Source organism: Pseudomonas sp. GL-R-26 (genome assembly GCF_019947365.1).
Taxonomy (GTDB): Bacteria; Pseudomonadota; Gammaproteobacteria; order Pseudomonadales; family Pseudomonadaceae; genus Aquipseudomonas.
Window position 1 is genome coordinate 1 of sequence record NZ_JAGYGI010000006.1, and the last position, 112,039, is coordinate 112,039.

The following is a 112,039-nucleotide window of genomic DNA, read 5'->3' on the forward strand; positions in this document are numbered from 1 at the left end:
GTGTTCATCCGGGGATTGGCGCGCAGCGCCGTTCGACGCAGTCGAACTCATTGCATGTAGGTCGAAGCGAAGCCGACCGGAGGGCAATGCCCCCGGATGAATACCGCAGCGAAGGAACGCCGAGCCTTAGCGAGGGGCCGTACGTAAGGGGCGAGACCTTTTGGTTACTTTTGGGGCGTTTGCCAAAAGTGACCCGCTGTAAGAGCGGAACCGTAAGCCGCCATTACCGCAGAAATGGATATGTACTCAACCCAAACCACCAGCCTGGTCGGCCCAGAAGCCGCCAAGGCCTAGTCCCCTCGGACGATGTGACGACTGGACGTCAGAGCAAGAATCCATCGCACTCCCCAACCAACAAAAAGGCCCAGTGCGATGAACGACGTCAATCTCAAAGCCGACATGCTCCAGGCCATGCGCCGCCTGGCCAAGTCAGTCACCATTATCAGCACCAGCAACGGCTCCGAACGCTTCGCCATGGCCGCCACGGCCGTCGACTCGCTGAGCACCGAGCCGCCATCGCTGCTGATCTGCGTGAACAAGACCGCCTCGCCCCACGCCGCACTGGCGACCGGCGCCGACTTCTGCGTCAACATCCTCGGCGTCGAACAACAAGACCTCGCCAACCTGTGCAGCGGCGCGATCAAGGGCGAAGCACGCTTCGACCGGGGCAACTGGCTGACCAGCCCCGGCGGCATTCCTTACCTGGGTGACGCGCAGTCGGCGATCCTCTGCCGCCAGGACGGCCACTTCAGCTACGGCACCCACACCGTGTTCATCGGGCGCATCCTGCAGATTCACACCACCGACGCCATCACCCCGCTGGTCTACCTCGACGGCAGCTACACCACCACCGCCAAACCCGCACCTTCTCTCGCTGCTGCTGGCTGAGGCCCGAACATGGACAGCCTGAACCGGTTGACGGCGTTGCGAGTGAACAGCGCCGACCAGTTGCCATGGGATGACCGCTGCGATTTGCTGATCATCGGGTTTGGCGGTGCCGGCGCCTGTGCCGCCATCGAAGCCAGCACTCGCGGCCTGTCGGTGCTCGCACTGGATCGCTTCGAAGGCGGCGGCGCCACGGCGCTCAGCGGTGGCGTGGTGTATGCCGGCGGTGGTACGCCGTATCAGCGTCAGGCTGGCTATGAAGACAGCAGCGAAGCCATGTTCAATTACCTGCGTCAGGAAGTCGGCGAAGCCGTCAGCCACGAGACATTGCGCAATTTCTGCGACGACAGCCGCGAGCAACTGGCCTGGCTGGAGCGACAAGGCGCGGCCTTCGAGGCCAGCGTGCCACCGCACAAAACCTCGTACCCGAGTGACCAGTACTACCTCTATTACTCCGGCAACGAAGCCGTGCCGGCCTATGCCGCCAGCGCCAAACCGGCGCCCCGCGGTCATCGCACCAAAGGTCCGGGCATGTCCGGCGCCAGTCTGTTCGCCCCGCTCAAGGCCAGCGCCTTGCGTCATGGCGCACGCCTGCGCAGCCAGTGCGAAGTGCGGCGACTGGTGCTCGACCTCGACGACAAGGTCATTGGCGTCGAAGCCTGGCAGTTGCCGTCGGGTAGCCGCGCTGCCAAACAACATGCGCGTCTGTCACGCTGGGCCGCTGCCATTCATATGTACGCTCCGGCGTTGGCCGATCGCTTGCGCGCCCGTCAGCGCCGCATCGAACAGACCAGCGCCATTCGGCAATTGATTCGCGCCGAACAGGCGGTGTTGCTGAGCAGCGGTGGTTTTATCTTCAATCGCGAGCTGGTGCGCCAGTACGCGCCGCAGTACCTGGCCGGTCTGCCGCTGGGCGCCACCGGGTGCAATGGCAGCGGCATCGCCCTGGGCCAGAGCGTCGGTGGCAGCGTGGCGCGGATGGACAAGGTCAGCGCCTGGCGTTTCATCAATCCGCCACTGGCCTGGGCGCGCGGGCTGATCGTCAATGCCCGCGGACAACGTTATGCCAACGAAGAAATCTACGGCGCAACCCTCGGCCACGCCATGGTCGAAGAACAGGATGGTCGCGCCATTCTGATTCTCAATCGGGCGCTGGTTCGAGAAGCACTCAGTCAGGTCGGTCCCGGCAAGGTGTGGAATTTCCAGCGCCTGCCGGTACTGCTCAATCTGGTATTCAACGCCAAACGCAGCACCAGCCTGGCCGGCTTGGCCAAGCGCTGCAATCTGCCGCCCGAACTGCTGCGCCAGAGTGTCGAACGCTATTCCCGTGCGGCACGGGGTGAGGTCGCCGACGAGTTCGGCAAGTCCGCCGCGATGCTCGCCAACCTCGACCAGGGTCCGTGGTACGCCCTCGACCTGTCTTTCGACAGCAAACTCTTCCCCTGCCCGGTCATCACCCTGGGCGGGCTGAAGGTCTGCGAGGACAGCGGGCGTGTGCTGGACCACGCCGGCCAGCCAATAAACGGTCTCTACAGCGCCGGCCGCAATGCGGTCGGGGTCGCCTCCAACCTGTATGTCTCCGGCCTGTCCCTGGCCGATTGCATTTACTCCGGTCGCCGGGCTGCCGCCCACGTGGCCGACCAATTCGCACTTCAAACCGCACGATCAGGAGAACAACAATGCAACGTGTAGAAGGCAAAGTCTGCATCATCACCGGCGCCGCCAGCGGCATCGGTCGCGAAGACGCCCTGCTGCTGGCCCGTGAAGGTGCCAAAGTGGTACTGACCGACCTCAATGAAGAGGCCGGTCGCCAGGTAGCTGCAGAAATCGGCGCCAACGCGCTGTTCATCCGCCATGACATCGCCAACGAAAGCGACTGGCAACACGTGGTCAAGACCACCGTCGAACACTTCGGCCGTCTCGACGTGCTGGTCAACAACGCCGCGATCCTGGCGCTGGGCAGCATCGAAGACACCACCCTGGAGCTGTGGCAGAAGGTGCAGAAGATCAACGGCGAAGGCTACTTCCTCGGCTGCAAGTATGCGATCCAGGCCATGAAGGAAACCGGTGGCGGTTCGATCATCAACATGTCGTCGGTGGCCGCGCTGGGCGCGATGCCGATGTTCTGCGCCTACTCGGCGTCCAAAGGCGCAGTGGCGGCGATGACCCGCTCCATTGCCCTGCACTGCAAGCAGCAGGGTTACCGCATCCGCTGCAACAGCGTGCACCCCGATGGCGTGAACACGCCGATGACCCAGGCCCTGGCCGGTGGTCAGCCAATCCCGCAGGAAGCGCTGGACCAGGACCCGATGAACCGCATGGCCGCGCCACGGGACATTGCCAACGTGGTGCTGTTCCTCGCCACCGACGAGTCGCGATTCGTCAACGGTGCCGAGATCCGCGTCGACAACGCCCAGCTGATCAGCGGGCTCTGAGGTCGAGGTGAACATGGGCACGCAACAACAGAACCTGACCCCGGCCGAACACACGACGGGAAGCGTCTCATTGCAAGTGTGCGCGGTGATCGACGAGACCGCCGATGCGCGCTCGCTGGTGCTGGACGTACCGCCAACCCTGCGTGAGCGCTTTCGCTACAAACCGGGCCAGTTCCTGAGTTTTCGCGTGCCCTTGGCCGGCAAACTGTTGACCCGCTGCTACTCCATGGCCAGCTCACCCCTCGCGGATGCGCTGCCCAAGGTCACGGTGAAACGGGTCGATGGCGGCCGAGTGTCGAACTGGATGAACGAAGTGCAGGTCGGCGACTGGCTGGAAGTACTGCCACCGGCCGGACTTTTCTGCCTGGACCCGCAGGCGGACACCGAAAAGCCCCTGGTCCTGTTCGGGGGCGGTTCGGGCATCACCCCGGTGTTTTCCATTCTCAAGTCGGTGCTGCACAGCAGTCGGCGGCCGATCAAGTTGATCTACGCCAACCGCGATGAAGCCTCGGTGATTTTCAAGGACGAGCTGTGCCAGTTGATCAAGGCGCATCCTGATCAACTGCACGTGGTGCACGTCCTCGATTCGGTGCAGGGTTTCCTGACGGACCATCAGGTCCGTCATCTGCTGCGCGGATCGGCCGGCGGCGACTACTTCATCTGCGGGCCGGGACCGTTCATGGACACCGTGGAGCGCACCCTGCTGGCACTGGGCGAAGCGGCCGAGCGGATCCATGTCGAACGTTTCGTCTCGCCACCGGACCCCGACGAACTGTTGGCCGAAGAAGCCCACGCCCGCGAGGCAGCGATGGGGTCGCAGTGCGAAGCGATGATCGTCGAGCTCGATGGCGAACAACACGAAATCGCCTGCCAGCCCGGCGACACCCTGCTGCAAAGTTGCAAGGCCGCCGGCCTCGACGTGCCTTCGTCCTGTGAAGAAGGTTTCTGCGGGGCCTGCATGTGCGTGGTCAAGGAAGGAGAGGTTCAGTTGGCGCGCAACGATGTGCTGACGCCCAAGGAACTCGCCGACGGTTGGACGCTGGCCTGCCAGAGCCGACCGACGGGGGCGAAAGTACGCCTGAAATTCCCTGACTGAAGTTCACTCAAGGACAAACACTGCACCTGTGGCGAGGGAGCTTGCTCCCGTTGGGCCGCGAGCGGCCCCAAAAAACCTGAAAGCGACGACTGCTTCGCAGCCGAGCGGGAGCAAGCTCCCTCGCCACAGGTGAGTTATGACTGAACGACTTTGCCGGACTGAGGGGCTTTGTCGCCTTAGTCTCAACGGACGATCACTCGGGCCCGGTCTGCGGTTAGACTCGGCCCCAGCATTAGCCCACAACAATAAAAGAGGTGCAGTTATGGCTCGTTTGCAGAATAAGGTCGCGGTGGTCACCGGCGGCGCTTCGGGTATCGGTCTGGCCTGTGTGCGCCGTTTCGCTGCCGAAGGTGCGCAAGTGGTCGGGCTCGACATCGGCAGTGCACCGGCAGACTTTCCCGGCCTGTTCATGACCCTGGACGTGCGCGACGAAGCGCAGGTGCAGCAGGTCATGCAAGAAGTCATCAGCCGCTTCGGGCGCATCGATGTACTGGTCAATGCCGCCGGTGTCGCCGACCAGGGCAGCGTGACCCAGACCACCACCGCCAACTGGCAACGGGTGATGGACATCAACCTGACCGGCAGCATGCTCACCAGCAAATACGCGCTGGAATCGATGGTGTCGCAACGCGGAGGCTCGATCATCAACGTCGGTTCGATCTTCGGCCTGCAAGGCTGCGACGGCAACGTGGCGTACAACGTGTCCAAGGGCGGCATCAATCAGCTGACCCGCTCGATGGCCATCGACTACGGCTACGCTAACGTTCGCGTCAACGGCCTGTGCCCGGGCCTGATCGAAACGCCGATGACCAGCATGGTCCGTGACAATGACGCGTTCCACGCGTTTTTCGCCTCGCAGCACATGCTCAGCCGCTCCGGGCAACCGGAAGAAGTGGCCAACGTCGCGCTGTTCCTGGCCTCGGACGAAGCGTCCTTTGTCAGCGGCCAGATGATCGCCGTGGACGGTGGTTTCTCCGCCGGTCGCCGTTTCGCCCCGCCCGCCCAGTAATTCGCAATCCGGCCGGGCGCCCTGCCCGGCCTACTCCCTTTTTCGTACTTGTCTTCTAACCGGGGAGGCCCCATGCCGCCTGTCGCCACCGCACTGACCATCGCTCAACTGTTCGCCAACGCTGCCCAGGCCTACGGCGACCGCCCGGCCATCGAGGACGCGGGCCACGTCATCAGCTATCGACAACTGGACCAACTGCGTCGCCAGGCTGCCCGCGCACTGCTGGCCCTCGACGTACAGGTCGGGGACCGCGTGGCAATCTGGGCGCCCAACGTGTGGGAATGGATCGTTGCCGCCGGCGCCCTGCAAAGTGTCGGCGCCGCTCTGGTACCGCTCAATACCCGGATGAAGGGCAGCGAGGCCGGCTACATCCTGCGCGAAAGCGGCACCTGCGTACTGTTTGCCATCGGCGAATTCCTCGGCACGGACTACCCCGGCATGCTGGCGTCGGAAGACCTGCCTGAGCTGCGTCACATCGTCAGCGTGCGTGGCGCCAATTCGGGCACCCTGGCCTGGGAACGGTTTATGGACCTGGGCGTCGACGTGCCGCACCTGGCCTTGCGCACCCGCGAACAAAGCGTAACTCCGCAGGCCCTCTCCGACGTGCTGTTCACCTCGGGCACCACCGGCAAGCCCAAAGGCGTGATGACCAGCCACGGCCAGAACCTGCGAATCGTTCGGGACTGGAGCGATATCGTCGGCTTGCGCGAAAGCGATCGCTACCTGATCGTCAATCCGTTCTTCCACTCTTTCGGCTACAAGGCCGGTTGGCTGGCCGCCTTGATGCGTGGCTGCACCCTCCTGCCCCAGCAAGTGTTCGATGTGCAGGCCGTGCTCGAATGCGTGCAACGGGAACGCATCACCGTGTTACCGGGGCCACCCACGTTGTATCAGTCACTGCTGGCCCATCCGCAACGCAGTGACTTCGACCTGAGTTCCCTGCGTGTGGCGGTGACCGGGGCGGCGGCGATCCCGGTGGAGATGATCCACCGCATGCGCGACGAACTCGGCTTCGCCACCATCGTCACCGCGTATGGCCTGACGGAAGTCTGCGGTTTCGCCACGATCTGCCGCGCCGGCGACTCCGCGGAACTGGTCGCCAACACCAGTGGCCGGGCGATGCCGGGGGTAGAAGTACGCTGTGTCGGCAACAACGGCCGCAGCCAGCCAGCGAACATTCCCGGTGAAGTGCAGATTCGTGGCTACAACCTGATGCAGGGTTATCTCAACAACCCCGAAGCCAGCGAGGAGATTCTCGACGCCGATGGCTGGCTGCATACCGGCGACATCGGCATGCTCGACGAACAGGGTTACCTGCGCATCACCGACCGCCTCAAGGACATGTTCATCACTGGCGGCTTCAATGTGTACCCGGCGGAGATCGAACAGTGTCTGCTGACCTATCCGGGTGTGGCCCAGGCAGCGGTGATCGGGATTCCCGATGAGCGCATGGGTGAGGTGGCGATGGCGTTCCTGCTGCCCGCGCCGGGGATGGAAATCGAACAGGCACGGTTCCTCGCCTGGTGCCGTGAGCAGATGGCCAACTACAAGGTTCCGCGCCGGGTGCAGGTGCTGCAGAAGATGCCGATCAATGCAGCGGGGAAAGTGACGAAGAATGTGTTGCGCGAGTGGGCATTGCAGCCCGCCGACTAAACGCAATCCCTGTAGGAGCGAGCCTGCTCGCGATGGTGTGTCAGTCGACATCAATGCAACTGATAGACCATCGCGAGCAGGCTCGCTCCTACAGGGTTCGGGGGTGCACAAAAATTTCCCGCCCGACACAGTTCAACTGTAGGAGTGAGCCTGCTCGCGATAGCGGTAGAACATTCAACATCACTGTTGTCTGATCTGGCCCAATCGCGAGCAAGCTCGCTCCCACAGGTTTTGAGTTTTACCGACGAGTCAGACCACCCGCGCCGGATGCTGCTGGCGCGGGTCGCCGAGCATGGCGCGGTGGGATGGTGGCTGGCGACCTTCGGCTTCGCTGATGCCGTAGCCTGGGGCGATTTCGGCGGTGATCAGGGTCTGCCCGGACAACGCCATCAACTGCGGATCATTGAGCAAGGCATGGATCACCCGCCCGTTGAATTGCGGGGTTTCGGCGTGGGCGAGAAACGCCTGGTACTGCTCGCCATGCTGCTCACCGGCAATCTTCGTGCGTTCGGTCAGTTGCGGGCCAAGCCACAGCGACAACGCCGCCACGCCCTGCCCTTCGAAATCGATCGCCATGTCCGCCGCCAGCTTGTCGACGCCGGCCTTTTGCGCGCCGTACGCCGGGCCATGCATGTAGCAGCCGGCACCGAACGACGAGGTGAAGCAAATCAGCCCCTGGGCACTCTTCAGCAACAGCGGCGCGGCGTAGAAGCTGGCGATGTAGGCCGAGCGCAGACCGACGTCAAGAATGCGCACCAGGTCCAGCGGTTTGGCCCAGAACGGCCCCGGCTCGATCAACTGGTCATGGATGAACGCAGCGTTGTTCACCAGCAGATCCAGATGCCCGCACTCTGCTTCTACTCGGGCAAACAGCGCCTGAACCTGCGCGTCATCGGCGTGATCACAAACCACCGCGATACCACGCCCACCGGCAGCGGTGATCGCGGCGGCGGTGTCCTCCAGCGAGCCGCGCAAGGCATGCCCGTACAAATTCGATCCGCCCTGCGTCGGGGCGCGACCGGTGACATACACCGTCATGCCCGCCGCCCCGAGGGCCAGGGCAATACCCTGCCCGACTCCGCGACTGGCGCCGGTCACTACGGCGAACTGTGGATGCTGGTTGTTCATTCGACACTCCCGAACAAGGTTTTCGCCGAAGCGGTTTCGCTCTGGCGCTTGATGTGATTGGCGGCCAGGTAACCGAAGGTCATGGCCGGGCCGATGGTCGAACCGGCGCCCGGATAGGTGCGGCCCATCATCGAGGCCGCGCTGTTGCCGATGGCGTACAGGCCGTTGATCGGTTCGCCGTCTTCATGCAGCACGCGGGCGTGCACGTCGGTCAGCAGGCCACCCTTGGTGCCGATGTCGCCAGCGTCGATGCGCACGGCGTAGAACGGCCCCTTGAGCAACGGCGCCAGGCACGGATTGGGTTGCACGTTCGGGTCGCCGTAGTAGCGATCGAACAGCGATTCACCCTTGTGGAAATCCTCGTCGACACCCTGCACGGCCATGCCGTTGAAGCGCTGCACGGTGCGCACCAGCCCGTCGGCGTCGACGCCGATTTTCGTCGCCAGTTCTTCCAGGCTCGACGCCTTGTGGAAGTAGTCGCGCAGGTGCTCGGGCAATTGCCAATCGCGCTGGGCATAACCCGGCAGCAAGGCGCCGCAAGGGTATTTGCGGCGGAACTCGGCGTCGAACACCATCCAGCACGGCACGCTCGCGGCGCCTTCGCGGTTGTTGGCGTACATCGCGTAAACGATATCGGTATAGGGCGCGGCCTCGTTGACGAAACGCTCCCCCGCCGCGTTGACCATCACACACCCCGGCAGGGTGCGTTCAACGAACAGCGCGCGCTGTTTTTCTTCGCCCTTGACGTAGGTGGTCGGCGCCCACCAGCTGTGCTCCATCAGCGCGGTCCGCGCGCCAAGGGCCTGGCCGGCGCGGATGCCGTCGCCGGTATTGTTGGGCGGCGTGGCGCTCCAGTTGGCCCGGGACGGCTGCGGCAGGTACTGCTCGCGCATCGCCTGGTTACGCTCGAAACCACCGGCGGCGATGATCACCCCGTAGCGCGCCTTGACGTTGAGCAACTGACCGTTGCGATTGACCCGCGCCCCGCCGACCCGGTCGCCGACCAGCAGCAGCTCTTCGAGCGCACAGTTGAGCCACAGCGACTTGCCGCGATCCTGCAACGAACAGCGCAAGGCACCGATCAAGGCATTGCCCAGGGTCAGGAAACGGTCGCGACGGGACAAGCGCCGCCCCTCGCGATCACGCCAGTAGCGCCACATCACCCGCAAGGTCAGGCGCAACCAGCCGGGGCCACGGCACAGCAGCACCTGCGCCTCTTTCATGGTCATCGCCATGCGCCCCATCATCAGGGTGCCGGGGGACGGAGCGCGCATGCGCAAAAATTCTTCACCGAGTTCAGCGGCATCGAACGGTTGTGGATCCATCGAGCGATAGCCCGGTTTTCCACCCTCGACCTCCGGATAGTAATCGGCGTAGCGCGGTTGCGCTTCGAAGCGCACGCGGGTGTGTTGTTCCAGGTACTCGACCATCTCCCGGCCGTGCTCGACATAGGCTTCGATGCGCCCGTCGTCGATCTCGCCATGGGTCACGGCGCGGATGTAGGCAATCGCTTCGGCCGCAGAATCACTGCCGCCTATCGCATTGATCCGGTGGTTGTTGGGGATCCAGATGCCGCCGCCGGACACTGCCGAGGTGCCGCCGTACTCGCCGCTCTTTTCGATCAACAGCGCATTCAGGCCCAGGTCGTGGGCGCGCAGCGCAGCGGTCATGCCCCCGGCTCCCGAGCCAATCACCAACACATCACAGCACTCGTCCCATTTGATCCCGGCAGCGTTCATGCGATCACCCTTGTTCAGCGCCCATCAGGCAGAAACCGCCACCGCCGGATCTTCGCCCGGTGCAGTCGGTCTCGGGATTGTTCGCCGCGCGCGCCGGGTGTTCATCGTCCGATAAGACTAAGGCCAGGACGGCTGCCGCCCTGTACAAATCGCTTAGTCCGCTTGGACGATGTTGCGCGCAAGTCGTGACTCCATAGTCGCCCACAGCACCAATCACCCCCCTGAAATGCAGGTCGGGCAGGTCTGACCTGGGCCATGAGGACGACATGATAAAAACAATAATCGCCCCACCAACACAGCACCCTCGCACACAGCTTGTTCTATTGATGCTGGCTGGCGGACTTAGCGCTCACGTTAACGCCATGAGCTTTCAGCCAAGCGAAGACTTGAGCATCGACTGGGACACCACACTGACGTACAGCCTCGCCTGGCGGACCGAGTCTCGCGATCACAAACTGACCGCCAATGCCAACGGCAACGACGGCGACAACGCGTTCGACAAAGGCAGCCTGATCAACAACCGCAGCGGTTTTCTCACCGAAGCCAACATCAAGTGGCAAGACGACTACGGCGTGTTTGTCCGGGCGACGGGCTTCTACGACAACGTCTACGATCAGGACAACGACAACACCACCGGCACTTCCAACTGCTTCGCCGGCGGCCATTGCAGTCAGCCTGACCGCTTCTCCCAGGACACCATCGACCAGCACCGCAATGAACTGCGCATGCTCGATTACTATGCCTATGGCACCTGGGACGTGGGCGGCCACGCCTTCAACGCGCGCCTGGGCAACCAGGTGGTGAGCTGGGGTGAGAGCCTGTTCTATCCGGGTATTTCCGCGGCCCAGAGCCCGGTGGACGCAACCAAGGCGACCACCCCGGGCGTCGAGGTCAAGGAAATCCTGCTGCCGGTCGGTCAGCTGTTCACCCAGTTCGCCCTGACCGAAAGCCTGGGCATCCAGGCCTACTACCAATACAAGTGGGAAAAGACCGAGCTGTTCGGCGTGGGTAGCTACTTCTCCACCACCGACTTCATCGATGAGGGCGGCTTCAACGACGCCTCCGGTTTCGTCACCCGTCTGAAGGACGACAAACCGAGCGACAGCGGCCAGTACGGTGTCGCCTTCACCTACGCCGCCGAGTCGCTGAACAACACCGAGTTCGGCCTCTTCTACTCGCGCTATCACGACAAGACGCCGTCGCTGGATTTCGCGACGAACCTGGGCCGCTACCAGGTGCGCTACTTCGACAACATCGACCTGTTCGGCGCGAGCTTCGCCACCGTGCTGGGCGACGTCAGTTGGGCTGGTGAAGTCAGCTACCGCGACGGCACGCCGGTGATGGTCAACAACGGCTTCTCCAGCCCCGTGCGTGGCAAGACCGTACAAGCGCAGACGTCGATGATCTATGTGCTCGGCCCGACCGCCTTCGCCGACAACACCAGTCTGACTGGCGAGGTGGTCTACAACACCGTGGTCAGCAACGACAAGTCGCAACCGGTGACCCTGGCGCCGGGCTTCGCGCTGCCGGGAACCGACAGCCTGGTCTATGACCGCGATGCCTGGGGCTACACGGTGCAGGCGAACTTTGACTACAACGACGTGTTCAGCGGATGGGACATGTCGGTGCCTGTCACTTTCAGCGCCGCCGCTCACGGCGACAGCTCAATGGTCGGCTCGATCAACGCCGGCCAGAACGATAACCGCGCCAGCATCGGCAGTTCGTGGCGCTACCTGGGCAACTTCACCGTCGAGGCCCGCTACAACGCCTACCTCGGCAATGCCAACAACAGCCCGTTGGCCGACCGCGACAACGTCGCGCTCAACTTCAAGTACCGGTTCTGATTCCCCTGTCGGAGGAGCACAGCATGTCCAGATTCACCCAAACCATATTGAGCACGGCGCTGACCGTCGGCCTGCTCGGCAGTGGCCTGGCCTACGCCAAGGTCAGCCCCGAAGAAGCCAACCGCCTTGGCCAGGACCTGACCCCGATGGGCGCCGAAAAAGCCGGCAACGCCGACGGCAGCATCCCGGCCTGGTCCGGCAAATGGCGCGGCCTGCCACCGGGTCTCAAATACGCCGGTCCCGGCACGCCGTACCCGGATCCGTACGCGGCGGAAAAACCGTTGTTCGTGATCGATTCGAAGAACATGGACAAGTACGCCGACAACCTGACCGATGGCCAGAAAGCGCTGCTCAAGCGTTACCCTGACACCTTCAAGATCCCGGTGTACCCAAGCCATCGCGACTTCCGCCTTGATCAGAAGCTGGAAGACCTGATCAAGAAAAACGCCGTCACTGCCGAACTCGACAATGACAACAACGACACGAAAAACGCCTGGGGTGCCTCGCCGTTCCCGATCCCGAAGAACGGCAGCGAGTTGATGTTCAACCACACCTTGCAGGGGCGTGCCAACACCGAAGAAGCCAACTACGGCCAGGCGGTGATCTACTCCAACAAGGAAAAGGTACTCGAAGAGGTCAACTACAAGATCTTCTCGATCTGGTCGAGCCCGGACAAGACCCTGGAGACCGCTGACGGCGTGCTCACCAACTTCCTGATCACCACCCTGGAACCGGTGCGCAAGAAAGGCGAGATCGTGGTCGGTCACGAATTCATCAACCCGACCGCCTCTCCGCGCCAGGCCTGGCAGTACAGCCCGGGCCAACGCCGGGTACGTCGCGCGCCGACCGTGGGCTACGACTCGCCGACCGGTGCGGGAGGTTTTCGTGTGTACGACGAAGACCGTTTGTTCAACGGTGCGCCAGACCGCTACAACTGGACCATCGTCGGTAAAAAAGAGATCTACATTCCGTACCACAACTACAAGATCGACGACCCGAGCGTGACCTCCGACCAGATCCTGGCCACCACCGGTCACGTCGATCCGCAGTACATGCGCTACGAGAAACACCGCGTCTGGGTGTTGCAGGCCAACCTCAAGGAAGGTGCCCGCCACGTGTACGCCAAGCGCGTGCTGTACCTCGACGAGGACACCTGGTCCGCGACCATGGCCGACAACTACGACAGCCGTGGCCAGTTGTGGCGCACCAACATGCAGACCTCGATCTATGCCTACGAGATACAGCGCTACCACGCTCGCCTCGGGATCTACCACGACCTGATCGCCGGCTCCTACCTGGTTGACCGCATGCTGATCGATCAGAAACCGGCCAAGCTCAATGCCACCGCCTTCACCGAAGACGAATTCACCCCTGGCAACCTGCGCAAACTCGGCACCCGCTAAACTCACCGCGCCCCGACCGAATCATTCGGTCGGGGCGTTGTGCTTTGTAAAATCCGCGCCTCCCACGGAAGACTCCCCATGAACAAACTCCTCACCGGCATCATCGCCATGGCCAGCGTTGGCCTGTCGATGCAAGCCAACGCCCTGAACATCCTGCTGACCAACGACGATGGCTGCCGCGCACCCGGCATCGATGCGATGTACCGCGCCCTGACCACTGCCGGGCACAAGGTCACCCTGGTCGGCCCGTTGAACGACAGCAGCGGCATCAGCGCCGCCAGCGTGGTCGTACCCGGCCAGGCCCTGGCGGTGACCGAACTGGCGCCGGGCCGGTTTTGCGTCGGGCCGCCAGAGGGCTACAGCCCACCTGCCGGCAAGACCTCCGCCATTGGCACGCCTGTGGATGCGGTCAATGTCGGCCTCGATGTGATCCTCAAGGATTCGCCGCCAGACCTGGTGGTGTCCGGCAGCAACTTCGGTGAAAACGTCGGCCCGCTGACGCAGATGTCCGGCACCCTCAACGCCGCCGTGCGCGCCATGTTCAAGGGGATTCCGGCGGTGGCGGTGTCCACGGCCATCGACATGGACCTGATCATCCGCGACCAGCAGGCCGGCTACCGCAAGACCCTCGGCGCCATGGACGACACGGCGCGCTTTGCCGTGAAGGTCATCGAACAGGCGAGCCTGGCCGGTACAGAAGCCAGACAGGCCTGCGCCAGGAACAAACATCAGTGTGATTTGAACGTGCTCGGCCTGCCGGGTGCCAGCGGCCTGAACCTCAACTACCCGCCCCTGAAACCCGATGAAGTCAAAGGCGTGAGCTTTGCGCCTATCGGCAACTGGGACCGCGTGAACTTCACCTCACAGCGCGGCGCCGATGGCGTGGTCCACGTCAACCTGGCCCCGCCGTCGACACCGACCGAAGCCCAGCAAAAGGCCGATGCCTATCAACTGTGGCAAGGCCACGCGGTGATCACCGTGATCGACGGCAACATGACCGCGCCGCAGGCGGTGCAGGATCAGGCGAAGAAGATGTTGCGCGGGATCAAGCCTTAAGCCAACACGGAACCTGTGGAAAATACAAACATGTGGCGAGGGAGCTTGCTCCCGCTCGGGCGCGAAGCGGCCGTAAGATTTTTACGACTGCTGCGCAGCCGAACGGGAGCAAGCTCCCTCGCCACAGGTGTATGTCAATTCAAGTCACGGTTGAAACGGCACGAATTCCGTCACTTCCAGGTCAAACCCGGAAACGGCGGTGTACGGCACCGGCGAACTCATCAGGCGCATTTTGCGCACGTTCTGGTCCCGCAGGATCTGCGCGCCGATGCCCAAAGTCCGTTGCGGAAACTGTGGCGCCCGGTGTTTGCCTCCACTGCGCTGACGCAGTTGTTCGAGCACGCCCTCGGCCGATTCCTTTTGCGCCAGCAGCACCAGCACACCGCTACCGGCCGCCGCGATACTGGCCAGCGAACGTTCCAGGGTCCACTGTTGCGGCCCGCCTTCGCTTTCACAGCCCAGTACGTCACGCAACGTCTCGATGCTTTGCACCCGCACCAGCGCCGGTTGCGTGCTGTCGATCCGGCCCTTGACCAGCGCCAGGTGCAACGAGCCCTGGTAGGTGTCCTGATAGGTGGTCACCTGGAACTCGCCGTGACGGGTTTGCAACGGATATTCGCCGCCGCGCTCGATCGTGCCTTCATGCAGGATGCGGTAGTGAATCAGGTCGGCAATGGTGCCGATCCGCAAGCCATGGCGCTGGGCGAATTCATGCAGCTCGGCACCACGGGCCAGTTCACCGTCCTCGTTGAGAATGCCCACCAGGGTTGCCGCCGGTTGCAGCCCCGCCAGTCGTGTCAGGTCGCAAGCGGCCTCGACATGGCCGGCCCGCTGCATCACGCCACCGGGCAAGGCCTGCACCGGGAAGATATGCCCCGGTTGCACCAGGTCCGTCGGAACGCTGGCCGGGTCGACCGCCACCTGGATCGACCGCGCCCGGTCCGCCGCCGAGATGCCGGTGGACACCCCGGTGGCGGCTTCGATCGAGCGGGTAAAACCCACGCCATGTTGCGCCCGGGAGTTGGGCACCATCAGGTCCAGGCCCAGCGCGCGGCAGCGCTGCTCGGTCAGGGCCAGGCAAATCAGCCCGCGTGCCTGCACTGCCATGAAGGTGACAGCCTCGGCCCCGGCCTGTTCGGCGGCCATCAGTAGCGAGCCTTCGCCGTTGTGCTCGTCGTCGGTGATCACCACCATCCGACCGGCGCCGATGGCCTCGATCAGTTGCGGCACCGTGTTGAAAACCAGGCCGCTCATTTGAGTGCCCCGCGCAAATCGGCGCAAGCTTCTGTCAACGCTTGTGCTGCTGCTTCAACAAACGGCGCCATGCTGATAAAGCCGTGAATCATGCCTTCGTAACGCTGCACGCGCACCGCCACACCGGCTTCGCGCAGGTACTCGGCCAATGCCTCGCCCTCGTCCCGCAGCGGATCGAACCCGGCGGTGAACAATGTGGTCGGCGGCAAGCCTGCCAGGCTCTCGGCGCGCAATGGCGAGGCCAAAGGATCATCCGCCTGCCCGACATCTTGCAGGTACTGCTGCCAGAACCAGCGCATCATCCCGGCGGAAAGCAGATAGCTCTCGGCGAAGTCTTCGAAGGACTGACTGTCGCAACCCGCATCGGTGACCGGGTAAAACAGGCACTGATAACTGATCTTCGGCCCCCCGCGCTGTACCGCCAACTGACTGACCGCCAGCGCCAGATTGCCTCCGGCGCTGTCCCCGGCCACAGCCAGCCGACTGCCATCGACGCGCAGTTCAGCCGCGTGCTCGACCAGCCAGCAGGTCGCCGCATAACAATCGAGGGGTGCCGCCGGGAACGGGTTTTCCGGGGCCAGTCGGTACGCGACCGACACCACCGCCGCTTCGGTCTGGCGAGCCAATGAGCGGCAGAGATTGTCGTGGGTATCGAGATTGCCCATGACAAAGCCGCCGCCATGGAAAAACACCAGCAACGGCAGGTCGGGTTCTTCCGATGGCCGGTACAGCCGTGCGTCCAGTTCACCGTCCGCGCCGGCCACCCGTAGGTCGCGCACCTCGCTCATCGGTTCGCCGGGGATGGCCGGCAGCATATTGTCGGAGAACTGCCGGTACTGAGCGGCATCGACCTGACTGAAATCGGGCTCCGGGATGTCGCGAAACTGCTGGAGAACCCCAGCGATCTGCTTATCGAGCGGCATGGGCATCGTCCTCTACGTCGGCCATTTGAAACTGCGGATTGGTCTCGCCCAGGATGCTTTGTACCCGGCGCTCAAGGGCCGGCTTGAAACCCTTGTGGGGCAGGATCCAGAAGCGTTTTTGCGCGACGGCGGCGAACACTTGCGCGGCCAGTTCCGCCGGGGTCATGCCCTGGCGAATGGTGCTGTCGAGCAGTTGGCTGAAGTCGGATCCGGCGGTGTCCACCACCTGGTTCGACGCCATGATTTCACTGGCCACCGGCCCCGGGCACAGCACCGAAACCGATACCGGCGCACCGATCATGGCGAGTTCGTAATGCAGGGTTTCCGAGAGCGCAACCACGGCCTGCTTGGTCACGTTGTACGGCGCCATCAGCGGGCTGCTGACCAGCCCGGCAAGGGACGCCGTGTTGATCACATGGGCGGCCCGGCCCTGGCTGAGCAACAGCGGCACAAAGGTGCGAATGCCGTTGATCACGCCATTGAGGTTGACGTCCAGCATGCGCTGCCATTGCGCCTCGGTGATTTCCCAGCTGAAGCCGGTTTGCATCACCCCGGCGTTGTTGAACAGCAGGTCGACCCCGCCAAAGTGCTCCACAGCCCGGTCACGCAAGCGCTCGACCTGCGTTACATCACCGACATCGGTAACGCAGGCAATCGCTTGCACACCGCTGGCCTGCAATTCGTCGCACAGGGCTTGCAGGCCCGCTGCATCCCGATCCGCCAGCACCAGGCGAATGCCCAGCGTCGCCGCGTGTTCGGCCAGGCCGCGGCCAATACCACTGGCGGCCCCGGTAATCACCGCTACCGGCCCTTGTTCATTACTCATCGCCAACTCCTGCCATGGGTCCAATGGCGCCAGTAGAGCGGGCCTACTTGAAGCGGCCATCGTCCATTCAGACGATGCCCGCTTTTACAGGGGCGGCAGAATCCCTTACATGCGCCAAACCCGTGATCCCTTGGGAGAATAATAAGATGAGTACCCTGCACCGCATCGAAGCCAAACTGCTGGAAGACCGCTACGCCCGCGGCTGGCATTGCCTGGGCCTGGCCGCGCAATACCGCGACGGCAAGGCCCATCGCCTGGAGGTGTTCGGCACCCGTCTGGTGGCGTTCCAGGGTGAAGACGGCGATCTGCATATTCTTGATGGCTACTGCCCGCACATGGGCGCCGACCTGAGCACCGGTTGCGTTGAAGGCAACTCGATCCGCTGCCCGTTCCACGCCTGGCGCTGGGGCGCCGATGGCGTATGCGATGACATCCCTTATGCCAAGCGCATCCCGCCACGGGCCAAGATCAAAAGCTGGCCGATCATGGAAGAAAACCAGCTGCTGTTCGTCTGGAATGATCCCGAAGGCAACCCGCCACTGCCGGAACAACGCATTCCGCGCATCGACGCCTGCTACAACGACAAATGGGCGGCGTGGGAAGTCGCCGAGCTGCAGATTGGCACCAACTGCCGCGAACTGATCGACAACATCGCCGACATGGCGCACTTCGGCACTGTGCACGGTGCGCCGGTCGAAGAGTTCATCAACATTTTCCAGGGCCATCTGGCCACCCAGATCATGCGCGCCCGCAGTGAACGCCTGTCCGGTGACAGCGTGCTGACCACCGAAGCCACCTACTTCGGCCCGGCCTATCAGATCACCGAAATGAACGGCGCCATGAACGGCCAGCCGATTCACTCGATCCTGCTCAACTGCCACGTGCCGATCGATCTGGACAGCTTCACCCTGCGCTACGGCGTGCTGGTGAAGAAGATCCCGGGGCTCAGCGAAGAGCAGAACCAGGCGATGGCCAAGGCCTACGTCGCGCAGGCCCAGGCAGCCTTCTACGAGGACGTGGCCATCTGGCACAGCAAGACCCGCGTCGATAACCCGCTGCTGTGTGACGGCGACGGTCCGGTCTACCAGTTGCGTCGTTGGTACGAGCAGTTCTATACCGATGTGGAAGCGCTGTCGGCCGACGTTGCCGAACACAAGAAGTTTGTCGTGCGCGCCAGCGAACGGGTCTGACGCCAGCGGCTTTTCGCCCGCCCCGGGCCTGATCGGCAGCCGCCTGTCAGGCCCTGAGCCCAAGCGTTGCAAGGAGTCGATACCGGCGCTTATTCTCGGCCACCGCCAATGCTAATAATAAAAACGGTTTTCCCTATGCAGCAGAGCCTCAGCCTCGATACGTTCAGTGATTTGATCGGCAACCTCTATCAGGGTCCGCTGGAAACCATTCCCTGGGCGACTTTTCTCAATCAGCTCAATGTGCATCTGAACAGCAAGTACGTGACCTTCATCCTGCGTCCGCCCAGCGCCCACGTGGACGGTCTGATGGTCAACACCACCGGCACTTCGACCGAGGCGACCGCGTCGTACAACAAACACTTTTTCAGCCTTGACCCGTTCGTCGACCTGCCCAACCGCCAGGTCGTGACCCTCGCCGAGTTCGTCTCCAACGACGACTGGCAGAATTCCGAGTTCTACAAGAACTTCCTTGAACCTGTGGACGTGTTCCACATCCTCGGTGCCGACATCAACACCGTCGACGGCGCCCAGTGCCGCATTCGTATCAGTCGCGGACGTGACGACAAGCCTTTCGGCAATGAAGAAAAGGCCATGCTCACGCATTTCATTGCGCACCTGGAACGTTCGATCAAGATCCACATGCAACTCAACCGCATCGAAGCCGAACGCAATCTGTACGCCGGCGCGGTGAACCAGATGGCGGTCGGCACGATCATCCTCGACGAGTCCGGCAAGGTCCTGCAGACCAACCAGGTCGCCGACCGGCTGATCCAGGAAAAGGACGGCATCAAACTGGTCAACGATGGCCTGCAGGTCGGTACGGCCCGGGACACCCAAGAGTTCCGACGCCTGGTCAAACAGTCGCTGCTGTCGCAAAAGAGCAGCAACCCGTCGGTGGTCGAAGCCCTGCGCGTGCAGCGGCCGTCCGGCAAAGCGGACCTGGGGATCATCGTGCGCTCGGTGCCATTGACCGACTGGAGCGAAGGCAAACAGTGCCCGACCGTGGTGATTTTCATCAGCGATCCGGAGCAACAGTCCACCGCACCGCAGGAAATCGTCCGCGCACTGTTCGACTTCACCCCGGCGGAAACCCAGCTGGCGATGCTGCTGGCCAACGGCTTGACCCTCGACGAAGCGTCGGAAGAGCTGGGGATCAGCCGCAACACCTCGCGGGCACACCTGCGCTCGACCTTCTCCAAGACCGGCGTGACCCGCCAGACCATGCTCGTGCGCCTGATCCTGCGCAGCGTGGCGACCCTCGGTTAACCCTCAGTGCCGCCCTCGTCCGCTCGGACGATGGCGGCTCCCGTTGTACAGCGCACAGTGTCTTTATCCCAAAGAGGGGACTGCCCCATGCGCAACTGCCCAACCATCCTCAAGACTGAACTGCTGGCGCAAAGCGGCCACTTTCAGATCGAAGCCCTGCACCTGCAATTCAGCAACGGCCAACAGCGGGTCTACGAACGCCTGCGCGGCACCGGTTATCGCTCGGTGATGCTGGTGGCGATGCCTGATCCTGCGCATGTGCTGCTGGTGCGCGAATACGCGGTCGGTGTGGAAAAAACCATTCTCGGCCTGCCCAAGGGCGGCGCCGAGCCCGATGAAGACTATTTGCAGGCGGCGCAGCGCGAACTGAGCGAAGAAGTCGGAATGCGCGCAGCACGCCTCACCGAGCTGGGCGAGCTGACACTGGCACCCGGGCACTTGTGCCATCGCTACCGAGTGGTGCTGGCCGAAGAGCTGAGCCCCTGCCAACTGCAAGGCGACGAACCCGAACCCCTGGAATGCCTGCGCGTGCCTCTGGCACAGATCCCCGAACTGGTGGCCCGTGGTGAACTGCATGAAGCCCGGGCGATTGCGGCGCTGTTCATGGCCATGGGCGCCCTCGCCCGCCGCGACTGATGCCAGTCTCGAATGACTCGCCACAATTGATCACAGAACAATGGAATGTCATCAGCTAGTCCATTCGGACGAAGTCAGTCGCGAACCGCCGCCATAACCTGTCTCTACAACAATAAAACCGTGTCGAGACTCATCATGCGCAAAACTACTTGTGCTCTGTTCATCATCCTCTGTGCGGGTGCTTCCACCAGTCTGTGCCAGCTGTTCAAGAACGAAGCCTACCGACCGACCACCGCCTACTTCAGCTGTTCGAGCACGGCGATCAATTGCTATCCGCCCGTGGTGCGCAACCTGCTGCCTTGAGCACAGTTTCCACCGGCCATAAAAAAACCACCGGATCGGTGGTTTTTTTATGGCCGCAATAATCAGGTAGGCAGTACACCCCTGGCCCGCGACAGGGTCAGCGCCAGGTCTTCGATCATGTCCTCCTGGCCACCCACGGTTCCGCGTCGGCCCAGCTCCACCAGCAGCTCGCGAGCAGCGATGCCGTACTTCTGCTCGGCACGTTTGGCGAACAGCAGGAACGAGCTGTAGACCCCGGCGTAACCGAGGGTCAGTGCATCGCGGTCGAGGCGGATCGGCTGGTCCATCATCGGCACCACCAGGTCTTCGGCCACGTCCATGATCTTGTACAGGTCAACACCGCTGTTGACGCCCATGCGCTCCAGCACCGCGACAAACACTTCCAGCGGCGTATTGCCCGCCCCCGCACCAAGACCCGCAACCGAGCCGTCGATGCGCGCAGCACCGGCCTCGATGGCGGCCAGGGAGTTGGCGATGGCCATACCCATGTTGTGGTGGCCGTGGAAACCGACTTCGGTCCCGGCGTTCAGGCCGGCACGCAGGGCCCCGATCTTTTGCGTCACTTCATCGGACAGCATGTAGCCGGCCGAGTCGGTGCAGTAGATGCAATTGGCGCCGTAGCTTTCCATCAGACGCGCCTGCTCCAGCAGCTTCTCCGGGCTGACCATGTGCGCCATCATCAGGAAGCCGACGGTGTCCAGGCCCATCTTCGCCGACATGCCGATGTGCTGGCCGGACACGTCCGCTTCGGTGCAGTGGGTCGCCACACGAATGGTCGACACGCCGTGTTCATGGGCCATTTTCAGGTGATCGAGGGTACCGATCCCCGGCAACAACAGGGCCGAGACCTTGGCCTGTTTCATCTGCGGGATCACCGCGGAGAAATACTCCTCGTCACTGTGGGCCGGGAAGCCGTAGTTCAGGGAAGCGCCGCCCAGGCCATCGCCGTGGGTGATTTCGATCAGCGGCACACCGGCCGCATCGAGGCCGGTGGCCACCGAAACCATTTGTTCAATGCTGATCTGGTGCTGTTTGGCGTGCATGCCGTCGCGCAGGCTCATGTCATGCAGACGGACGCTCTTACCTTGCAAATTCATCGGGATTCTCCACTCAACGGGCAGGCAGTTGCAGGGTGCCCTTGTGGGCTTCTTCGGCGAACATCTCGGCTGTGCGCAAACCGGCGGCAGTCATGATGTCGAGGTTGCCGGCGGACTTGGGCAGGAAATCGCCGAGGCCTTCGACCTCGATGAAAATCGACACCTTGCGCCCGTCGAACACCGGCCCGTTGATCAACTTGTAGCCCGGCACATAGCGCTGAACTTCGCGGACCATCTCCAGCACCGAGGTGCGGATCGCATCCTGGTTCGGCTCGTCATCGGTCAGGCAGTGGATGGTGTCGCGCATCATCAACGGCGGCTCGGCCGGGTTGATCACGATGATCGCCTTGCCGCGTCGGGCGCCGCCGATCTTCTCCACCGCACCGGCGGTGGTGCGGGTGAACTCGTCGATGTTCTGCCGTGTGCCCGGACCAACCGAACCGGAGGACACCGTGGCGACGATTTCGCCGTAGCTCACCGGTTGCACCCGCGAAACCGCCGCCACCATCGGGATGGTCGCCTGGCCACCGCAGGTGACCATGTTGACGTTCATCGCCAGGCTCGACGCGTGCTCCTTGAGGTTGACCGGCGGCACGCAGAACGGGCCGATGGCCGCTGGCGTGAGGTCGATCATGATCACCCCCAGCTCGTTGAGCTTGCGGCTGTTTTCCGCATGCACGTAGGCCGAGGTGGCATCGAAGGCGATGCGAATGTCATCGTCGAGCACGTGGGGCAGCAAGCCGTCGACACCACCGGCGGTGGTTTTGATGCCCATTTCCCGAGCACGTTTCAGTCCTTCGGATTCAGGGTCGACACCCACCATCCACACCGGCTCGATCCATTCCGATCGGCACATTTTCATCAGCAGATCGGTGCCGATGTTGCCCGGGCCGATAATGGCCGCTCTGAGTTTTTTGCTCATTAGGTTAAAACTCCAAAAGTCAGGCGCAGAAAGACACCCGGGCACTGCCCAGGCCATCAATGGTCAGTTCAAAACGGTCGCCGGCACGAGCCGGTTCCAGCGGCACCAGCGAGCCGGACAGAATGATTTCCCCGGCCTTGAACGGAATGCCGAAGGCGCCCAGGGTGTTGGCCAGCCAGGCCACGGCGGTCAGCGGATTGCCCTGCACCGCCGAACCCAGGCCTTCGCTCAAGGGCTCGCCATTCTTGAACACACGCATGCGCAAGTTCGGCAGGTCCAGCTCGCGCGGGTCGACCTGGCTGTCGCCCAGCACGAACACACCGCAGGAGGCGTTGTCAGCGACGGTGTCCTGGATGCGAATGCGCCAGTCGTGAATCCGCGAGTCAACGATCTCGAAGCACGGCATCACGTACTCAGTGGCGGCCAGCACGTCGGCTTCAGTGATACCGGGGCCGACCAGATCATGCTTGAGCTTGAAGGCGATCTCGCCTTCGGCACGGGGCTGGATCAGTTTGTTGGCGGACAGGGAAATTTGCGCATCGTCATCGAACGACATCTGCCGCGTGATGAAGCCGAAATCCGGCTGATGCACGTTGAGCATCTGCTGCACCGCCGCCGAGGTCACGCCGATTTTCTTGCCGACGATCTGGTCACCGGCCGCCACCCGACGCTCAATGGCGTACAGGGAAATGTGATAGGCGTCTTCGATGCTGATCGACGGCCAGCGCTCGGTCAGCGGCGCCAGGGTGGAGCCGCTGAGCAGCGCCTGATAAAGCTCTTCGCCGAACTCACGGCGCAATTGCACGCTCATCCGCGGGCCTCCTGAAGAAACGCCAGGCACTGGCGGTTGAAAAAGTCACGGTGTTCGACCTGGACCCAATGCCCGCACTCGCTGAGCATCACGAAACGGATGCCGGAGCAGTTTTCAAGCATGGTCTGGGCACCGGAGGACGGGCAGAACTTGTCGTTCATGCCCCAGAAACCGAGGATTGGGCACTGCAACTCGCCCAGGCGCGACGTCATGTTCGGCACCTGCATGGTCGACAGCACGCACACCGGCTGCTGTTGCACCACGGCCACGCGCTCGTTGACCGTTTCATCGCTGATCAGGCTTTCATCGAACAGTTGCAGGGCCAGCAGGCGACGCATGCCCGCTGCGTCGTTCAGTTCACCTTTGGCGAAGGCCGCGCCCATTTTCTGGATGCCTTCCATCTGCAGGTAATACTGTTCCTTTTCCATCAGGCCACCGGGCGCCATCAGCACCAGACGGCTGACACGCTGCGGTTGGTCGAGGGCCAGTTTGATCGCGATCGCGCCGCCCAGGGAGTTGCCGACCAGCACACAACGCTGGATGTCGAGGGCATCGAGCAAACCGCTCAACGCTGCGACAAAGAAGTCCAGGGTGTAGAGGGTGTCGGGCTTGTCCGAAGCGCCGTAGCCCGGCAGATCCGGGACGATCACCCGGTAACCGGCCTCGGCGAACACCGGGTAGCTCTGCTTGAAGTTGCTGTGACCGCTGGCGCCTGGCCCGCTGCCATGGATGAAAATCACCGGCTCGCCGTTGCCGGTGTCTTGCCCGCCGATGTCTTTGTAGTGCAGCTGCAAACCATCCGGCAGCGTAACGAAGTGCCCTTGCGCTGAAGCGCCCATAAGGTGTCCTCCCGGCCTGTTGTTGTAGCGGGATTATTCCGAGGGGCCGAGTCGCCAACATCGTCCGACAGGACTACGCCCCTGCAGGAGCGAGCTTGCTCGCGAAAAACGTCAGGACACCGCAGGGCATCAGGTTTTACGCATTATCGTTGACGTCCATCGCGAGCAAGCTCGCTCCTACAGTTTCTAGTCTCATCGGACGTTGGCCTACAAAGACGGTCGACCTAGCATCGATAGCATTCCCGAGCGACAAAAAGAGAATTCCCATGCTTGATCCGATGGACTTTCGCGGCAAAGTGGTACTGGTCACCGGCGGTGGCAAAGGTGTGGGTCGCGGCATCAGCCAGCGCTTCCTGGACTGTGGCGCCGAGGTGGTGATTTGCGGTCGCGAAGCCCCACAAACCTTGCCTGCCAGCGCCGGGCGCGAGGCGCTGTTCGTGCCCTGCGACCTGCGGGATGTCGAGCAATCCGGGCGCTTGATCACACAAATCGTCGAGCGCTTCGGTCGTCTCGACGTGCTGATCAACAACGCCGGCGGTTCGCCGAATGCCGACGCCGCGACAGCCTCACCGCGTTTCAGCGAGGCAATCATCCGATTAAACCTGATCGCGCCACTGAACCTGTGCCAGCAGGCCAACCAGGTGATGCAGGCCCAGGCCGACGGCGGTGCGATCATCAACATCTGCAGCGTCAGCGCCACCCGCCCTTCCCCCGGCACCGCCGCTTACGGCGCGGCCAAGGCCGGTCTGCTGAACCTGACCACCTCGCTGGCGGTGGAATGGGCGCCGAAGGTGCGGGTCAACGCAGTGACCGCCGGGCTGATTCTCACCGAGCAGTCGGCCATGCATTATGGTGACGACGCGGGCATAGCCCGGGTGGCAGCGACCATTCCATTGCAACGTCTGGCGACCCCGGAAGATATTGGCGACACCTGCCTGTACCTGGCCTCGAAGCTGGCCCGTTACGTCAGCGGCGCGGACATCGCGGTGCATGGCGCGGGCGAACGCCCGGCGTTTCTCGACGCGGCCCAATCCCATTCATAAGAGGAGCTTTGACATGCCCGTAGCCAGCCACAGCGTTGTGCTGAACCTCACGCAACAAGCCGCCTGGGCCAAACTGCGCGACCTGAGCCTGGCCCCGCACTACGTGCCGGGCCTGACCGGTTGCCAGTTTCATCCCGGCGTGCAGGAAGGCCTGGGCGCCAGCCGCCGGGTGTTGCGCAAGGGCGGTCAGTATCTGGATGAAAGCGTGGTGCAGTGGCGGGAAGGCACGGGGTTCGTGCTGCGGTTGCACAAGGGCGGCAATGACTCGCCCTTTCCGTTTCGCGAGGCGAGTTTCAGTTATGCCTTGCAGCCGGAGGGGGATGTGACCCGCATCACCCTGCAAATGAGATACAGCCTGCGCGGTGGCAGGCTGTTTGAAAGGTTGCTGGCCAAGGCCTTCAACAAGGTCGTGCAGCAGATTGCCGAGAACCTCAAGGCCTTCTACGAAACCGGCCGGACACAGAATCCCGACCGGATCGAAACCCGCCTTCAGGAGCGCGCCACTTCCGAGTGAGCGGTAAAACGGGTGGCGACGATCTTCCATTGGCCGGCGATACGCTGGTAACGGTCCTGATAGAACCCACCCAACTGCCGCGTCGCCCCGCTCTCGCCATCCAGGTTGAAATACCACAGGGCCCAACGGCCCTGGGCCTGATCCTCGTTCAGCACTTCGATTTCCGGGTTGGCGCCGTGATGCAGGTCGATCACCCGCTGATGGCAAGCCAGTTCGCGATACAGCGCGACAAAACTGTCGCGCTCGCGAAAGACCCCCAACGGTCCGTAATCGATCAGCACTTCACCTTCGGCAAAGCAGTCGGCGATCACCTCGACCTGCTTGAGATCGCAGGCGTTGAGGTAGCGATGCTTGAGCTGGCGGATCTCCTCCAGCGCTTCCAGGCGGGCGATCCGCTGCTCCAGATTCATACTGCACCTCGCGCTGTCACGTTGACCTCACTCCAGAAGGCTTTCATCGAACGGACTTTGCCGTCGGCATCGAACTCCATCACGTCGATCACATGCAGCGAGCACGGTTGCCCGCCCCACTCCATGTCGACCCGGAACGGCATCGCGCCGCAACCGTTGAGTGTCGCGCGCACCGGGCCGGTCTGGGTTGCGGAGACTTTCATCGCCCCCAGCCCTTCACGGTAAAAGCGCGCGATGGCGTCGATGCCCTGCAACGGCGCGTGGCCGACCGGGTCTTCAACGGTGGCGTCCTTGGCGTAAAGCGCGAGGATGCCCTCGATGTCGCTGGCATCCACCAGCTCCACATAACGCGCCATGGTCGCCTGAATCTGTTGAGCGCTGATCATTCAGACCACCTCGAACAGCGCAGCAGCGCCCATGCCGCCACCGATGCACATGCTCACCACCACATAACGCAAACCGCGACGCTGGCCTTCGACCAACGCGTGGCCGACCATCCGCGCACCGGACATGCCGAACGGATGGCCGATGGAGATCGCCCCGCCGTTGACGTTCAGGCGCTCGGCCGGAATGCCCAGGGTGTCGCGGCAGTACAGCACCTGACAGGCGAACGCTTCGTTCAACTCCCAGAGGCCGATGTGGTCCATGGTCAGGCCGTGGCGCTTGAGCAGCTTGGGGATGGCGTACACCGGGCCGATGCCCATCTCGTCGGAATTGCAGCCGGCGACAGCCATGCCGCGATAGATCCCCAGCGGTTCCAGGCCACGCTTCTCGGCCATTTTGGCGCTCATCAACACCGAGGCCGATGCACCGTCGGACAACTGCGAGGCATTGCCGGCGGTGATGAAACGCCCCTTGTCGCTCCACTGACCGCCCGGCCACACCGGCTCCAGCGCCTTCAGGCTCTGGAGGGTGGTGTCGATACGGTTGCACTCGTCGCGCAGCAAGGTGACGGTTTCATAACTGGTTTCGCCGGTGGCCTTGTCGAACAGTGCCTTGCGGCTGGCCAGCGGCGCCAGTTCACGGTCGAAGCGCCCGGCACTCTGGGCCTGCGCGGTGCGCAGCTGGCTCTGGTAGCTGTATTCGTCCTGCTCGTCGCGGGAGATGCCGTAGCGCGCGGAAACGATCTCGGCGGTTTCGATCATCGGGATATAGGCGTGCGGATCCAGCTCGATCACCGAACCCGACTGGTTGCGATACAGGTTCTTGTGCTTGTTCTGCACCAGGGAAATCGACTCCAGGCCACCGGCCACGGCGATGTCGATTTCGTCGCACATGATGCCTTTGGCGGCCATGGCGATACTCATCAGGCCCGACGAGCACTGGCGCTCGACAGCCATCCCGGCAACCGACGCCGGCAAGCCGCCGGCAATCGCGCACAGGCGACCCAGGTTATAGGACTGGGTGCCCTGCTGCGCCGCGGCGCCGATGATCACGTCGTCCACTTCACCCGGCTCGATGCCGGCACGGCGCACGGCTTCGCGCACCACATGGCCGCCCAGTTGCGGCGCTTCGGTGTCATTGAACGCACCGCGAAAGGCTTTGCCGATCGGAGTGCGGGCGGTGGAAACGATGACGGCTTCTTTCATGCTGGATTCCTCGAAAATGCTGTTGAAGGTCAGGCCGGGTAATAGCGACTGATGGTGTCGACCACACAGCCGGGACGTTCCTCGCCGTCGATTTCGACGCTGACGCGGATGGTCGCCTGTACGCCGCCCTTCACTTCCTCGACCGCGATCAGTTGCGCACTGCCGCGCACCCGCGAACCGACGCGCACCACCGAGGGGAAGCGCACCCGCTCACAGCCGTAATTGACGCCCATGGCCAGGCCACGGACTTCGACGATCTGCGGCAAGAACAGATTGACCAGCGAAAGGCTCAGGTAGCCATGGGCAATGCAGGCGCCAAACGGGCCGCTGGCGGCCTTGACCGGATCGACGTGAATCCACTGGTGATCACCGGTGGCGTCGGCAAACAGATTGATTCGGTCCTGTTCCAGCAGCAGCCAGTCACTGGCGCCAAGCGATTCGCCCACGGCGTCGAACAAGGCCATCGGCGTGTCAAAAATACGTGGCATGGTCACGCCCTCTGGCTGGACACCGACAACACTTCGCCGGTCATGTAGGAGCTGTAGTCGCTGGCCAGGAACATCATCACGTTGGCCACTTCCCAGACTTCGGCGGCACGACCGAACGCTTCGTTGGCGGCCAGTTGATCGAGCACCGCCTGGGGCGCGGATTTGCGCAGGAAATCGTGCAGGGCAATGCTCGGGCTGACCGCGTTGATACGGATGCCGTAGTCGGCGGCTTCGACCGCTGCGCAGCGGGTCAGCGCCATCACGCCAGCCTTGGCGGCGGCGTAGTGCGCCTGCTCTTTCTGCGCGCGCCAGCCCAGTACCGAGGCGTTGTTGACGATGACTCCAGCACGACGCTCCATCATCTTCGGCAGCATGGCGCGGGTCATGCGCATGGTGCCGGTGAGCGTTACGTCGATGACCCGATTCCACTCTTCGTCGGCCATGTCCACCAGCAACCGCGAGCCACCGAGGCCCGCGTTGTTGATCAGCACATCGACGCCTTGCAGGTCACGCTCGGCGCAGGCGATCAGTTGCTGCACCTGGGCTTCGTCGGCAACGTTGCAGACCTGGCCGAAGACCTGCTGCAGCCCGGTAGTTTCGCGGATTTTCAGCACCGCTTCGGCCAACCGACCTTCATGGATATCGCTGATCATCAGCGCACGACAGCCTTCTTCGGCGGCACGCACGGCGGCGGAAAAACCGATCCCGGCACCGGCGGCGGCGGTGATCAGTACCGACTTGCCGCGCAGCAGACCGCGACCTTCAACATATTGAGGTACAGACATGAACTCTCTCCTTTCAGGCGCGCGGACGCGGCTCTTTGGGCATGCCCAAGGCACGCTCGGCGATGATGTTGCGCTGGATTTCGTTGCTGCCGCCGTAGAGGGTGTCGGCGCGGCTGAACAGGTACAGCGACTGCAAACGGGTCAGTTGGTAAGGTCCGGCTTCGAGCAATTCCGCCTCGGCGCCGAGGACGTCCATCGCCAACTTGCCGAGGCTGGCGTGCCAGGTCGACCAGAACAGCTTGTAGATGGTTGCCTCTTTGCGCAGCGAACCGTCCTGGCTACCCGAGAGCATGCGCAACGAGTTGTAGCGCATGATCCGCAGCCCGCTCCAGGCTTCGGCCAGGCGCTGACGCAGTATCGGGTCGCGGTCGGCGCCGTTGGCCTTGGCGATGGCGATGATTTCGTTGAGTTCGTTCTGGAACTGCATCTGCTGGCCGAGGGTGGAGACACCCCGCTCGAAACCCAGCAGCGCCATGGCGATCTTCCAGCCTTCGCCCGGCGCGCCGATGATGTTGGTGGCGTCGGTTCGGGCATCGTCGAAGAACACTTCGTTGAATTCCGAGGTGCCGGTCAGTTGCTCGATCGGCCGTACGGTGATTTCTGTCTGGGCCATGGGCACCAGCAGGAAAGACAGACCGCGATGGCCGACGCTGCCCGGTTCGGTGCGGGCGATGACAAAGCACCAATCCGATTCGTGGGCCAGCGAGGTCCAGACTTTCTGGCCATTGATGATCCAACTGCCGGTGGCTTCATCCAGCGTTGCGCGGGTCTTGACGTTGGCCAGGTCGGAACCGGCGCCCGGCTCTGAATAGCCCTGGCACCAGAACGACGTACCGCTGACGATCCCCGGCAAAAAGCGCTGCTGCTGTTCGACCGTACCGAACGCGGCGATGGTCGGCCCGGCCAGGCCTTCGCCGATGTGCCCCATGCGGCCGGGACCGCCCGCGCGGGCGTATTCCTCGTTGAAGATCACCTGTTCGGTGATCGACAAGCCGCGCCCGCCATGCTCCGGCGCCCAGCCGACGCAGGTCCAGCCACCTTCGGCGAGCTTGCGCTCCCAGGCTTTGCGCTCTTCGGGAAACATGTGCTCATCGCCCGGTCCACCGCGAAAACGCAAGGCTTCGAACTCGCCGCAGAGGTTGGCGCTCATCCAGTCGGCGACTTCCCGACGGAAGCGTTCGTCCTGCTCGCTGAAACTGATTTTCATGGCTGCTCTCCCAGAATCACCGAAGCAATGCGCTCGCGATGCCAGGCCGGTAGCCCGAGGAAACTCTCGCTGGCACGGGCGCGTTTGAAGTAGAGGTGCGGGTCGTATTCCCAGGTGAAACCGACGCCACCATGCAACTGGATCGATTCGGACGCGCAATGGAAGTAGGTCTCGGAGCACTGCGCCTTGGCCAGCGCCGCCGCCAGCGGCAGTTCGGCCGCGACCTGGGGATCACCCTGGGGATCGAGGACTTCCTGGGCCACGCACGCGGCGTAATAACTGGCCGAACGGGCGCATTCGACTTGCAGCATCATGTCGGCGGCGCGGTGCTTGAGGGCCTGGAAACTGGCAATCGGGCGACCGAACTGCTGGCGCTCCTGCATGTAGGCCACGCTGAGGTCGAGCACCTGCTGCGCGCCGCCGGTCTGTTCGGCAGCCAGGCCGATGCAGGCCAGTTGCAGAACTCGCTCAAGGTGCGACCAGCCGTTGCCGAACTCACCCAGCAGGCAGTCGGCTTCAAGGTACAGGCCCTTGAGCTGGATCCGCGCCTGACGCCGGGTCTGGTCCATGGTCGGCAACATCTGCCGTTCGATGCCTGCGCGGACGGCGCTCACGGCAAACAGGCTGATGCCCGTTTCGCCAGTGGTTCCGGGTTGTCGTGCGGCAATGATCAACAGGTCGGCGCCATGGCCGTCGAGCACATGCTTGAGGGTACCGTCGAGGACGAACCCGTCGCCTTCAGCCACCACCGTTGCCTGGACATCGTCGGCGGACCAGCCGTTGGCACTGCTGAACGCCAGGGTCGCGGTCACGCTGCCGTCGGCAATCGACGGCAACCAACGCTGCTTCTGTTCATCATTGGCCGCCAGCAACAGCGCAGGGGTGGCCATGCAGGCGGTGGCGAAAAACGGCGAGCACAGCAAACGCCGGCCCATCTGTTCCAGCAGGATCGTCAGCTCGACAAAGCCGAGGCCCAGGCCACCATAGGTTTCGGGGATATGAATCGCTGGCCAGTACATTTCCTGGCACAGACGCTGCCAGAGGGCTTCGTCGAAACCCCGCTCACTGACCATTGCCGCGCGCACGGCGGCAGAATCCGAGACATCGGCGAGGAAGCCCTCGGCCGATGCGCGGATCATTTCCTGTTCGTCGCTGAATGCAAACTCCATCGCGGCGCCTTCTGCTCGTTTGGCGGGGCGCGCGTGGCGCAACACCCCTTTGAGCATGAAGTTTGGCGCCGGCCGGACGCGGCAGAATCGTTAGCCCTGCCTAGTCCGAACGGGTGTTGTGCTGCGGTGACTGTTCGGCCGGGAAGCCGATCAGCGGCAATCTCCACCCATGCGCACCAGCAGCGCCGCACGGTGCGGTTTGAGGTACGGGTTGACTTCACCGACCTGGCACGACGCCAGGTTCTGTAGTTCCGGTGCGAGGGGTTCTTGCACAAACAGCAACCCCGCCGGACGGGACTCGGACTGCAACTGCGCCACTGTCAGTGGCGCCACTGGCCGGCCCATGTAGTAGACCAGACGGATATCCGGCTCACCGAGGGTATAAGCCTTCTGACCCGGTTGCCCATTAGCCAGCGTGGCGACCTGCTCAAGACCACCGAACCGGTGCGACAATACCCGCGCTTCGACGAACATGTAGAACACCACAAAACCGGCCAGCATCACGTAGGGCACAACGGCCAGGACCGTGCGCCAGCGCCCCTTCAGGTCGTCGAGCAGCGCCGACCAGTGCATCGCCAGCAGCAACGCCATCGACGGATAGACTGGCAACAGGTATTTGCCGTGTTTTTCAGTAAACAAGGAAAACACCAGCAGCGGCAGCAAACTGCAAATCAGCAACATGCCCGCCTCGCGGCGCGAGCGGATCATTGCCCAGAACTTGCGCGGTTGCACGAATGCGATCAGCCAGAACGGGAAGAAATCCCCGGCCAGGTACAACAGGTACGCATACCAGGCCTCGGCACCCTGCCCGTCGATCTTCTTCACGATGTCTTCGCTGATGATCGAGGCCCAGATGCCCCAGCCCTGGTTCACAGACACCGCCACGTACCAGGAACCGCCCAGCACCAGGGCAATCAGCCAGCCCCAACCGTCGCACAGATAAGCCTTGGCCCGGGCATCGCGGTAGATCAAGGCATAGGCCAGGATCGGCGCCGTCACCCACAACAGGCAAACCGGCCCTTTGGTCAGCAACGCGCAACCCAGCAGCACGTAGCTCAACCGACTCCACAAGACCCGACCTTGCAGGAAGATGAACTGCCAGGCCGCCAGCAGCGCACCGAAGCACAGCAGGGTCAGCAACATCTCGATTTCCGAGCGTCGTGCGAACAGGCTGAAGGCGCCGTTCGCGGCCAGGAACACCACGGCGAACAGTCCGACCTGCCGCCCCGCCTGCCGAACGCCGTACAGATAGGTGCCAACACAGCACAAGGCGGCAGCCAGCGCCGAAGGCAGGCGCACGCTCCACTCGGACAAGCTGCCCAGCACCGCCGTTGAAACCAGACCGGCCCAATAGAAAAACGGCGGCTTGGACAAGTACAAGTCGCCGTTCATGTAAGGCAGCAGCCAATTGCCTGCCTCTCGCATTTCGCGCACGGTAACGGCGCGGCGGGCCTCGTTGACACTGAGGAACGGCACGCTGCCCAGCCCCCAGAAAAACAGCAACGCAACCGCGATGGCCACGAGCAACGTAATGTATCGGGTCGATAACGATCCGGGCATGACCTACTCCTTCAGGTGTTTGCTTTTTGCGATCAGCTGCAAGTTGCGAAAATAAACGAGAGAGCCAAAGGCCTGTCCGGCGATGAACACCGGGTCTTCACGGTAAATGGCATAGGCGAGCAACAAGGTGCTGCCGACGATGCTCAGGTACCAGAAGCTCACCGGGATCACGCTGCGTTTCTTGTATTCGCTGTACAGCCACTGCAGGACAAACCGCCCGGTAAAGGCGATCTGCCCGACAAAACCGACGATCAGCCAAAGGGCTTCGCGGGAGAGATTCATCCTTTGATCTCCTGGGCGATGGTGTTCAGCCGCGTGCGCTTGATCAGCCACCAGACACCGAACAAATCGAGAATGCCGACCAGCGCGCGGTCGATGTTGCCGTATTTCGAGACCCCGGCCGTGCGCGGTCGGTGGTTGACCGGGTGCACGATCATGCGCCCGTTATGGCGCTGGATCAGCGCCGGAATGTAGCGATGCATGTGGTCGAAGTACGGCAGGCGCAAGAACGCCGCGCGCTCGATCAGCTTCAGGCCGCAACCGGTGTCCGGGGTGGCGTCCTTGAGCAGGCGGCGGCGCAGGTTGTTGGCGAACCGCGAGGCGTAGCGTTTGCTTGCGGTGTCGCGGCGATTGACCCGATGCCCGGCGACCAGTTGCACATCGACCTTGCCCGGTTCGCCGCGCACCAGCGCCAGCATGCCGGGAATGTCCGCCGGGTCGTTCTGGCCGTCGCCATCGAGGGTCGCCAGCCACTGTCCGCGGGCCTCACGGGCGGCGTGGTACAGCGAGGTGCTCTGCCCCAGCGAACGTTCGTGATGCAGGATGCGCAGGGTGTTCAAGCCGTCGTGGCGGATCTGCCGCAATTCCTGCAGGGTTGCGTCGGTGCTGCCATCGTCGACGACGATGATTTCGTACGATTCAGCGGCCAATGCGACGCGAATTTCCTCAAGCAGCGGCTTGAGGTTGTTCGCTTCATTCTTGGCGGGGATCAGTACGGATACAAAAATGTCTTGGCTCATGGAGTCACTCTCGCCTTTATTGGATTTCTTTTATCAGAGGCGAATCAAGGTGTCGTACACCGGCCGACTCGATGCAGGGTTCAGCTATTCAGGACGATGGCGCCAACAATACCCCGCCCTTTGGACGCACTCGCGCGCGCCCCGCATACGGTGCCCGGCCATTTGTAAAAATGGCGTTAAGATTTCATACACTTTTTGTCATCATTCACTTGATGGCGCAACGAATTCGGTTGCCATTGGCGCTTGCCCATCTAAAGTGCACTCACGCGAGTGAAAAACATGAATCGGGTAAGGATGCAGAACCATGAGCACTGAGCAAGAGACGACTTTAGACGAGCAGCGGCTCGACAGTACGGAAATCCGCATTCTGGGCTCGTTGATCGAGAAACAGGCCACCAGCCCGGAAACCTATCCCCTGACCCTCAATGCCCTGGTGATTGCCTGCAACCAGAAAACCAGCCGCGAGCCGGTGATGAACCTCACACCAGGCCAGGTCGGCCATAGCCTGCGCGTCCTCGAAGGACACGGTTTCGCCAGACTGGTGATGGGCAGCCGCGCCGACCGCTGGGAACACAAGGTCGACAAGGCTCTGGAACTGGTGCCGGCGCAGGTCATCCTGACCGGGCTGATGTTTCTGCGCGGCCCGCAGACCGTCAATGAACTGCTGACCCGCAGCGGCCGCATGCATGAGTTCGAAGATGCCGAACAGGTGGTGCATCAACTCGAACGCCTGATTGCCCGGGGCCTGGCCGTACTGATTCCGCGTCAGGCCGGCCAGCGCGAAGATCGTTACACGCACGCCCTGGGCGACCCGGCGGATATCGAAGCGATCATGGCTGCAAGGAACAACCCGGCCGAACGTGGCAGCAGCGGGGTTTCGGTTGAACGGATCGAAGAGCTGGAAGCGCGGATTGCGGCGCTGGAAGAGCGTTTGGCACGACTGGAATGACTTCTTAACTTTCAAAGATGCCCACTGTGGCGAGGGAGCTTGCTCCCGCTGGGCTGCGAAGCGGCCCCGAAAAGGGGACTGCTTCGCACTCCAGCGGGAGCAAGCTCCCTCGCCACAAAAGTATCCGTCATCCTGTACCGCTACTCGCCGTCCCAGTAATCCACCCCATCGGCTTGCCGGGCAACGGCAACAAAGCCTGACGCATTACCCTCGGCATCCACCTTGAAGTCATCCATCACGGCGTATTTACCGGAATCCGGGTATTCACAGATCTCCGGCGATTGCTGGGTGCTGACGGCCAGGTACCGCAACTCGCCGTTACTGGTATTGATGATCTGATGCGCCTTTTCAGGCCCGCCCGGTGGACAAGCGATCACATCACCGGCGCGGATCGGAAAACGTTCGGTTCCCAGGCGAACCTCCCCTTCCCCGGCCACGACGTAGAACATTTCCTCATTGACCCGATGACTGTGGAACGGGCTGCCGCGCATGCCTGGCTCCAGCACATACAGGCGATAACCCAGCTTTTGTGCCCCCAGTTGCTGACCGACGCGGGCCAGGCGCTGTTGGTAGCGACCGGCGGTTTCACCGCTCGGCGCAAACGCTTCGGGCAGCGGTTCAAGTTCGACTGAATTCAGGTTGAGAATGGGGGGATGCATGGACACCTCCTAGCTGCGGGCAAACGCCACGGCCTTCTGGAATTGCTCATCCGTTGGCCGCACGCCGGTATAGAGCACAAATTGCTCCAATGCCTGGATCGCGATCACTTCCAGCCCGGTGATGACCCGCTTGCCTTCGGCACGAGCACGCATGATCAGCGGAGTTTCGGAGGGAATCGCCACCACATCGAAGACAGTGTCCGCTTTTTCGATCACGTCAGGCTCAAAGGCCAGTTGCTCGGCCTCCGGCCCCCCCGTCATGCCGATCGGGGTGACGTTGACCAGCATTTGCGGGCGACGACTCCCCAGCTCGGCCTGCCACTCATACCCCAACGACTGCGCCAGTGCCTGTCCGGCGCGCTCGTTGCGGGCCACGATCAGGCCGCTTTCATAGCCGCCATCGCGCAAGGCGCTCGCCACGGCCTTGGCCATGCCGCCACTGCCGCGCAAGGCAAAGGTCGAGTCCTTGGGCACCTGGTGTTTTTCCAGCAACTGGGCAACGGCGATGTAGTCGGTGTTGTAGGCTTTGAGATGACCGTCGGTGTTGACGATGGTGTTGATCGATTGAATGGCGGCGGCCGATGCGTCGAGTTCATCCACCAGGGCAATGCAGGCTTCCTTGAACGGCATCGACACGCCACAGCCACGAATGCGCAGGGCGCGAATGCCGACAACGGCACCCGGCAGGTCCTGGCTGGCAAAGGCCTTGTAGTAGAAATTCAGGCCCAGCTGTTCATACAGATGATTGTGAAAACGCAGACCAAAGTTCCCGGGGCGTCCTGAAAGGGACATGCACAGCTGGGTGTCTTTGTTGGGGTTCATCTGCACGGGCAAGCTCCTTCAAATGCACTTTTCGGATGGACGGGATTAGCCCTCCATCGGGTTCTGATCGATCATATAAGTGTGTTAACACGGCCTTACACGGGTCGGTAAGAAAGTCGGTACAGACCTTACACAAAATTTACCTAACGGCCGTGCTGTTTTTCAGAAAAACGCTGTCTTAGAAGTATCCCCGCGACAATCCTTGGGTCTATTGCAGACACAAGCGCCGGGCTGAAGAACCGAGGAACTATCATGATCCGTAAAGTCCCCACAGTAGCCTTGCTGATCGGCGCCCTCGCTATCGCAGGACAGGCGCAAGCCCATGGTGGTGGTAATTACTGGCAGGGCCCGGCGGTGTTTGGCGCGATCGTCGGTACTGCCATCGTCGGCTCGGCTCTGATCAACGCCAACCGCCCGGTTTATGTCGCACCGCAACCGGTCTACTACCAGCCCGCGCCGGTTTATTACGCACCACCGCCTCCGGTTTACTACCAACCGGCCCCGGTCTACGTGCAACAACCGATCTACTACCGCCCGGCCCCGGTGTACTACGGACCACCCCATGGTTACTACGGCCCGCCACGCGGCTACTACGGCCACGGCCGCTGGTAACGAACTCATCCAGCCCCGCTGATAAAGCGGGGCTTTTTTATGCCCGTTTGTCGGTACAGGTCTGGATAAATCTCGCCAAGGTCGCTATCGGGACAGTACCCGTGGCAAAAATGGGCAAGATGGACTCGACCCGATTTCTGCCGTGCGGCAAAAAACGGTCATATTTTTGTCATGACAGTTCCGCAAGCTCGGTGCTGTCCGTCGATAACAGTTGAAAACAACAAGGACGACCACATGCCAACGCAAAACCCGCACCGCATCGTCGGTCTGTGCACCTCCAGCAAGGTGTACAACGCACTGACCGAACTCAAGCACCTGGAAGGTCATCGCAGCGCCAAATTTCTCTCGCTGCTGACGCAAAGCCTGGTACGCAAGGGCCTGCTCAACGAGCAGGAAGTGGTTCATATGCTCGATCAGGTGGTCAGCTGACCGACCAACGGTCGTTTGCCCCCTCTGGCATCAATGACCACTATCGAAAGCGTTGATTACCCCTAAAGGCACCCTGACCTTAAAGTAACTCCACAGATTGATGGAGGTACTTGTCGTGTCCAAGGTTCAGATCATGTCCGTTATCGGCAGCGCCGTCCCCGCACAGCTCAGAGAGCTGGGCATGCTCGCCTGCTGGTATCTGGTGCAGGATGGCGTGCAGATCAGCGGCCCGCTTACTTCGCTACCCGCCGCCAAGGAGCTGTCGCAACGCATCGGCACCGGCCAGTCCGGCAGGCTCAACGCCTAAGGCAACTGCACCCGCGGTTTGGTTTCAATGAAAATGGCCCAGCTCGACATGAACAGGGCCGCGATCAGCGGGCCGATGACAAAGCCGTTGAGTCCGAAAATCGCCAGGCCGCCGAGGGTAGAGATCAGGATCATGTAGTCCGGCATCCTGGTGTCCTTGCCCACCAGAATCGGTCGAAGCACGTTATCCACCAGGCCGATCACGAAAACCCCAAACAACCCCAGCACTATGCCCTGCCAGATCGCCCCGGTGAGCAGGAAAAACACCGCCACCGGCGCCCAGACTATTCCCGCCCCCACCGCTGGCAGCAGTGACAGAAACGCCATCAACACCGCCCAGAGCAATACGCTGGGGATGTCCAGAAACCAGAAAATCAGACCGCCCAGTGCGCCTTGCGTGATGGCCACCAGCAGGTTGCCCTTCACCGTGGCCCGCACCACACGATTGAACTTGAGCTGCAAACGACGTTTCTGCTGTTCCTGCAACGGCACCGCCGCACGCACCTTGCGCGCCAGTTCCGCACCGTCGCGCAGGAAGAAAAACAGCAGGTACAGCATGATGAAAAAACTGACGACGAACTCGAAGGTGCCCTGACCAAAAATGAAGGCCTGCGCCGCCAGCTCCTGACCGCCGGTCATCGCGCTTTTGACGATTTTCTCTCGCAGCCCGTTCAACTCACCCATGCCGAAGCGATCCAGCAGATGCTGGAAATACGGCGGCAGGCTGTGCTTGAACTGCGACACGTACCCGGCAATATCGAGTTCGCCGCTCTCGACGCTTTTGTAGAGCGACGCACCCTCTTGAACCAGCAAGGCGCTGATGATGATCACCGGCAGAATCGCAATCACCAGGCAAATGCTCAATGTGCACAGCGACGTGAGGTTGCGTTGCCAGCCGAACTTCTCTTGCAGCCGGCGCTGCAGTGGCGCAAAGACGATGCCAAGGATCACCGCCCAGAACACCGCGCCGTAAAACGGCAGCAGGATCCAGATGAACGCAGCGCTCACCAGCACCAGCAAAACCGTCAGTGATTTGTCTTGTAGGGGCGCTTCGTTCATGTCCGATCCGTGCCAGAGAGGACGAAAAACTTCCGCCCTGATGTTTAGTCCACTACGGCTCGCGCGAGTGCCATCGGTTTGTTGAACAAGCATAGATCCAGGTCAATAATCCCTCGCCACCGAACGTTTACCCTGCGCGGCTTTTGCGACCGACACTGCCATGAACTTCACCGCGCCAGAACTGCTCGCCCCCGCCGGCACCCTGAAAAACATGCGTTACGCCTTCGCCTACGGCGCCGATGCCGTGTACGCCGGCCAGCCGCGCTACAGCCTGCGGGTGCGCAACAACGAATTCGACCACGCCAACCTGGCCCTCGGCATTCGCGAGGCCCAGGCCCAGGGCAAGCGCTTCTACGTGGTGGTGAACATCGCGCCGCACAACGCCAAGCTCAAGACCTTCCTCAAGGACCTTGAACCGGTGATTGCCATGGCCCCGGATGCGCTGATCATGTCCGACCCCGGCCTGATCATGCTGGTACGCCGGCACTATCCGCAGATGCCGATCCACCTTTCGGTGCAAGCCAATACGGTGAACTGGGCGAGCGTCGAGTTCTGGCAGCAGCAAGGCTTGAGCCGGATAATCCTGTCCCGGGAGCTGTCCCTGGAGGAAATCGCCGAGATCCGCGAGCAAGTGCCGGCCATGGAACTGGAAGTGTTCGTGCACGGCGCGTTGTGCATGGCCTATTCCGGGCGCTGCCTGCTGTCGGGCTACATGAACAAGCGTGACGCCAATCAGGGCAGTTGCACCAATGCCTGTCGCTGGAAATACTCGGCGCAACCGGCCACGGAAAACAATCTCGGCGAGATCGTGCAACAGTATCAGCCGGAACCCACCCTGGGCATCGGCGCGCCGACCGAGCAGGTGTTCCTGTTGCAGGAAGCCAATCGTCCCGGCGAACAGATGCCGGCCTTCGAAGACGAACACGGCACTTACATCATGAACGCCAAGGACCTGCGCGCCGTGCAGCACGTCGAACGCCTGACCCACATGGGCGTGCACTCCCTGAAAATCGAAGGCCGGACCAAATCGCACTTTTATTGCGCGCGCACCACCCAGGTTTATCGCCGAGCCATCGACGATGCGGTGGCGGGCCGGGCCTTCGACCGCGACCTTATGACCGATCTGGAATCCCTCGCCCAGCGCGGCTACACCGAAGGCTTTCTACGCCGCCATGTGCATGACGAATACCAGAACTACCAGAACGGCAGCTCCGTCTCGGAGCGCCAGCAGTTTGTCGGTGAATTGACCGGGCAGCGCCGAGATCGCCTGGCCGAGGTCAAGGTGAAGAACCGCTTCGGCCTGGGCGATCACATGGAGCTGATGACGCCCAAGGGCAACTTCCACTTCGATCTGCATCAGTTGCAAAACGCCAAGGGTGAAGCGATCGAGGTTGCACCAGGGGATGGGCATACGGTGTATTTGCCGATACCGGATGCGGTGGATCTGGAGTTTGGGTTGTTGATGCGGGATATCAGCGTGACCTGACCTGCAAATCCACCCAATTCCTACAGGGAAATGTGTCAGGCAAACTCTTCGCGGAGCATCGCCACAAACGCCTCCCGCGCCGGGTGCACCCCGGCGTTTTCGTGCCAGTAGAACAGGCTCTCGATTGCCGTCAGTTCGGGAAACTCGAACGCCACGCACCCGGCGCCCTTGGCGTATTGATCGAAAACCCCTTTAGTCACCAGTGCCACGCCGGCCCCGGCGCTGACGCAACCGACAATCGCGCCATAGCTGGCCAGGCTGACAATCGGCAGCGCCAACCCATTGCGCAATAACCAATGCTCCATCGCTGCCCGGTAAGGACAGCCCTGAGGCCAAAGGAACATCGTCTTGTCATGCAGGTCCGTCACGTTGCGCAACGGCCCGAGGGAGGTTGAGGCGATCAACAGCAACTCTTCGCGGTACATCGGCGTGCGCTTGAGGTGCGCACGCTCGACGTCGACCGCGACGATTGCACCGTCGAGCTTGTGATTGAGCGTGTCGTCGAGCAACTGGGCCCAGGTGCCGGTGGTCAGCTCCAGCGCCACCTGCGGGAAACGCTTGTGGAATTTCGCCAGCAACCGCGGCAATCGCCCGGTGGCCGACGACTCGATGGCCCCGATGCGCAGCGGCCCCGAGGGTTCGGCCGAAGGATCGACCGCGCGCTTGGCCTCGGCGGTGAGAGCAAGAATTTTCGAGGCGTAGGCCAGGAAGGTTTGCCCCGACGGGCTGATGCGCAGCCCTCGACCCTCACGCAGGAACAGCGCGACACCCAATTCGGCCTCCAGGGCCTTGATCCGTGCCGTGATGTTCGACGGTACGCAATGCAACAGCTCGGCCGCGCGGGCGATGCTGCCGACATCGGCCACGGTCTTGAACATGCGAATCTGTGCCAGCTCCATACATCACCAAAAGTGAACGGTTAGCGCAGTATAAGTCAGTTGTGGCGAACGATCCGCTTTCTGATACTCGGTGCATCCGCCCACAGGTGCACGACCATGACGCCGCTCACACCCTCCCCCGTTTCCCCCTGGAAAATCATCCTGGCCATGGCGTTTGTCGTGGCGTGCTGGGGCTATTCCTCGACCGGCATCCATATCGGACTGCTGGCCTACGACCCCGTACATCTGGCACTGCTGCGCTTCCTGCTGGCTTCCGTGTTCATGGCCGTGGTCGCGATGTTCAAGGGCATTCGCCTGCCGAGCCTGCGCGATCTGCCGTTGATGTTCGGCCTGGGTTTCTTTGCCGTGAGCCTGCACCACGTGGCGATCAACTTCGGGCAGCAAGGTGTCAGCGCTGGCGCTTCGAGCGTCCTGGCCCAGACCACGCCCCTGTTCAGCACGCTGATCGCGCGCTTCGTGTTCAAGGATCAGGTGAGCCTGTGGCGCTGGGGGTGTGTGCTGCTCGGGCTGTTTGGCGTGGTGATTGTGGTGGCGGGCGATCATGGCCTGGGCAGCATTGATGCCCACGGCTTGTTGATCCTGCTGGCGGCGGTGTCCTGGAGCCTCTACTTTGCCCTGCAAAAGCATCACACCGGGCGTTACGACGGGCTGACGCTGGTGTGTTACACGGTGTGGTCCGGGACGGCGCTGTTGCTGGTTTTCTTGCCCGGCCTGGCGGATCAAGTCGCCCTGGCGCCGCTGCGTGTGCAATTTGCGGTGATTGCCCTGGGGATATTCCCCAGCGCCCTGGCGTACCTGGCCTGGGCCTATGTGCTGGCGCATGTCGATTTGAGCCGGGCGACGATGACGCTGTATTTGACGCCTCCGACGGCGATGGTCATTGCGTCCTATGCGCTGGGCGAGCGGCCAACGTTGATGATCGTGGTCGGCGGGCTGGTGGTGTTGGTGAGTGTGCTGGCGTTGAATCTGGAGCGGCGGGCTGTGGTTGTTCAGGCTGTCAGGGTCTGATTCAGGTTTTTCGCTGACAGGCCTGACGCTATCGCGAGCAAGCTCGCTCCCACAGGGTTTTATGGTTGCCGCGGTTCTTGAGCACGCCCCAGAACCTGTGGGAGCGTGGCTTGCCCGCGATGAACGATGACGCGGTATCACTGACCATCAACTGGGAGAAAACCGGTCACGGCTGTTGGTCAGGTGCAACCACATCGCCGCCCGCGCCGCATCCGGATCCTGGCGCTTGATGGCATTGAGAATCGCCTCGTGTTCAAGATTGGCCAACTGGCCAAGCTTGCTCAAGTCCACCGCGCCACGCTCGGCGGCATTGACGCGGGTGCGCGGGATCATGGCACTGCCCAGGTGCTGCATGATTTCGGTAAAGCATACGTTGCCGGTGGCTTCGGCGATCAGCAGATGAAAACGCCGGTCCGCTTCGACACAGCTGTCGTTGTTGGCCAGCAGGCTTTGATAGTCATCCAGTGCTTCACGCATCTGCGCCAGTTGCAGATCGCTGCGGCGCGTTGCCGCCAGCGCCGCCGCCTGGGTTTCCAGGCCCATGCGCAATTCCAGAATGCTGCGCACCCCCAACGCGGTATCGACATTCAGCCGCAGCCCCTGCTCCGGTGCGCGCTCGATCACGAACGTGCCAATGCCGTGCCGGGTCTCCACCAGCCCCGAAGCCTGCAACTTCGAGATCGCCTCACGCACCACCGTGCGACTGACCCCGTGTTCCTGAACGATAGTGTTTTCCGACGGCAGCTTGTCGCCGGGCAACATCTGGCCGAGCAGGATGCGCTGGGTCAGTTTCTCCACCAGGTCATGGGCCAGGTTATGGCTGCGCTTGCGGGCGGGTACTTCGAGGTCTTCTTGCATCGGGGTGTCCGGAAATCAGGGCTATCGAATCGTAGCACCGCGTCGGGCGGGAATCCTGAAAAATCTCGCTCAACTTGTATGACAACACTCAACAACAAGCCGATATTGGTTCGTTTTAAAGGCCATCAGCCACCGCCAATAGAATCAAAATCTCCGACAATGCGCCATTTCATTGAGCAAGCGTGGTTGCAAGATCAAAAAATGTAGTTGTATGATGTCTATCAACAACGCAGCACTCAGCTTCACCCCGCATAAAAATAACGAGTGGGAGAAAACGCAGTGAATACATCCATCTCCGGGATGCACGACGACGCCAATTCAGCGCTGAAGTCCGCCATCGCCAAAGTCAAACGTCACGTCTTGCCGCTGTTCGTCATCATGTTCATCGTCAATTACATTGATCGCGTGAACATCGGTTTCGTCCGCGCCCACATGGAACACGACCTGGGCATTGGCGCGGCCGCCTACGGCCTGGGTGCCGGTCTGTTCTTCATCGGTTATGCACTGTTCGAAGTGCCCTCCAACATCCTTCTGCAAAAAGTCGGCGCACGCATCTGGCTGACGCGGATCATGTTGACCTGGGGCCTGGTCGCCGCGGGCATGGCGTTCATCCAGAACGAAACCCACTTCTACATCCTGCGTTTTCTGCTGGGCGTGGCCGAAGCCGGGTTCTTTCCCGGGGTGATCTACTACTTCACCCGCTGGTTGCCCGGCGTGGAGCGCGGCAAGGCGATTGCCATCTTCCTCAGTGGCTCGGCGTTCGCTTCGCTGATCTCAGGCCCCCTGTCCGGCTTGCTCCTGCAAATCGAAGGGCTGGGCCTGCACGGCTGGCAGTGGATGTACTTCATCGAGGGCATGTTTTCGGTGGGGTTGTGCGTGTTCGTCTGGTTCTGGCTGGACTCCAGGCCCCACGACGCCAAATGGCTGAGCCGCGAAGAACAGGACGCGCTGGTCAAGGCCATCGATGACGAACAACTGGCCCGGGAAGCCGCCACGCCGATCAAGCCGTCGCTGGGCAAATTGCTCAAGGATCGCCAGATCATTCTGTTCTGCCTGATCTACTTCTTTATCCAGTTGACCATCTACGCCGCGACCTTCTGGCTGCCGAGCATCATCAAGAAGATGGGCGACCTGAGCGATGTCCAGGTCGGGCTGTTCAACTCGATTCCGTGGTTGCTGTCGATTGTCGGCATGTACGCCTTCGCTTCCCTGTCGGGCAAATGGAAACACCAGCAAGCCTGGGTCGCCACCGCCCTGCTGATCGCTGCGGCCGGAATGTTCATGTCCACCACCGGCGGGCCGATCTTCGCCTTTGTCGCCATCTGCTTTGCCGCACTGGGCTTCAAATCGGCCTCGTCGCTGTTCTGGCCGATTCCCCAGGCCTACCTGGATGCGCGCATTGCCGCTGGCGTCATCGCGTTGATCAACTCAGTAGGCAATCTCGGAGGTTTCGTTGCGCCGACCACTTTCGGCCTGCTGGAAGAACGCACCGGTTCGATTCAGGGCGGGCTGTACGGCCTGGCCGCGACCTCGATCATCGCCGCCATCATCGTGTTTGCCGCCCGCAACACACCGAAACCCGCATCTGCCGTGGCGCTGGGCAAACCTGCACCCAACCACGCCTGAATTGTGCTTTTTAAGGATTGGAATATGAACCCACAAGACACCGCAAAAGCCCCGGTCATCACCAGCATGCAAGTGGTTCCGGTCGCCGGCCACGATGGCATGCTGCTCAACCTGAGCGGCGCCCACGGCCCGTTTTTCACTCGCAACATCGTGATTCTCAAGGACAACGCCGGCCACACCGGTGTCGGCGAAGTACCGGGGGGCGAGCGCATCCGCCAGACCCTCGAAGACGCACGCAGCCTGGTGGTCGGCAGCCCGATTGGCACTTATCAGAAGATCCTTAATCAGGTACGCCAGACCTTCGCCGACCGCGATGCCGGTGGCCGCGGCTTACAGACCTTCGACCTGCGCATCACCATTCACGCCGTCACCGGACTGGAAGCCGCATTGCTCGACTTGCTCGGCCAGCACCTGGACGTGCCGGTAGCCGCCCTGCTCGGCGAAGGCCAGCAGCGCGATGAAGTGAAGATGCTCGGCTATCTGTTTTATGTCGGCGATCGCAACGCAACCGACCTCGCCTACCGCCGCGAACCGGACGCCGACAACGACTGGTTCCGCGTGCGGCACGAGAAAGCCATGACCGCCGACGCTGTGGTGCGCCTCGCCGTCGCCGCGCACGCAAAGTATGGTTTCAAGGATTTCAAACTCAAGGGCGGCGTGCTCAGCGGCGACGCGGAAATCGAAGCGGTCACGGCCCTCGCCGAACGCTTCCCCGATGCGCGCATCACCCTCGACCCGAATGGCGCCTGGTCACTGAAAGAAGCCATCCGTCTGTGCCGCGACCAGCACCGCGTGCTGGCCTATGCCGAAGACCCGTGCGGGGCGGAAAACGGTTACTCGGGTCGCGAAGTCATGGCCGAGTTCCGCCGGGCCACGGGCCTGAAAACCGCGACCAATATGATCGCCACCGACTGGCGGGAAATGGGCCACGCGATCCAGTTGCAGTCGGTCGACATTCCCCTGGCCGACCCGCACTTCTGGACCATGCAAGGCTCGGTGCGCGTGGCGCAGATGTGCCACGAGTGGGGCCTGACCTGGGGCTCGCACTCCAACAACCACTTCGACATTTCCCTGGCGATGTTCACCCATGTCGCAGCGGCCGCGCCGGGCGAGATCACCGCCATCGACACCCACTGGATCTGGCAGGACGGCCAGCGCCTGACCAAGTCCCCGCTGCAAATCGTCGACGGCTGTGTGCAGGTGCCGCAGAAACCGGGGCTGGGGGTGGAGCTGGACATGGATCAGGTCGCCAAAGCTCACGAACTGTACAAAGGCATGGGCCTGGGGGCGCGGGATGACAGCGTGGCAATGCAGTTCCTGATTCCCGGCTGGAAGTTCGATAACAAGCGGCCGTGCCTGGTGCGTTGAGTTGACGGTTGCGCGTGGCCGCCTGTTGGCGGCCTATTTTAAAAAGCGCTCGGAGCATGGCGCTTCACGCCCTAAAATGGCGCGCAACTGAATCAACGACGGATGAAACCAACATGGACAGGCTGAAAACCATCGCCGCTTGCATGGCGATATTCGCCGCGGGCCAATGCGTGGCACAGGATCAAATCGAGACAGTGGTGAACGCCGCTGTACAACCGGTGATGCAAGCCGAGGGCATTCACGGCATGGCCGTGGCAGTCACCGTCAACGGCCAAGCGCATTACTTCAACTATGGCGTCGCCTCGAAAGAAACCGGCAACCCCGTCACGCAAGACACCCTGTTCGAAATCGGCTCCGTCAGCAAAACCTTCACCGCCACCCTCGCCGCCTACGCCCAGACCACGGGCAAGCTGTCCCTGTCGGACAAGGCCAGTCAGGTCCTGCCGGCCTTGCGCGGCAGTGCGTTCGACCACATCAGCGTGCTGCAACTGGGCACCTACAGCGCTGGCGGTTTACCGCTGCAATTTCCTGCTGAATCTGATTCTGCCGACAAAATGCTCGGCTACTACAAACAATGGAAACCGCTCTACGCCCCCGGCAGCCACCGACTGTATTCAAACCCCAGCCTTGGCCTGTTCGGCTACCTCGCCGCCCAAAGCATGGGCCAGCCGTTTGATGAGCTGATGGAGAAAACCCTGCTGCCGAAACTGGGCCTCAAGCACACCTATGTGCACGTGCCGCAGGATCAGATGGCGCTGTACGCCCAGGGCTACAACAAGGACGGCAAACCGGTACGGGTCACTCCGGGTGCGCTGGATTCCGAGGCGTACGGGGTGAAAACCAGCGCCGCGGACTTGCTGGCCTACGTCGGTGCAAACATGAAACCGGCGTCCCTGGAAAAGCCATTGCAGCAGGCCATCGCCCTGACCCATAGCGGTTACTACACCGTTGGCGATATGACCCAGGGCCTGGGCTGGGAGATGTATCGCTACCCGATCACACTGGATCGCTTGCTGGACGGCAACTCCACGCCGATGGCCATGCAAGCCCATGAAGTCCGGTGGCTGAACCCGCCACAAGCGCAGCCGCAGGACGTGCTGATCAACAAGACAGGTTCAACCGGTGGTTTTGGGGCTTATGTGGCGTACGTGCCATCGAAGGACATCGGCATTGTGATGCTGGCCAACAAGAATTATCCCAATGCAGAGCGGGTCAGGATTGCTCATCGGATTCTGAGCGACCTGACTCAATAAGCCTTGCCGCCTTCTCCACAGATAAGGGCGACCTCTAGAGGTCGCCTTTTTTACTTTATCGGCACACCTTCGGGCGGGTCGATATTGTCCAGCGCGCGGTTCACCAACAACTCGCCCACGACTGCCAATTGCTGAATCGACAGGGCCACATTGCGGTTGGAGCTTTCCAGCTTGCAGGCCAGATCAGTGACCAGCACGTTCAGGGACGCGAGGGTTTCACAGGCGTGGCACAGCAGCGTTGGGGTGTCGACGTTTGGGAGGATGGTGAAGATGTGGCTGACCGGGTCGGCGTGCTTGGGGTTGCGCAAGCGAGCGCTGACGGTGGGTTCGGTGATGTCTGACAGTGGTAAATCTGAGTCGAATGGGTATTCCGGGGGATTCGGACTTAGCTTTTTCATGAAGAAGTACCATTGGGGATTATTGAGAAAACTACCCATCTCACTTCCACATGAGGGTGGCAGCTGTACGCAGGTGTGGAAGTCCAGGTCAATCCACCAAAACCCGGTGCACTCGAAAGTGCTCCCGCGCACAGCCGCCAAAACGCGGCGATGTTGACATAAAAAATGTCGACTTGCGCTTTAGGGGCATTGGTAGATGGCTTGAACCAACGGACTTCCACATCCGGCCGCTGATTTGCAGCGGCTAAAGAAGGTTATCGAAACGGCCCAATGTGCACCAGTTCACGGGGTGCGCCACGTCATGCAGGAAATTTCCGACGCAACTGAAGTCCTTTGCCTACGCTCGATTTTCTGAGCATCCAGTTACAAACACCTTTTTGCTCATGACCGTTGTGATGCGGGTGAAACCGTTGTATCTATTGAGCCTCCCAAGCCTGCGAACGGCATCGGATCAATCCGTTGCCGGGAATGACATAATGCGCGCTCACCTATTCAAACCGACTGACCCTAAAAGGGCGTTGTAATGGAAATTTTCAGCTTTCAGCTCAAGGATGTCGGTCGCTTCACCGATATGACCATTTACCTGGCCCCCACCCCCAAACACCGCTCAAATGTGACGGTGCTTGTGGGAAACAACGGTGCCGGGAAAACCACCCTTTTAAAATCATTGGCCACATCTCTGAGCTGGCTAGTCGCCAGGATCCGTACTGAGAAAGGTATTGGCAGCTACCTTACAAATGAAGACATTCGCAACGGCGCTACAGTTGCAATTGTTTCGATTGCCGTAGTTGACCGCTCCCAGGCACGTACAAGTCCTCCGGTCCCTGAGGATATTGTTTTCACTTGGAACACTGCTCGCGGGAGAAAAGGACGAAAGTCCGCCGTACATAGCGAGTTAGTAGATGCCACTCGCCTAGCGGATCATTACCGCAACCAACTCACAGCCAACGGAAAAGCTTCTCTCCCCCTGATCGCCTACTATCCGGTCGAACGCTCAGTCCTAGAAATCCCCCTAAAAATCCGTACCAAACACTCCTTCGACCAACTCGACGGCTATGACAATGCATTGAATCGTGGGGTCGACTTTCGACGCTTCTTCGAGTGGTTCCGTGAACGCGAAGACAGTGAAAACGAAACCGGCGTGTCCGACACCGCGCTCGCCGAAATTTCCGCAAAATTCGGCAAGGACAGCGACATCTGGAAAACCCTTTCCCAGTTGAAAGCTTCTTCCCGGGATCGTCAGTTGACCGCAGTTCGTTCCGCCATCGCCGCGTTCATGCCCGGCTTCAGCAACCTGCGAGTGCAACGCAAACCGCGCCTGCACATGGCCATCGACAAAAACGGCGTAACGCTGAATGTCTCCCAGCTGTCGCAGGGTGAGAAGTCGATGATGGCTCTGGTCGGCGACATCGCGCGCAGGTTAGCGATGATGAACCAGTCTTTGAGCAATCCGTTGGAAGGTGACGGCATCGTCTTGATCGACGAAGTCGATTTGCACCTGCACCCCAAATGGCAGCGCAGTTTGATTCGGCAATTGAGCGAGACTTTCCCCAATTGCCAGTTTGTCCTGACAACCCACTCGCCACTGGTCATCAGCGACGCGAAAGACGTGCTGTGCTACGTACTCAATGATGGGGAACTGCAAGAACACAATGGCCTGTATGGATTGGATGCCAACCAGGTGCTTCTGGAAGTCATGGACACTGATGTGCGTAACAGCGAAGTGCAACAACGTCTGAATCTATTGCTCAAGCATTTGCAGGATGGTGATCTGGACGGTGCGAAGAAACTGTATTCCGAGCTTTCTCTAGAGCTGCCAGAAGGACATCTGGAGTTGGCGAAGGCGGCTTTGTTGATCCGTAAGTTGGAGCTACGTCGTGCGTAAGATCGACAAAGGCATGGAGCCTCACTCGTTAACTCGTTTTAAACACTCGAACAGAACGTTGCGTTACCGGGACTTACCGCCGGATGAAAGTCGATCCATTCGTTCATCCTGTATCTCGGAACAATACGGCTTATGCGCGTATTGCTGTCAGTCGATCACCGTTGACAGCGCTCACAACGAACACCTTGAAGCTCAGGATCGTGCGCCGAATCGAACCCTGGACTTTTCCAACATCGTCGCCAGTTGCCAACACCCGCACCAATGCGGTCATGGTCGAGGAACACGAGTATTGCCGCTTACACCCTTGATGGCCGAATGCGAGTCCGAATTGAAGTTCTACTTGTCCGGCCTGGTCGCGGGAAAGACCGAGCGGGCCAAGGTAACAATTCAGACATTGAATCTGGGTCATACCGAGCAAAGTAACAAAGGACTTGTTGGCAAACGAAAAGCGATGGTTGATGTGCTCATTTATAGCCTGAGCGTACCTCCCGAAGACCTGCAATTTGAAGACGAAGAACTTCTAAGCCTGCTTTTGGAGGATCTGAAGGTTCCCGACGCGGCGCAATGTCTTCAGCCGTTTTCACCCGTGCTGGTCAATGTCATCCATCAATTTCTGGCTCAACCTTGAGCCAGAGTCAGCGGCTCTACAGATACGGGTAACGCTGCTGCGCAGCGAACACAGGCTGTGCTCGCTGCAACAGGAATCAATCATCCGGCATTTCAGGCGGCTTGGCGGGCTTGGCCGGTTTGCTGTTTTTCCCGGGCTTGGCGCCTTTGACCGCTGGTTCCGCTTCCGCAACGGGAGCGGCCACGGTTGCGGTAAATTCTTTCTCGGCCGCCGGCAACTGATCGACAGCGCTGAAAATCTCGTCCAGCTTGAAGGCGTCCGATTGCTCAAGTTTCTTTTCGCCGTCCTTGCCGACCAGGATCACCTTGGTCTTGGCGCCAGCACCCAGCTTGAGCGAGCGGATCAGCGCCGCCGTGTCCTGTGGCCCCAGGTCTTTGCCGTCGCGCTGGCCCATCAGGTTGAGCACGGTGTAGAGCACCATGTTGCGGTCGGTGAAACCCTTGCGGTTGGCTGGCTCATCCAGAGACTTTTTCAGGCCGACCCAGTTCGGATCAACCGTGCTCGGAGCGATGACAATCAGTGGCCGAGCCCTGCCCTTGTCCATGTCCAGCGGTGAGTCGCCATCGGCGGCGAACGAGGTGCCGGCAATCGCCAGCAAAGTAGCCAGGGTCAGTGACCTGATGAGCATGCGCATCTCCTTCTGATATCCACGCTCTAATGATTGCGCATCGCGGCGATCGTTCCGGGTGACGTACCGCAAATATTTTTCGCCTTGCCCCAAGCTTAGGTCAGGGCGGTCATTGCGCAACAGGCTGGGCTAATCTGAAGACTCATGACAACCCGCCTGATCCGTCGTGAGGACTTGCCCATGAGCACTCAGTTGAATCACACTATCGTCTGGTGCCGGGACAAGCAGGTTTCGGCGAATTTCCTGGCCAGCCTCCTTGGCCTGCCCGCCCCGCAGCCCTTTGGGCCCATGCTGATCGTCAAACTGGATAACGGCGTGTCGCTGGACTTCTACGACAACGACCCGCCGATAGCGTCTCAGCATTACGCATTCTTGCTGGGTGACGAGGATTTCGATGCGGCCTTCGCACGCCTGCAAGCCAACGGTCAGCCGTGGTGGGCCGACCCGGGCAAGCAGCGACTGAGGGAGATCAATGATTACGCGGGAGGACGGCGGGTGTATTTCGATGACCCGGACGGGCATCTGCTGGAAATACTCACCCGCGAATGAAGCTTTCGTGGCGGCTTGAATCAGAACGCCAGTTTGTAGCCGATCAACAACAGCATGGTCGCCAGGCAAGGGCGCAGCAATTCGTCGGAGATGCGCCCGGTCAGGTGGCTGCCCAGGTAAATCCCCGGCAACGAGCCCACCAGCAAGTAACCCAGGACGTGCCAATCCATGTTGCCCATACTGGCATGGCCAAGCCCCGCGACCAGGGTCAGCGGCACGGCGTGGGCGATTTCAGTCCCCACCAGGCGGCGGGTCGGCAGCATCGGATAGAGGATGAACAGTGCCACGGTGCCCAGTGCACCGGCGCCGATGGACGTCAGCGCGACCATGGTGCCAAGGACCAGCCCGGTGATGACCGTCATCACATTCAAGCGCAATCCGCTGGGGTTGTAGTTGCCGCCCGCACGTTTGTGGGCGAAGTCGAGCAGGCGCTTCTTGAACAGGATCGCCAGTGCCGTGGCAAACAACACAAAACCGAGGGCCTGCTTGATGATCGCGTTCATCGCCTCGGGGGCGCTGTGCAGGGTGCTGAGAAACCACAGCGTCAACGCCACCGCAGGCACGCTGCCCAAGGTCAACCAGCCGGTAATCGCCCAGTCGATGTTGTTGTTCTTGCGGTGAACCAGTACACCGCTGGATTTGGTGATGGCGGCGTATAGCAGATCGGTACCGACGGCCGTCGCCGGGTTGATGCCGAACCCTAGCAGGATCGGCGTCATAAGCGACCCGCCACCCACGCCAGTCATGCCGACGATGAAGCCGACGACCAGCCCGGCAACGACCAACCCGATGTTCACTAAATCCATGAATACGTCCACAAAGATCACAAGGGAAATCTGGCCCGCAGCATAGCGATATTTCTTATAACCAGTTATATCGATGCGATCTATCTTTATACCCTGAATTCAATTCCCACAAGGAATATGTGTCGTGCTCACTGAACCGGCAGGAAATTCAGGAACAGCAGGCTCTGGGCATAGTTCAGGCCGATGCGCCGGTAGCGTTCGTCGAGCATCTGGGTCAGCAGGTCCAGCCGGGCGACGATCTTGCCGAACTCGACGGCGAAGCTCAGGTTGCTGCCCTCCTCCGAGATTTCGTTGGAGAACAGCAAGGGCAGGCCCTCTTTGTTCTGTCGCTGGCTGAGGATCCAGGTGGCGATCTCGATGTTGCGCGCGGCATTGCTGACGAACACCGGGTTGATCGTATCGGTCATGTAGAACTCGAGGCGATTGCCATGGGCGGTCACCAGCATGCTGCCGATGGCATAGATGAACGCCCCGACCCGGTCGCCGAGAAACTCCGGGCTCATGGCAAACCTCAGGGCCGCAAGGTCCTTTTTGCCGCCCAGGGTCGGTAATGGCTGCTGCAGCTCAATGGCCATGCGCACTTGCTTGCCGGCGGTGCGGGCATCGAGGAAACCGGATTTTTTCAACTCATCGGGGTTACGCAGGTAGAGCTTGCTCATCAACAGGTAAAGGCTGTCGAGGTTGTCGCGCATGGTCAGGGTGGCCATACGGTCGACGCTGGTTTGCAGGAACTCCTGGGGTTTGCCTTCGCGCATCTGGTTGATGATGTCGCCGCCCTGCTGTTGGCTGCAACCGGTGACGAAGAACATCGACAGACCTGCCAGCAGCAGGCAATGACGGCGGATTTTAGTGGTGATCGCGGGTGAAACTCGAGCCATGGGTTCTTGGACTTGGGCATGGGCCTACGGTGGGGATCGCCGCAGGCTGCCATGGATAGAGCCGGACATTTCGAAAAAGTGCAGTATCGGCACAGAGCAATCGATCACCGGCAGGGTGCAGTACAAGAGATCACAGCCTGTGGCGGAACCGATGGACTATTCTGCTGCCCACTGAAACAACCATCGGCATTCATAAAGGAGGTTTTGCATGCGCACGCTTGAACTGGCCGGCACCCGGGTTCCGGTCATCGGCCAGGGGACCTGGCAGATGGGCGAAGACCGTTCACGGCACACGGAAGAAGTCGCGGCACTGCGCCTGGGCATCGAACTGGGCATGACCCTGATCGACACCGCTGAGATGTACGCCGAAGGCGGCGCCGAGGAAGTGGTCCGCGATGCCATCGCCGGTCAGCGCGACAGCGTCTTTCTGGTCAGCAAGGTGTACCCGCACAACGCCAGCCGCCAGGGCATTCCCCTGGCTTGCGAGCGCAGCCTGCGCAGGCTTGGCACCGATTATATCGACCTGTACCTGTTGCATTGGCGCGGCCAGTATCCCCTGGAAGAAACCGTCGACGCCTTCGAGCGCTTGCGCGAAGCCGGCAAGATCGGCCGTTGGGGCGTGTCCAACTTCGACCTCGACGACCTGCTGGAACTGGAAGCTCCGGCCTGTACCACCAATCAGGTGCTCTACAACCTGGAACAACGGGGCATAGAATTTGATTTGCTGCCCTGGAGCCAGCAACGGCGGCTGCCGGTCATGGCTTACTGCCCGATTGGCCAGGGCGGTAAAATGCTCGCCAATACTACGCTCAGGCAAGTGTCCGCCCGTCACGGCGTCACACCGGCACAGGTGGCACTGGCATGGATACTGCGTCAGGAGGGAGTGATCGCCATCCCCAAGGCGGTCCGACTCGAACATGTACGCTTCAACGCCCAGGCCGCCATGTTGCAGCTTGAGCCCGGGGATCTGGAGGCGCTGGACCAAGCGTTTCACGCGCCACAACGCAAACAGCGGCTGGCCATGGTCTGAACCACCGCAGTCTGTCAGAGAGCTTCGTCATGAGAAGCACCGACCACCTGGACCCGTTCAATCTGCAACGTTTTCTCCAGGCTCAGGAACCGGTATTCGAGCGGGTTCAAAACGAGCTGAACAACGGACACAAGCGCAGTCACTGGATGTGGTTCATTTTTCCGCAGTTTGCCGGGCTCGGCGGCAGCGAGATGTCGCGCCGCTTTGCCATCCGCTCGCGGGAGGAAGCCCTGGCCTACCTTGAGCATCCGTTACTGGGCGCCCGGCTGCGCACCTGTACCCAGGAAGTGCTGAACATCCGGGAGCGCTCGGTAGCGGGGATTTTCGGTCATCCCGACGACCTGAAGTTTCACTCCTCGATGACCCTGTTTGCCCAGGTCGCCGACGCCGACAGCCTTTTCCAGCAAGCCTTGAACCAGTACTTCCACGGCATCCTGGATGACTGGACCCTGTCGCTGATGGACTCAAAACAGGCCCAGTTGCCCACCAATCAGGGTTGAGAAGTCGTCGTCGACAAACGGCAGTATCGCGTCCGCCACCGGTTGCAGCTGCCGGGTGATGTAGTGGTCGTAATCGATGGGCGCGCTACGCACTTCCAGCGGTTCGGGGCCGGCGACGGTGATCACGTAGCTGATCCAGCCGCCGTTCTGGTACTGGCGCGGGCGGCCCTGCCGGTCGTTGTACTCGTCGGCCAGGCGCGCCGCGCGCACATGGGGCGGTACGTTGCGCTGATAGTCATCGAGGGTGCGGCGCAGGCGTTTGCGGTAGATCAGCCGGTCATCGAATTCGCCGGCCAGGGTCTTGCGCACGTAGTCACGCACATAGTCCTGGTAGGGCTTGCGCAGGAAGATCCGCGAATACAGCTCTTGCTGGAATTGCCGGGCCAGCAGCGACCAGTCGGTGCGCACGGTTTCCAGGCCTTTGTAGACCATTTCGTCGCTGCCGTCGTCCCGGGTGACCAGCCCGGCGTAGCGCTTCTTGCTGCCTTCTTCGGCGCCGCGAATGGTCGGCATCAAAAAACGCTTGTAGTGGGTTTCGAACTGCAATTCGAGAACGCTCTGCAGGCCGTATTCCTGCTGCACGTGCTCGCGCCACCACTGATTGACGTGCGCCACCAGCGCATGGCCGATCTGCGCCGCCTCCTGCTGGCCATGAGCGCGACGCAGCCAGACGAAGGTCGAGTCGGTGTCGCCGTAAATCACCGCATGCCCCTGGGCCTCGATCAACTGGCGGGTGCGCAGCATGATTTCGTGTCCGCGCAAGGTGATGGACGACGCCAGGCGCGTGTCGAAGAAGCGACAACCGCTGGAGCCGAGCACACCGTAAAAGGCGTTCATGATGATTTTCAGCGCCTGGGACAGCGGTGCGTTGTGTTCGCGCTTGGCAGTTTCCCGGCCTTCGGCCACCCGGGCGACGATGGATGGCAGGCAATGTCGGGTGCGAGAAAAGCGCGCGCCACGAAAACCCGGCACCGACTCGCTGTCGTCCGGATGCTTGAGCCCTTCAATCAGCCCCACGGGGTCAATCAGGAAGGTGCGGATGATCGACGGATAGAGGCTTTTGTAGTCGAGCACCAGCACCGACTCGTACAACCCCGGTTGCGAATCCATGACAAACCCGCCGGGACTGGCTTGCGGTGGCTTGCCGCCGAGGTTGGGTGCAACGAAACCCTGACGGTGCATCAGCGGCATGTACAGGTGCGTGAACGCCGCCACCGAACCGCCCATGCGATCGGCCGGCAAACCGGTGACGCTGGCCCGCTCCAGCAGGAAGGTGAGCAACTCGGTCCTGGCGAAAATCCGCGTGACCAGTTCGCAGTCCTTGAGGTTGTATGTGGCCAGCGCCGGTTTGTCCTCGGCGAACATACGATTGATTTCGTCCATGCGCTGGTACGGGTTGTCGATGGACTTGCCCTCGCCGAGCAAGGTTTGCGCGACGTTTTCCAGGCTGAACGAGGGGAAGCTCCAGGTCGCCGAACGCAGGGCCTCGATACCGTCGATAATCAAGCGGCCAGCGGCTGAAGCGAAGTAATGGTTGCCGCTGCCGTGTTCACGCCACTGCATTTCCTCGCCGCCACGCCCCAGTTTCAACGGCACCGCCAGGCGTCGGGCGTGTTCGTGGAGCACCCGCAAGTCGAACTGCACAACGTTCCAGCCGATGATCACGTCGGGGTCGAACCGGGCAAACCAGTCGTTGAGCTTTTTCAGCAACAGGGTCCGCGAATCGCAGTATTCGAGCTGGAAATCCACCTGGCTAGCGTCGCCGTTGGGCGGACCGAGCATGTACACCTGACGCTCGCCGCAGCCTTCCAATGCGATGGAATACAACTCGCCCTGGGCGGTGGTCTCGATGTCCAGGGACACCAGTTTCAGGCTTGGCCGGTAATCGGGGTCGGGTTTCATCTGCGCGTCGAGCAGCAGGCCCTCGGAATTCGGCGTGCCACTGAAGCGCACCGGTGCGGTGATGAAACGTTCCATCATGTAGCGTTCCGGCGGGCGCACGTCGGCTTCGAACACCTCGACACCGGCCCGGCGCAGCGCGGTTTCCAGGCGCATCAACTGGCCATGTTGCTGGCAGTAAAGACCGAGGACCGGGCGATGTTCGAAATCCTGCAGGGCCAGGGGCTTGAGCTCGACGTTCTTCTCGTCATGCAAAACGCTTTCGGCGGGCTGACGCTGCGCAGCGGGGATGAACGCCACCGATGGTTGGTGAGGCAGGCGGATACGCCGGGGACCGCTGTCGGTCGCCAGCCAGAATTCGACTTCCGTACCGGCCGGGGTGTCGCGCCAATGCCGGGTCAGGACGAAGCCCTGCTGTAGATCCACCACTGCAAACCTCGAAACTGATTCAGAGGGGGATTCTACCCGTCATCAGTCGCGATAGCGCGTATGGCCCCGGTATCTCTGGCCCACAAGTAATCTATTGGCCTGAAATGTGTGGTTTGCCAAAGAAAAACCGTCGAATGACGTTTTTTACGTGTTAACTGCCGCTTTCGCCCTTGCCCTGAACGCTCGCGTCTACGATTCTTCAAGAACAACGACAACACCCGAGTAACCACCATGAAAACCGTCGCCCAACTGCTCAAGCTCAAAGATCAGAAGAATCAGGAAGTGCACCAGATCAAACCCGACCACATGGTGCTCGAAGCATTGATGAAGATGGCCGAGAAAAACGTCGGCGCCTTGCTGGTGGTGGAGAATGATGAAGTGCTGGGCATTATCAGCGAACGGGACTACGCGCGAAAACTGGTGCTGCACGGCCGCTCTTCGGTGGGCACGCCGGTGCGCGACATCATGGTTTCGCCGGTGATTACCGTCGACACCCACCAAACCGTGGATACCTGTCTGGGCATCATGTCCGATAGACGCCTGCGTCACTTGCCGGTGGTCGAAGGCGGCAAATTGATCGGCCTGCTGTCGATTGGCGACCTGGTCAAGGAAGCGATTGCCGAACAGGCTGAACTGATCAAGCAGCTGGAACAGTACATTCGCGGGGAATAAGTCGACACACCGAAGATCCCTTGTAGGAGCAGGCGTGCTCCCACAAGGGATCTTCGGTGTTCAGACCGGCCAATGCCGGGCGAACACCGGTGCCAGTGCCGGGTGGCGGTCGATGCGTTCCAGCCAGGCGAAAAACCCCGGCCGGGCGTTGCGCAAATGTTCCCGACTGCCCGCCCATCGCGAGATCACTGCCGCCAGCACATCCAGGCCCCCGGGTTTCTCGCTGCCCAGGTACAACTCGCCCGAGAACTGATCGGCAAACACCTCCCAACTCCAGTGCAGGCGCCGGCGGGCGCCCTCCATGAGGTTCTGCCTGGACGACTCATCCGCCTCGGCCAACCAGCGTTCGGGGTAATCAATGATGCCGATGGCCGCATAGCAATTGCTGACGATGTACGCCATGCCGCGAATGGCCTGGTCCCGCTCGGCCGGATCCTGCGGCAACAATCCCGATGCGGGAAAGCTCAGCCCGAGGTGGATCAGGATCGCCGCGCTCTCGGTCAGGACACTGCCATCGGGTAGCTGCAAGGTCGGAATCTGTTTGAGCGGGTTGAGTTTTTCCAGCGCCTGGGCCGCCTCCGCGGACGTCTCGACATCGATGAAGCGATAAGGAACATCGCAGAGCTCAAGGGCTGCTTCGATAGCCGCCGCTCCGGAGTTCAGATGGCCGTAGAGCTGGTGCATAAACGTCTCCTTGCATACCGCGACCTCTGCCGGGCCACATCGACCGTCGCGGCAGAGGAACGCGCCAGCTAACCAGTGTAGAAGCCGCCGCCCGCCACACAGTGGCCATCCGACGATCGCACCATCACGCTCACAAGAGGTGTGGCGTCGGACCTATCATTGCCGTCGATGTTCACCATCACTTCAATGAAGTTCTCTTAAAAAATCCCCGGCGTAACATCTGCTCCATACCAACCCATAAGCACCCCGGAGCACACGATCATGAAACGCCAGACCCTCCTCAGCATCGCTTTCTCGGTTTTCGCAGTTAACGCTTTCGCCGCAAACTCTGCTCAACCTGTGGTCGCTGAAGGCGGCTCGGATCGTCTGATTGAAAGCCGTGTGGCCGAGGGTGGTTCGGATCGCCTGCTGGAAAAACGTGTTGCCGAAGGCGGTTCCGACAAGCTGCTGCAAAACCGTGTCGCTGAAGGCGGTTCCGACAAGCTCCTGCAAAACCGCGTCGCTGAAGGTGGTTCCGACAAACTGCTGCAAAACCGCGTCGCTGAAGGCGGTTCCGACAAGCTCCTGCAAAACCGTGTCGCTGAAGGTGGCTCGGACCGTCTGATCGAAAGCCGCGCTGTCTGAATGCAGTGCTTGACCGCAGAACTCAATGAAAACCCGGCCTCACCCGCCGGGTTTTTTATGCTTTTTTATACGTCGCGATTACTGCACTGCCCGCGCCATGCAGCGCTGGTAGCGTTCATCGACTCGCTTGGCGAACCACGCGGTGGTGAGTTTGCGGGTGATTTTCGGGCTTTGCAGCACGATCCCGGGCAACACTTCACGGGGTAACGGCCGGCCCTCGGCCCGTTCGGCCAGTTCGAAAACCCGCCGATAGAGTTTGCTGTCTTCGAACCCCAGGGTTTTCCCCTCTTCCAGTTGCTCACGGATCGTCGGATTGCGCATGTCCAGTTGCTTGCCGAGGCTGCGCACAGCCAGTTCCGTGGTGCCGGGCATGATCGAACCGTAGTTCACCAGGTCGCCATCCAGCGCCAACGGGATACCGGAAGCCCGGCTCACCGCGTTCTGGAACGCGGCGTTACGGCTGGCGTACCAACCCGCGTTGAAGTCCGCAAAGCGGTACAGCGGCTGTGGGTAACTCACCGGATACCCGAGCAGATGCGCGATGCCGAAATACATGCCGCCGCGCCGGGTGAACACTTCATGGCGAATCGAGCCCTTCACCGGGTACGGATAGCCCTTGGCCTGCTGCTCGGCAAAGTCAATGCTGACCTGCATCGGCCCGCCGGTATGCACCGGGTTGAAGCCGCCGAACAGCTTCTTGCCCATCGGCACCATGCCGATGAAGTCGTCGAAAATGGCGCTCAGTTCCTTTTCACTGCGCGCGGCATTCAGGCGGCTGCTGTAGCTTTTGCCGTTGGGCGAATCGAGCATTAACGCACCGCTCACCAGCAGGCCGGGAATATGTGCCTTGGCGGCACGGCGGTCGATCTCGTCGCGGGCGATCTTGCCCAGGCCCGGTACGCTCGGATCGACCTGAAAGGTCGACTCCTGTTCCGTCACCGCGAGCACCGAGCACAGGTTTTGCGTGGTCGCCGAGATGTCTTGCGCGGTAAACGCCACCTGGATATCCGTGGCCCAACCCTGGGGATCGGCAGCCTTGGTCGGCAGCAAACGCATAATCTCGGCCTTCACTTCGGCCGGGCTGCGCGCCGCCGGTTCCTGGGTCCGTTGGCTGCCGCAACCGGCCAATACCAGCAACACGGCGACGCTTGTGATCAATCTGATTTGCATGTCGTTCCATCTAATCCGTTGGTCCGGGCCAACCATACGACCAATGGCAGGTCAGCGGCTACGTCCGTGGCAGTCTGACGGTTGCCGCCCTCCCCGACTGGACCATACTTGATTCACACAGCGAGGAGGACAGGTCATGCACCGCAGCGACGTGTTGATCATCGGCGCCGGCCCGACCGGGCTGGTCCTGGCGTTGTGGCTGAGCAAGCTGGGCGTGCGCGTGCGGATCGTCGACAAAACCTCGGCCCCCGGCACCACCTCCCGGGCGCTGGCCGTCCAGGCACGGACGCTGGAGTTGTATCGCCAGCTCGGACTGGACGACGCCGTGGTGCAACACGGCCATCAAGTAAAGGCCGGCAACTTCTGGGTCAAGGGTGAGCCCGTGGCGCGCCTGCCCCTGTCTCAGATCGGTGAAGGCCTGACGCCCTACTCGTTTCTCGAGATATTCCCCCAGGACGAACACGAACGGCTGCTGATCGAGCGTCTGGAAGCCTTCGGCATTACGGTGGAACGCAACACTGAACTGGCAGGCTTCGAGCAAACCGCAGACGGCATCACGGCCACGCTGAACCTGCCCGACGGTCAGCAGGAAACCTGCCAGGCCTGTTACCTGGCCGGGTGCGACGGTGCCCGGTCGATTGTGCGCAAGACCCTGGATACCGGGTTTCCCGGCGGGACCTACCAGCAGATTTTCTACGTCGCCGACGTGCAGGCCAGCGGCCCGACATTCAACGGCGAACTGCATGTGGATCTCGACGAGGCGGACTTCCTCGCCGTGTTCCCACTGGGCGACAGTGGTCGTGCCCGGCTGATCGGCACGGTGCGCGACGAGCGCGCCGAACACGCCGAGACCCTGCGCTTCGAGGACGTCAGCAGCCGGGCCATCGAGCACATGAAGGTGAAGATCGAGCAACTGAATTGGTTCTCGACCTACCGCGTGCATCATCGGGTGGCGGATCACTTCCGCAACGGCCGGGCGTTTTTGCTGGGTGATGCCGCCCATGTGCACAGCCCGGCGGGCGGCCAGGGCATGAACACCGGGATTGGCGATGCCATCAACCTGGCCTGGAAACTGGCGGCCGTGTTGAGCGGCGGTGCCGAGGCCAGGCTGCTCGACACCTATGAAACCGAGCGCATCGCGTTTGCGCGCAAACTGGTGGCGACCACCGACCGGGTCTTCACGTTCGTCACCGCCGACGGGCCGATTGCCGATTTGCTGCGTACGCGCCTGGCGCCGTTCTTGTTACCGAAAATGACCTCGTTCGAAGCCTCCCGCCAGTTCCTGTTTCGCACGGTGTCGCAGATCACCCTGAATTATCGTGGCATGCCGTTGAGCACGGGCGTTGCCGGGCGTGTGCATGGCGGTGATCGCCTGCCCTGGGCCCATGACGGTGAGGGGGATAATTTCGAGTCGCTCAAGTGCCTGACCTGGCAGGTGCATGTCTATGGCGACACCAGCGACGAGATGATCGCCTGGTGCCACGAGCACCATCTGCCGCTGCATGTGTTCGACTGGCGACCGGCGTTCGAAGCGGCGGGCCTGGGGCGCAACGGCTTTTATCTGCTGCGGCCCGATACCTATGTGGCGATTGCCGAAACCTGCTCGGACCCGAAAGTGATCGAACGGTACTTCCGCGATCACGGGATCCGGACGTTTTTTGGCGCGACCTGAAAACACCACATTCCCCTGTGGGAGCGAGCCTGCTCGCGATAGCGGTGGATCAGTCAGAATCATGTTGACTGACACTCCGCTTTCGCGAGCAGGCTCGCTCCTACAGGGTTATAGAGTGATTATCAGATCCCGGCCAAGGCCAGATCCATCGCAAAATAGGTAAAGATCAGGTCTGCCCCGGCCCGCTTGATCGCCCCCAGGCTCTCGCGCACCACACGGTCTTCATCGATGGCCCCGGCCTGGGCGGCAAACTTGATCATCGCGTACTCACCGCTCACCTGATAGGCCGACAGCGGCAGGCGCGAGGCTTCGCGGATGTCGCGGATGATGTCCAGATACGCACCGGCCGGCTTGACCATCAGCGCATCGGCGCCTTCCTGTTCGTCGAGCAACGATTCGCGCACCGCTTCGCGGCGGTTCATCGGGTTCATCTGGTAGCTTTTACGGTCGCCCTTGAGCGCACTGCCACCCGCCTCGCGGAACGGGCCATAAAGCGCCGAGGCGAATTTGGTCGAATAGGCCATGATCGCCGTCTGGGTAAACCCGGCGTCATCGAGGGCCCGGCGAATCGCCTGGACCTGCCCGTCCATCGCTGCCGAGGGGGCGATCACATCGGCACCGGCACGGGCTGCCGCGACGGCTTGCCTGCCGAGGTTGATCAGGGTCTGGTCGTTGTCGACCTCATGGTTGTGCAGCACGCCGCAATGGCCGTGGTCGGTGTACTCGCAAAAGCAGGTGTCGGACATCACGATCATGTCCGGCACTGCGTCCTTGGCGATGCGCGACATGCGCGAGACCAGGCCGTCATCGCGCCAGGTGTCGCTGCCGCTGCTGTCCAGGTGATGGGACACGCCGAAGGTCATCACCGACTTGATCCCGGCACGGGCGTAGCGCTCGATCTCGCCGGCCAGTTTCGACTCGGGAATGCGCATCACGCCCGGCATGCTTTTGATCGGCACGAAGTCGTCGATTTCTTCTTCGACGAAAATCGGCAGCACCAGGTCGTTCAGGCTGAACTCGGTCTCCTGGAACAGGCTGCGCAGGCTCGCATTGCGGCGCAGACGGCGTGGGCGTGCTTCGGGGAACTGACTGGACATGGGTATTCCTGGATTTCAGAGGACGAGACGAACGTCGTAGGGAGGCGAAGCTTATGCCCTGCGCGGCGCTGGGCACAAACCCCGGGTGATCAACAAACTCTTGCAGGCTGGGCAACAATACTGGCATCCAGCACTGCCCCTCTGTGGGAGCGGTGTATCAGCTCGCTACCGGGCTCGGAATCTGCAACCCACGCACCACCGCCGGCCGCGCCAGGAAACGCTCCAGCACCCGCGTGACGTTAGGGAAGTTCTGAATGCCCACCAGATCGCCGGCTTCATAGAAGCCGATCAGGTTGCGCACCCACGGGAAGGTGGCGATGTCGGCGATGGTGTAGCGCTCGCCCATGATCCAGTCGCGCCCTTGCAGACGGCCGTCCAGCACCTTAAGCAGGCGCCTGCTTTCCTCGACGTAGCGGTCACGGGGACGCTTGTCTTCGTAGTCCTTGCCGGCGAACTTGTTGAAAAACCCGAGCTGGCCGAACATCGGGCCAATGCCGCCCATCTGGAACATCAGCCACTGGATCGTTTCGTAGCGCGCAGCCGACTCCTGGGCCAGCAGTTGCCCGCTCTTGTCGGCCAGGTAGATCAGAATTGCTCCCGATTCGAACAGCGCCAGCGGCAGGTCGTCCGGACCGTGGGGATCGAGGATCGCCGGGATCTTGTTGTTGGGATTGAGTGAAAGAAATTCCGGGGACATCTGGTCGTTGGTGTCGAAGCCTACCCGGTGAGGCTCATACGGCAGGCCGATCTCTTCAAGCATGATCGAGACCTTGACGCCGTTGGGGGTCGGCAAGGAGTACAGCTGAATCCACTCCGGATACTGGGCAGGCCATTTGCGGGTGATGGGGAAAGCGGACAAATCGGTCATGGGCGGGATCCACGAAGACATTGAGAGTGACGATCATAATGTAGATATCGGCTCAGCGATCCCTTGAAGCCATCGATCTCGCTGATAGGCGAGATCAAAAGAGATCACCACTGTTTCAATACCATCCGGTGTATTGTGTCCACATTTGTGCAACATCCTGTCGATAACCTTGGCTGCAAACCCGTGAAGGTTACCGATACATTGCCGCGCACTCGGCCGGAATCGAACCAAACGGGTTCAGGGGACTCAGAGCACCACCCCTTTGATAAAGGACTGGCTTCAATGACATGGAAAACACCCGACGCAGGACAATCGAGGTGTAAAGGTTTGTCAGCCTTAACCGAATTGCGCTGAAGATCCTTTTATTCATGAATCTGTTCAATTTTGCCAAACGCTTTAAATATCGCGCCTACCTTTTGTTGCCCGCCCTCTTGGTGGTCAGCGCGATGTTCCTGTCGCTGGAGCCCGGCCTGAGTCGCGCCCAACCGATGGATGGCACCCAGACGCTGGTCTTCCTGCGCCACGGGGAAAAACCCGCCGGCGGCCTGGGCCAGCTCAATTGCCGGGGACTGAACCGCGCCATCGACCTGGCCACACTGCTGCCGGAAAAGTTCGGCAAGGCCAACTATGTGTTCGCGGCCAACCCGACCCGTAACGTCGAGGAAGGCGAGCTCGACAATTCCTACAGTTATATCCGCCCACTGATGACCATCAGCCCCAGCGCCATCAAGCTGGGCCTGCCGGTGAACATCAACTTTTCCGCCAATGACACCAGTGACCTGGCCGATGAGCTGCTCCACGACAAGTACCACAACTCGGTCATCTACACGGCCTGGTCCCACGGTTACCTGCCAGAGCTGATCAACACGGTGGCCGGCGAAGCCACCGGCAAGGATGCGAAGATCATCGACGACTGGGAGTCCAGCGACTACGACTCGCTGTATGTACTGACCCTGACCTGGCACAACGGCAAGGCCAGTTTGCAGAGCCATGTGTACAAGCAAGGCCTGGATAACGGCGCAGAAACCTGCCCGACCTGAGTTGTGCATTGCCTGATCGGGCCTCATCGCGAGCAGGCTCGCTCCTACAGTGATCTTCGGTGAACACAGTTTTTGTGTACGGCGCAGATCCAATGTAGGAGCGAGCCTGCTCGCGATGAGGCCGGCACAGGCTACATCACCCTCGCTGGCTGCCCCGCTCGCGCAGATACTCAAGAACCGCCCCTCGCTCCCCGGCAAACTCGATCCGCGCGTCTTTCTTCTCCCGCTGAAACGCATACATCGGATCGTAATACTCGCACAGCAGCCCTTCGATCCAGCCCCGGTGCAGATCCACCGCGCCACTGCGGGCCTGCTCGGCCAACGCATCCTCCATCAAGACCAGCAAGCGTCGATGACGTTCACCACCCAGGCGCTTTTGCACATTGTTCAGGCTTTCCAGCAAGCGTTCGGAAAACAACGCAAAGCCCTCCTCGCCATGCACGTCGATGAATTCGGCGCACAGATCCACCACGTAATCGCGCAGGATCCGCTCGACCCGACCTTCCAGGCTGTCTTCCAGCCACACCATCGGGAACTGCTGCATGCCCTGGTACAGCGGCAACGGCAGCGCACAACTGCCCACCGCACGGCTTTCGTCTTCCAGTACGAACTGCTCGATGCCCCGTGCGCGTTTTTTCAACACGTCTACGGCCAAGCGGTTTTCGAAGTCGATGTTCGAGGGTTGGCCCGTGGCGCGCTTGCCGAAACTGGAGCCGCGATGGTTGGCATGACCTTCAAGGTCCACGGCGTTGCCCAGTTGCGTGAGCACCTCGGTTTTGCCGGTGCCGGTCATCCCGCCCAACAGGACGAAATCACACTGGGTCACGGCTTGATCGAGTGTGTCCAGCAGAAAGGTGCGCATGGCCTTGTAGCCACCGCCCACCCGTGGATAGTCGATGCCGGCCTCGTCCTTGAGCCATTGCTGGACTATCTGCGAGCGCAGACCGCCGCGAAAGCAATACAACAATCCATCCGGATGCGCCCGGGCAAAATCGGCCCAGGCCTGGATGCGTTCGGCCTTGACCGCGCCCGACACCAGTTGATGCCCCAGCACGATGGCCGCTTGCTGGCCGTGCTGCTTGTAGCAGGTGCCGACCCGCTGGCGCTCATGGTCATTCATCAACGGCAGGTTGATCACGCCGGGAAACGCGCCCTTGTTGAATTCGACAGGCGCGCGGGCATCCATCATTGGCCGGTCGTTGAGGAAGATGTCGCGGTAATCAGTGCAGTCGACGAACATCAAAACACCTCGACCGCGTTGCTCTGTCGCTCGACCAGTTCACCGATCGGTTCCAGGCTCAGGCCCAGTTCGGCGGCCACCGAAAGGAATTGCTCGTTGCCTTGCGGCGTCACGGCAATCAACAGGCCACCGCTGGTCTGCGGGTCGCAGAGCACGCGTTTGTGCAGCTCCTGAAGGCGTCCGAGCTTGCTGGCGTAGCTGTCGAAATTGCGCAGAGTCCCGCCGGGTACGCAGCCCTGTTCCAGGTAATACTCGACCCCCGGCAGGCGCGGTACGCGGTCATATTCAATGCGCGCCGTGAGCTGGCTGCCGTCGGCCATTTCCACCAGGTGCCCGAGCAGGCCGAAACCGGTGACATCGGTCATCGCGGTCACGCCGTCGAGCTTGCCGAAACGGCTGCCGGGTTTATTCAGGGTGCACATCCAGTCCCGGGCCAGGCCGATGTCGGCATGACGCAACTTGCCCTTTTTCTCGGCAGTCGTAAGGATGCCGATACCCAAGGGCTTGGTGAGATAAAGCAGGCAACCGGCGGTGGCGGTATCGTTGCGCTTCATGTGGCGCTTTTCCACCAGGCCGGTGACAGCCAGGCCAAAGATCGGTTCTGGCGCGTCGATGGAGTGCCCGCCTGCCAGCGGGATGCCCGCCTCGTCACACACCGAACGACCGCCGCGTATCACTTCCCGGGCAACTTCCGGCGCCAACACGTTCACCGGCCAGCCCAGGATCGCAATCGCCATCAACGGATCGCCGCCCATCGCATAGATGTCGCTGATGGCATTGGTGGCGGCAATTCGGCCGAAATCGAAGGGATCGTCGACGATCGGCATGAAAAAGTCCGTGGTCGAGACCACGCCGCGTTCCTCATCGATGGCATACACCGCCGCGTCATCGCGCGAGGCGTTGCCGACCCAAAGCTTCGGGTCGAGGTTCTGCGCCCCGCTGCCGGCCAGGATCACTTCCAGCACCTGGGGGGAGATCTTGCAGCCGCAACCGGCGCCGTGGCTGTATTGGGTCAGGCGAATCGGCTCGCTCATGGGGTTACCTCTTGGAGTCTAGGTAACCAATCCTACAGCAAATGCGCCTTTTTCTTTGTAGGAGATGCAGTGTTGAGCAGTGCCCCTGTGGGTTATGGCAGCAGAATCACCTTGTCACCGCTGCCTTGATTCACTTCGGCATAGCGCTCCAGCCCTTCGGCCAAAGGCGACTCGAACAAGCCTTGTGGCAGGGGCAACAAATCCTGATCGAAGAACTTGCCAAACTGGTCAAGCATCGCTGCGCACGCTTGCACGCCGTACAGCAGCGAGTTGATCCCCACCACCGAGCCACCCTTGCGATACAACGCCAAGGCCGGCAACTGCACGTGACCGTCCACGGGTGCTGCAATGATCGCGATGCGGCCGAACGTGGCCAGGGCGGGTACCGAGGCCGGCAGCCAGAAACCGGTGGTGTCGAAAATCACGTCGGCGCCGCCGGCATAGACGGCGTTGACCTGAGCCCCGAGGTCTTCGGGTTTATCCAGTTGCAGGGTCTGGTAGCCCTGATCCTGCAAGTCCTTGACCTGTTCCGGACGCCGCGCGGCCGCCAGCACCCGGGCACCGCGCACCTTGGCCAAGGCCAGCGCGGCACTGCCAACTGCCCCGCCACCGATGACCAGCAATCGGGTTTCGGCCGTCACCAGGCTGCGCTCCAGTGCATCCCACGCCGTGGTGTACGGCACGCCGAGGCTGGCGGCCTGGGCAAAGCTCAGGTGCGTGGGTTTGAGCGCCACGCCATTGGCCGGCAGCTTGACGAACTGCGCGTGGGAACCGTCGGCGAAAAAACCCAGTTCCTTGCCCGTGCCCCAGACGTCCTGACCGATCAGCGCCTGCGGGCCGGCCACGACAACTCCGGCAAAGTCTCGACCGGGAATCCGCGGCAAGGTGGTGTAGGGAAAACGCCCCAGCACGTTCTTCACATCGCTGGGGTTGAGGCCGGCGGCCTTGATCTCGACCAGCACTTCATCGACGCCGGGCACGGGCGTAGGCACCTCGACGTAGCGCAGGGCCGAGAGATCACCGGTTTTATCGAATTGCAGAGCTTTCATGGGCGTATCCATCGAGTCGAAAAGGGTTCAGGAGATCCAGCCAGCCACCAGCCCCCGCCCCATCGGCCAGAGCTTTTCGCCGGCGAGCATGCCGAGCAGGCCCACCAGCGCGATGGCCGGGGGTGCGGGGGAACGAAAATCCAGGGCGCCGTAGAGCAGACCGACGCCCAGACCGATGGCCACAGACACGAGGTAGTTCATGGCGGACTCCGGGAGCAATTGAGGTATGCGCTGAGTCTAGGGGGCGACGCCTGCGAGCATCGGCCAAGTGCTTCTGAATTTCGGCCAAAGCCTGGCCTCGACGAGTTCAGTCCTGGCGTTGCGCCGCCGGAAACTGCGAAGGGGCAACGCCCAGCTCACGGCGAAACATGTCGCTGAAGCTGCTCGGCGAATAGCCCAGCTCCCGGGCAATCGCGCTGACCGGTACGCCCTGGATCAACTCGGCCACCGCCGTCGCCAGTTGCACCTGACGCCGCCACTCGGCGAAGCCCATGCCCAAACCGTCCTTGAACAGCCGCGCCAGGGTGCGCACGCTGGCTCCGGCGTTGTCCGCATGTTGTTCGAAAGGAATGTCCAGTGAAGGCGCAGCCATGACCGCCTGACACAAATTCATCAATCGCCGGTCGGAATCGTCCGGCAGCGGGATTTTCAGCAACGAACGCCTGGCCCGCTTGAGCTCCAGCAGCGCCAGGCCCACCAGTGCGTCGTAATACTCGGGCGACCCGTCGTTACCCTGCTCCACCAGGCTGACAATCAGCTCGCGCAGCAAGCCGCCGACCTCGATCACCTGAACGCTGTCATCCAGGGTCGCGGCCAGGGACGGCCGCAGGTAGATATTGCGCATCTGCAGGTCCGATACCACGCGAATCCCGTGGGGCACGCCGGGCGGCAACCACACCGCCCGCTGCGGTGGCACCACCAGCGCTTCATGCGGCGTCTCGACCCACATCACCCCGCTCATCGCATACAGCAACTGGCCCCAGACGTGCTCATGGGGCTCGATGTACAACCCGCGCGGATAGGTGCGAGCCAGCGGTTGCACAGGCACATTGGTATCACTCAGGTCAGGCGGTGCGGCGAGGGCCATGGTCAATGTTCATTGGGGGTACGGGAAGCTTCCATGGTAACGGGGCGCCGAACTTGTCGCCAGCAACTGCCGCTTTCCGACAAGCCGAGTGAATTTTCCCGATGGCGCGCGATCCTTCTATGTACAGCAGGGAGGAACCGGGGCTTTATGAACAGTGCAAAATTATTCGTCGTCGAGTACACCCTCCATGGCGATCCGAAGTCATTCATCATCCGCCTGGAAAAAATGGATAACGCAGAAGCCTGGCATTGGGCGAGCTGTGACGCGGGGGTGGGGCGAATCCCCCGGTTCGGACGCGAGAAGGTGCAAAAGACCAGCAAGCCGATGGCTGAAAAGTTCGGCGTGGAAAACGTCAAGTGGCGGCCGGCGAACTAATATCCGGTAACCATCAGGTTCGGGGGAAGGGATATGAGCACAACACCCGTCTACAGCCCTGCGCAGCTGGACTACGGTCTGGACACGCCGAACGGTCGCATCACCAAGAGCGCCGAGTGCCGGATCGGCCTGGAACAGGTCGAAAATGACCCATTCTGCTTCGCCATACGCGTCCCGGCGCCACTGCCGGAAGATCTGGAGCAAGCCAGGACCCTGGTGCTACGGGTCGAAGGGCGGCGCTTGCAAGGCACCGTGCGCCACAGCGAACGCCTGGAAGATGACAGCCTCAGGCTGGAAGTGGAGCCGGATTAGGCTCCACTTTTCATTCGCGGTTGTCAGCCATGAGCGCACTTGCACTCTTTATGGGTGCATTCCTCGCCGTGTTCATGGTGCTTGGCGCAGGCCTCACAGCAGTAGTGTTTGCCGTGACGGGCAATCGGATGTTCACCGAGTTTGCAGGAACATTTCGGGCAATCGCAGATACTTTCGCGGTCAATCATGGGGCTGACTCCTCTAGCAAGGTCGTCCAGTGCTCGGATGCACAGAACAAGTGTAGTGGCTGTCGCTCCTGCCAGTCACAACCCTACAGATTGCAAACCAGTCAGATCCGGAACTGCCCGACCAGGCTGCCCAGGCGCTGGCCGAGATCGGCCAGGCTGCGTGAAGTCTGCGCGCCGAGTTGGGTTTCGTCGGCGACGTTGTCCACCGCCACGGCAATCTGGTGCACGCTGCGGTTGATCTCTTCGGCCACGGCAGTCTGTTCTTCGGCGGCACTGGCGATCTGCGCGTTCATCGAATTGATGGTCGCGATCAGCTGGGCCATGGTGTCCAGCGAAGCCCCCGCCTCGTTGGCCTGGGCCGAGGTGCCGTCGCCGGCCTCGCTGGAGCGGCGCATCGCCTCTACCGCCGACTGGGTGCCGGCCTGCAAACGGTCGATCATGCCCTGGATTTCCTGGGTGCTGATTTGCGTGCGGCTGGCCAGCGCCCGCACTTCATCGGCCACCACCGCAAAACCGCGCCCGGCCTCGCCGGCCCGGGCGGCTTCGATGGCCGCGTTAAGCGCCAGCAGGTTGGTCTGCTCGGCAATCGAGCGGATCACCCCGAGCACGCTGACAATCGACGACACGTCTTTTTGCAGGCTGTCCAGGGACACGCCGCTGCTGCGGATGTCGTCCACCAGGGCATGGATCTTCTCGATACTGCCGGCCACCACACGCTTGGCCGCCTGCCCTTCTTCGTCGGTCTGCTGGGCTGCCACCGCGGCGTTCTGCGCGCTCTTGGCCACTTCCTGGGCGGCGGCCGACATTTCGTTGATCGCCGTGGCCACCTGATCGGTTTCGTGACGTTGGCGTTCCATGGCCTGGTCCGAACGGTTGGCCTGGTCGGACACCTGATTCACCAGTCCGGTCAGTTGCGAGGTCATTTCGGTGATCTGCCGTACCAGGCCGTGGATCTTGTCGACGAAACGGTTGAACGAACCGGCCAGTTCACCGAGTTCGTCCTGGCTGGTGATGGTCAAGCGGCGGGTCAGATCGCCTTCGCCCGCCGCGATGTCGTCGAGGTTGGCCTTCATCAGATGCAGCGGACGCAGAATGGTATTGGCCAGCAGCATCCCGGCAGCGGCGATTACCAGCAGCAGCACGACTGCTACGCCAACGATGCTCAGCACCATGCCTTGCATGCGCTCCTGGACCTTGGCTTCGACCACGGCCACTTGCGCTTCGATGCCGTCGAGGTTGACCGAGGTGCCGACCGCCATGTCCCACTTCGGCAGGTATTCGGTGTAGCCGAGCTTGGGCACCAGTACCTGGGTGTTGCCGGGCAATGGCGAGCTGTATTGCAGGTAGTGCGTACCGTCCTTGGCGACTTTCACCAGGTCGCGGTTGACGTAGACACCGTTCGGGTCGCGGTTGTCCTTGAAGCTCTGGCCCACGCCGTCGGGGCTGTTGGCCTTGAACAGGCGCACGGTGTTGGAGTCGTAGCCGAAGAAGTAGCCGTCCTTGCCATAGGTGATGCTCGACAGCAGCTTGATCACCTGGGCCCGCGCCGCCTCATCGCCGGGGGCGGCCGCGTCGTAGAGCGGTTTGATCGTGGTCATGGCCACGGCCACGTAGCTTTGCAGGGTCGCCTTGGCATCGCTGAGCAGGCGCTCGCGGGTCTGCTCGACTTCCTTGCGCGCCTGATCCTGAAGAATGAACAGCGTGGTCAGGCTGATGACCAGCGCAAACAGCAACACCGGGAGGACGGCAAGGGACAGGACTTTGGCCTTGAGGCTCATGCGCATGACGTTCACTCTTTTGATTTTGTTGGCGTGGTTAAAAGCTTAACGGCACGCCGGGTCAAAAGTTGAACGCGGCCGTCAGGTCCGCAGAAGATCCCCTGTGGGATTTCAGTGTTACAGAACCATCGCCGCAACCCAGCCAAACGCCAGCAGCGGCAGGTTGTAGTGCAGGAAGGTCGGGACCACGGTGTCCCAGATGTGATGGTGCTGGCCGTCGATGTTCAGGCCGGAGGTCGGGCCCAGGGTCGAGTCCGAAGCCGGCGAACCGGCGTCGCCCAGGGCACCGGCCGTGCCGACGATGCACACGATGGCCAATGGGCTGAAGCCCAGTTGCACGCACAGCGGCACGAAGATCGCCGCCAGGATCGGCACGGTGGAGAACGACGAGCCGATGCCCATGGTCACCAGCAACCCCACCAGCAACATCAGCAAGGCGCCAATGCCTTTGCTGTGATCGATGTACGACGCCGACGACTCGACCAGCGTCTGCACCTCACCGGTGGCCTTCATCACTTCGGCAAACCCGGAGGCGGCGATCATGATGAAGCCGATCATCGCCATCATTTTCATGCCTTCGGTGAACAGGTCGTCGGTGTCGCGCCATTTGACGATGCCCGACACCGAGAAGATCAGGAAGCCGACCAGTGCGCCGATGATCATCGAATCGAGCAACAACTGAATGATGAACGCCGCCGCGATGGCAACGCCGGCCACCATCAGGCTCAGCGGGTTGTATTGCACCGCCACTTGCTCGACCTGCTCGATCTTCGCCAGGTCGTAGACACGCTTCTTGCGGTAGCTGACAAACGCGATCAGCAAGCCCGCCACCATGCCCAGGGCCGGGATGCCCATGGCGTGGGTCACGTTGATGCCGCTGATGTCCACGCCGCTGCGGGCGACGTTGGCCAACAGGATCTCATTGAGGAAGATGTTACCGAAGCCCACCGGCAGGAACATGTAGGGCGTGATCAGGCCGAAGGTCATGACGCAGGCGATCAGGCGACGGTCCAGCTGCAGTTTGGTCAGCACATAAAGAAGCGGCGGCACCAGCAACGGAATAAACGCGATATGTATCGGCAAGATGTTCTGCGAGGCGATGGCCACGACCCAGAGCAGGCCGATCAGCAGCCATTTGACCTGGCCACCGCCGTTGGCGTGCTGGCGATCGACCATCGCCAGGGCTTTGTCGGCCAGCGCATGGGCCATGCCGGACTTGGCAATGGCCACGGCGAAAGCGCCGAGCAAGGCGTAGGACAACGCCACCGTCGCCCCGCCGCCGAGGCCGCTGTTGAAAGCCTTGAGCGTCGCCTCGATCCCCAGGCCACCGGTCAAGCCACCGACCAGCGCACCGACGATCAGGGCGATCACCACATGCACGCGGGACAGGCTGAGGATCAGCATGATGCCGACCGCGGCAATTACTGCATTCATTGTCATACCTCTGGGCAAGCGAAAAGAGTCCGGCCGGCAGTCTGCGAGAGCCGCCAGCGGATAAAAGGAATGGGTTTTATTAGAGGGCGCGCACTTTGAATGAAGCAGCTTCAAGCTGCAAGCCTCAAGCGACAAGCTTTTACGCTTTTTACCTGAAGCTTGCCGCTTGCGGCTCAAGAACGCTGTTTGTTGGCCGCTACAGTGCAAAGTCTCAGATATTTATCGAATAAGGACGTCTCCATGTCGCTCAGACAACTTTCCATTCAATGGAAAATCACCCTGCTGGCCGGGCTGTGCCTGGCGGGCATCGTGACCCTGCTGGTGGGTCTTTCGCTGTATCGCATGGAGCACAGCTCCGAGCTGGTGAAAGCCTCGAGCATGGAGATGCTGACCGAAGCGGCGCAGGCCCGGATCGAGTCCCAGGGGGAAAACCAGGCGCTGGGGATTCGCCAGCAGTTCATGGACGCCTATCAGTACGGCCACGGCTTCTCGCGGCAGGTGCTGTTCCTGCGTGACCAGGCCGAGAAGCGCTTTCTCGATGCCTTCGACCTGCGCGAAGACCTGACCCGCCAGGTCAAGTCGGCCCTGCAAGCCAATCCGGACCTGCTCGGCCTGTCCCTGGTGTTCGAGCCCAATGGGCTGGACGGCAAGGACGAACTGTTCGCAGGTCAGGCCGAGCTTGGCAGCAACGACAAGGGCCGTTTCGCGCTCTACTGGTCACAGCCGACGCCGGGCAAGGTAACGTCCATGGCGCTGCCGGAAAAGGACATGGCCGACACCAGCACCGGCCCCAGCGGCGAAGCGGCCAACGCCTGGTTCACCTGCCCGCGCACCACCCTCAAGCCGTGCGTGATCGAACCCTACTTCTATGAGATCGACGGTCAGAACGTGCTGATGACCAGCATCGTTTTCCCGCTGATGGTCAATGGCAAGGTCATCGCCTCGCTGTCGGTGGACATCAACCTCAACAGCCTGCAAGCGGTCAGCCTGGGCGCGAGCAAGAAGCTCTATGACGGTCAGACCAGCGTCAGCATCATCAGCCCGGCCGGCCTGCTCGCCGGCTACAGCCCGGACGCCAGCAAACTCAGCCAGCGCCTGGACGCCGTGGACCAGGCCAGCGGCGCCGAACTGCTGCGCATGCTCGCCGCCAGCAGCAAAACCGCCAGCCTGCACAGCCAGCAGCAACTGAAGGTACTGGCGCCTTTCCAGCCGATTCCCGGCGGTAAGTCCTGGGGTGTGTTGCTCGATGTGCCGGAGAAAGTCCTGGTCGGCCCCGCCGAAGCCCTGAAAAAGCAACTCGATGACAGCAACACCGCCAGTACGCTGGTCGAACTCGGCCTGGGTGTGCTCGCCGCGCTGCTCGGCCTGATGCTGGTGTGGCTGATGGCCCGCAGCGTGACCCGACCGATCCTCGGCGTGGCACACATGCTCGAAGACATCGCCAGCGGCGAAGGTGACCTGACCCGCCGCCTGGCCTACGACAAGCAGGATGAGCTGGGCCAGTTGGCCGGCTGGTTCAACCGTTTCCTCGACAAGCTGCAACCGATCATTGCCGAAGTGAAACGCTCGGTGCAGGACGCCCGCAGCACCGCTGACCAGTCGTCCGCCATCGCCGCCCAGACCAGCGCTGGCATGGAGCAGCAATACCGCCAGGTGGACCAGGTGGCGACCGCCTCCCACGAAATGAGCGCCACCGCCCAGGACGTCGCCCGTAGCGCCGCGCAAGCGGCCCATGCCGCCCGCGATGCCGATCAGGCGACCCGTCAGGGTTTGACTGTGATCGACCGCACCACCGCCAGCATCGACAACCTCGCCGCCGACATGAGCGCGGCCATGGTCCAGGTCGAAGGCCTGGCCGCCAACAGCGAGAAGATCGGCACGGTACTGGAAGTGATTCGTGCGATTGCCGAGCAGACCAACCTGCTGGCCCTCAACGCCGCGATCGAAGCGGCCCGTGCCGGTGAGGCCGGACGCGGGTTTGCCGTAGTAGCCGATGAAGTGCGCAACCTGGCCCGGCGTACCCAGGAATCCGTCGAAGAAACCCGTCTGGTGATCGAACAGCTGCAAAACGGTACCCAGGAGGTGGTGGGTTCGATGAATAACAGCCATCGTCAGGCCCAGGGCAGTGTCGAGCAGGTTGGCCAGGCGGTAACGGCGTTGCGCCAGATCGGCGAGGCAGTGACCGTGATCAATGACATGAACATGCAGATCGCCAGTGCCGCCGAAGAGCAAAGCGCGGTGGCCGAGGAGATCAACAACAACGTGGCGACCATCCGCGACGTGACCGAATCACTGTCAGGCCAGGCCAATGAATCGGCGCGGGTCAGCCAGTCGCTCAACAGCCTGGCGAATCAGCAGCAGAGTTTGATGGATCAGTTCCGCGTCTAAGCCTTGCAAGTCGAACAAAATACCTGTGGGAGCGAGCTTGCTCCCACATTTGTTTCCCACATTTTTTCTGCGCGCGGCTCAATCAAATGATGGCGAGTGGATATCTGCCGGACGTTGATTATGCTTCATGGAACCTTGCAGCATTTTCTGACGTCAACCTGAATGCAAGCCACGTAATCCGATGACTTCAGCCCCCGGGCCAGGGTGCGGCAACAATTGAGAGGTGCTCCGGCCTTAAAACAAGAACAACGGAGAAAAATCATGGTGGCAATCGACAGTACAACCACGGGCAGCACGCCCAACCGCGGGATCACCAGGGAGGAGCGCAAGGTCATCTTCGCCTCGTCCCTGGGCACCGTGTTCGAATGGTATGACTTCTACCTGTACGGCTCCCTCGCGGCGATCATCGCCAAGCACTTCTTCGCCGGTGTCAACGAAACGACTTCCTTCATCTTCGCCCTGCTCGCCTTCGCCGCCGGCTTCGCCGTTCGGCCCTTCGGCGCCATCGTGTTCGGTCGGCTGGGCGACATGATCGGGCGCAAACACACGTTCCTCATCACCATCGTGATCATGGGTATTTCCACGGCCGTGGTGGGTTTGCTGCCGGGCTACGCAACCATCGGCGTAGCCGCGCCGGTCATTCTGATCAGCCTGCGCCTGCTGCAAGGCCTGGCGCTGGGCGGTGAGTACGGCGGTGCAGCGACCTACGTGGCCGAACACGCACCCAAGGGCAAACGCGGCTACTTCACCTCGTGGATTCAGACGACCGCGACCCTCGGCCTGTTTCTTTCACTGCTGGTGATCCTCGCCTGCCGCACTGCGCTGGGCACTGAAGCCTTCGAAGCCTGGGGCTGGCGGATTCCGTTCCTGCTGTCGATCCTGCTGCTGATCGTCTCGGTCTACATCCGCCTGCAACTGAGCGAGTCACCGGTGTTCCAGAAAATGAAGGCCGAAGGCAAGTCCTCCAAGGCACCGTTGACCGAATCCTTTGCCCGTTGGGACAACCTCAAGATCGTGATCATGGCCCTGCTCGGTGGTACCGCCGGTCAGGCGGTGGTCTGGTACACCGGGCAATTCTATGCGCTGTTCTTCCTGTTGCAGACGCTGAAGATCGACCCGCAGACCGCGAACCTGCTGATTGCCGGCTCGCTGCTGATCGGTACGCCGTTCTTCGTCATTTTCGGCAGCCTGTCCGACCGCATCGGCCGCAAGGGCATCATCATGGCCGGCTGCATCATCGCGGCACTGACTTACTTCCCCATCTTCCATGCGTTGACCCAATACGGTAACCCCGACGTGTTCATTGCGCAGGAGAAGAATCCGGTCACGGTAATCGCCAATCCCGGCCAGTGCTCGTTCCAGTTCGACCCGGTGGGCAAGGCCAAATTCACCAGCTCCTGTGACCTGGCCAAGACCGTACTGGCCAAAAAGGCCATCCCCTACAAGAACGTGAACGCCGAGCCGGGCGCCGTTGCGCAGGTGCGCATTGGCGAGAAAGTGATCGAGAGCTTCGAGGGCACCGGCATACCGGCCGCCGATTTCAAGGCCAAAAACGACGCCTTTACCGCCACCCTCGCCACCGCCCTCAAGGACGCCGGCTACCCCGAGAAGGCCGACCCGACCAAGACCAACTACCCGATGGTGCTGCTACTGCTGACGATCCTGGTGATCTACGTGACCATGGTCTACGGGCCGATTGCCGCCTGGCTGGTGGAACTGTTCCCGGCGCGCATCCGCTACACCTCGATGTCGCTGCCCTATCACATCGGCAATGGCTGGTTCGGTGGCTTCCTGCCGACGGTGGCGTTCGCCATGGTGGCGGCCACGGGGGATATCTACTACGGGCTGTGGTATCCGATTGTCATCGCGGTGATGACGGCCATTCTCGGCACGTTCTTCATGCCGGAAACCAAGGATCGGGAGATTCATCACACCTGACCGGCGCCGTCCCTGTAGGAGCGAGCCTGCTCGCGATAGCGGTGTGTCAGCCACAGTTAATGTTGACTGACATGGCCTCATCGCGAGCAGGCTCGCTCCCACAGGGGGCCTGGTGTGGCTTCAAGTGTGTTTGGGCAACTCGATAACGACCTTCAACCCGCCCCACTCGCTTTCCAGCAACGACAGTTTGCCGCCCCAGCTATCGACGATGTCGCGCACGATACCCAGCCCCAAACCATGCCCATGGGTTTGCTCATCCAGCCGCGTCCCTCGAGCGAACACCTGATCACGACGCTCTTCGGGAATGCCCGGGCCGTCATCTTCCACGCAGAGTTCAAAGCCCTCAGCAGTCTCGGCCACACTCAGGCGAACCTCGGCATCCGCCCATTTACAGGCGTTATCCAGCAGATTGCCCAACAGTTCCAGCAGGTCTTCGCGATCCCAGGGCAATTGCAGACCGGCGGGTGCGCGGTAGCTCAGCGCCAGGTGTTCGCCATGGATCATGTTCAGGGTGGCCAGCAACCCGGGGAGCTCGGCATCGCAATCAAACAGTGCGCCCGGCAACGCATCACCGGACAACCGAGCACGATTGAGTTCCCGATTGAGCCTCTGCTGGACTTGTTCCAATTGTTCCTTGAGGGTCTTGCGCAGTTGCGGGTGCGCGTCGAGTTGCTCGCTTGAGGCCAGGCTCAACAGAACCGCCAGCGGGGTTTTCAAGGCGTGGCCGAGGTTGCCCAAGGCATTGCGCGAGCGCTTGAGGCTGTCCTCGGTGTGGGCCAGCAAGTGGTTGATCTGCGCCACCAGTGGCTCCAGCTCCACCGGCACCTGATCATCGAGTTGCGAGCGCTGGCCCTGTTGCAACTGCGCAATCTGCTCGCGGGCCTGCTCCAGTGGACGCAAGGCCCGGCGTACGGTAATCCGTTGCAGCAGCAGAATCAGCAACAGCGCTGTCAATCCGAGGCCAATCCCGAGTTGTTGCATGCGCCGGAAGCTTTCGCGGATCGGCGTGTAATCCTCGGCGACGCTGATGGAGATCGGCGCCCCCGAACGTCGATAGTCCGTGCGCAGCACCAGCAACTGCTGCCCTTCCGGACCCAGTTGCAGGTTGCCATGCAGGCCGGGTTGATCGAGCACCGGCAGTTCCTGATCCCATAAGGAGCGGGAACGCCAATGGCCATCGGTGAAATCGATGCGGAAATAATGCCCGGAGAACGGCCGCTGATAGGCCGGTGACAGGCGTCGCTCATCCAGTTGCAAGCCTTGCGGCCCGCGCACCAGCGCCGCCAGCAGGTTCTCGCTGTCATTGCGCAACCCGGCTTCGAGGTAGCGCTGCAACCCCATTTCGAACAGCCACAGGCTGGTTTGCGCCAGCACCAGGCCAACGACCACCATCACGCTGATCAGGCCCAGGCTCAAGCGGCGCTGGATCGATCTCACCGGGCTTGCCCGCCGAACAGGTAACCCTGGCCCCGACGGGTTTCAATCACACTTTTGCCGAGCTTGCGGCGCAAGTGGTTGACGTGGACTTCCAGCACATTGGAGTCGCGCTCGGTTTCACCGTCGTAGAGGTGTTCGGCGAGGTGGCCTTTGGAGAGGATCTGCTCGGGGTGCAGCATGAAATAACGCAACAGGCGAAACTCCGCGGCGGTCAGCTGAATGTCGGCACCGTCGCGCACAACGCACTGGCGACCTTCGTCCAGATGCAGCCCGGCAGCCTTGAGCGTTGGCTGGTTGACCTGGCCATGGGAGCGGCGCAGCAATGCCTGGATGCGCAAAAACAGCTCTTCGGGATGGAATGGCTTGGTCAGGTAATCGTCGGCGCCGGCCTTCAAGCCTTCGATGCGCTCTGCCCAGGAATCCCGGGCCGTCAGGATCAGCACCGGCGTGGCCAGACCCGCCCCGCGCCACTGCGCCAGCACCTCAAGCCCCGGCACGCCCGGCAGACCGAGGTCGAGGACGATCAGGTCGTAAGGCTCGGTGCTGCCCTGATGCACCGCATCGCGACCATCGGCCAGCCAGTCCACCGCGTAACCCTGGCGGTTGAGGCCGGCCAGCAGTTCGTCGGCCAGGGGCACATGGTCTTCCACCAGCAGCAAACGCATGGATCAGTCTTCCTTGTCTTTCAATATTCGGCCGTCAGTCGCATCGATGTGCAGCTCACGGACCACGCCTTCGGGGGTCAGCAACTCGACATCATAAAGGTAGATGTTGTGCTTCTCTTCGAGTTCGGCTTCCAGCAGTTTCGCGCCTGGGTAGCGATCCATCGCCTGCTGCAGCAGTTGCTCCAGTGGCAGGATCACGCCCTGTTGACGCAGGCGCAGGGCTTCATCCTGATCCAGGTCGCGGGCCATCACTGCCGAGCAAAATGCCAGAAGCAGCAGCACCATCCGGCTGCCGGTGCATCGATTGAGTAAAAACACCTTCATTACCAATCCTGATGATCCTTGAGTCACTGCCTGCTGACCGGGTCTAATTCCATGCCCTGTGCCAGTGGTGTGAGCTTCTCGAAAGCCACAATGGTACCAGCGATGCGCTATCCCAGCGTTGCGTCGGGGTCCAGGCGAGCCACCTTAACCCGCTGAACTTAATTGAAACTGAATTGCCATCATTGCTGACACCCTCGCTCCCACAATGATCACGTTTATAATTTCCCGCTTGCCACACTTCGAGACCGCAATGACCGCCATCCACATCAAGTTCCCTTCCCTGACCCTCAAGGCCGGTCCACGCGCCTTTGCGCGCATCCGGGACAACGGCTTGAGCGCCGCCGACGTCGGCACCTTGCCTGGCGCGGCCGGCGGTCCGAAGGCGCTGGGGATTCAGGGTCTGGACCTGGCGCTATTCGGCGAGTGGCTGCCGGCGGCACCGCGAGAACGCTCGCTGATTGGCGCATCGGTGGGTTCCTGGCGCTTCGCCAGCGCCTGCCTGCCGGACGCCGCCGAGGGCATCCGGCGTCTCGGGCAGCTGTACACCGAGCAGCACTTTGCCAAGGGCGTGACCATGGCGCAGATCAGCCAGAGCTCACAGCGCATGCTCAATGACCTGCTCGACGGTCGCGATGCCTCGATCCTCAGCAACAACCATTACCGCCTGAACATCATGGTGGTTAAAAGCCACGGCCTGCTGGCCGACGATCATCGCGGCCGCCTGGGGCTGGGCCTGTCATCGGTCATTGCCGACAACCTGCGCGGTCGGGCGCGGCTGGCACGGCACTTCGAACGCCTGATCATCCACGACCCGCGCCTGGCGCCGCCGGTGAATGCCTTGACTGACTTCCCGTCGCGCTTCGTCGCCCTCAATGCCGGCAACTTGCGCCAGGCCCTGCTGGCTTCGGGCTCGATCCCGATGGTGATGGAAGGCGTGCGCGACCTGCCGGGCGCCGGCGCCGGGACCTTCCGCGACGGCGGTCTGCTGGATTACCACCTGGACCTGCCCTACAGCGGCAACGACATCGTGCTTTACCCGCACTTCACCGACCGGGTGATCCCCGGCTGGTTCGACAAGACCCTGCCATGGCGCCGCGCCTGCCCGGCTCGCTTGCAGAACGTGCTGTTGCTGGCGCCGTCGAAGGAATACCTGGCGCGCCTGCCCTACGGTAAACTGCCGGACCGAAACGACTTCAAGCGCTTCATGGGCGATGCCCCGAGCCGGCAGAAATACTGGCGCACGACCATGGACGAAAGCCGCCGCCTGGGGGACGAATTCCTCGAACTGGCCGCCAACGGTCGCCTCGGCGAGCGCTTGCTGACCCTTTAGTCAGGACAAACTGGTAAACTCGCCGCCTGCCCGAATCGCTGCGGCGAACGCCACCTGAACAGAGCTGAAAACACTGTGGAAATCTTCAAAGAATTTACTTTCGAATCCGCCCACCGCCTGCCCCACGTACCGGACGGCCACAAGTGCGGGCGCCTGCACGGTCACTCGTTCAAAGTGGCAATCCACCTGAGCGGCGACCTCGACCCGCACACCGGCTGGATCCGCGACTTCTCGGAAATCAAGGCGATCTTCAAGCCGCTGTACGAGCGCCTGGACCACAACTACCTGAACGACATTCCCGGCCTGGAAAACCCGACCAGCGAAGTGTTGGCCAAGTTTATCTGGCAGGAATTGAAGCCCCTGCTGCCGGAGCTGAGCGCGATCCGTATCCACGAGACCTGCACCAGCGGTTGCATCTATCGCGGCGAGTAATCTTCAGACAACACTGCTCGCTCCCACAGGGGAACAGCGTTTTGTCAGAGAAAAAGAAAACAGCCTTCATCGGCTGTTTTTTTATGCCTATGCTTTTTGCCTCTTCCCCCCGCCAAGAGGACAAGCCCATGACTGACTGGCCGCTGGATCAGGTCTTCGACTTCAACGGACATCAAGTGCACTACGCCGTGCGCGGCGACGGCCCGCCGCTGGTGTTCGTGCATGGCACACCGTTTTCTTCCTGTGTGTGGCACCGGATCGCGCCGTATTTCACCGCGACTCACCGCGTCTACTACTTCGATCTGCTGGGCTATGGACAATCGGCACAACCCGACGACGATGTCTCGCTCGGTGTGCAAAACCAGTTGTTGGCGCAGTTGCTGGAGCATTGGCGCCTGGACCGCCCCGACGTGGTGGCCCACGACTTCGGCGGTGCGACCGCCCTGCGCGCGCACCTGCTCAATGGCAAGGACTACCGCAGCCTGACGCTGATCGACCCGGTGGCCCTTACGCCCTGGGGTTCGCCGTTCGTGCAGCATGTGCGCCAGCATGAAGCGGCCTTCAGCGGACTGCCCGATTACATCCAGCGCGCCATCGTGCCGACCTATATTCGCGGAGCCATCCAGCGCGAAATTCCCGACGCCGAACTCGCCCCCTACGTTCAGCCGTGGTTGGGGGAGCCGGGGCAAGCGGCGTTCTACCGGCAGATCGCACAGATGGACGAGCGCTATACCCGTGAGGCCGAGGGCCTGTACCCGACGATTCGCTGCCCGGTGCAGATTCTGTGGGGTGAAGACGACCAGTGGATTCCCATCGAACGCGGGCGGGCCTTGCAGCAGATGATTCCTGGATCGCAGTTTTATCCGATTCCCAACGCCGGTCATCTGGTTCAGGAAGATGCACCTGAAGCCATCGTCGCCGCTCTTATGCGATTTTTACCCCTGCAACTATCTACCTGAACAAACCCGCTCCCACATTTTGAACTGGCGGGATTCGCCGCAGGCGAGCTAACGTAAAGGTATTGCCTAAACGATTCGCCAAAAGGATCTGCCCGATGCACATCATCAACGCCCGTCTGCGCAATCAGGAAGGCCTGCATGAGTTGAACCTGGAAAACGGTCTGATCAGCAGCATCGGCCGCCAGATCGAAGCCCCGACCCTGGGCCCTGACGATCTGGACGCCGGTGGCAATCTGGTAGTGCCGCCCTTTGTCGAGCCGCACATCCACCTCGACGCCACCCTGACCGCCGGCGAGCCGCGCTGGAACATGAGCGGCACGCTGTTCGAAGGCATCGAGTGCTGGGGCGAACGCAAGGCGACCATCACCCAGGAAGACACCAAGGCCCGGGCCAAAAAAACCATCCAGACCCTCGCCGCCCACGGCATCCAGCATGTACGCACCCACGTCGATGTCACCGACCCGCAACTGACCGCGCTCAAGGCCATGCTCGAAGTGCGCGAGGAAAGCCGGCACCTGGTCGACCTGCAAATCGTCGCGTTCCCTCAGGAAGGCATCGAGTCCTACCGCAATGGCCGCGAATTGATGGAAGAAGCCATCCGCATGGGCGCCGACGTGGTGGGCGGTATACCGCATTTCGAGTACACCCGCGATCAGGGCGTCAGTTCGGTGAAGTTCCTCATGGACCTGGCCGAACGCAGCGGTTGCCTGGTGGATGTGCACTGCGACGAAACCGACGACCCGCATTCACGCTTTCTCGAAGTGCTCGCCGAAGAGGCCCGCAGCCGCGACATGGGTTCGCGGGTCACGGCCAGCCACACCACGGCCATGGGCTCCTACGACAACGCCTACTGCGCCAAGCTGTTTCGCTTGCTCGGGCATTCGGGGATCAGCTTTGTCTCCTGCCCCACCGAAAGCATCCACCTGCAAGGTCGCTTCGACAGTTTCCCGAAACGCCGGGGCGTGACCCGGGTCAACGAGTTGCTGGAAGCGGGCATGAACGTGTGCTTCGGCCAGGACTCCATCGTCGATCCGTGGTATCCGCTGGGCAACGGCAACATTTTGCGGGTGCTCGAAGCCGGCCTGCACATCTGCCACATGCTCGGTTATCGCAACCTGCAAAGTGCGCTGGACCTGGTGACGGACAATAGTGCCAAAGCCATGAACCTCGGCGATCGCTATGGTCTGGAGCGCGGGCGGCCGGCGAACCTGCTGATTCTGTCGGCGGAAAGTGATTACGAGGTGATCCGCAGCCAGGGGTTGCCGCTGTACTCGGTGCGCGATGGCAAGGTGTTGATGAAGCGGACGATGCCGGTGGTGGAGTTCGCTGGTCTGAGCTGAAATTTGCGTTTACCGGATTGGCCCCATCGCGAGCAGGCTCGCTCCTACAGGTTTTGTGAACGACATGTAACCACTGTAGGAGCGAGCCTGCTCGCGATGGCGATATCAAAATCAATCGATAACTCGAGCCGTACCAAACAGGCTGACCCGACTCAACTCCCCCTGCTCCTCCTCCAACAAGATCGGCGCCGTGCCACCCGGCATCGTCACCTTGACCTCCCCGGCGCTCACCCAACCAACCCGCCAGGCCGAACTGGCCACCGCGCTGGCACTGGTCCCCGATGACTCCGTCGGCCCCTCGCCCCGCTCGAATACTCGCGCGGCGATGTGCCCTTCGGACAAACGCATTGCCCATTGCAGATTGATCCCCGCCGGACAAGGTTTGCCTGCACCGACCGGCATGGCGTAAGCAATCCGCGTCAGCCCCTCACCCAGCACCGGCTCGCGCATCTGCTCGTTGCTCGGCAGATCCCCGGCACTTTCCACCAGCGTCACGCAATGGGGATTGCCGACCCGCGCGAACTGACTGCGCGACCATGCGCTATTGAGTGCCGACAACTGTTCAACGTGGCTGAGTTCACGACCGTTGAGCACCGCTGCTTCAACCCCGTGAGCACTGACCGCCGACGGCCCGAATCCCGGCTGGCCCAGATCGAGCCAGAACCCCCTCACGCCCTCGACCTCTGCGGCTTTCACTGAAGTCTGCCCCGGTGACGGCGTGTCAGACTTGTCGTGGTGAACCCTGAGCAGACAGGCTTCGTTCTGCGGCAACAGCCCTTGATCGCTGAGGGCCTGGGAAAAAATCGTCAGCCCGTTGCCACTGCGCTCGGCCAGGGTACCGTCGGTGTTGACGATCAACAGATCAAAGGGAGGCGACGACTGAAACGGTCCGACCAGCAAACCGTCGCTGCGATGATCCTTGCTGCCGGACGGTTGAGTGCCTGGAGCCCAGCTGCAGCAAGCCTCGATCGCGGCTAGCGTCCAGGCTTCGATGGTTTGCGCTGCCTGGCTAGCCTGATCGGGCAGGTCGATGCCCTGGCGGCGCAGTTCTTCTGGCGCTACCACGATGTAAATGTTGCCCCGTGCATCGTACCGCTGCGCCATGGCGCCCTCCGTGTGTCATTGGAATGGCTCAACATATCGCGAAAAACAGCGGCGCTGTGCAAGGATGTCGCCCTGTTTGACCGTAAAACTTTCCGGGCACTGATCGAACCCTCACAGGCCGATCACTGTCCGTTGAGGACGCGACGCTTTTTGCCAAGGATTGTTATGACCAGCCTCAACAGCCAAACCACTTTCGTTCCCGGCCGCCTGGAACAGATGTCCACGCGCATCGCCTTTTTCATCGCCGGGGTCGGCATCGCCGCATGGGCACCGCTGGTGCCCTATGCCAAGGCCCGGGCCGGACTGGATGAAGGCACCCTGGGATTGTTGCTGCTGTGCCTGGGGGTAGGTTCGATCCTGGCGATGCCGGTGGCCGGGATCCTGTCCACACGTTTCGGCTGTCGGCGGGTGACGGCTGGCGGGACCCTGCTGATCTGTGCCGCCCTGCCGCTGCTGGCAACGGTGTCGTCGATTCCGGCCCTGATCGCCGCGTTGTTCATGTTCGGCGCGGGGCTCGGCACCGTGGATTCGACGGTCAACCTGCAAGCGGTGATCGTCGAGCGCGCCAGCGGCAAAAACATGATGTCGGGTTTCCATGGCCTGTTCAGCCTGGGCGGGATTGTCGGTGCGGCAGGTGTCAGCGGATTGCTTGGCCTGGGGATTTCACCCCTTGGGGCCACGCTGGTGGTGATTGTGTTGCTGCTGATCGCACTGGCCAAGGCCGTGCCGCATCTGTTGCCCTACGGCAGCGAGAGTTCGGGACCGGCGTTTGCGGTGCCCCATGGCATCGTCCTGTTCATCGGCGGCATGTGCTTCATCGTGTTTCTCGCCGAAGGCGCGGCGCTGGACTGGAGTGCGGTGTTCCTGACACAGGAACGTGGCATCGACACGGCGTATGCGGGGCTCGGTTATGCGGCGTTTGCCCTGACCATGACGGCCGGGCGTTTGACCGGTGACAAAATCGTGCGACGGCTGGGCGCGACACGGGTGATTGTGTTCGGCGGGCTGACAGCCGCCGCAGGCTTGTTTCTGGCGACGTTCGCGCCAAGTTGGGAGGCGGCGCTGGTGGGTTATGCGTTGCTGGGTGCCGGTTGCTCGAACATTGTGCCGGTGCTGTACACCGCGGTCGGCAAACAGACGGTCATGCCCGAAAGCATCGCCGTGCCGGCCATTACCACCCTGGGTTATGCAGGAATCCTGGCAGGCCCCGCCGTCATCGGCTTCGTCGCCCATGGCAGCAGCTTGAGCTTTGCCTTTGCCTTGATGGCGGTGTTGCTGGTGGCGGTGGCCGTTGGCGGGAAGGTGTTGAAAGTCTGAATTGTGGCGAGGGGGCAAACCCCCTCGCCACAGGTGGGTTAGAACCCGACACTGGCCTGCACAAAGAACGTGCGCGGCGCACCGACGTACATCCCCGAGTTGTTGTCGCTGGAACGGGTGAAGTACTGCTTGTCGAAGATGTTTTTCACCCCCGCCCCCAGTTTCAGGTTCGACACCTGCGGACCGAAGTCATAGCCGCCACGCACGTTCCAGGTCACGTAACCCGGAATGTCACCGAACTGCCCGTCGGCGGTGCCTTCGGTGATGTAGTTGCCGTTGAAGCTGCCATCGGCGTTCACGCCGGTGCCCGGCGAGCGCTGCTTGGACTGGGCGAACGCATCGACGTTATAAGTCCAGCGGTTGATGTCGTAACGCAGGCCGGCAGTGGCCACCTGACGGGAATAGAACGGCAGGTCACGCCCCTTGAAGCCCGGGATCTCGCCTTCGTAGGTGGCGCGGGTGTAGGTGAAGCCGGCGTTGGCGGTCAGGCCGTCAAGGCGTGGGTCCAGCGCGGCCAGATCGTAGTGCACCGAGGTTTCGATGCCCTGGTGCTTGGTCGCGCCGAGGTTGGTCCAGCCCACATCGTTGCTGATGTATTGCAGTTCGTCGTCGAAGTCGATGTAGAACAGCGTCACCTCCCCGCCCCACACGTCATCGTTGTAGCGCGTACCGATTTCGTAGGTCTTGGCCTTTTCCGGCTCCAGGCCGTTGGCGGGCTCATTACCGATACCGCCCTGCCCCAATTGGAAATACTGCAGCGCGCCGAACGAGGTTTCGTAGTTGGCGAACAGTTTCCACGCATCGGACATGTGATACATCACGCTCAAGGCCGGCAGCGGTTCGTTACTTTCGATGCTGCGTTTTTTCTCCGGCACCCGTTTACCGGCGTTATCGAGCACCGGGCGGTCGTGCCAGTCGGTGCTGATGTGCTCGAAGCGAATGCCCGGGGTGACGGTCCAGTTGCCAACGTCGATCTTGTTGTCGACGTAGACCGAATTGGCCTCGGTTCCACCGGTGCGGTCCTGATAGACATGGCCGTCCGCCCCCGGACGCACGACCGGCTGGTTGTTGACCAGCGCCACTCGGCTGGCCTCTTCGTGCATGGCCTCTTTCAGATAGCGATAACCGACGCTGACTTCCTGGGTGGTCGGGCCGACATCGAAGACATGGGACACCCGTGGCTCGATGCCGAAGGTGTAGTAGCTGCGCGGATAGGAGTTGAGTGTGCTCAGGTCCCGCGAGGCGATGGTGCTGCCACGGAAACTGTCGGTGTAGTAGGTCAGCACTTCGGCCTGGGTGCGATCGTCGATCTGCCGCGCCCACTTGAACGACACATCCTTGCGGCGGCCGCTGAAGTTGTCGTAGTCGCGCACCGACTGGAACGGGTCGGCGTCGTATTGCGCCTGGTTCAGGCCGCCGGGCATGTCGGCCTTGGCGTCGTAGTAGTGGAAATTGAGGCTGAAATCGTCGACATCGGTCGGCGCCCAATGGGTCTTGAGGATCACATCGTCGATGTCGTTGCCGTTGTTGCTTTCACGGTAACCGTTGCCGTTCACCCCGGAGTACAACAGCGCCACGCCCATGCCGTTGTCGGCGGTGCCGCCCATGAACGCAGTGTCGATGTGCTTCCAGCCACCGTGCTGCGAGGTTTCCAGGGTGGTGCCGATTTCAGCCGAGGCTTTTTCCGGGATCGCACGGGTCACGAAGTTGATCACGCCGCCGACGTTTTGTGGTCCGTAGCGAACGGAGCCAGCACCGCGTACCACGTCGATGCTGTCGAGGTTGCCGGAGGAAATCGGCGCCATGGACAGTTGTGGCTGACCGTAAGGAGCGAACGCCGCCGGGATGCCGTCGATCAGCACAGTGGAGCGTGGCGACAGGCGCGAAGTCAGGCCGCGCACGCCGACGTTGAGGGAAATGTCGCTGCCACCGGTGCCGTTGGCGTCCTGCACTTGCACGCCCGGGACGCGTTTGAGTACATCGCCGACGTTCATCGCGCCCTGCTCGACCATGGCTTCGCGGCGCACCACCGTTCGTGCGCCGGGGTGGTTCTGCACCACGGCGGCATCGGCATCACCGAGCCAGTCGCCGACCACCTTGATGTCAGTCACGCCCAGTTCCAGTGGGCCGTTGGCCGCCGAAGTCGGCGCCGGCATCAATGTCACTGAACCTTCATCGATCTGGTATTGCAGGTCGCTGCCTTGCAGCAACTGGCGCAGCGCGTCTTCCGGGGAAAGGTTGCCATCCACCGCCGGGGCCTGCTTGCCGGCAACCAGTTCAGGGCTGAAGAACACCTGAAGCGAGGTTTGCTGGCCCAACTGACTCAGGGCTTGTCCCAAAGGTTGCGCCGGGATGCGGATGCCGTCGGCGGCAAAGGCCTGGGGCAGCGCAATACTGACCGCCAGCGCGAGGGCCAGCGGCAACCAGGGGAGTTTGTTGTTTTTAGCGGTGGAGTTTTTCACGTCGAACGTAATCCTGAGGATCGCAAGAGTGTGCGCTTGTTAATGCAAACCAGTTGCAGTTGAACAGGAAGACGATGAACTCGAAAAAAACCTGAATTTTATTTTGAAATTATTTCCTGGCTGCCATCGCCAAGGGTGCGCACGGCCACTGGCAGGATGCTCGGCAAGGCCTTGAGCAACGCATCGGTGTTGTCGGACTTGAACACGCTGGTCAGGCGCAGATCGCCCACCGCTGCGCTGGCGACCTTGAGCGGCTTCTGGCGATAGCGCGAGACCTGCTCGGCGACATCGGCCAGGCTGGCGTTGTTGAACACCAGTTTGCCGCTGCGCCAGGCGGTCATTTCCGCCGGGTTGACGGCGTAGGCGGCGGCAACTTTGCCCTGGGTATCGACGTGGGTGCCAAGGCCTGCCGTGAGATTGATGAAATCGTTATCGGCGGCGTCGCGCCCTTGAACCTTGACGGTGCCCTGCTCCACCACCACCCGGGTTTCGCTGGCGCCATGGCGCACGTCGAATCGGGTGCCGGTGACCGTGACCTTGCCGCTGCCCGCCTCGACCACGAAAGGCCGACGGGTGTCATGCTCGACGCTGAACATCGCTTCGCCTTCGCTCAGTTCAACGTGGCGTTGACCCTTTTCAAAGCGCACCTGGATCCGGCTGCGGCTGTCCAGATCCACCACCGAGCCGTCTGGCAACGCCACATGGCGGCGCTCATTCAGGGCCGTTGAAAACTCGGCGGTGTAAGGCGCCGGATGATTCAAGCCGCTGAACCAGCCCAGGCCAAGCGCCACCGCGAGCACGCTGGCGGCCACCGCATAGCGCAACACCGGACGACGCTTTTTCAGGGCTGACGAGGTTTCACACAGGGCCCGCAAACGCGCCGCCGGCACCAGGTCGGCGGCGCTCCACAAGCCCTGGAGCACTTCGAATTCGTTTCGGTGTTGAGGGTGTTCGTCCAGCCAGAGCTGGAACTGGCGCCGCATTTCGACATCCGCAACAGGCTCCTGCAAACGCACAAACCACTGCGCCGCGTCATCGCGAACCGCTGTTTGCCCGCACGCGCAATCACGAGTATCCATCATGGAAGTTCCTGTTTGGCTGGGGAGGAGAAGGCGCGACCGGTCATGACTGCAACCCGTCCAGGCGATCGCGCAGATGCCGAAGCGTGCGGATCATATACTTTTCCACCATGTTCCTGGACAGCCCCAGGCGTTCGGCGATTTCGGCCTGGGTCAGACCCTCGATTTTCTGCCAGACAAACACCTTGCGACAGTTGACCGGCAGCTCGGTGAGCGCCCGCTCGATGGAATCCGCCAGCTGGATCGCGTGCATGAAATGCTCCGGGTCGCCGGTCGGCGACTCACTGAGATCGATCGCCTCCGACTCCATGGCGCCCCGCCGGTCCTCGCGCCGATAACCATCCACGGCGATGTTGCGTGCGGTCTGGTGCAAATATGCCCGGGGCTGCTGCACCACCGCCGAATCGGACTCAAGCACCCGCACGAAGGTATCGTGGGCCAGGTCCTCGGCCTGCTGACGATTCCTCAGGCGACGGGTCCAGGTACCAACCAACTCTTCGTAATGCTCGAAAAAGCCGTGTCTGCGGGGCAGCTTGAGGGTCATTGCGGCGTGCTGTGGAGACGAAGCGCAAATAGTAATGCGTCCTATTAACTTGAAGCAATGGTTTGCGTCTCCCGTACCGGGCACTTTGTCCGCTTGCCATTGTGCATTTCGTCAGGAAAGCTGGATTGCGGCACGGAACCAAAGAAATCTGGCAGGCATTCAAATGCAGCCATTGACGGGTTGTAACAAAGTGCAGAAATGCCCGTAACCGGATTTTCCCCAGGAATTCCCACATGTTCAGCCCCAAAGCATCGCCCAAAAGAACACCGCTTGCCCGCCTGGCCCTGGCCATCACCCTGAGCGCCCTCGGTCTGCCTTTCTGGGAGGGCAATGCCCAGGCCCACGGCGGTCAAGCCGAAATGGTGCCGCTGCAAGCGGGTCTTGAAGAGTTTGGCGCCACGGTGAAATGGGACGACTACGCCAATCTGTTCACCATTGCCAAGGACGGGGTCTACCTCAAGGTCAAGCCCGACAGCAAAGTGGCGATGCTCAACGGCAAGCGTATCGAGCTGAAGGTGCCGGTGGTGTTCAAGGACCATACGGCGTTCATGTCCAAGGACTTTATCAACCAGGTGTTCCAGTCCGGGCTGGACAATACCTTCGTCGTCGAGACCCGCCCTAACCCGCTCAACCCCCTGAACGCGGCTGAAATCACCACGGCCGTGGACATCGTCAAGAAATCGGAAAACTACAAGCCCGGCTTCCGCTTCACCGAAGTCTCGGTCAAGGAGCCGCCGAAGGATCAGGTGTGGAACTTCGTCTTCACCGGGCAGAACGTCACCCAGCGGCGTGAGGCTTCAATCGTGGTGCTCGACGGCAAGCACGTGATCGAAGCCCTGGTCGACCTCGACACCAAAGAACTCACGTCCTGGAAGCCGATCGAAGGCGCCCACGGCATGGTGCTGCTGGACGATTTCGCCACGGTGCAGACGGCTGTGGAAACCAGCCCGGAATACGCCCAGGCCCTGGCCAAGCGCGGCATCAACGACGTGAAGAAGGTCGTGGCCACGCCCCTGACTGTCGGTTACTTCGACGGCAAGGACGGCCTGGCGCAGGACAAGCGCCTGCTGAAAGTCGTCAGCTACCTCAACACCGGTGACGGCAACTACTGGGCGCACCCGATCGAGGGTCTGGTGGCGATTGTCGACCTGGAACAGAAAAAACTGATCAAGATCGAAGACGAAGCGCTCATTCCGGTGCCGATGAAACCGACGCCGTATGACGGGCGCGGACGCCAGGGCGTAGCAGTCAAACCGCTGGAAATCATCGAGCCCGAGGGCAAGAACTACACCATCAGCGGCAACAGCATTCACTGGCAGAACTGGGACTTCCACGTTCGCCTCGACTCGCGGGTCGGCCCGATCCTGTCCACCGTCACCTACGAAGACAAGGGCAAGAAACGCAAGATCATGTACGAAGGCTCGCTGGGCGGCATGATCGTGCCTTACGGCGACCCGGACGTCGGCTGGTACTTCAAGGCCTACCTCGACTCCGGCGACTACGGCATGGGCACCCTGACTTCACCGATTGCCCGTGGCAAAGACGCCCCGCAAAACGCCGTGCTGCTGGACGCGACCATCGCCGACTACACCGGCGCACCGACGGCAATCCCGCGCGCCATGGCGGTGTTCGAGCGCTACGCAGGCCCCGAATACAAACACCAGGAAATGGGCCAGCCCAACCTCAGCACCGAACGTCGTGAACTGGTGGTGCGCTGGATCAGCACCGTGGGCAACTACGACTACATCTTCGACTGGGTCTTCCAGCAGAACGGCACCATCGGCATCGACGCCGGCGCCACCGGCATCGAAGCGGTCAAGGGTGTGAAATCCAAAACCATGCACGAAGACACCGCCAGGGAAGACACGCGCTATGGCACCCTGCTGGATCACAACATCGTCGGCACCACGCACCAGCACATCTACAACTTCCGCCTCGACATGGACGTGGACGGCGAGCAGAACTCACTGGTGGAAGTGAACCCGGTGGTGCTGCCGAACGACCGTGGCGGCCCGCGCACCAGCACCATGCAGACCGAAACCAAAGTGGTCGGCACCGAGCAACAGGCGGCGCAGAAATTCGACCCGTCGACCGTTCGCCTGCTGACCAACTCCAGCAAGGAGAACAAGGTCGGCAACCCGGTTTCCTATCAGCTGATTCCTTATGCCGGCGGCACGCACCCGGTGGCCAAGGGCGCCAACTTCGGCCAGGACGAATGGCTCTATCATCGCCTGAGTTTCATGGACAAGCAGTTGTGGGTGACGCAATACAACCCAGAGGAAAAGTACCCGGAAGGCAAGTACCCAAACCGCTCGGACAAAGACTCGGGCCTGGGGCAGTTCACTCAGGACAACCACTCCATCGAGAACACCGACGATGTGGTCTGGCTGACCACCGGCACCACCCACATCGCCCGCGCCGAAGAGTGGCCGATCATGCCGACCGAGTGGGTACATGTGCTGTTAAAGCCGTGGAACTTCTTCGATGAAACGCCGACGCTGAACCTCAGCGCACCGAAGTAAACAGGTCATACACAACCCCTTGTAGGAGCGAGCTTGCTCGCTCCTACGGGGTTACATCGTCTTAAGGTGAACCATCCGCTTATTGGCTGACCACAATCTTCCCCAGCATCTGCGGATGCAGCGCACAAAAATACTCAAACTCCCCCGGCGTATTGAACACCCAGGAATAACTGTCTCCGGTATCCAGCGCCCCGGAGCGAAACAGCTTGTGGGTTTCCGCCACCGTGTGCGGGATCTCGTCGTCGTTTACCCACGTGACTTTGGTGCCCAAGGCCACGGTCAGATCCTTGGGCCCGAACATGAATTCCTTGATATCGATTTTTACCTCATTAGCCCATACAGGCATCGACAACATCAGGCAGACAGCGGCCAATAATCGCGTTTTCATCCCAGTCCCCTCCGTCAAACCAGTGTCGAATCGATCAGCGCCAGTGGATGATCACCCTGGGTCGCTCGCACTTCGGTGACCCCCAAATAATTGCGCAGTTGATCAGCCGCCACGGTCATCGGCCCCGGCGTCGGCGCCGCGCCCGGTGCGGGTTGTGGATAAGCCGTGCCGCGAGCAGTGTGGAAGGTGATATTGCCTTCGACTTTCTGGATGACCTGATGGATGTGCCCGTTCAACACCGTTACCGAACCGTACTTGCGCAGCATGGCAATCGCCTGATCGCCATCCTCGGTACCCCAGCCCCACGGCTGATAAATCGTCCACAACGGAATATGGGTAAACACCACGATGGGCGTGCTGCTGCTCACGGCTCGCAAGTCATCGGCCAGCCACGCCAGTTGATCGGCACCAAGGGTAGCTTCATGGCCGGCCTGGAAGTTGAAGACATTCACCAACGCAATGAAATGCACGCCGTGGTCATCGAAGCTGTACCAGCCATTGCCTTTGGTGCCCTTGCCGTAACGTTCCAGATAGAGCTTGCCGCCGCCTTCGTCGAGGGTGTCGTGCTCGCCCGGCACGTAGTGCACGGGGGACGGCAAGCCTTTGAGCAACTGGGCGGCGGTGTCGAACTCCTCGGCTTTGGACAGATGGGTAATATCGCCGGTATGCAGGATCAACGACGGCCGTTTCGGCAGGGCAACGACTTTGTCTATAGCCACCTGCAAGGTCTTCAGAGGTTCCGGATTGGCCTCCTTGTTGAAACCGATGTGTGAGTCGCTGATCTGCACAAACTGGAACGTGCTGGCGAGTGCCTTGGGGTCGGTGACGTTACCCGCCTGATCCAGAGCGAAGGCCCTGGGAATACCGCCACTCAAGGCCCAGATCACGCCAGCCCCGGCCCATGCAGAGCACTTGAGCAGCGTTCGACGGTCAGGGTTCAACGGGCCGTCGGTACGTCGTTGGTGTTTTGAATGAATGTCCATCGGTAATCCCTCGCTGGAGAACTACAGTGATGTAGCTGACACGAGGTAAAAACCTGGCGGGACAGGTCTTTATTCCCTGTCGAAAATATATTTTTTCCTCGGGAATAAAACGCAACGCTTCACAGTTATAGGGATGGGACAGTGCGGAAACCACTATGACGCGATTTGAGGAACTGTTTGCGCCCCACCTGGACGCCGCCTACAACCTCGCGCGCTGGCTCACCGGCAACGACAGCGCCGCGCGCGATGTCGTGCAGGAAAGCGCCCTGCGGGCGTTCAGATTTTCGCAGCGCTTCGCCGATGGCAACGCCAAGGCCTGGTTCCTGACCATCGTGCGCAACGAAAGCTACACCTGGCTCAAGGCTTCGGCCGGCCACCATTGGGTCGCCATCGGCGATGAACTCGCCGAAGACGACAAGGCGCTCAGCCACAGCCAGACCCCGGAACTGCTGGCCATCCACAGCGAAAATGCGGCGCTGATCCAGCAAGCCCTGTGCGCCCTGCCGCCGGCGTTTCGCGAGGTGATCGTGCTCAAGGAACTCGAAGACATGCCCTACAAGGACATCGCCCTGGTGGTCGACATCCCCATCGGTACCGTCATGTCGAGGCTGGCCAGGGCTCGCGCCATGCTCACGCTCGAACTACTGAAGTTGTACGATCATGAATGAACTCGACTGCACGGTTTGCCAGACGCTGATACATGGCTATCTGGACAAGGAACTCGATTCGGCGACGGCCGCGAATGTGTCCGGGCATCTGGCCGAGTGCGTTGCGTGTGCGCGATTGCATGATCAGACGAAGCTGCTGATGGCCGGTGTGAAACAACGAGCGCCGTATTACGCAGCGCCGGCGTCATTGACTTCCCGGGTGTTCGCCCCTGAACCCCCATCGGTTGGCGTCGTCGAGCGTTGGCGCAAATGGTTCGCACCGGTTTTTTCAGCGACGGCGCTGGCCTTGGCGATGGTGCTGTATGTGGCGACGCCGGGCAGCGAACAGCCATTGATGGATGAGGCGGTCTCCAGCCATGTGCGTTCGCTGATGGGCGAGCATTTGAACGATGTGGTGTCGTCCGACCGCCACACCGTGAAGCCCTGGTTCACTGGCAAACTCGACTTCTCGCCGCCGGTCTTCGATTACTCGGCACAGGGGTTTCCGCTGCTGGGAGGGCGGCTGGACTATCTGCAACATCAGACCACGGCGGCCCTGAGTTACGGGCGGGCCATGCACATCATCAATGTTTTTATCTTGCCCACGCCTGAGACGGACAAGCCACGGCAAAGCCTGACGATCCGAGGTTTCAACGTGGTGTCCTGGCAAGAAAACCACATGCGCTTTGTGCTGGTGTCCGACCTGGAGAAAAGTGAGCTGGAGGCGTTCAGCCAGTTACTCAAGCCGTAGCATTTTTTCACCGAAGCAAGAGCAAAAAAACCTCAAGCATGCCGCTTGCGATACTCCCCCGGCGCAATGCCGAAGCGCGACTTGAACGCGGTGGAAAAGTAGCTCGAATCGGAAAACCCCCACGAATACCCCAGCACCGACAACTTCTCCTCCTTGCCCGAGCGGCGCAGGGATTCGGCGCACAAATCCAGCCGACGGTTCTTGATGTAGCGCGCCACCACCAATCCCTTCTTGGCAAACATGCGGTACAGGCCACGGGTGGACATGCCGACTTCCCGCGCCAGCCATTCCGGGCACAGGTCTTCGGAGCGAATGTTGTCGTCGATGCAGGTGAGCGTCTTGCGGAAGCTCCGCTCGTGGGAGTCGCTGCTGTCGTCGGTCTGGCTGATCGCCGGGCGCAGCAGGCTGACAATCGCCTCCAGGGTCGCTTCGCTTTCCTGTCGGGTCAGGTGCTGCTGGCGGGTGGCATCGAGGATCAGCCGGTGCGAGAGCATCGCAATGGGCGAGGTCGCGGCAATCCGGTGGCCGCACTTGACCTGATTGAAGCGCAGGGTTTGCTCGACCAGCTGATACGGCAGGATCAACGACAACTGCCGGGAGTTTTCGCTGTAGGTGAAGTCGCTGGGCCGCGCGGCATCGATCAGCGTGATGTCGCCGGGGGACAGCAAGACCTTGTCGTCGCCCTGGGCCATGCCCGCCGTGCCGTCGAGCTGGAACACCGCAAAATACTTGCCGCCCTCGCCCGCCGCGACTTCCTGGGGCGTACGGTACAAACGCGCCTGGCACACGTCGACAAAACTGAGCTTGAGCGCATCGCTCTGGTATTCGCGGATGCGCCCGGCAAATTCGCTGCCCAGGGGTTGTGCGTTGAAGGCGCCACAGATCTGGTTGATCTGATGGATCCACTGATCGAACCCATCATGGCGCTGTGCTGTTGTAGAAATCATGTCAGGCCTCACGCAGGCTTATTTTTATTGTCTACGTCAATCCACACGACATCGGATGCTTCGAGTCTCCTGAACCGCACCATTCCCTGAACAATGACGTGCTATTTCAGTCCGCCAAAACGCCGATAGAAGCTTTCACCCACATCCGGCAACGGGCCGTCGGCCGTTTCCAGCGCGGCGTTCAGCCATTCTTCGGCCTTGGCGTAGATCAAACGGTAAATGTTGCGGCACAACTGGCGGGCGGCGCGGCCTTCCCAATCGCCGGGCAACAACTCGTCCGGCAGTTGCGGGTCGCGCAGCAGCAGCTTGCGGTACTCGTGGATCAGCAGTACCCGCGCCAGGAAGCAGTCGGCCGGTTGCAGGTTTTCCTGCTCGCGCAGGGCTTGCCACAGCGGCCGGAACAGCTGGATGAACTCGCTGTAGTGCGCGGCCAGTTCCTCGATGTTCCAGCTCTCTCGCACTTGCAGGCGCAGGGCCTTGGAGGCCAGTACGTCCTGGGCGGTGGTTTCGAAGACGATGGTGTCTTCCTGGACGCCGAGGTCGAGCAGGGTCGCGTTGACGTCGGAACGGTCGCTGCGCGGACAGGCCAGCACCACCGGCGAAATCGCGCCGAAGCCTTGCCACTCCAGTTCCTCGCGCACCTGCTTGCGTTTGTCCTGGGTCAGTTGCGAGAGCATCACCAGGCACCAGGAACCATCCCAGGCCGGCATCGTGGTGCTGTAGACCCGCTTGAAGGCCTTGTCGAAACGCCGGCGACCGGTGCCGGTCAGGCTGTAATAGCTACGGCGACCGACCTTCTCGGCGGTCAGCCAGCCTTCCTTGGTCAAGCGAAAAATCGAGGTGCGGATCAGTCGTTCATTGATGCCGATGGGTTCGAGCAACTGAATCAGGCTGCCCAGCCAGACGGTGCCGCCATGGGGTTCGATGGCATCCCCGTACAACGTGATGATCAAGGAACTGGCGCGGATCGGCGTCTGCTCCTGGAAGCGGGTAATCAGATGGTTCAAGGGAGTCAGGGACGACATGGGCGTTCCGTACGAAAAAAGAAAAGGAATATACCGAATGCCGCAATCCCTGTGGGGAAAGGGGTGATCACAAAGTACTGCCTTTCGGCCGCAACCCACTGTCGCTGATCCGCGGGCGATCCGGCTCCGGTTCGCTCAGCGGTTCGCAGACCTGCATCTGCGTAAGGCAACGCTGGGCCAGTTGCTGATACTCCCGGGTGCCGGCCTGTTTCCACGCCACTTCCTGATCGCTGAGGCTGCGCTTGACGCTGGCCGGTGCGCCCATGACCAGCGACTGTTCCGGGCATTCGAAGCCGGCCTTGACGAACGCCGCCGCCGAAACGAATGAACGCGGGCCAATCCGGGCGTTGTCCATCACCACCGCATTCATGCCTACCAGCGCATCGGCGCCGATCCGGCAACCGTGCAGCACCGCGCCGTGGCCGATGTGGCCGTTGCGCTCGACCACGGTGTCGCTGTCAGGGAAACCGTGCATCACGCAGGTGTCCTGCAGGTTGGCGCCCTCCTCCAGCACGATCCGCCCGAAGTCGCCGCGCAGGCTGGCCAGCGGACCGATATAGCAATGGGGGCCGATGATCACGTCACCGATCAATACGGCAGACGGGTGCACATAAGCGCTCGGGTCAACCACCGGAGTCAGGCCATCAAGGCTGTAGCAGGTCATGGAAGCTTCCTTCACAAAGCGATGCAATTAATGACTCATTTTGTATCACATCACTTTTAACAGCACAAAGACTAAAAACCGTATCACTTGAAATGCACCTTTCCGACGAATGCCAGCACGCCTCAAAAATCGCCATAAAACCCAATGTTTTCTGGGCAAAACCCGCTATCACCCCCCCTTCACAAGAAAGCCAAAAAATCCAAACCAACACCAATAAGACACATTAAATCTATTTTCGTATTGTATTTACGTATCACGTTATAGCTATACTTTGGCAAAACCGGCCCCTGCGGCCGATCCAATAACGAGCCGGCACCACGCCGAGCGTACACCGTGAGAGCATCCGCCATGCCTCTGACCCTTGCCGTCGAATTGATCGAGCCTGGCGTCCGCCTGATTACCCTGCAGCGCCCGCAAGCGCTGAACGCCTTGACCACCGAGTTACTGGGCGAACTGGCCGCTGAACTGAACATCGCGCAAGCCGACCCCGACACCCGCGCTGTGGTCCTCACCGGCAGCCGCAAGGCCTTCGCCGCCGGCGCCGACATCAAGGAAATGGCCGAACGCAACCTGGTCGGCATCCTCGACGACCCGCGCCAGGCTTCTTGGCAAACCATCACCCGCTTCAGCAAACCGCTGATCGCCGCGGTCAACGGCTTCGCCCTCGGTGGTGGCTGCGAACTGGCGATGCACGCCGACATCATCATTGCCGGCGAAGACGCCCGCTTCGGCCAGCCGGAAATCAACCTCGGGATCATGCCCGGGGCCGGTGGCACCCAACGCCTGCTACGCGCCGTCGGCAAATCCATGGCCATGCAGATGGTGCTGACCGGCGAGCCGATCGACGCCCGTCAGGCCCAGCGCGCCGGCCTGGTCAGTGAAGTCACCCAACCGGAATTCACCGTCGAGCGCGCCCTGCACATCGCCCGCAGCATTGCGGCCAAGGCACCGCTGGCGGTGCGCCTGGCCAAGGAAGCGCTGCTCAAGGCCATGGACACCGACCTGGCCAGCGGCCTGCGCTTCGAGCGTCACGCCTTCACCGTGCTGGCTGGCACCCGCGACCGCGATGAGGGCATTGCAGCCTTCCAGGAAAAGCGCAGCCCGACGTTCACCGGGCAATAAAGCGGCCACTGACATCCGAATTCGAACGACTGCCAAGAGAACGCCAAGACCATGAACTTCGAACACATCCTGTTTTCCATCGACGCCGGCGTCGCCCTGCTCAGCCTCAATCGGCCGGACCAGCTCAACAGCTTCAACACCCAGATGCATGGCGAAGTGAAAGAAGCACTCAAGCTAGTGCGGCAGAACCCGGACGTGCGCGTTTTACTGCTGACCGGTGAAGGCCGCGGCTTCTGCGCAGGGCAAGACCTGAGCGACCGCAATGTCGCGCCGGGCAGCGCCGTGCCGGACCTGGGCGAGTCCATCGAGAAGTTCTACAACCCGCTGATCCGCCAATTACGCGACCTGCCGCTGCCGGTGATCTGCGCGGTCAACGGCGTGGCCGCCGGGGCTGGCGCCAACATTCCGCTGGCCTGCGACCTGGTATTGGCCGCGCGTTCGGCCAGTTTCATCCAGGCGTTCTGCAAGATCGGCCTGATCCCCGATTCCGGCGGCACCTGGACCCTGCCGCGTCTTGTTGGCATGGCTCGGGCCAAGGCTTTGGCACTGCTGGGCAACCGCCTGAGCGCCGAACAAGCCGAGCAATGGGGCTTGATCTACCAGTGTGTGGACGACGCCGGTTTGCGCGACGAAGCGCTGAAACTGGCCCGCCACCTGGCGACCCAGCCGACCTACGGCCTGGCGCTGATCAAGCGCAGCCTCAACGCCAGCCTGAGCAACAGCTTCGACGAACAGCTTGAGCTGGAAAAAGACCTGCAGCGCCTGGCCGGGCGCAGCGAGGACTACCGCGAAGGCGTCGGCGCCTTCATGGAAAAACGCACCCCAGTTTTCAAGGGGCGCTGAGTCATGACAGCACTGAACACCAACGCACGCATCGCCGTGATCGGCGCCGGGGCCATGGGTGCCGGTATCGCCCAGGTCGCGGCCCAGGCCGGTCATCCGGTATTGCTGCTGGACAATCGTCCCGGCGCTGCTGCTCAAGCGATTGAAGGCATTGATCGGCAACTGGGCAAGCGAGTCGAGAGCGGCAAGCTGTCCGCCGAATCGCGCAGCGCGACGATTGCCCGCCTGCAAGCGGTGGAAGCCATCGAAGTCCTGGCCGACTGCGACCTGATCATCGAAGCCATCGTCGAGAACCTCGAGGTCAAGCGCGCGCTGTTCCGCCAGCTCGAAGGCATCTGCGGCGAGCATTGCATCCTCGCCAGCAACACCTCGTCGCTGTCGATCACCAGCATCGCCGCGCAGCTTGAACATCCACAACGCCTGCTCGGCCTGCACTTCTTCAACCCGGCGCCGGTGATGGCGCTGGTGGAAGTAGTCTCCGGTCTGGCCAGCGATCCGGCACTCGCCGAGTGCCTGTACGACACCGCCAAGGCCTGGGGCAAAAACCCGGTGCACACCCGCTCCACACCGGGTTTTATCGTCAACCGCGTGGCCCGGCCGTTCTATGCCGAAAGCCTGCGGATGCTTCAGGAAGGCGCTGCCGACTGCCCGACCCTGGATGCGCTGATGCGTGAGGCCGGTGGTTTTGCCATGGGCGCGTTCGAACTGACCGACCTGATCGGCCACGACGTCAACTATGCCGTGACCTGCTCGGTGTTCGACGCCTATTACCAGGACACGCGCTTCCTGCCGTCGCTGATCCAGAAAGAACTGGTGGACGGCGGGCGTCTGGGACGCAAGAGCGGCCAGGGTTTCTACAGCTACGCCCAAGGTGCAGAGCGCCCGCTCGCGGCTGAAATCAGCAGCGATGCGAAAGTCGAGGTTTGTGCTGTGGAAGGCGATCTCGGTATCGCTAAAGGCTTGCTCGCACGCTTGCATGAACAAGGCGTCGAGATCGTCCAGCGCGATGGACAAGGTCTACTTCGCGTCGGTGACGCCGTGCTGGCCTTGAGCGACGGGCGCATGGCCTGCCAGCGAGCACGTGAAGACGGATTGCGTAACCTGATCCTGCTGGACCTTGCGTTCGATTACAGCAAAGCCCAACGCATCGCCATCAGCTACTCGAACGGCATTGATCCGCAGGCACTCGAACAAGGCGTTGCCCTGCTGCAACGGGCCGGCCTCAAGGTCAGTCTGCTCAGCGACAGCCCGGCCCTCGCCGTCCTGCGCACCGTGGCGATGCTCGCCAACGAGGCCGCCGACGCCCTGCTGCAAGGCGTGGCCTCGGCCGCCGACATCGACCTGGCTATGCGCGCCGGGGTCAATTATCCGCAAGGGCCGCTGGCCTGGGCCGATGCCATTGGCCTGTCGCACATTCTTGAAACGCTGGAAAACCTGCAAGCCAGTTATGGCGAAGAACGCTACCGGCCGTCGCTGCTGCTGCGCCGTCGCGTCGCCGAAGGGAGAACATTCCATGACCAACCATGAATCCATGACCCTGGCCAGTGAATGCGCGCAATCGCTGTTCCAGCGCGACGCCGCCAGCCAGGGCATGGGCATGCGCCTGCTCTCGGCCGGGCCCGGTTGCTCGCGAGTGGGCATGACCGTGCGCGCCGACATGGTCCAGGGCCACGGCACCTGCCACGGCGGCTACCTGTTCGCGCTGGCTGATTCGGCGTTCGCCTTTGCCTGCAACAGCTACAACGAAGCCACCGTGGCTATCGGTTGCAGCATCGACTACATCGCCCCGGCACGCCTGGGTGACACGCTGAACGCCGACTGCATCGAGCAGAGCCGTTCCGGTCGCACCGGCAACTATGACGTGCGCATCGAAAACCAGCAGGGCCAGTTGATCGCCCTGTTCCACGGCAAATCCTACAAAGTGCGCGGCCCGGTGCTGACGCAGGAGACCCCCAATGAATGACGCCTTGATCATCGACGCAGTCCGGACCCCGATTGGCCGTTACGCCGGCGTCCTGAGCAGCGTGCGCGCCGACGACCTCGGTGCGGTGCCCCTGCGCGAACTGCTGCGCCGTCACCCGCAAGTGGACTGGAACACGGTCGATGATGTGATCTACGGCTGCGCCAACCAGGCCGGCGAAGACAACCGCAACGTCGCGCGCATGTCGGCGCTGCTGGCCGGGCTGCCGGTCAGCGTGCCGGGCACCACCCTCAATCGCCTGTGCGGTTCCGGGCTGGATGCCATCGGCACCGCCGCCCGGGCCATTCGCAGCGGCGAAACCGGGCTGATGCTGGTCGGTGGCGTCGAATCCATGTCCCGCGCGCCGCTGGTGATGGGCAAGGCCGAGCAGGCGTTTTCCCGTGCAGCGGAGATCTTCGATACCACCATCGGCTGGCGTTTCGTCAATCCGCTGATGAAAAAGGCCTACGGCATCGACTCTATGCCGGAAACGGCAGAGAACGTCGCCGAACAGTTCAACATCTCCCGGGCCGACCAGGACGCCTTCGCCCTGCGCAGCCAGCAACGCGCTGCCGCCGCCCAGGCCAACGGACGTCTGGCCAGGGAAATCGTCGCGGTGGAAATCCCCCAGCGCAAAGGCCCGGCCAAAGTGGTCGAGCACGACGAACATCCGCGCGGCGACACCACCCTTGAGCAACTGGCCAAACTCGGCACGCCGTTCCGCGAAGGCGGCAGCGTCACCGCCGGCAACGCCTCCGGGGTCAACGACGGGGCCTGCGCCTTGCTGCTGGCCAGCCCGGAAGTCGCCAAACGCCACGGCCTGACCGCCCGTGGCCGGGTCGTGGCCATGGCCACCGCCGGCGTTGAACCACGGATCATGGGCATCGGCCCGGTGCCCGCCACCCGCAAGGTGCTGGAGGTGGCCAACCTGAGCCTCGCCGACATGGACGTGATCGAGCTCAACGAAGCCTTCGCCGCACAGGGTCTGGCGGTGCTGCGTGAACTGGGCCTGAGCGACACCGACCCACGGGTCAACCCCAACGGCGGCGCCATCGCCCTGGGCCATCCACTGGGCATGAGCGGCGCACGCTTGGTCACCACCGCCCTGCACGAGCTGGAAGAACGTAACGGCCGCTACGCCCTGTGCACCATGTGCATCGGTGTCGGCCAAGGGATCGCGCTGATCATCGAGCGTCTATCCCACTAAAGAATCGCGATTCCCAAGGAGCCGAGAGGTATCCTTGGGGCATGCACTCAAAGCCCTTGTGCAAAAGGGCTGGAACACAAAAACAATTCGAGTGAACACATGAACATGCCAATAGCCAAATCCGTTCTGGATCCTGTGCTGGACCCGCTGGAAACCGCCAGCATCGACGAGCTGCGCCAGCATCAGCTGGAGCGCCTGCGCTGGAGCCTGAACCACGCCTACAACAACGTGCCGCTGTACCGTCAGCGTTTCGATGCGCTGGGCGTGCACCCGGACGACATCAAGTCCCTGGACGACCTGGCGAAATTCCCTTTCACCACCAAGTCCGACCTGCGGGACAACTACCCCTACGGCATGTTTGCCGTGCCGATGCACGACATCGTGCGCCTGCACGCGTCCAGCGGCACCACCGGCAAACCGACCGTGGTCGGCTACACCCAGAACGACATCGACACCTGGGCCAACGTGGTGGCGCGCTCGATCCGCGCCGGCGGTGGCCGCCGTGGCGACAAAGTGCACATTTCCTATGGCTACGGCCTATTCACCGGCGGCCTCGGCGCGCACTACGGCGCCGAACGCCTGGGCTGCACGGTGATCCCGATGTCCGGTGGCCAGACTGAAAAACAAGTGCAACTGATCAAGGATTTCCAGCCGGACATCATCATGGTCACGCCGTCCTACATGCTCAACATCGCCGACGAAATCGAGCGCCAGGGCATCGACCCGCACAAACTGGCCCTGCGCCTGGGCATCTTCGGCGCCGAGCCATGGACCGCCGAACTGCGCAGCGCCATCGAGCAACGCCTGGGCATCACCGCCCTGGACATCTACGGCCTCTCGGAAATCATGGGGCCAGGTGTCGCTATGGAGTGCGCAGAAACCAAGGACGGCCCGACCATCTGGGAAGACCATTTCTACCCGGAAATCATCGACCCGGTCACCGGCGAAGTGCTGCCGGACGGTCAGATGGGCGAACTGGTGTTCACCTCATTGAGCAAAGAAGCCCTGCCGATGATCCGCTACCGCACCCGCGACCTGACGCGCCTGCTGCCGGGCACCGCACGGCCGATGCGCCGCATCGACAAGATCACCGGGCGCAGCGATGACATGCTGATCATTCGCGGGGTCAACGTGTTCCCGACGCAGATCGAGGAGCAGGTTCTCAAAGTTAAACAGCTTGCCGAGTGTTATGAGATCCATCTGTATCGCAACGGCAACCTGGACAGCGTGGATGTGCATGTCGAGCTCAAGGCTGAGCACCAGCACCTGAGCGAGGAACAGCAGAAGGCTGTTTGCGGGGAGTTGAGCAAGCACATCAAGACGTATATCGGGATCAGTTCGCGGATTGTCTTGCAGCCGTTTCATTCGATCAAGCGGTCGGAGGGCAAGGCTTGCCACGTGCTGGATAAACGTCCTAAAGCATGACTGCTGCACCCTTTATGGCCCCGCTTTTTGCGGGGTTTTTTTTTGGCCGGGGATTTACTGACTCTGGAGCCGAGCCCTATTCCTGTAGGAGCGAGCCTGCTCGCGAAGGCTTTGTGTCAGGCGGCATGGATTTTTGAGGGTGTACATATCCGTTGCTGCGGTAACGGCCACCTACGGTTCCGCTCTTACAGAGGGTCACTTTGGAAAAGCCCCAAAGTAACCAAAGGGCTCTTGCCCCTGACATTCGGTGCCTCGCTGTGGCTCGGCATTCCCTCGTTCCGGTCCTGCTCCGTGGGCCCGCCGCCATCGGCCATCCATGGCCGGGGGCGGCTAACCCGGCATCCATGCCGGGTTGCCCACTGCGCAGAACCTCCACTCGGCCTCACGAGGGGGCGTACACCGCAACCGCGCCCGAGGCGGCCTTACCGGCCAGCCTGGTTCTGATGCGTGCGCGTTCCCCTGTAGGAGCTGTCGAGTGCAACGAGGCTGCGATCTTTTGGAGGTGATACATCCACAAAGTTCCAGTCGGCTGTCGGGCCGCCTTCGCGAGCAGGCTCGCTCCTACAGTTGATCGGCGTACACCCACGCTTTTCACCACTCATCAGGCCGAGCGTTAGCTCGCCTGCAGCTCTTGATCTTGATCCACCCGCCCCCTCGGGAGGCTGAGTGGAGGCGTTCATCCGGGGATTGGCGCGCAGCGCCGTTCGACGCAGTCGAACTCATTGCATGTAGGTCGAAGCGAAGCCGACCGGAGGGCAATGCCCCCGGATGAATACCGCAGCGAAGGAACGCCGAGCATTAGCGAGGGGCCGTACGTAAGGGGCGAGACCTTTTGGTTCCTTTTGGGGCGTTTGCCAAAAGGGACTCGCTGTAAGAGCGAAACCGCCAGCCGCCGTTACCGAAGAAACGGATATGTACCCCCCCCCAAAAAAAGCGACCACCCATCCAAAGCGATACAAAAAACAAATACGACACGTCATTTTGTATTTGATATTAAATTCTGTATCGCTTATAAAGTTCCCCATGCCCCAGAACAGATTCAAGGCGGGAACTCAAAAATGTACGCACAGCTAGTAGAAACAGGCGTAAAGCGCATCAAAGACCTCTCGGAGATGTCCGAACAGGAACGCGCCTTCCAGGAAAAAATCGATTCAGAAATCAAGATCGAAGCCAAGAACTGGATGCCAGATGCCTACCGCCAGACCCTGATCCGGCAGATCTCCCAACACGCCCACTCCGAAATCGTCGGCATGCTGCCCGAAGGCAACTGGGTCACCCGCGCGCCGTCGCTCAAACGCAAACTGCAACTGATGGCCAAGATCCAGGACGAAGCCGGCCACGGCCTGTACCTGTACAGCGCCATGGAAACCCTGGGCGCCGACCGCGATGAAGAAGTCGCCAAGCTGCACAGCGGCAAGGCCAAGTACTCGAGCATCTTCAATTACCCGACGCTGAACTGGGCCGACATGGGCGCGGTGGGCTGGCTGGTGGATGGCGCGGCGATCGTCAACCAGGTGGTGCTGCAGCGCACCTCCTACGGCCCGTATTCCCGGGCGATGGTGCGCATCTGCAAGGAAGAGAGCTTCCACCAGCGCCAGGGCTACGAAATCCTCCTGACCATGATGCGCCACGGCAACCAGGCACAAAAAGACATGGTCCAGGACGCGATCAATCGCCTGTGGTGGCCATCGCTGATGATGTTTGGCCCGAGCGACGAACACTCGCCGAACAGCGCCCAGTCCATGGCCTGGAAAATCAAGCGCCAGAGCAACGACGAACTGCGCCAGCGCTTCATCGACCAGACCATCCCGCAGCTTGAGTTGCTGGGCTGCACCTGCCCCGACCCGGACCTGAAATGGAACGCCGAACGCGGTCACTACGACTTCGGCGAAATCCAGTGGAACGAATTCTACGAAGTGCTCAAGGGCAACGGCCCGTGCAACCAGGAACGCGTCGCCACCCGCCGCAAGGCGATTGAAGACGGTGCCTGGGTCCGTGAAGCCGCCGTCGCCCACGCCCGCAAAAAACAAAACAAGAACGCCGCCTGATCCGGCCACCTGATGTGGAGTAACTGAAATGTCCGAGTGGACCCTCTTCGAAGTCTTCGTGCGCAGCAAGCACGGCCTCAACCACAAGCACGTCGGCAGCGTGCATGCCGCCGATACCACCATGGCCATCGAGAACGCGCGCGAGCTCTACACCCGTCGCAGCGAAGGCGTGAGCCTGTGGGTCGTGCCTTCGGCATTGATCACCGCCTCGTCGCCGGATGAAAAAGACCCGCTGTTCGATCCGTCGGACGACAAGGTCTACCGCCACGCCAGCTTCTACGAGCTGCCGGCCGAAGTCGGGCACATGTGAGGTCGACCATGAATAACAAGACCGATCTGATCGAATACCTGCTGCGCCTCGGCGACAGCGCCCTGATCCAGGGCCAGCGCCTGTGCCAATGGTGCGGCAAGGCCCCGGCGCTGGAAGAAGAGCTGGCGCTGATGAACGTCGGCCTCGACCTGGTGGGCCAGGCACGCAACTGGCTGGAATATGCCGCCGAACTGCTGGACGACGGCCGTGACGCCGATCACCTGGCGTTCCGTCGCGACGAGCGCGCCTATCGCAACCTGCTGCTGGTGGAACAACCCAACGGCGACTTCGCGGTGACCATGCTCAAGCAGTTCCTCTATGACGCCTGGCATTTGCCGGTGCTGCAGGGCCTGAGCCAGTCCAGCGACGAACGCATTGCCGGGATCGCCGCCAAGGCGGTGAAGGAAGTGACTTACCACCTGCGCCGCTCCGGCGAATGGATCGAGCGTATGGGTGACGGCACCGAGGAAAGCCACCAGCGCATGCTCGCGGCCATCCCCGAAGTCTGGCGCTTCACCGTTGAACTGATCGCCGCCGATGACAGCGAACAACAGCTGTGCGAAGCCGGCATCACCCCGGACATCGCCAGCGTGGCCGCCCAGTGGCAGGTCAAGGTCGAGCAGATCTTCACCAGCGCCACCCTGCCCGTTCCCGCGGCACCGAACTACTTCTACCTGAATGCACGCAAGGGCCTGCACACCGAACACCTGGGCATCCTGCTGGCCGAAATGCAGTTCCTGCCACGAGCGTACCCCGATGCAACCTGGTGAGCTGATCGCCAGCGACCTCGGCGCCCGGCCGGTTCAACCGACCGACCTGGCTGCCGCGTGGGCGATTCTGGCAGAGGTCATGGACCCGGAAGTGCCAGTGGTCAGCGTGGTTGACCTGGGCATCGTCCGCGATCTGGACTGGCAGGCCGGCCATCTTCACGTGGTGGTCACGCCGACCTACTCCGGCTGCCCGGCCACCGAAGTGATCGAGAGCGACATCCGCGAAGCCCTGGAACAGGCCGGATTCAAGGCGCCGCAGCTTGAGCGCAAATTGACCCCGGCCTGGACCACCGACTGGATCAGCGACAGCGGCCGCGAACGCCTGCGCGCCTACGGCATCGCGCCGCCCGAGGGCAGCACCAGCAAGCGCAGCCTGCTCGGTGAAAGACCGCTGGTTGTGTGCCCGCAATGCGGCAGCGCCCACACCGAGGTCCTCAGCCAGTTCGGCTCCACCGCCTGCAAGGCGCTGTACCGCTGCGTCGATTGCCGGGAACCGTTCGACTATTTCAAGTGCATCTGAGCGGCGAATCGGCCGTCCCAGCTGGAGAACAACTATGAGCAAATTTCACAGCCTGACCATCAAGGACGTGCGCACCGAAACCCGTGACGCGGTGTCCATCGCCTTCGAGATTCCGCAGCACTTGCAGGACAGCTTCCACTTCACCCAGGGCCAGCACCTGGTGATGCGCACCCAACTGGACGGCGAAGAAGTACGCCGCTCCTATTCGATCTGCACCGGGGTCAACGACGGTGAGCTGCGCATCGCCGTCAAGCGTGTTACCGGCGGACGCTTCTCGGCGTTTGCCAACGAACAACTGAAAGCCGGGCACACCCTGGAAGTGATGCCACCGGCCGGGCACTTCTGCGTTGAACTCGACCCGGCGCGCCATGGCAACTACCTCGCTGTGGCCGCAGGCAGCGGCATCACGCCGATCCTGTCGATCATCAAGACCACCCTGCAAACCGAGCCCCACAGCCGGGTCACCCTGCTGTACGGCAACCGCTCCAGCTCCGGCGCATTGTTTCGCGAGCAGCTGGAAGACCTGAAAAACCGCTACCTGCAACGCCTGAACCTGATCTTCGTGTTCAGCCGCGAGCAGCAGGACGTCGACCTGTACAACGGCCGGATCAACGCTGAGAAATGCGAGCAACTGTTCAGCCGCTGGCTCGACGTCAAGGCCCTCGACGCCGCCTTCATCTGCGGCCCGCAGGAAATGACCGAGACCGTGCGCGACAGCCTCAAGGCCAAGGGCATGCAACCTGAGCGCATCCATTTCGAACTGTTCGCCGCCGCCGGCAGCGAGCAAAAACGCGCCGCCCGTGAAGCCGCCCGTCAGGTGGATGCGGCGGTCAGCCAGATCACCGTGATCAGCGACGGCCGCGCCCTGGCGTTCGACCTGCCGCGCAACAGCCAGAGCATCCTCGAAGCGGGTAACGAGCAAGGTGCGGAGCTGCCCTACTCGTGCAAGGCCGGGGTGTGCTCGACCTGCAAGTGCAAGGTCATCGAAGGCGAAGTGGAAATGGACAGCAACCACGCCCTGGAAGACTACGAAGTGGCCGCCGGCTATGTGCTGTCGTGCCAGGCCTTCCCGATCAGCGACAAGGTAGTGCTGGATTTCGATCAGCTCTGAAACCGCCGCAAAACCCTGTAGGAGCGAGCCTGCTCGCGAAAGCGGTGGGACAGCCACCGGCAATGCTGAATGTGATGCCCTCATCGCGAGCAAGCTCGCTCCCACAGGGGGCCAGTGATCGACCCGAATACACCGTTTCACCCAAAACAAAAACAACAAAGGAGCGCGCGTCATGACACCCCAGGAAATAGAACTTATTCGCCAGCACCCGGATTTCATCCAGCTGGTTCGCCGTAAACAGAAGCTGTACTGGTCACTGAGCCTGGCCATGCTGGTGATTTACTACGGCTTCGTGCTGCTGGTGGCTTTCTCCCCTTCTACCCTCGGCCAATCCCTGAGCGGCGGCGTGACCACCGTGGGCATGCTGGTGGGTGTCGTCATCGTCGGGCTGGCCTTTGCGCTGACCGGCTTCTATGTGTATCGCGCCAACAACGTGATCGACCCGCTGAATGAAAAACTCAAGCAGGAGTGCGCCCGATGAGCCGCCTTCTTGCGCTGTTCCTGCTGCCGCTGGCGGCTGTCACTGATTTTGCGATGGCCGCTGACGGCGCAGCCCGCCCATTGAACTGGAACGCCATCGGCATGTTCCTGGTGTTCGTGCTGTTCACCCTTGGCGTGACACGCTGGGCGGCACTGCGTACCCGCTCCACCAGCGACTTTTACACCGCTGGCGGCGGCATGACCGGTTTCCAGAACGGTCTGGCGATTGCCGGCGACATGATCTCGGCCGCCTCGTTCCTCGGCATCTCCGCGATGATGTTCCTCAATGGCTACGACGGTTTGCTCTACGCCCTGGGCGTGCTGGCCGGCTGGCCGATCATCCTGTTCCTGATTGCCGAACGCCTGCGCAACCTCGGTAAATACACCTTTGCCGACGTGGTTTCCTATCGCCTGGAACAGACCCCGGTGCGCCTGACCTCGGCCTTCGGCACACTGACCGTGGCCCTGATGTACCTGGTGGCGCAGATGGTCGGCGCCGGCAAGCTGATCGAACTGCTGTTCGGCATCGACTACCTCTACGCGGTGATGCTGGTCGGCGTGTTGATGGTGTTCTACGTGACCTTCGGCGGCATGCTCGCCACCACCTGGGTGCAGATCATCAAGGCGGTGATGCTGTTGTTCGGCACCAGCTTCATGGCGTTCATGGTGCTCAAGCACTTCGGCTTCAGCACTGAGGCGATGTTTGCCGGTGCCACCGCCGTACATGCCAAGGGCAACGCGATCATGGCCCCCGGGGGCTTGCTATCCAACCCGATCGATGCGATTTCCCTAGGGTTGGGCATGATGTTCGGCACCGCCGGCCTGCCGCACATCCTGATGCGTTTCTTCACTGTCAGCGATGCCAAGGAAGCGCGGAAAAGCGTGTTCTACGCCACCGGTTTCATCGGCTACTTCTATCTGCTGCTGATCATCGTCGGCTTCGGCGCCATCGTCATGGTCGGCACCGATCCAGCGTTCCGTGACGCCAGCGGCGCGATCATCGGCGGCGGCAACATGATCGCCGTGCACCTGGCCCAGGCGGTAGGCGGCAACCTGTTCCTCGGTTTCATCTCGGCGGTCGCCTTCGCCACCATCCTGGCGGTGGTTGCCGGGCTGGCACTGTCCGGCGCCTCGGCGGTGTCCCACGACCTGTATGCCTGCGTGATGCGCAAGGGTCAGGCCAGCGAGCAGCAAGAGATGCGCGTGTCGCGAATCGCCACCCTGTGCATCGGTGTGCTGGCGATCATCCTCGGCCTGCTGTTCGAGTCGCAGAATATCGCCTTCCTCTCGGGCCTGGTGCTGGCCATCGCCGCGTCGGTGAATTTCCCGGTGCTGCTCCTTTCGATGTACTGGAAAGGCCTGACCACCCGTGGCGCGGTCCTCGGCAGTCTGTCCGGACTGGTCTCGGCGATTGTCTTGCTGGTGCTGAGCCCGGCGGTGTGGGTCAACGTGATGCATCACGACAAGGCGCTGTTCCCGTACTCCAACCCGGCCCTGTTTTCCATGAGCCTGGCGTTCTTTAGTGCATGGCTGTTTTCCGTCACCGATACCTCGCCCCGTGCAGCCCTTGAGCGTGGCCGTTATCTGGCGCAGTTCATCCGCTCGATGAC

The 112,039-nt window shown here is 61.7% G+C and carries 110 protein-coding genes and 3 pseudogenes (1 of these 113 cut by a window edge); 59 read left to right on the plus strand and 54 right to left on the minus strand.

What is annotated here, in order from left to right; genetic code table 11:
* Positions 1–372: 372 nt before the first annotated feature.
* The 6 genes from KGA96_RS08270 (at position 373) to KGA96_RS08295 (ending at position 7,078) form a co-directional block, all read left to right on the plus strand.
* The gene (locus KGA96_RS08270; protein WP_046042741.1) at positions 373–888 is read left to right on the plus strand and encodes a flavin reductase family protein; all 516 of its coding nucleotides are present in this window, start codon (positions 373–375) and stop codon (positions 886–888) included.
* Positions 889–897: 9 nt separating this feature from the next.
* The gene (locus KGA96_RS08275) at positions 898–2,577 is read left to right on the plus strand and encodes an FAD-binding protein (RefSeq protein WP_046042742.1); all 1,680 of its coding nucleotides are present in this window, start codon (positions 898–900) and stop codon (positions 2,575–2,577) included.
* A complete protein-coding gene (locus tag KGA96_RS08280) occupies positions 2,565–3,320 on the plus strand; it encodes a glucose 1-dehydrogenase (RefSeq protein ID WP_046042743.1) in 756 nt (251 codons plus the stop codon). Before KGA96_RS08275 ends, KGA96_RS08280 begins: the two co-directional genes overlap by 13 nt.
* Before the next feature lie 13 nt (positions 3,321–3,333).
* Positions 3,334–4,416 carry a ferredoxin--NADP reductase gene (locus KGA96_RS08285; RefSeq protein ID WP_223512338.1) on the plus strand — a complete coding sequence of 361 codons (1,083 nt, stop codon included), beginning with the start codon at positions 3,334–3,336 and terminating at the stop codon, positions 4,414–4,416.
* Positions 4,417–4,678: 262 nt separating this feature from the next.
* Positions 4,679–5,425 carry an SDR family NAD(P)-dependent oxidoreductase gene (locus tag KGA96_RS08290; RefSeq protein ID WP_046042745.1) on the plus strand — a complete coding sequence of 249 codons (747 nt, stop codon included), beginning with the start codon at positions 4,679–4,681 and terminating at the stop codon, positions 5,423–5,425.
* A 72-nt stretch (positions 5,426–5,497) separates the two neighbouring features.
* Complete coding sequence (locus KGA96_RS08295) at positions 5,498–7,078, plus strand: FadD3 family acyl-CoA ligase (RefSeq protein WP_046042746.1); 1,581 nt, start codon at positions 5,498–5,500, stop codon at positions 7,076–7,078.
* 249 nt (positions 7,079–7,327) lie between these two features.
* Here the strand turns inward: KGA96_RS08295 and KGA96_RS08300 are convergent, their stop codons facing one another.
* Positions 7,328–8,206, minus strand: a complete 879-nt coding sequence (locus KGA96_RS08300) for an SDR family NAD(P)-dependent oxidoreductase (protein ID WP_223465899.1) — start codon at positions 8,204–8,206, stop codon at positions 7,328–7,330.
* The gene (locus KGA96_RS08305) at positions 8,203–9,945 is read right to left on the minus strand and encodes an FAD-binding protein (RefSeq protein ID WP_046042748.1); all 1,743 of its coding nucleotides are present in this window, start codon (positions 9,943–9,945) and stop codon (positions 8,203–8,205) included. The genes KGA96_RS08300 and KGA96_RS08305 overlap by 4 nt, the downstream gene beginning before the upstream one ends.
* A gap of 326 nt (positions 9,946–10,271) precedes the next feature.
* Here KGA96_RS08305 and KGA96_RS08310 point away from each other — a divergent pair, with 326 nt between their 5' ends.
* From KGA96_RS08310 to surE, 3 genes are all read left to right on the plus strand, one after another.
* Positions 10,272–11,789 (plus strand): DUF1302 domain-containing protein, encoded by a 1,518-nt coding sequence (locus KGA96_RS08310; protein WP_311132823.1) that lies wholly within the window; start codon positions 10,272–10,274, stop codon positions 11,787–11,789.
* 23 nt (positions 11,790–11,812) lie between these two features.
* A complete protein-coding gene (locus tag KGA96_RS08315) occupies positions 11,813–13,192 on the plus strand; it encodes a DUF1329 domain-containing protein (RefSeq protein ID WP_223465896.1) in 1,380 nt (459 codons plus the stop codon).
* Positions 13,193–13,270: 78 nt separating this feature from the next.
* Entirely contained in the window at positions 13,271–14,248 is a 978-nt protein-coding gene (gene surE, locus KGA96_RS08320; protein WP_046042751.1) for a 5'/3'-nucleotidase SurE, read from the plus strand.
* Positions 14,249–14,392: 144 nt separating this feature from the next.
* On the opposite strand, the gene KGA96_RS08325 is transcribed toward surE, so the two are convergent.
* Genes KGA96_RS08325 through KGA96_RS08335 form a run of 3 tightly spaced genes read right to left on the minus strand, consistent with a single transcriptional unit; the run spans position 14,393 to position 17,251 of the window.
* Positions 14,393–15,502 carry a 3,4-dihydroxy-2-butanone-4-phosphate synthase gene (locus tag KGA96_RS08325; RefSeq protein WP_223457146.1) on the minus strand — a complete coding sequence of 370 codons (1,110 nt, stop codon included), beginning with the start codon at positions 15,500–15,502 and terminating at the stop codon, positions 14,393–14,395.
* A complete protein-coding gene (locus tag KGA96_RS08330; RefSeq protein ID WP_223465894.1) occupies positions 15,499–16,425 on the minus strand; it encodes an alpha/beta hydrolase in 927 nt (308 codons plus the stop codon). Before KGA96_RS08330 ends, KGA96_RS08325 begins: the two co-directional genes overlap by 4 nt.
* Positions 16,412–17,251 (minus strand): SDR family NAD(P)-dependent oxidoreductase, encoded by an 840-nt coding sequence (locus KGA96_RS08335; RefSeq protein WP_046042755.1) that lies wholly within the window; start codon positions 17,249–17,251, stop codon positions 16,412–16,414. Before KGA96_RS08335 ends, KGA96_RS08330 begins: the two co-directional genes overlap by 14 nt.
* A 146-nt stretch (positions 17,252–17,397) precedes the next feature.
* Between KGA96_RS08335 and KGA96_RS08340 the strand changes: the two genes are divergently transcribed.
* From KGA96_RS08340 to KGA96_RS08355, 4 genes are all read left to right on the plus strand, one after another.
* Positions 17,398–18,441 carry a Rieske 2Fe-2S domain-containing protein gene (locus KGA96_RS08340; protein WP_046042756.1) on the plus strand — a complete coding sequence of 348 codons (1,044 nt, stop codon included), beginning with the start codon at positions 17,398–17,400 and terminating at the stop codon, positions 18,439–18,441.
* A gap of 135 nt (positions 18,442–18,576) precedes the next feature.
* Positions 18,577–19,707 carry a helix-turn-helix transcriptional regulator gene (locus KGA96_RS08345; protein WP_008048786.1) on the plus strand — a complete coding sequence of 377 codons (1,131 nt, stop codon included), beginning with the start codon at positions 18,577–18,579 and terminating at the stop codon, positions 19,705–19,707.
* Positions 19,708–19,794: 87 nt separating this feature from the next.
* Positions 19,795–20,343: an ADP compounds hydrolase NudE gene (gene nudE, locus KGA96_RS08350; RefSeq protein ID WP_046042758.1), complete on the plus strand. Its 549-nt coding sequence runs from the start codon at positions 19,795–19,797 to the stop codon at positions 20,341–20,343.
* 135 nt (positions 20,344–20,478) lie between these two features.
* The gene (locus tag KGA96_RS08355; RefSeq protein WP_185754840.1) at positions 20,479–20,646 is read left to right on the plus strand and encodes a hypothetical protein; all 168 of its coding nucleotides are present in this window, start codon (positions 20,479–20,481) and stop codon (positions 20,644–20,646) included.
* 62 nt (positions 20,647–20,708) lie between these two features.
* Here the strand turns inward: KGA96_RS08355 and dmpG are convergent, their stop codons facing one another.
* Genes dmpG through KGA96_RS08375 form a run of 4 tightly spaced genes read right to left on the minus strand, consistent with a single transcriptional unit; the run spans position 20,709 to position 24,315 of the window.
* On the minus strand, positions 20,709–21,743 hold the full coding sequence (dmpG, locus tag KGA96_RS08360) for a 4-hydroxy-2-oxovalerate aldolase (RefSeq protein WP_223512342.1): 1,035 nt from the start codon (positions 21,741–21,743) through the stop codon (positions 20,709–20,711).
* A gap of 13 nt (positions 21,744–21,756) precedes the next feature.
* Positions 21,757–22,665: an acetaldehyde dehydrogenase (acetylating) gene (locus KGA96_RS08365; protein ID WP_046042760.1), complete on the minus strand. Its 909-nt coding sequence runs from the start codon at positions 22,663–22,665 to the stop codon at positions 21,757–21,759.
* 19 nt (positions 22,666–22,684) lie between these two features.
* Positions 22,685–23,476: a fumarylacetoacetate hydrolase family protein gene (locus tag KGA96_RS08370; protein WP_046042761.1), complete on the minus strand. Its 792-nt coding sequence runs from the start codon at positions 23,474–23,476 to the stop codon at positions 22,685–22,687.
* On the minus strand, positions 23,473–24,315 hold the full coding sequence (locus KGA96_RS08375) for an alpha/beta fold hydrolase (protein ID WP_223512345.1): 843 nt from the start codon (positions 24,313–24,315) through the stop codon (positions 23,473–23,475). The genes KGA96_RS08370 and KGA96_RS08375 overlap by 4 nt, the downstream gene beginning before the upstream one ends.
* Positions 24,316–24,581: 266 nt before the next feature.
* On the opposite strand from KGA96_RS08375, the gene KGA96_RS08380 reads away from it, so the two are divergent.
* Together KGA96_RS08380 and KGA96_RS08385 are read left to right on the plus strand one after the other, a co-directional pair.
* On the plus strand, positions 24,582–25,358 hold the full coding sequence (locus tag KGA96_RS08380; RefSeq protein WP_046042763.1) for an SDR family oxidoreductase: 777 nt from the start codon (positions 24,582–24,584) through the stop codon (positions 25,356–25,358).
* Between the two features lie 13 nt (positions 25,359–25,371).
* Positions 25,372–25,872, plus strand: coding sequence for an SRPBCC family protein (locus KGA96_RS08385; protein ID WP_046042764.1), 501 nt, complete (start codon positions 25,372–25,374; stop codon positions 25,870–25,872).
* On the opposite strand, the gene KGA96_RS08390 is transcribed toward KGA96_RS08385, so the two are convergent.
* The 10 genes from KGA96_RS08390 to KGA96_RS08435 all read right to left on the minus strand — a co-directional run bounded on the left by KGA96_RS08390 (position 25,848) and on the right by KGA96_RS08435 (position 34,099).
* Entirely contained in the window at positions 25,848–26,282 is a 435-nt protein-coding gene (locus KGA96_RS08390; RefSeq protein ID WP_046042765.1) for a nuclear transport factor 2 family protein, read from the minus strand. The genes KGA96_RS08385 and KGA96_RS08390 overlap by 25 nt on opposite strands.
* Positions 26,279–26,668, minus strand: a complete 390-nt coding sequence (locus KGA96_RS08395; RefSeq protein WP_046042766.1) for a nuclear transport factor 2 family protein — start codon at positions 26,666–26,668, stop codon at positions 26,279–26,281. Before KGA96_RS08395 ends, KGA96_RS08390 begins: the two co-directional genes overlap by 4 nt.
* Complete coding sequence (locus KGA96_RS08400) at positions 26,669–27,871, minus strand: acetyl-CoA C-acyltransferase (RefSeq protein WP_046042767.1); 1,203 nt, start codon at positions 27,869–27,871, stop codon at positions 26,669–26,671.
* Between the two features lie 29 nt (positions 27,872–27,900).
* A complete protein-coding gene (locus KGA96_RS08405) occupies positions 27,901–28,359 on the minus strand; it encodes a MaoC family dehydratase (RefSeq protein ID WP_223512348.1) in 459 nt (152 codons plus the stop codon).
* 2 nt (positions 28,360–28,361) lie between these two features.
* A complete protein-coding gene (locus KGA96_RS08410; protein WP_046042769.1) occupies positions 28,362–29,144 on the minus strand; it encodes an SDR family oxidoreductase in 783 nt (260 codons plus the stop codon).
* Between the two features lie 13 nt (positions 29,145–29,157).
* Complete coding sequence (locus tag KGA96_RS08415; protein WP_046042770.1) at positions 29,158–30,351, minus strand: acyl-CoA dehydrogenase family protein; 1,194 nt, start codon at positions 30,349–30,351, stop codon at positions 29,158–29,160.
* Positions 30,348–31,520 carry an acyl-CoA dehydrogenase family protein gene (locus KGA96_RS08420; protein WP_046042861.1) on the minus strand — a complete coding sequence of 391 codons (1,173 nt, stop codon included), beginning with the start codon at positions 31,518–31,520 and terminating at the stop codon, positions 30,348–30,350. The genes KGA96_RS08415 and KGA96_RS08420 overlap by 4 nt, the downstream gene beginning before the upstream one ends.
* 150 nt (positions 31,521–31,670) lie before the next feature.
* The gene (locus KGA96_RS08425) at positions 31,671–33,080 is read right to left on the minus strand and encodes an ArnT family glycosyltransferase (RefSeq protein WP_046042771.1); all 1,410 of its coding nucleotides are present in this window, start codon (positions 33,078–33,080) and stop codon (positions 31,671–31,673) included.
* Between the two features lie 3 nt (positions 33,081–33,083).
* Positions 33,084–33,362: a lipid-A-disaccharide synthase N-terminal domain-containing protein gene (locus tag KGA96_RS08430; RefSeq protein ID WP_046042772.1), complete on the minus strand. Its 279-nt coding sequence runs from the start codon at positions 33,360–33,362 to the stop codon at positions 33,084–33,086.
* Positions 33,359–34,099 (minus strand): glycosyltransferase family 2 protein, encoded by a 741-nt coding sequence (locus tag KGA96_RS08435; RefSeq protein ID WP_046042774.1) that lies wholly within the window; start codon positions 34,097–34,099, stop codon positions 33,359–33,361. The genes KGA96_RS08430 and KGA96_RS08435 overlap by 4 nt, the downstream gene beginning before the upstream one ends.
* Before the next feature lie 304 nt (positions 34,100–34,403).
* Between KGA96_RS08435 and KGA96_RS08440 the strand changes: the two genes are divergently transcribed.
* Positions 34,404–35,048 (plus strand): YceH family protein, encoded by a 645-nt coding sequence (locus tag KGA96_RS08440; RefSeq protein WP_046042775.1) that lies wholly within the window; start codon positions 34,404–34,406, stop codon positions 35,046–35,048.
* A gap of 140 nt (positions 35,049–35,188) precedes the next feature.
* Here KGA96_RS08440 and KGA96_RS08445 read toward each other — a convergent pair whose 3' ends face one another.
* Positions 35,189–35,707, minus strand: a complete 519-nt coding sequence (locus KGA96_RS08445; protein WP_008052993.1) for a cupin domain-containing protein — start codon at positions 35,705–35,707, stop codon at positions 35,189–35,191.
* A 9-nt stretch (positions 35,708–35,716) separates the two neighbouring features.
* A complete protein-coding gene (locus KGA96_RS08450) occupies positions 35,717–36,535 on the minus strand; it encodes a shikimate 5-dehydrogenase (protein WP_046042776.1) in 819 nt (272 codons plus the stop codon).
* A 246-nt stretch (positions 36,536–36,781) separates the two neighbouring features.
* On the opposite strand from KGA96_RS08450, the gene KGA96_RS08455 reads away from it, so the two are divergent.
* From KGA96_RS08455 to KGA96_RS08465, 3 genes are all read left to right on the plus strand, one after another.
* A complete protein-coding gene (locus KGA96_RS08455; protein ID WP_046042778.1) occupies positions 36,782–37,141 on the plus strand; it encodes a hypothetical protein in 360 nt (119 codons plus the stop codon).
* A gap of 234 nt (positions 37,142–37,375) precedes the next feature.
* Positions 37,376–37,570 carry a hypothetical protein gene (locus tag KGA96_RS08460; protein WP_008052996.1) on the plus strand — a complete coding sequence of 65 codons (195 nt, stop codon included), beginning with the start codon at positions 37,376–37,378 and terminating at the stop codon, positions 37,568–37,570.
* A 115-nt stretch (positions 37,571–37,685) separates the two neighbouring features.
* The gene (locus KGA96_RS08465; RefSeq protein WP_046042862.1) at positions 37,686–37,877 is read left to right on the plus strand and encodes a hypothetical protein; all 192 of its coding nucleotides are present in this window, start codon (positions 37,686–37,688) and stop codon (positions 37,875–37,877) included.
* On the opposite strand, the gene KGA96_RS08470 is transcribed toward KGA96_RS08465, so the two are convergent.
* Complete coding sequence (locus KGA96_RS08470) at positions 37,874–38,935, minus strand: AI-2E family transporter (RefSeq protein WP_046042779.1); 1,062 nt, start codon at positions 38,933–38,935, stop codon at positions 37,874–37,876. The two genes, KGA96_RS08465 and KGA96_RS08470, sit on opposite strands and share 4 nt — an antisense overlap.
* A 160-nt stretch (positions 38,936–39,095) precedes the next feature.
* Between KGA96_RS08470 and yegQ the strand changes: the two genes are divergently transcribed.
* Positions 39,096–40,421, plus strand: coding sequence for a tRNA 5-hydroxyuridine modification protein YegQ (gene yegQ / locus KGA96_RS08475; protein WP_046042780.1), 1,326 nt, complete (start codon positions 39,096–39,098; stop codon positions 40,419–40,421).
* Between the two features lie 35 nt (positions 40,422–40,456).
* On the opposite strand, the gene KGA96_RS08480 is transcribed toward yegQ, so the two are convergent.
* On the minus strand, positions 40,457–41,320 hold the full coding sequence (locus tag KGA96_RS08480) for a LysR family transcriptional regulator (RefSeq protein ID WP_046042781.1): 864 nt from the start codon (positions 41,318–41,320) through the stop codon (positions 40,457–40,459).
* A gap of 96 nt (positions 41,321–41,416) precedes the next feature.
* On the opposite strand from KGA96_RS08480, the gene KGA96_RS08485 reads away from it, so the two are divergent.
* Positions 41,417–42,328 (plus strand): DMT family transporter, encoded by a 912-nt coding sequence (locus tag KGA96_RS08485; protein WP_223465888.1) that lies wholly within the window; start codon positions 41,417–41,419, stop codon positions 42,326–42,328.
* 147 nt (positions 42,329–42,475) lie between these two features.
* Here KGA96_RS08485 and KGA96_RS08490 read toward each other — a convergent pair whose 3' ends face one another.
* Complete coding sequence (locus KGA96_RS08490) at positions 42,476–43,186, minus strand: FadR/GntR family transcriptional regulator (RefSeq protein WP_046042783.1); 711 nt, start codon at positions 43,184–43,186, stop codon at positions 42,476–42,478.
* Between the two features lie 279 nt (positions 43,187–43,465).
* On the opposite strand from KGA96_RS08490, the gene KGA96_RS08495 reads away from it, so the two are divergent.
* The 3 genes from KGA96_RS08495 to ampC all read left to right on the plus strand — a co-directional run bounded on the left by KGA96_RS08495 (position 43,466) and on the right by ampC (position 47,433).
* A complete protein-coding gene (locus KGA96_RS08495; RefSeq protein ID WP_046042784.1) occupies positions 43,466–44,812 on the plus strand; it encodes an MFS transporter in 1,347 nt (448 codons plus the stop codon).
* A 24-nt stretch (positions 44,813–44,836) separates the two neighbouring features.
* Complete coding sequence (gene gudD / locus KGA96_RS08500) at positions 44,837–46,180, plus strand: glucarate dehydratase (RefSeq protein WP_046042785.1); 1,344 nt, start codon at positions 44,837–44,839, stop codon at positions 46,178–46,180.
* A 143-nt stretch (positions 46,181–46,323) separates the two neighbouring features.
* Entirely contained in the window at positions 46,324–47,433 is a 1,110-nt protein-coding gene (gene ampC / locus KGA96_RS08505; protein WP_411741587.1) for a class C beta-lactamase, read from the plus strand.
* 50 nt (positions 47,434–47,483) lie between these two features.
* On the opposite strand, the gene KGA96_RS08510 is transcribed toward ampC, so the two are convergent.
* Positions 47,484–47,831, minus strand: a complete 348-nt coding sequence (locus KGA96_RS08510; RefSeq protein ID WP_223512354.1) for a DUF6124 family protein — start codon at positions 47,829–47,831, stop codon at positions 47,484–47,486.
* A gap of 523 nt (positions 47,832–48,354) precedes the next feature.
* Between KGA96_RS08510 and KGA96_RS08515 the strand changes: the two genes are divergently transcribed.
* Together KGA96_RS08515 and KGA96_RS08520 are read left to right on the plus strand one after the other, a co-directional pair.
* Positions 48,355–49,716, plus strand: coding sequence for an AAA family ATPase (locus tag KGA96_RS08515; protein ID WP_223512357.1), 1,362 nt, complete (start codon positions 48,355–48,357; stop codon positions 49,714–49,716).
* Complete coding sequence (locus tag KGA96_RS08520; RefSeq protein WP_223512360.1) at positions 49,709–50,344, plus strand: retron system putative HNH endonuclease; 636 nt, start codon at positions 49,709–49,711, stop codon at positions 50,342–50,344. Before KGA96_RS08515 ends, KGA96_RS08520 begins: the two co-directional genes overlap by 8 nt.
* 76 nt (positions 50,345–50,420) lie before the next feature.
* Here KGA96_RS08520 and KGA96_RS08525 read toward each other — a convergent pair whose 3' ends face one another.
* On the minus strand, positions 50,421–50,972 hold the full coding sequence (locus KGA96_RS08525; protein ID WP_223512363.1) for a DUF4174 domain-containing protein: 552 nt from the start codon (positions 50,970–50,972) through the stop codon (positions 50,421–50,423).
* Positions 50,973–51,152: 180 nt separating this feature from the next.
* Between KGA96_RS08525 and KGA96_RS08530 the strand changes: the two genes are divergently transcribed.
* Positions 51,153–51,521, plus strand: a complete 369-nt coding sequence (locus tag KGA96_RS08530) for a VOC family protein (protein WP_223512366.1) — start codon at positions 51,153–51,155, stop codon at positions 51,519–51,521.
* Between the two features lie 20 nt (positions 51,522–51,541).
* Here the strand turns inward: KGA96_RS08530 and KGA96_RS08535 are convergent, their stop codons facing one another.
* The gene (locus KGA96_RS08535) at positions 51,542–52,327 is read right to left on the minus strand and encodes a sulfite exporter TauE/SafE family protein (RefSeq protein ID WP_007988000.1); all 786 of its coding nucleotides are present in this window, start codon (positions 52,325–52,327) and stop codon (positions 51,542–51,544) included.
* A gap of 128 nt (positions 52,328–52,455) precedes the next feature.
* The gene (locus tag KGA96_RS08540) at positions 52,456–53,205 is read right to left on the minus strand and encodes a hypothetical protein (protein WP_046042863.1); all 750 of its coding nucleotides are present in this window, start codon (positions 53,203–53,205) and stop codon (positions 52,456–52,458) included.
* A gap of 208 nt (positions 53,206–53,413) precedes the next feature.
* Between KGA96_RS08540 and KGA96_RS08545 the strand changes: the two genes are divergently transcribed.
* Together KGA96_RS08545 and KGA96_RS08550 are read left to right on the plus strand one after the other, a co-directional pair.
* Positions 53,414–54,235 carry an aldo/keto reductase gene (locus tag KGA96_RS08545; RefSeq protein WP_046042789.1) on the plus strand — a complete coding sequence of 274 codons (822 nt, stop codon included), beginning with the start codon at positions 53,414–53,416 and terminating at the stop codon, positions 54,233–54,235.
* Positions 54,236–54,264: 29 nt separating this feature from the next.
* Positions 54,265–54,735, plus strand: coding sequence for a DUF1810 domain-containing protein (locus KGA96_RS08550; RefSeq protein ID WP_046042790.1), 471 nt, complete (start codon positions 54,265–54,267; stop codon positions 54,733–54,735).
* On the opposite strand, the gene KGA96_RS08555 is transcribed toward KGA96_RS08550, so the two are convergent.
* Positions 54,700–57,060 carry a DNA polymerase II gene (locus tag KGA96_RS08555; RefSeq protein ID WP_185754841.1) on the minus strand — a complete coding sequence of 787 codons (2,361 nt, stop codon included), beginning with the start codon at positions 57,058–57,060 and terminating at the stop codon, positions 54,700–54,702. The genes KGA96_RS08550 and KGA96_RS08555 overlap by 36 nt on opposite strands.
* Positions 57,061–57,294: 234 nt before the next feature.
* Between KGA96_RS08555 and KGA96_RS08560 the strand changes: the two genes are divergently transcribed.
* Positions 57,295–57,735 (plus strand): CBS domain-containing protein, encoded by a 441-nt coding sequence (locus tag KGA96_RS08560; RefSeq protein ID WP_046042792.1) that lies wholly within the window; start codon positions 57,295–57,297, stop codon positions 57,733–57,735.
* A 60-nt stretch (positions 57,736–57,795) separates the two neighbouring features.
* Here KGA96_RS08560 and KGA96_RS08565 read toward each other — a convergent pair whose 3' ends face one another.
* Positions 57,796–58,419, minus strand: coding sequence for a glutathione S-transferase (locus tag KGA96_RS08565; protein ID WP_046042793.1), 624 nt, complete (start codon positions 58,417–58,419; stop codon positions 57,796–57,798).
* A 261-nt stretch (positions 58,420–58,680) separates the two neighbouring features.
* On the opposite strand from KGA96_RS08565, the gene KGA96_RS08570 reads away from it, so the two are divergent.
* Positions 58,681–59,043, plus strand: coding sequence for a hypothetical protein (locus KGA96_RS08570; protein WP_046042795.1), 363 nt, complete (start codon positions 58,681–58,683; stop codon positions 59,041–59,043).
* A 78-nt stretch (positions 59,044–59,121) separates the two neighbouring features.
* Here KGA96_RS08570 and KGA96_RS08575 read toward each other — a convergent pair whose 3' ends face one another.
* Positions 59,122–60,213 (minus strand): DUF1615 domain-containing protein, encoded by a 1,092-nt coding sequence (locus KGA96_RS08575; RefSeq protein ID WP_046042796.1) that lies wholly within the window; start codon positions 60,211–60,213, stop codon positions 59,122–59,124.
* 136 nt (positions 60,214–60,349) lie between these two features.
* Between KGA96_RS08575 and KGA96_RS08580 the strand changes: the two genes are divergently transcribed.
* Positions 60,350–61,885 carry an FAD-dependent oxidoreductase gene (locus KGA96_RS08580; protein ID WP_046042797.1) on the plus strand — a complete coding sequence of 512 codons (1,536 nt, stop codon included), beginning with the start codon at positions 60,350–60,352 and terminating at the stop codon, positions 61,883–61,885.
* Positions 61,886–62,007: 122 nt separating this feature from the next.
* Here KGA96_RS08580 and hemB read toward each other — a convergent pair whose 3' ends face one another.
* Positions 62,008–62,982 carry a porphobilinogen synthase gene (gene hemB, locus KGA96_RS08585; protein WP_046042798.1) on the minus strand — a complete coding sequence of 325 codons (975 nt, stop codon included), beginning with the start codon at positions 62,980–62,982 and terminating at the stop codon, positions 62,008–62,010.
* Between the two features lie 157 nt (positions 62,983–63,139).
* Positions 63,140–63,850, minus strand: a complete 711-nt coding sequence (locus KGA96_RS08590) for a glutathione S-transferase family protein (protein WP_046042799.1) — start codon at positions 63,848–63,850, stop codon at positions 63,140–63,142.
* A 368-nt stretch (positions 63,851–64,218) separates the two neighbouring features.
* Here KGA96_RS08590 and KGA96_RS08595 point away from each other — a divergent pair, with 368 nt between their 5' ends.
* Positions 64,219–64,890 carry a hypothetical protein gene (locus KGA96_RS08595; RefSeq protein ID WP_046042800.1) on the plus strand — a complete coding sequence of 224 codons (672 nt, stop codon included), beginning with the start codon at positions 64,219–64,221 and terminating at the stop codon, positions 64,888–64,890.
* Between the two features lie 136 nt (positions 64,891–65,026).
* On the opposite strand, the gene mnmH is transcribed toward KGA96_RS08595, so the two are convergent.
* The 5 genes from mnmH to KGA96_RS08620 form a co-directional block, all read right to left on the minus strand.
* Positions 65,027–66,130, minus strand: coding sequence for a tRNA 2-selenouridine(34) synthase MnmH (gene mnmH, locus KGA96_RS08600; protein WP_046042801.1), 1,104 nt, complete (start codon positions 66,128–66,130; stop codon positions 65,027–65,029).
* A complete protein-coding gene (gene selD, locus KGA96_RS08605) occupies positions 66,130–67,164 on the minus strand; it encodes a selenide, water dikinase SelD (RefSeq protein ID WP_046042802.1) in 1,035 nt (344 codons plus the stop codon). The genes mnmH and selD overlap by 1 nt, the downstream gene beginning before the upstream one ends.
* A 92-nt stretch (positions 67,165–67,256) precedes the next feature.
* Positions 67,257–68,213, minus strand: coding sequence for a zinc-binding alcohol dehydrogenase family protein (locus KGA96_RS08610; protein ID WP_046042803.1), 957 nt, complete (start codon positions 68,211–68,213; stop codon positions 67,257–67,259).
* A 27-nt stretch (positions 68,214–68,240) separates the two neighbouring features.
* Entirely contained in the window at positions 68,241–68,414 is a 174-nt protein-coding gene (locus tag KGA96_RS08615; RefSeq protein WP_008049832.1) for a DUF1427 family protein, read from the minus strand.
* A 106-nt stretch (positions 68,415–68,520) separates the two neighbouring features.
* Positions 68,521–69,300 (minus strand): AraC family transcriptional regulator, encoded by a 780-nt coding sequence (locus KGA96_RS08620; RefSeq protein WP_046042804.1) that lies wholly within the window; start codon positions 69,298–69,300, stop codon positions 68,521–68,523.
* Positions 69,301–69,447: 147 nt separating this feature from the next.
* Here KGA96_RS08620 and KGA96_RS08625 point away from each other — a divergent pair, with 147 nt between their 5' ends.
* Together KGA96_RS08625 and KGA96_RS08630 are read left to right on the plus strand one after the other, a co-directional pair.
* Complete coding sequence (locus KGA96_RS08625; protein ID WP_046042806.1) at positions 69,448–69,675, plus strand: DUF6555 family protein; 228 nt, start codon at positions 69,448–69,450, stop codon at positions 69,673–69,675.
* Positions 69,676–69,708: 33 nt separating this feature from the next.
* The gene (locus tag KGA96_RS08630) at positions 69,709–69,987 is read left to right on the plus strand and encodes a hypothetical protein (protein WP_046042807.1); all 279 of its coding nucleotides are present in this window, start codon (positions 69,709–69,711) and stop codon (positions 69,985–69,987) included.
* A gap of 23 nt (positions 69,988–70,010) precedes the next feature.
* On the opposite strand, the gene KGA96_RS08635 is transcribed toward KGA96_RS08630, so the two are convergent.
* The 4 genes and pseudogenes from KGA96_RS08635 to KGA96_RS08645 all read right to left on the minus strand — a co-directional run bounded on the left by KGA96_RS08635 (position 70,011) and on the right by KGA96_RS08645 (position 73,387).
* Positions 70,011–70,175 (minus strand): metallothionein, encoded by a 165-nt coding sequence (locus KGA96_RS08635; protein ID WP_080925374.1) that lies wholly within the window; start codon positions 70,173–70,175, stop codon positions 70,011–70,013.
* 101 nt (positions 70,176–70,276) lie between these two features.
* Complete coding sequence (locus KGA96_RS29875) at positions 70,277–71,098, minus strand: methyl-accepting chemotaxis protein (protein ID WP_411741588.1); 822 nt, start codon at positions 71,096–71,098, stop codon at positions 70,277–70,279.
* A 36-nt stretch (positions 71,099–71,134) separates the two neighbouring features.
* Positions 71,135–71,959: pseudogene (locus KGA96_RS29880) on the minus strand (cache domain-containing protein); the annotation flags it as partial.
* Positions 71,960–72,070: 111 nt separating this feature from the next.
* Positions 72,071–73,387, minus strand: coding sequence for a Na+/H+ antiporter family protein (locus KGA96_RS08645; RefSeq protein WP_008049824.1), 1,317 nt, complete (start codon positions 73,385–73,387; stop codon positions 72,071–72,073).
* 459 nt (positions 73,388–73,846) lie between these two features.
* On the opposite strand from KGA96_RS08645, the pseudogene KGA96_RS29885 reads away from it, so the two are divergent.
* From KGA96_RS29885 to KGA96_RS08655, 3 genes and pseudogenes are all read left to right on the plus strand, one after another.
* Positions 73,847–74,917 (plus strand): annotated as a pseudogene (locus tag KGA96_RS29885) (HAMP domain-containing protein); the annotation flags it as partial.
* 264 nt (positions 74,918–75,181) lie between these two features.
* Positions 75,182–75,775, plus strand: a pseudogene (locus tag KGA96_RS29890) (methyl-accepting chemotaxis protein); the annotation flags it as partial.
* A 261-nt stretch (positions 75,776–76,036) separates the two neighbouring features.
* Positions 76,037–77,713: an MFS transporter gene (locus KGA96_RS08655; RefSeq protein WP_223465874.1), complete on the plus strand. Its 1,677-nt coding sequence runs from the start codon at positions 76,037–76,039 to the stop codon at positions 77,711–77,713.
* A gap of 120 nt (positions 77,714–77,833) precedes the next feature.
* On the opposite strand, the gene KGA96_RS08660 is transcribed toward KGA96_RS08655, so the two are convergent.
* Genes KGA96_RS08660 through KGA96_RS08670 form a run of 3 tightly spaced genes read right to left on the minus strand, consistent with a single transcriptional unit; the run spans position 77,834 to position 80,139 of the window.
* Positions 77,834–79,150, minus strand: a complete 1,317-nt coding sequence (locus KGA96_RS08660; protein WP_046042812.1) for a sensor histidine kinase — start codon at positions 79,148–79,150, stop codon at positions 77,834–77,836.
* Positions 79,147–79,815 carry a response regulator transcription factor gene (locus KGA96_RS08665; protein WP_046042814.1) on the minus strand — a complete coding sequence of 223 codons (669 nt, stop codon included), beginning with the start codon at positions 79,813–79,815 and terminating at the stop codon, positions 79,147–79,149. Before KGA96_RS08665 ends, KGA96_RS08660 begins: the two co-directional genes overlap by 4 nt.
* A gap of 3 nt (positions 79,816–79,818) precedes the next feature.
* Positions 79,819–80,139, minus strand: coding sequence for a PepSY domain-containing protein (locus KGA96_RS08670; RefSeq protein ID WP_046042816.1), 321 nt, complete (start codon positions 80,137–80,139; stop codon positions 79,819–79,821).
* Between the two features lie 250 nt (positions 80,140–80,389).
* On the opposite strand from KGA96_RS08670, the gene KGA96_RS08675 reads away from it, so the two are divergent.
* The 4 genes from KGA96_RS08675 (at position 80,390) to codA (ending at position 84,200) form a co-directional block, all read left to right on the plus strand.
* Entirely contained in the window at positions 80,390–81,469 is a 1,080-nt protein-coding gene (locus tag KGA96_RS08675) for a hypothetical protein (RefSeq protein WP_046042817.1), read from the plus strand.
* 75 nt (positions 81,470–81,544) lie between these two features.
* The gene (queD, locus tag KGA96_RS08680; RefSeq protein WP_046042818.1) at positions 81,545–81,901 is read left to right on the plus strand and encodes a 6-carboxytetrahydropterin synthase QueD; all 357 of its coding nucleotides are present in this window, start codon (positions 81,545–81,547) and stop codon (positions 81,899–81,901) included.
* Between the two features lie 128 nt (positions 81,902–82,029).
* The gene (locus KGA96_RS08685) at positions 82,030–82,860 is read left to right on the plus strand and encodes an alpha/beta fold hydrolase (protein WP_223512371.1); all 831 of its coding nucleotides are present in this window, start codon (positions 82,030–82,032) and stop codon (positions 82,858–82,860) included.
* A 95-nt stretch (positions 82,861–82,955) separates the two neighbouring features.
* Positions 82,956–84,200 (plus strand): cytosine deaminase, encoded by a 1,245-nt coding sequence (gene codA / locus KGA96_RS08690; protein WP_046042820.1) that lies wholly within the window; start codon positions 82,956–82,958, stop codon positions 84,198–84,200.
* A 111-nt stretch (positions 84,201–84,311) separates the two neighbouring features.
* Here codA and KGA96_RS08695 read toward each other — a convergent pair whose 3' ends face one another.
* Positions 84,312–85,304 carry a diaminopimelate epimerase gene (locus KGA96_RS08695; protein ID WP_223512390.1) on the minus strand — a complete coding sequence of 331 codons (993 nt, stop codon included), beginning with the start codon at positions 85,302–85,304 and terminating at the stop codon, positions 84,312–84,314.
* Between the two features lie 165 nt (positions 85,305–85,469).
* Between KGA96_RS08695 and KGA96_RS08700 the strand changes: the two genes are divergently transcribed.
* On the plus strand, positions 85,470–86,621 hold the full coding sequence (locus KGA96_RS08700; protein WP_046042823.1) for an MFS transporter: 1,152 nt from the start codon (positions 85,470–85,472) through the stop codon (positions 86,619–86,621).
* A 38-nt stretch (positions 86,622–86,659) separates the two neighbouring features.
* On the opposite strand, the gene KGA96_RS08705 is transcribed toward KGA96_RS08700, so the two are convergent.
* The 3 genes from KGA96_RS08705 to KGA96_RS08715 form a co-directional block, all read right to left on the minus strand.
* Complete coding sequence (locus KGA96_RS08705; protein WP_223512392.1) at positions 86,660–89,083, minus strand: TonB-dependent siderophore receptor; 2,424 nt, start codon at positions 89,081–89,083, stop codon at positions 86,660–86,662.
* Positions 89,084–89,181: 98 nt separating this feature from the next.
* The gene (locus KGA96_RS08710) at positions 89,182–90,165 is read right to left on the minus strand and encodes a FecR family protein (RefSeq protein WP_223512394.1); all 984 of its coding nucleotides are present in this window, start codon (positions 90,163–90,165) and stop codon (positions 89,182–89,184) included.
* 40 nt (positions 90,166–90,205) lie between these two features.
* Entirely contained in the window at positions 90,206–90,706 is a 501-nt protein-coding gene (locus tag KGA96_RS08715; protein WP_223512397.1) for a sigma-70 family RNA polymerase sigma factor, read from the minus strand.
* Between the two features lie 233 nt (positions 90,707–90,939).
* Here KGA96_RS08715 and tynA point away from each other — a divergent pair, with 233 nt between their 5' ends.
* The gene (tynA, locus tag KGA96_RS08720) at positions 90,940–93,228 is read left to right on the plus strand and encodes a primary-amine oxidase (RefSeq protein ID WP_223512401.1); all 2,289 of its coding nucleotides are present in this window, start codon (positions 90,940–90,942) and stop codon (positions 93,226–93,228) included.
* Between the two features lie 79 nt (positions 93,229–93,307).
* Here the strand turns inward: tynA and KGA96_RS08725 are convergent, their stop codons facing one another.
* Positions 93,308–93,616 carry a cupredoxin family copper-binding protein gene (locus KGA96_RS08725; RefSeq protein WP_223512405.1) on the minus strand — a complete coding sequence of 103 codons (309 nt, stop codon included), beginning with the start codon at positions 93,614–93,616 and terminating at the stop codon, positions 93,308–93,310.
* A 14-nt stretch (positions 93,617–93,630) separates the two neighbouring features.
* A complete protein-coding gene (locus tag KGA96_RS08730; RefSeq protein WP_223512407.1) occupies positions 93,631–94,599 on the minus strand; it encodes a metallophosphoesterase family protein in 969 nt (322 codons plus the stop codon).
* 155 nt (positions 94,600–94,754) lie between these two features.
* Between KGA96_RS08730 and KGA96_RS08735 the strand changes: the two genes are divergently transcribed.
* Together KGA96_RS08735 and KGA96_RS08740 are read left to right on the plus strand one after the other, a co-directional pair.
* Positions 94,755–95,267 (plus strand): sigma-70 family RNA polymerase sigma factor, encoded by a 513-nt coding sequence (locus tag KGA96_RS08735; protein ID WP_046042830.1) that lies wholly within the window; start codon positions 94,755–94,757, stop codon positions 95,265–95,267.
* A complete protein-coding gene (locus KGA96_RS08740; protein WP_223512409.1) occupies positions 95,260–95,997 on the plus strand; it encodes an anti-sigma factor family protein in 738 nt (245 codons plus the stop codon). The genes KGA96_RS08735 and KGA96_RS08740 overlap by 8 nt, the downstream gene beginning before the upstream one ends.
* 32 nt (positions 95,998–96,029) lie before the next feature.
* On the opposite strand, the gene feaR is transcribed toward KGA96_RS08740, so the two are convergent.
* The 3 genes from feaR to paaY form a co-directional block, all read right to left on the minus strand.
* Positions 96,030–96,944 carry a transcriptional regulator FeaR gene (gene feaR / locus KGA96_RS08745; protein ID WP_046042832.1) on the minus strand — a complete coding sequence of 305 codons (915 nt, stop codon included), beginning with the start codon at positions 96,942–96,944 and terminating at the stop codon, positions 96,030–96,032.
* Positions 96,945–97,045: 101 nt separating this feature from the next.
* On the minus strand, positions 97,046–97,969 hold the full coding sequence (paaX, locus tag KGA96_RS08750; protein ID WP_008003007.1) for a phenylacetic acid degradation operon negative regulatory protein PaaX: 924 nt from the start codon (positions 97,967–97,969) through the stop codon (positions 97,046–97,048).
* Between the two features lie 67 nt (positions 97,970–98,036).
* Positions 98,037–98,633 carry a phenylacetic acid degradation protein PaaY gene (paaY, locus tag KGA96_RS08755; RefSeq protein ID WP_223512412.1) on the minus strand — a complete coding sequence of 199 codons (597 nt, stop codon included), beginning with the start codon at positions 98,631–98,633 and terminating at the stop codon, positions 98,037–98,039.
* A gap of 348 nt (positions 98,634–98,981) precedes the next feature.
* On the opposite strand from paaY, the gene paaF reads away from it, so the two are divergent.
* The 13 genes from paaF to KGA96_RS08820 form a co-directional block, all read left to right on the plus strand.
* On the plus strand, positions 98,982–99,755 hold the full coding sequence (gene paaF / locus KGA96_RS08760) for a 2,3-dehydroadipyl-CoA hydratase PaaF (RefSeq protein ID WP_046042834.1): 774 nt from the start codon (positions 98,982–98,984) through the stop codon (positions 99,753–99,755).
* 51 nt (positions 99,756–99,806) lie between these two features.
* On the plus strand, positions 99,807–100,598 hold the full coding sequence (gene paaG / locus KGA96_RS08765; RefSeq protein WP_046042835.1) for a 2-(1,2-epoxy-1,2-dihydrophenyl)acetyl-CoA isomerase PaaG: 792 nt from the start codon (positions 99,807–99,809) through the stop codon (positions 100,596–100,598).
* Positions 100,599–100,601: 3 nt separating this feature from the next.
* Positions 100,602–102,125, plus strand: coding sequence for a 3-hydroxyacyl-CoA dehydrogenase PaaH (gene paaH, locus KGA96_RS08770; RefSeq protein WP_223512414.1), 1,524 nt, complete (start codon positions 100,602–100,604; stop codon positions 102,123–102,125).
* Positions 102,112–102,561, plus strand: coding sequence for a hydroxyphenylacetyl-CoA thioesterase PaaI (gene paaI / locus KGA96_RS08775; protein ID WP_046042837.1), 450 nt, complete (start codon positions 102,112–102,114; stop codon positions 102,559–102,561). Before paaH ends, paaI begins: the two co-directional genes overlap by 14 nt.
* Positions 102,554–103,765, plus strand: coding sequence for a 3-oxoadipyl-CoA thiolase (pcaF, locus tag KGA96_RS08780; protein ID WP_223512416.1), 1,212 nt, complete (start codon positions 102,554–102,556; stop codon positions 103,763–103,765). Before paaI ends, pcaF begins: the two co-directional genes overlap by 8 nt.
* 99 nt (positions 103,766–103,864) lie before the next feature.
* Positions 103,865–105,190 carry a phenylacetate--CoA ligase PaaK gene (gene paaK / locus KGA96_RS08785; protein ID WP_046042841.1) on the plus strand — a complete coding sequence of 442 codons (1,326 nt, stop codon included), beginning with the start codon at positions 103,865–103,867 and terminating at the stop codon, positions 105,188–105,190.
* A 1,058-nt stretch (positions 105,191–106,248) separates the two neighbouring features.
* A complete protein-coding gene (paaA, locus tag KGA96_RS08790; protein ID WP_046042842.1) occupies positions 106,249–107,238 on the plus strand; it encodes a 1,2-phenylacetyl-CoA epoxidase subunit PaaA in 990 nt (329 codons plus the stop codon).
* Between the two features lie 28 nt (positions 107,239–107,266).
* Positions 107,267–107,548, plus strand: coding sequence for a 1,2-phenylacetyl-CoA epoxidase subunit PaaB (gene paaB, locus KGA96_RS08795; protein ID WP_007943393.1), 282 nt, complete (start codon positions 107,267–107,269; stop codon positions 107,546–107,548).
* 8 nt (positions 107,549–107,556) lie between these two features.
* A complete protein-coding gene (paaC, locus tag KGA96_RS08800; protein WP_046042843.1) occupies positions 107,557–108,318 on the plus strand; it encodes a 1,2-phenylacetyl-CoA epoxidase subunit PaaC in 762 nt (253 codons plus the stop codon).
* Positions 108,305–108,838: a 1,2-phenylacetyl-CoA epoxidase subunit PaaD gene (gene paaD, locus KGA96_RS08805; RefSeq protein ID WP_223512420.1), complete on the plus strand. Its 534-nt coding sequence runs from the start codon at positions 108,305–108,307 to the stop codon at positions 108,836–108,838. The genes paaC and paaD overlap by 14 nt, the downstream gene beginning before the upstream one ends.
* Before the next feature lie 34 nt (positions 108,839–108,872).
* The gene (gene paaE, locus KGA96_RS08810) at positions 108,873–109,949 is read left to right on the plus strand and encodes a 1,2-phenylacetyl-CoA epoxidase subunit PaaE (protein ID WP_046042845.1); all 1,077 of its coding nucleotides are present in this window, start codon (positions 108,873–108,875) and stop codon (positions 109,947–109,949) included.
* 172 nt (positions 109,950–110,121) lie between these two features.
* A complete protein-coding gene (locus tag KGA96_RS08815; RefSeq protein WP_007978006.1) occupies positions 110,122–110,430 on the plus strand; it encodes a DUF485 domain-containing protein in 309 nt (102 codons plus the stop codon).
* Positions 110,427–112,039, plus strand: partial view of a cation acetate symporter gene (locus tag KGA96_RS08820; protein WP_046042847.1) — the 5' portion only. 34 nt of this gene lie beyond the right edge of the window; 1,613 of the gene's 1,647 nt are visible here — the first part of the coding sequence; it begins with the start codon at positions 110,427–110,429; the stop codon falls past the right edge of the window. The genes KGA96_RS08815 and KGA96_RS08820 overlap by 4 nt, the downstream gene beginning before the upstream one ends.

Bases quoted from the DNA above. Each gene is read 5' to 3' on its own strand.
- KGA96_RS08490 (WP_046042783.1), bottom strand. From the start codon at position 43,186: ATGCAAGAAGACCTCGAAGTACCCGCCCGCAAGCGCAGCCATAACCTG.
- KGA96_RS08685 (WP_223512371.1), top strand. From the start codon at position 82,030: ATGACTGACTGGCCGCTGGATCAGGTCTTCGACTTCAACGGACATCAA.
- KGA96_RS08515 (WP_223512357.1), top strand. From the start codon at position 48,355: ATGGAAATTTTCAGCTTTCAGCTCAAGGATGTCGGTCGCTTCACCGAT.
- KGA96_RS08700 (WP_046042823.1), top strand. From the start codon at position 85,470: ATGACCAGCCTCAACAGCCAAACCACTTTCGTTCCCGGCCGCCTGGAA.
- KGA96_RS08550 (WP_046042790.1), top strand. From the start codon at position 54,265: ATGAGAAGCACCGACCACCTGGACCCGTTCAATCTGCAACGTTTTCTC.
- KGA96_RS08325 (WP_223457146.1), bottom strand. From the start codon at position 15,502: ATGAGCGGCCTGGTTTTCAACACGGTGCCGCAACTGATCGAGGCCATC.
- KGA96_RS08365 (WP_046042760.1), bottom strand. From the start codon at position 22,665: ATGAGCAAAAAACTCAGAGCGGCCATTATCGGCCCGGGCAACATCGGC.
- KGA96_RS08530 (WP_223512366.1), top strand. From the start codon at position 51,153: ATGAGCACTCAGTTGAATCACACTATCGTCTGGTGCCGGGACAAGCAG.
- KGA96_RS08415 (WP_046042770.1), bottom strand. From the start codon at position 30,351: ATGAAAATCAGTTTCAGCGAGCAGGACGAACGCTTCCGTCGGGAAGTC.
- paaX (WP_008003007.1), bottom strand. From the start codon at position 97,969: ATGTCGTCCCTGACTCCCTTGAACCATCTGATTACCCGCTTCCAGGAG.
- KGA96_RS08695 (WP_223512390.1), bottom strand. From the start codon at position 85,304: ATGGCGCAGCGGTACGATGCACGGGGCAACATTTACATCGTGGTAGCG.
- paaA (WP_046042842.1), top strand. From the start codon at position 106,249: ATGTACGCACAGCTAGTAGAAACAGGCGTAAAGCGCATCAAAGACCTC.
- KGA96_RS08735 (WP_046042830.1), top strand. From the start codon at position 94,755: ATGACGCGATTTGAGGAACTGTTTGCGCCCCACCTGGACGCCGCCTAC.
- surE (WP_046042751.1), top strand. From the start codon at position 13,271: ATGAACAAACTCCTCACCGGCATCATCGCCATGGCCAGCGTTGGCCTG.
- KGA96_RS08590 (WP_046042799.1), bottom strand. From the start codon at position 63,850: ATGACCGATTTGTCCGCTTTCCCCATCACCCGCAAATGGCCTGCCCAG.
- paaE (WP_046042845.1), top strand. From the start codon at position 108,873: ATGAGCAAATTTCACAGCCTGACCATCAAGGACGTGCGCACCGAAACC.
- KGA96_RS08545 (WP_046042789.1), top strand. From the start codon at position 53,414: ATGCGCACGCTTGAACTGGCCGGCACCCGGGTTCCGGTCATCGGCCAG.
- dmpG (WP_223512342.1), bottom strand. From the start codon at position 21,743: ATGAATTTGCAAGGTAAGAGCGTCCGTCTGCATGACATGAGCCTGCGC.
- KGA96_RS08385 (WP_046042764.1), top strand. From the start codon at position 25,372: ATGCCCGTAGCCAGCCACAGCGTTGTGCTGAACCTCACGCAACAAGCC.
- KGA96_RS08480 (WP_046042781.1), bottom strand. From the start codon at position 41,320: ATGGAGCTGGCACAGATTCGCATGTTCAAGACCGTGGCCGATGTCGGC.
- pcaF (WP_223512416.1), top strand. From the start codon at position 102,554: ATGAATGACGCCTTGATCATCGACGCAGTCCGGACCCCGATTGGCCGT.
- KGA96_RS08525 (WP_223512363.1), bottom strand. From the start codon at position 50,972: ATGCTCATCAGGTCACTGACCCTGGCTACTTTGCTGGCGATTGCCGGC.
- KGA96_RS08540 (WP_046042863.1), bottom strand. From the start codon at position 53,205: ATGGCTCGAGTTTCACCCGCGATCACCACTAAAATCCGCCGTCATTGC.
- KGA96_RS08565 (WP_046042793.1), bottom strand. From the start codon at position 58,419: ATGCACCAGCTCTACGGCCATCTGAACTCCGGAGCGGCGGCTATCGAA.
- KGA96_RS08430 (WP_046042772.1), bottom strand. From the start codon at position 33,362: ATGAATCTCTCCCGCGAAGCCCTTTGGCTGATCGTCGGTTTTGTCGGG.
- KGA96_RS08425 (WP_046042771.1), bottom strand. From the start codon at position 33,080: ATGCCCGGATCGTTATCGACCCGATACATTACGTTGCTCGTGGCCATC.
- KGA96_RS08370 (WP_046042761.1), bottom strand. From the start codon at position 23,476: ATGAGCGTGCAATTGCGCCGTGAGTTCGGCGAAGAGCTTTATCAGGCG.
- KGA96_RS08295 (WP_046042746.1), top strand. From the start codon at position 5,498: ATGCCGCCTGTCGCCACCGCACTGACCATCGCTCAACTGTTCGCCAAC.
- KGA96_RS08280 (WP_046042743.1), top strand. From the start codon at position 2,565: ATGCAACGTGTAGAAGGCAAAGTCTGCATCATCACCGGCGCCGCCAGC.
- KGA96_RS08625 (WP_046042806.1), top strand. From the start codon at position 69,448: ATGAACAGTGCAAAATTATTCGTCGTCGAGTACACCCTCCATGGCGAT.
- KGA96_RS08815 (WP_007978006.1), top strand. From the start codon at position 110,122: ATGACACCCCAGGAAATAGAACTTATTCGCCAGCACCCGGATTTCATC.
- KGA96_RS08675 (WP_046042817.1), top strand. From the start codon at position 80,390: ATGACCGCCATCCACATCAAGTTCCCTTCCCTGACCCTCAAGGCCGGT.
- KGA96_RS08310 (WP_311132823.1), top strand. From the start codon at position 10,272: ATGCTGGCTGGCGGACTTAGCGCTCACGTTAACGCCATGAGCTTTCAG.
- KGA96_RS08615 (WP_008049832.1), bottom strand. From the start codon at position 68,414: ATGAACTACCTCGTGTCTGTGGCCATCGGTCTGGGCGTCGGTCTGCTC.
- KGA96_RS08345 (WP_008048786.1), top strand. From the start codon at position 18,577: ATGCAGCAGAGCCTCAGCCTCGATACGTTCAGTGATTTGATCGGCAAC.
- KGA96_RS08610 (WP_046042803.1), bottom strand. From the start codon at position 68,213: ATGAAAGCTCTGCAATTCGATAAAACCGGTGATCTCTCGGCCCTGCGC.
- KGA96_RS08620 (WP_046042804.1), bottom strand. From the start codon at position 69,300: ATGGCCCTCGCCGCACCGCCTGACCTGAGTGATACCAATGTGCCTGTG.
- paaY (WP_223512412.1), bottom strand. From the start codon at position 98,633: ATGACCTGCTACAGCCTTGATGGCCTGACTCCGGTGGTTGACCCGAGC.
- KGA96_RS08670 (WP_046042816.1), bottom strand. From the start codon at position 80,139: ATGAAGGTGTTTTTACTCAATCGATGCACCGGCAGCCGGATGGTGCTG.
- KGA96_RS08420 (WP_046042861.1), bottom strand. From the start codon at position 31,520: ATGGAGTTTGCATTCAGCGACGAACAGGAAATGATCCGCGCATCGGCC.
- KGA96_RS08375 (WP_223512345.1), bottom strand. From the start codon at position 24,315: ATGGGCGCTTCAGCGCAAGGGCACTTCGTTACGCTGCCGGATGGTTTG.
- selD (WP_046042802.1), bottom strand. From the start codon at position 67,164: ATGAGCGAGCCGATTCGCCTGACCCAATACAGCCACGGCGCCGGTTGC.
- yegQ (WP_046042780.1), top strand. From the start codon at position 39,096: ATGAACTTCACCGCGCCAGAACTGCTCGCCCCCGCCGGCACCCTGAAA.
- KGA96_RS08300 (WP_223465899.1), bottom strand. From the start codon at position 8,206: ATGAACAACCAGCATCCACAGTTCGCCGTAGTGACCGGCGCCAGTCGC.
- KGA96_RS08335 (WP_046042755.1), bottom strand. From the start codon at position 17,251: ATGAGTAATGAACAAGGGCCGGTAGCGGTGATTACCGGGGCCGCCAGT.
- KGA96_RS08270 (WP_046042741.1), top strand. From the start codon at position 373: ATGAACGACGTCAATCTCAAAGCCGACATGCTCCAGGCCATGCGCCGC.
- KGA96_RS08305 (WP_046042748.1), bottom strand. From the start codon at position 9,945: ATGAACGCTGCCGGGATCAAATGGGACGAGTGCTGTGATGTGTTGGTG.
- KGA96_RS08455 (WP_046042778.1), top strand. From the start codon at position 36,782: ATGATCCGTAAAGTCCCCACAGTAGCCTTGCTGATCGGCGCCCTCGCT.
- mnmH (WP_046042801.1), bottom strand. From the start codon at position 66,130: ATGTTCGTCGACTGCACTGATTACCGCGACATCTTCCTCAACGACCGG.
- KGA96_RS08445 (WP_008052993.1), bottom strand. From the start codon at position 35,707: ATGCATCCCCCCATTCTCAACCTGAATTCAGTCGAACTTGAACCGCTG.
- paaK (WP_046042841.1), top strand. From the start codon at position 103,865: ATGAACATGCCAATAGCCAAATCCGTTCTGGATCCTGTGCTGGACCCG.
- paaB (WP_007943393.1), top strand. From the start codon at position 107,267: ATGTCCGAGTGGACCCTCTTCGAAGTCTTCGTGCGCAGCAAGCACGGC.
- KGA96_RS08595 (WP_046042800.1), top strand. From the start codon at position 64,219: ATGAATCTGTTCAATTTTGCCAAACGCTTTAAATATCGCGCCTACCTT.
- paaC (WP_046042843.1), top strand. From the start codon at position 107,557: ATGAATAACAAGACCGATCTGATCGAATACCTGCTGCGCCTCGGCGAC.
- hemB (WP_046042798.1), bottom strand. From the start codon at position 62,982: ATGTCCAGTCAGTTCCCCGAAGCACGCCCACGCCGTCTGCGCCGCAAT.
- feaR (WP_046042832.1), bottom strand. From the start codon at position 96,944: ATGATTTCTACAACAGCACAGCGCCATGATGGGTTCGATCAGTGGATC.
- gudD (WP_046042785.1), top strand. From the start codon at position 44,837: ATGAACCCACAAGACACCGCAAAAGCCCCGGTCATCACCAGCATGCAA.
- KGA96_RS08315 (WP_223465896.1), top strand. From the start codon at position 11,813: ATGTCCAGATTCACCCAAACCATATTGAGCACGGCGCTGACCGTCGGC.
- paaD (WP_223512420.1), top strand. From the start codon at position 108,305: ATGCAACCTGGTGAGCTGATCGCCAGCGACCTCGGCGCCCGGCCGGTT.
- KGA96_RS08710 (WP_223512394.1), bottom strand. From the start codon at position 90,165: ATGATGGATACTCGTGATTGCGCGTGCGGGCAAACAGCGGTTCGCGAT.
- KGA96_RS08400 (WP_046042767.1), bottom strand. From the start codon at position 27,871: ATGAAAGAAGCCGTCATCGTTTCCACCGCCCGCACTCCGATCGGCAAA.
- KGA96_RS08645 (WP_008049824.1), bottom strand. From the start codon at position 73,387: ATGAATGCAGTAATTGCCGCGGTCGGCATCATGCTGATCCTCAGCCTG.
- KGA96_RS08730 (WP_223512407.1), bottom strand. From the start codon at position 94,599: ATGGACATTCATTCAAAACACCAACGACGTACCGACGGCCCGTTGAAC.
- KGA96_RS08410 (WP_046042769.1), bottom strand. From the start codon at position 29,144: ATGTCTGTACCTCAATATGTTGAAGGTCGCGGTCTGCTGCGCGGCAAG.
- KGA96_RS08665 (WP_046042814.1), bottom strand. From the start codon at position 79,815: ATGCGTTTGCTGCTGGTGGAAGACCATGTGCCCCTGGCCGACGAACTG.
- KGA96_RS08485 (WP_223465888.1), top strand. From the start codon at position 41,417: ATGACGCCGCTCACACCCTCCCCCGTTTCCCCCTGGAAAATCATCCTG.
- paaG (WP_046042835.1), top strand. From the start codon at position 99,807: ATGAACTTCGAACACATCCTGTTTTCCATCGACGCCGGCGTCGCCCTG.
- KGA96_RS08435 (WP_046042774.1), bottom strand. From the start codon at position 34,099: ATGAGCCAAGACATTTTTGTATCCGTACTGATCCCCGCCAAGAATGAA.
- paaF (WP_046042834.1), top strand. From the start codon at position 98,982: ATGCCTCTGACCCTTGCCGTCGAATTGATCGAGCCTGGCGTCCGCCTG.
- KGA96_RS08575 (WP_046042796.1), bottom strand. From the start codon at position 60,213: ATGCAAATCAGATTGATCACAAGCGTCGCCGTGTTGCTGGTATTGGCC.
- KGA96_RS08275 (WP_046042742.1), top strand. From the start codon at position 898: ATGGACAGCCTGAACCGGTTGACGGCGTTGCGAGTGAACAGCGCCGAC.
- KGA96_RS08440 (WP_046042775.1), top strand. From the start codon at position 34,404: ATGAGCACTGAGCAAGAGACGACTTTAGACGAGCAGCGGCTCGACAGT.
- KGA96_RS08570 (WP_046042795.1), top strand. From the start codon at position 58,681: ATGAAACGCCAGACCCTCCTCAGCATCGCTTTCTCGGTTTTCGCAGTT.
- KGA96_RS08390 (WP_046042765.1), bottom strand. From the start codon at position 26,282: ATGAATCTGGAGCAGCGGATCGCCCGCCTGGAAGCGCTGGAGGAGATC.
- KGA96_RS08740 (WP_223512409.1), top strand. From the start codon at position 95,260: ATGAATGAACTCGACTGCACGGTTTGCCAGACGCTGATACATGGCTAT.
- nudE (WP_046042758.1), top strand. From the start codon at position 19,795: ATGCGCAACTGCCCAACCATCCTCAAGACTGAACTGCTGGCGCAAAGC.
- KGA96_RS08535 (WP_007988000.1), bottom strand. From the start codon at position 52,327: ATGGATTTAGTGAACATCGGGTTGGTCGTTGCCGGGCTGGTCGTCGGC.
- paaH (WP_223512414.1), top strand. From the start codon at position 100,602: ATGACAGCACTGAACACCAACGCACGCATCGCCGTGATCGGCGCCGGG.
- ampC (WP_411741587.1), top strand. From the start codon at position 46,324: ATGGCGATATTCGCCGCGGGCCAATGCGTGGCACAGGATCAAATCGAG.
- tynA (WP_223512401.1), top strand. From the start codon at position 90,940: ATGTTCAGCCCCAAAGCATCGCCCAAAAGAACACCGCTTGCCCGCCTG.
- codA (WP_046042820.1), top strand. From the start codon at position 82,956: ATGCACATCATCAACGCCCGTCTGCGCAATCAGGAAGGCCTGCATGAG.
- KGA96_RS08460 (WP_008052996.1), top strand. From the start codon at position 37,376: ATGCCAACGCAAAACCCGCACCGCATCGTCGGTCTGTGCACCTCCAGC.
- KGA96_RS08715 (WP_223512397.1), bottom strand. From the start codon at position 90,706: ATGACCCTCAAGCTGCCCCGCAGACACGGCTTTTTCGAGCATTACGAA.
- KGA96_RS29875 (WP_411741588.1), bottom strand. From the start codon at position 71,098: ATGACCTCGCAACTGACCGGACTGGTGAATCAGGTGTCCGACCAGGCC.
- KGA96_RS08285 (WP_223512338.1), top strand. From the start codon at position 3,334: ATGGGCACGCAACAACAGAACCTGACCCCGGCCGAACACACGACGGGA.
- KGA96_RS08580 (WP_046042797.1), top strand. From the start codon at position 60,350: ATGCACCGCAGCGACGTGTTGATCATCGGCGCCGGCCCGACCGGGCTG.
- KGA96_RS08395 (WP_046042766.1), bottom strand. From the start codon at position 26,668: ATGATCAGCGCTCAACAGATTCAGGCGACCATGGCGCGTTATGTGGAG.
- KGA96_RS08560 (WP_046042792.1), top strand. From the start codon at position 57,295: ATGAAAACCGTCGCCCAACTGCTCAAGCTCAAAGATCAGAAGAATCAG.
- KGA96_RS08330 (WP_223465894.1), bottom strand. From the start codon at position 16,425: ATGCCGCTCGATAAGCAGATCGCTGGGGTTCTCCAGCAGTTTCGCGAC.
- KGA96_RS08290 (WP_046042745.1), top strand. From the start codon at position 4,679: ATGGCTCGTTTGCAGAATAAGGTCGCGGTGGTCACCGGCGGCGCTTCG.
- KGA96_RS08355 (WP_185754840.1), top strand. From the start codon at position 20,479: ATGCGCAAAACTACTTGTGCTCTGTTCATCATCCTCTGTGCGGGTGCT.
- KGA96_RS08380 (WP_046042763.1), top strand. From the start codon at position 24,582: ATGCTTGATCCGATGGACTTTCGCGGCAAAGTGGTACTGGTCACCGGC.
- KGA96_RS08725 (WP_223512405.1), bottom strand. From the start codon at position 93,616: ATGAAAACGCGATTATTGGCCGCTGTCTGCCTGATGTTGTCGATGCCT.
- KGA96_RS08405 (WP_223512348.1), bottom strand. From the start codon at position 28,359: ATGCCACGTATTTTTGACACGCCGATGGCCTTGTTCGACGCCGTGGGC.
- KGA96_RS08510 (WP_223512354.1), bottom strand. From the start codon at position 47,831: ATGAAAAAGCTAAGTCCGAATCCCCCGGAATACCCATTCGACTCAGAT.
- KGA96_RS08655 (WP_223465874.1), top strand. From the start codon at position 76,037: ATGGTGGCAATCGACAGTACAACCACGGGCAGCACGCCCAACCGCGGG.
- KGA96_RS08340 (WP_046042756.1), top strand. From the start codon at position 17,398: ATGAGTACCCTGCACCGCATCGAAGCCAAACTGCTGGAAGACCGCTAC.
- KGA96_RS08630 (WP_046042807.1), top strand. From the start codon at position 69,709: ATGAGCACAACACCCGTCTACAGCCCTGCGCAGCTGGACTACGGTCTG.
- KGA96_RS08470 (WP_046042779.1), bottom strand. From the start codon at position 38,935: ATGAACGAAGCGCCCCTACAAGACAAATCACTGACGGTTTTGCTGGTG.
- KGA96_RS08635 (WP_080925374.1), bottom strand. From the start codon at position 70,175: ATGATTGACCGCGAAAGTATCTGCGATTGCCCGAAATGTTCCTGCAAA.
- paaI (WP_046042837.1), top strand. From the start codon at position 102,112: ATGACCAACCATGAATCCATGACCCTGGCCAGTGAATGCGCGCAATCG.